At 27.1% G+C, this 115343-nt stretch carries 98 protein-coding genes, 13 tRNA genes and 3 riboswitches (2 of these 114 only partly in view); of the genes, 103 read left to right on the top strand and 8 right to left on the bottom strand.

Annotated elements, in window-relative coordinates:
* The 4 genes from MENTO_RS03355 to MENTO_RS03340 all read left to right on the top strand — a co-directional run.
* Positions 1–188, top strand: partial view of an acyl carrier protein gene (locus tag MENTO_RS03355; protein ID WP_099651439.1) — the 3' portion only. It extends 37 nt beyond the left edge of the window; the window shows 188 of its 225 coding nt (coding positions 38–225); its start codon lies off the left edge, out of view; it ends in the stop codon at positions 186–188.
* Between the two features lie 3 nt (positions 189–191).
* On the top strand, positions 192–653 hold the full coding sequence (locus MENTO_RS03350) for a Fur family transcriptional regulator (RefSeq protein ID WP_099651438.1): 462 nt from the start codon (positions 192–194) through the stop codon (positions 651–653).
* Between the two features lie 61 nt (positions 654–714).
* A tRNA-Trp gene (locus MENTO_RS03345) sits at positions 715–790 on the top strand.
* Positions 791–834: 44 nt separating this feature from the next.
* Positions 835–910, top strand: a tRNA-Trp gene (locus MENTO_RS03340).
* 54 nt (positions 911–964) lie between these two features.
* On the opposite strand, the gene MENTO_RS03335 is transcribed toward MENTO_RS03340, so the two are convergent.
* Both MENTO_RS03335 and MENTO_RS03330 read right to left on the bottom strand, forming a co-directional pair.
* On the bottom strand, positions 965–1816 hold the full coding sequence (locus MENTO_RS03335) for a DegV family protein (RefSeq protein ID WP_099651437.1): 852 nt from the start codon (positions 1814–1816) through the stop codon (positions 965–967).
* A gap of 8 nt (positions 1817–1824) precedes the next feature.
* Positions 1825–2655, bottom strand: coding sequence for a DegV family protein (locus MENTO_RS03330; protein WP_099651436.1), 831 nt, complete (start codon positions 2653–2655; stop codon positions 1825–1827).
* A gap of 77 nt (positions 2656–2732) precedes the next feature.
* Here MENTO_RS03330 and ytpR point away from each other — a divergent pair, with 77 nt between their 5' ends.
* From ytpR to tyrS, 3 genes are read left to right on the top strand one after another with little or no spacing between them, the layout of a single operon-like run.
* Positions 2733–3314 (top strand): YtpR family tRNA-binding protein, encoded by a 582-nt coding sequence (ytpR, locus tag MENTO_RS03325; protein WP_099651435.1) that lies wholly within the window; start codon positions 2733–2735, stop codon positions 3312–3314.
* Between the two features lie 3 nt (positions 3315–3317).
* Positions 3318–4373 carry a nicotinate phosphoribosyltransferase gene (locus MENTO_RS03320; protein WP_099651434.1) on the top strand — a complete coding sequence of 352 codons (1056 nt, stop codon included), beginning with the start codon at positions 3318–3320 and terminating at the stop codon, positions 4371–4373.
* Between the two features lie 11 nt (positions 4374–4384).
* Complete coding sequence (gene tyrS, locus MENTO_RS03315; RefSeq protein WP_099651433.1) at positions 4385–5626, top strand: tyrosine--tRNA ligase; 1242 nt, start codon at positions 4385–4387, stop codon at positions 5624–5626.
* Positions 5627–5877: 251 nt separating this feature from the next.
* Here the strand turns inward: tyrS and rpsD are convergent, their stop codons facing one another.
* The gene (rpsD, locus tag MENTO_RS03310) at positions 5878–6504 is read right to left on the bottom strand and encodes a 30S ribosomal protein S4 (RefSeq protein WP_099651432.1); all 627 of its coding nucleotides are present in this window, start codon (positions 6502–6504) and stop codon (positions 5878–5880) included.
* Between the two features lie 256 nt (positions 6505–6760).
* On the opposite strand from rpsD, the gene MENTO_RS03305 reads away from it, so the two are divergent.
* From MENTO_RS03305 to MENTO_RS03265, 9 genes are all read left to right on the top strand, one after another.
* On the top strand, positions 6761–8554 hold the full coding sequence (locus tag MENTO_RS03305) for a hypothetical protein (RefSeq protein ID WP_099651431.1): 1794 nt from the start codon (positions 6761–6763) through the stop codon (positions 8552–8554).
* An 18-nt stretch (positions 8555–8572) separates the two neighbouring features.
* A complete protein-coding gene (gene thiI, locus MENTO_RS03300) occupies positions 8573–9775 on the top strand; it encodes a tRNA uracil 4-sulfurtransferase ThiI (RefSeq protein WP_099651430.1) in 1203 nt (400 codons plus the stop codon).
* Entirely contained in the window at positions 9775–12753 is a 2979-nt protein-coding gene (gene dnaE, locus MENTO_RS03295; protein WP_099651429.1) for a DNA polymerase III subunit alpha, read from the top strand. Before thiI ends, dnaE begins: the two co-directional genes overlap by 1 nt.
* 15 nt (positions 12754–12768) lie before the next feature.
* Entirely contained in the window at positions 12769–15456 is a 2688-nt protein-coding gene (polA, locus tag MENTO_RS03290; protein ID WP_099651428.1) for a DNA polymerase I, read from the top strand.
* 14 nt (positions 15457–15470) lie between these two features.
* Entirely contained in the window at positions 15471–16298 is an 828-nt protein-coding gene (mutM, locus tag MENTO_RS03285; protein ID WP_099651427.1) for a DNA-formamidopyrimidine glycosylase, read from the top strand.
* Positions 16299–16458: 160 nt separating this feature from the next.
* Positions 16459–17655, top strand: coding sequence for a replication initiation and membrane attachment family protein (locus MENTO_RS03280; protein ID WP_099651426.1), 1197 nt, complete (start codon positions 16459–16461; stop codon positions 17653–17655).
* Between the two features lie 7 nt (positions 17656–17662).
* Positions 17663–18598, top strand: a complete 936-nt coding sequence (locus tag MENTO_RS03275; protein WP_099651425.1) for an ATP-binding protein — start codon at positions 17663–17665, stop codon at positions 18596–18598.
* 91 nt (positions 18599–18689) lie between these two features.
* On the top strand, positions 18690–19703 hold the full coding sequence (gap, locus tag MENTO_RS03270; RefSeq protein WP_099651424.1) for a type I glyceraldehyde-3-phosphate dehydrogenase: 1014 nt from the start codon (positions 18690–18692) through the stop codon (positions 19701–19703).
* Positions 19704–19817: 114 nt separating this feature from the next.
* Entirely contained in the window at positions 19818–21032 is a 1215-nt protein-coding gene (locus MENTO_RS03265) for a phosphoglycerate kinase (RefSeq protein WP_099651423.1), read from the top strand.
* Positions 21033–21076: 44 nt separating this feature from the next.
* On the opposite strand, the gene MENTO_RS03260 is transcribed toward MENTO_RS03265, so the two are convergent.
* Complete coding sequence (locus tag MENTO_RS03260; RefSeq protein ID WP_099651422.1) at positions 21077–21763, bottom strand: ECF transporter S component; 687 nt, start codon at positions 21761–21763, stop codon at positions 21077–21079.
* A gap of 87 nt (positions 21764–21850) precedes the next feature.
* Positions 21851–21967, bottom strand: a riboswitch (FMN riboswitch).
* Between the two features lie 97 nt (positions 21968–22064).
* Between MENTO_RS03260 and MENTO_RS03255 the strand changes: the two genes are divergently transcribed.
* Positions 22065–22565: a hypothetical protein gene (locus MENTO_RS03255; protein WP_099651421.1), complete on the top strand. Its 501-nt coding sequence runs from the start codon at positions 22065–22067 to the stop codon at positions 22563–22565.
* A complete protein-coding gene (locus tag MENTO_RS03250; protein ID WP_099651420.1) occupies positions 22565–22819 on the top strand; it encodes a hypothetical protein in 255 nt (84 codons plus the stop codon). The genes MENTO_RS03255 and MENTO_RS03250 overlap by 1 nt, the downstream gene beginning before the upstream one ends.
* Before the next feature lie 26 nt (positions 22820–22845).
* Here MENTO_RS03250 and MENTO_RS03245 read toward each other — a convergent pair whose 3' ends face one another.
* Entirely contained in the window at positions 22846–23796 is a 951-nt protein-coding gene (locus tag MENTO_RS03245) for a hypothetical protein (RefSeq protein ID WP_099651419.1), read from the bottom strand.
* 145 nt (positions 23797–23941) lie between these two features.
* A riboswitch (nucleoside riboswitch) is annotated at positions 23942–24004 on the top strand.
* 88 nt (positions 24005–24092) lie between these two features.
* On the opposite strand from MENTO_RS03245, the gene MENTO_RS03240 reads away from it, so the two are divergent.
* The 3 genes from MENTO_RS03240 (at position 24093) to MENTO_RS03230 (ending at position 28737) form a co-directional block, all read left to right on the top strand.
* Entirely contained in the window at positions 24093–25307 is a 1215-nt protein-coding gene (locus MENTO_RS03240) for a lipoprotein (protein ID WP_099651418.1), read from the top strand.
* 65 nt (positions 25308–25372) lie between these two features.
* The gene (gene phnC, locus MENTO_RS03235) at positions 25373–26122 is read left to right on the top strand and encodes a phosphonate ABC transporter ATP-binding protein (protein ID WP_099651417.1); all 750 of its coding nucleotides are present in this window, start codon (positions 25373–25375) and stop codon (positions 26120–26122) included.
* Positions 26122–28737, top strand: coding sequence for a PhnE/PtxC family ABC transporter permease (locus tag MENTO_RS03230; RefSeq protein ID WP_099651416.1), 2616 nt, complete (start codon positions 26122–26124; stop codon positions 28735–28737). Before phnC ends, MENTO_RS03230 begins: the two co-directional genes overlap by 1 nt.
* Before the next feature lie 21 nt (positions 28738–28758).
* Here the strand turns inward: MENTO_RS03230 and MENTO_RS03225 are convergent, their stop codons facing one another.
* Together MENTO_RS03225 and def are read right to left on the bottom strand one after the other, a co-directional pair.
* Positions 28759–30525 carry a ribonuclease J gene (locus MENTO_RS03225; RefSeq protein ID WP_099651415.1) on the bottom strand — a complete coding sequence of 589 codons (1767 nt, stop codon included), beginning with the start codon at positions 30523–30525 and terminating at the stop codon, positions 28759–28761.
* A 146-nt stretch (positions 30526–30671) separates the two neighbouring features.
* Positions 30672–31274 carry a peptide deformylase gene (gene def / locus MENTO_RS03220; RefSeq protein ID WP_099651414.1) on the bottom strand — a complete coding sequence of 201 codons (603 nt, stop codon included), beginning with the start codon at positions 31272–31274 and terminating at the stop codon, positions 30672–30674.
* A 171-nt stretch (positions 31275–31445) separates the two neighbouring features.
* Here def and MENTO_RS03215 point away from each other — a divergent pair, with 171 nt between their 5' ends.
* The 22 genes from MENTO_RS03215 to MENTO_RS03110 all read left to right on the top strand — a co-directional run bounded on the left by MENTO_RS03215 (position 31446) and on the right by MENTO_RS03110 (position 52729).
* Positions 31446–32405 carry a glycosyltransferase gene (locus MENTO_RS03215; protein WP_099651413.1) on the top strand — a complete coding sequence of 320 codons (960 nt, stop codon included), beginning with the start codon at positions 31446–31448 and terminating at the stop codon, positions 32403–32405.
* A gap of 5 nt (positions 32406–32410) precedes the next feature.
* A complete protein-coding gene (locus MENTO_RS03210; protein WP_099651412.1) occupies positions 32411–33247 on the top strand; it encodes an RDD family protein in 837 nt (278 codons plus the stop codon).
* Positions 33240–35411 (top strand): ATP-dependent helicase, encoded by a 2172-nt coding sequence (locus MENTO_RS03205; protein WP_099651411.1) that lies wholly within the window; start codon positions 33240–33242, stop codon positions 35409–35411. The genes MENTO_RS03210 and MENTO_RS03205 overlap by 8 nt, the downstream gene beginning before the upstream one ends.
* Before the next feature lie 75 nt (positions 35412–35486).
* Positions 35487–35756, top strand: coding sequence for an HPr family phosphocarrier protein (locus MENTO_RS03200; RefSeq protein ID WP_099651410.1), 270 nt, complete (start codon positions 35487–35489; stop codon positions 35754–35756).
* 77 nt (positions 35757–35833) lie between these two features.
* Positions 35834–36820, top strand: a complete 987-nt coding sequence (locus MENTO_RS03195; RefSeq protein ID WP_099651409.1) for a CPBP family intramembrane glutamic endopeptidase — start codon at positions 35834–35836, stop codon at positions 36818–36820.
* Positions 36820–37728, top strand: a complete 909-nt coding sequence (locus MENTO_RS03190) for an RluA family pseudouridine synthase (protein ID WP_167372691.1) — start codon at positions 36820–36822, stop codon at positions 37726–37728. Before MENTO_RS03195 ends, MENTO_RS03190 begins: the two co-directional genes overlap by 1 nt.
* 18 nt (positions 37729–37746) lie before the next feature.
* Positions 37747–39786 (top strand): hypothetical protein, encoded by a 2040-nt coding sequence (locus tag MENTO_RS03185; protein ID WP_099651407.1) that lies wholly within the window; start codon positions 37747–37749, stop codon positions 39784–39786.
* 196 nt (positions 39787–39982) lie between these two features.
* Positions 39983–40783, top strand: coding sequence for a 30S ribosomal protein S2 (gene rpsB, locus MENTO_RS03180; protein WP_099651406.1), 801 nt, complete (start codon positions 39983–39985; stop codon positions 40781–40783).
* A gap of 34 nt (positions 40784–40817) precedes the next feature.
* Entirely contained in the window at positions 40818–41711 is an 894-nt protein-coding gene (gene tsf / locus MENTO_RS03175) for a translation elongation factor Ts (protein ID WP_099651405.1), read from the top strand.
* 2 nt (positions 41712–41713) lie between these two features.
* Positions 41714–42274, top strand: a complete 561-nt coding sequence (locus tag MENTO_RS03170; RefSeq protein WP_099651404.1) for a hypothetical protein — start codon at positions 41714–41716, stop codon at positions 42272–42274.
* A 75-nt stretch (positions 42275–42349) separates the two neighbouring features.
* Complete coding sequence (gene pyrH / locus MENTO_RS03165; protein WP_099651403.1) at positions 42350–43066, top strand: UMP kinase; 717 nt, start codon at positions 42350–42352, stop codon at positions 43064–43066.
* An 11-nt stretch (positions 43067–43077) separates the two neighbouring features.
* Positions 43078–43623, top strand: coding sequence for a ribosome recycling factor (frr, locus tag MENTO_RS03160; RefSeq protein ID WP_099651402.1), 546 nt, complete (start codon positions 43078–43080; stop codon positions 43621–43623).
* A 50-nt stretch (positions 43624–43673) separates the two neighbouring features.
* Positions 43674–45335, top strand: coding sequence for an arginine--tRNA ligase (gene argS / locus MENTO_RS03155; protein WP_099651401.1), 1662 nt, complete (start codon positions 43674–43676; stop codon positions 45333–45335).
* A gap of 1 nt (position 45336) precedes the next feature.
* The gene (locus MENTO_RS03150) at positions 45337–46821 is read left to right on the top strand and encodes an MFS cation transporter (RefSeq protein WP_099651400.1); all 1485 of its coding nucleotides are present in this window, start codon (positions 45337–45339) and stop codon (positions 46819–46821) included.
* A 9-nt stretch (positions 46822–46830) separates the two neighbouring features.
* Complete coding sequence (locus MENTO_RS03145; protein ID WP_099651399.1) at positions 46831–47400, top strand: hypothetical protein; 570 nt, start codon at positions 46831–46833, stop codon at positions 47398–47400.
* A gap of 20 nt (positions 47401–47420) precedes the next feature.
* On the top strand, positions 47421–48260 hold the full coding sequence (locus MENTO_RS03140; RefSeq protein WP_099651398.1) for a hypothetical protein: 840 nt from the start codon (positions 47421–47423) through the stop codon (positions 48258–48260).
* 51 nt (positions 48261–48311) lie between these two features.
* On the top strand, positions 48312–49145 hold the full coding sequence (locus MENTO_RS03135; protein ID WP_099651397.1) for a segregation and condensation protein A: 834 nt from the start codon (positions 48312–48314) through the stop codon (positions 49143–49145).
* Positions 49138–49767, top strand: coding sequence for an SMC-Scp complex subunit ScpB (gene scpB / locus MENTO_RS03130; protein WP_099651396.1), 630 nt, complete (start codon positions 49138–49140; stop codon positions 49765–49767). The genes MENTO_RS03135 and scpB overlap by 8 nt, the downstream gene beginning before the upstream one ends.
* Entirely contained in the window at positions 49767–50522 is a 756-nt protein-coding gene (locus MENTO_RS03125; protein WP_099651395.1) for a pseudouridine synthase, read from the top strand. Before scpB ends, MENTO_RS03125 begins: the two co-directional genes overlap by 1 nt.
* Positions 50523–50535: 13 nt before the next feature.
* Complete coding sequence (locus tag MENTO_RS03120) at positions 50536–51156, top strand: deoxynucleoside kinase (protein ID WP_099651394.1); 621 nt, start codon at positions 50536–50538, stop codon at positions 51154–51156.
* A gap of 1 nt (position 51157) precedes the next feature.
* Positions 51158–51871, top strand: a complete 714-nt coding sequence (locus tag MENTO_RS03115; protein WP_099651393.1) for a YebC/PmpR family DNA-binding transcriptional regulator — start codon at positions 51158–51160, stop codon at positions 51869–51871.
* Positions 51872–51934: 63 nt separating this feature from the next.
* A complete protein-coding gene (locus MENTO_RS03110) occupies positions 51935–52729 on the top strand; it encodes a hypothetical protein (RefSeq protein WP_099651392.1) in 795 nt (264 codons plus the stop codon).
* A 56-nt stretch (positions 52730–52785) separates the two neighbouring features.
* On the opposite strand, the gene MENTO_RS03105 is transcribed toward MENTO_RS03110, so the two are convergent.
* Positions 52786–53349, bottom strand: coding sequence for an inorganic diphosphatase (locus MENTO_RS03105; protein ID WP_023026066.1), 564 nt, complete (start codon positions 53347–53349; stop codon positions 52786–52788).
* 109 nt (positions 53350–53458) lie between these two features.
* Here MENTO_RS03105 and MENTO_RS03100 point away from each other — a divergent pair, with 109 nt between their 5' ends.
* The 60 genes from MENTO_RS03100 to MENTO_RS02810 all read left to right on the top strand — a co-directional run.
* Positions 53459–54328: an ECF transporter S component gene (locus tag MENTO_RS03100; RefSeq protein WP_099651391.1), complete on the top strand. Its 870-nt coding sequence runs from the start codon at positions 53459–53461 to the stop codon at positions 54326–54328.
* Positions 54329–54414: 86 nt separating this feature from the next.
* Positions 54415–54684, top strand: a complete 270-nt coding sequence (rpsP, locus tag MENTO_RS03095; protein WP_011183440.1) for a 30S ribosomal protein S16 — start codon at positions 54415–54417, stop codon at positions 54682–54684.
* A 59-nt stretch (positions 54685–54743) separates the two neighbouring features.
* Positions 54744–55244 carry a ribosome maturation factor RimM gene (locus MENTO_RS03090; RefSeq protein WP_099651390.1) on the top strand — a complete coding sequence of 167 codons (501 nt, stop codon included), beginning with the start codon at positions 54744–54746 and terminating at the stop codon, positions 55242–55244.
* Positions 55244–55975, top strand: a complete 732-nt coding sequence (gene trmD / locus MENTO_RS03085) for a tRNA (guanosine(37)-N1)-methyltransferase TrmD (protein WP_099651389.1) — start codon at positions 55244–55246, stop codon at positions 55973–55975. The genes MENTO_RS03090 and trmD overlap by 1 nt, the downstream gene beginning before the upstream one ends.
* A 1-nt stretch (position 55976) precedes the next feature.
* Entirely contained in the window at positions 55977–56363 is a 387-nt protein-coding gene (gene rplS, locus MENTO_RS03080; RefSeq protein ID WP_011183437.1) for a 50S ribosomal protein L19, read from the top strand.
* A gap of 87 nt (positions 56364–56450) precedes the next feature.
* Positions 56451–57398, top strand: coding sequence for a ribosome biogenesis GTPase YlqF (ylqF, locus tag MENTO_RS03075; RefSeq protein ID WP_099651388.1), 948 nt, complete (start codon positions 56451–56453; stop codon positions 57396–57398).
* Entirely contained in the window at positions 57392–58018 is a 627-nt protein-coding gene (locus tag MENTO_RS03070) for a ribonuclease HII (RefSeq protein WP_099651387.1), read from the top strand. Before ylqF ends, MENTO_RS03070 begins: the two co-directional genes overlap by 7 nt.
* A 69-nt stretch (positions 58019–58087) precedes the next feature.
* On the top strand, positions 58088–58393 hold the full coding sequence (locus tag MENTO_RS03065; RefSeq protein ID WP_099651386.1) for a single-stranded DNA-binding protein: 306 nt from the start codon (positions 58088–58090) through the stop codon (positions 58391–58393).
* A 2-nt stretch (positions 58394–58395) separates the two neighbouring features.
* A complete protein-coding gene (locus MENTO_RS03060) occupies positions 58396–59175 on the top strand; it encodes a DNA-processing protein DprA (protein WP_099651385.1) in 780 nt (259 codons plus the stop codon).
* Positions 59176–59261: 86 nt separating this feature from the next.
* Positions 59262–61238, top strand: coding sequence for an ABC transporter ATP-binding protein (locus tag MENTO_RS03055; RefSeq protein WP_099651384.1), 1977 nt, complete (start codon positions 59262–59264; stop codon positions 61236–61238).
* Positions 61225–63126 carry an ABC transporter ATP-binding protein gene (locus tag MENTO_RS03050; RefSeq protein ID WP_099651383.1) on the top strand — a complete coding sequence of 634 codons (1902 nt, stop codon included), beginning with the start codon at positions 61225–61227 and terminating at the stop codon, positions 63124–63126. Before MENTO_RS03055 ends, MENTO_RS03050 begins: the two co-directional genes overlap by 14 nt.
* Complete coding sequence (trmFO, locus tag MENTO_RS03045) at positions 63126–64466, top strand: methylenetetrahydrofolate--tRNA-(uracil(54)-C(5))-methyltransferase (FADH(2)-oxidizing) TrmFO (RefSeq protein WP_099651382.1); 1341 nt, start codon at positions 63126–63128, stop codon at positions 64464–64466. The genes MENTO_RS03050 and trmFO overlap by 1 nt, the downstream gene beginning before the upstream one ends.
* Before the next feature lie 14 nt (positions 64467–64480).
* Positions 64481–66064 carry a hypothetical protein gene (locus MENTO_RS03040; protein ID WP_099651381.1) on the top strand — a complete coding sequence of 528 codons (1584 nt, stop codon included), beginning with the start codon at positions 64481–64483 and terminating at the stop codon, positions 66062–66064.
* A gap of 82 nt (positions 66065–66146) precedes the next feature.
* A riboswitch (nucleoside riboswitch) is annotated at positions 66147–66210 on the top strand.
* 106 nt (positions 66211–66316) lie between these two features.
* Entirely contained in the window at positions 66317–67339 is a 1023-nt protein-coding gene (gene nrdF, locus MENTO_RS03035) for a class 1b ribonucleoside-diphosphate reductase subunit beta (protein ID WP_099651380.1), read from the top strand.
* Positions 67340–67341: 2 nt separating this feature from the next.
* The gene (gene nrdI / locus MENTO_RS03030) at positions 67342–67797 is read left to right on the top strand and encodes a class Ib ribonucleoside-diphosphate reductase assembly flavoprotein NrdI (RefSeq protein ID WP_099651379.1); all 456 of its coding nucleotides are present in this window, start codon (positions 67342–67344) and stop codon (positions 67795–67797) included.
* 2 nt (positions 67798–67799) lie between these two features.
* Positions 67800–69965 carry a class 1b ribonucleoside-diphosphate reductase subunit alpha gene (gene nrdE, locus MENTO_RS03025; RefSeq protein ID WP_099651378.1) on the top strand — a complete coding sequence of 722 codons (2166 nt, stop codon included), beginning with the start codon at positions 67800–67802 and terminating at the stop codon, positions 69963–69965.
* A gap of 144 nt (positions 69966–70109) precedes the next feature.
* A complete protein-coding gene (locus tag MENTO_RS03020; RefSeq protein WP_099651377.1) occupies positions 70110–72035 on the top strand; it encodes a DEAD/DEAH box helicase in 1926 nt (641 codons plus the stop codon).
* A gap of 134 nt (positions 72036–72169) precedes the next feature.
* A tRNA-Arg gene (locus MENTO_RS03015) sits at positions 72170–72246 on the top strand.
* A 56-nt stretch (positions 72247–72302) separates the two neighbouring features.
* Entirely contained in the window at positions 72303–73040 is a 738-nt protein-coding gene (locus MENTO_RS03010) for a hypothetical protein (RefSeq protein WP_099651376.1), read from the top strand.
* Positions 73030–73338 (top strand): hypothetical protein, encoded by a 309-nt coding sequence (locus tag MENTO_RS03005; RefSeq protein ID WP_099651375.1) that lies wholly within the window; start codon positions 73030–73032, stop codon positions 73336–73338. Before MENTO_RS03010 ends, MENTO_RS03005 begins: the two co-directional genes overlap by 11 nt.
* A 26-nt stretch (positions 73339–73364) precedes the next feature.
* Positions 73365–74663 (top strand): GTPase ObgE, encoded by a 1299-nt coding sequence (obgE, locus tag MENTO_RS03000; RefSeq protein WP_099651374.1) that lies wholly within the window; start codon positions 73365–73367, stop codon positions 74661–74663.
* A 19-nt stretch (positions 74664–74682) separates the two neighbouring features.
* Entirely contained in the window at positions 74683–75417 is a 735-nt protein-coding gene (gene nadE / locus MENTO_RS02995; protein WP_099651373.1) for an NAD(+) synthase, read from the top strand.
* Between the two features lie 19 nt (positions 75418–75436).
* Entirely contained in the window at positions 75437–75577 is a 141-nt protein-coding gene (locus tag MENTO_RS02990; protein ID WP_100679871.1) for a hypothetical protein, read from the top strand.
* Between the two features lie 131 nt (positions 75578–75708).
* Positions 75709–77430 carry a phosphoenolpyruvate--protein phosphotransferase gene (gene ptsP, locus MENTO_RS02985; protein WP_099651371.1) on the top strand — a complete coding sequence of 574 codons (1722 nt, stop codon included), beginning with the start codon at positions 75709–75711 and terminating at the stop codon, positions 77428–77430.
* Positions 77431–77527: 97 nt separating this feature from the next.
* Positions 77528–78271 (top strand): hypothetical protein, encoded by a 744-nt coding sequence (locus MENTO_RS02980; RefSeq protein ID WP_099651370.1) that lies wholly within the window; start codon positions 77528–77530, stop codon positions 78269–78271.
* A 31-nt stretch (positions 78272–78302) separates the two neighbouring features.
* Positions 78303–78770: a hypothetical protein gene (locus MENTO_RS02975; RefSeq protein WP_099651369.1), complete on the top strand. Its 468-nt coding sequence runs from the start codon at positions 78303–78305 to the stop codon at positions 78768–78770.
* A 234-nt stretch (positions 78771–79004) separates the two neighbouring features.
* Positions 79005–79703, top strand: a complete 699-nt coding sequence (locus tag MENTO_RS02970) for a GntR family transcriptional regulator (protein ID WP_099651368.1) — start codon at positions 79005–79007, stop codon at positions 79701–79703.
* A 16-nt stretch (positions 79704–79719) separates the two neighbouring features.
* Positions 79720–81420 (top strand): PTS transporter subunit EIIC, encoded by a 1701-nt coding sequence (locus tag MENTO_RS02965; protein ID WP_099651367.1) that lies wholly within the window; start codon positions 79720–79722, stop codon positions 81418–81420.
* A gap of 4 nt (positions 81421–81424) precedes the next feature.
* Entirely contained in the window at positions 81425–82876 is a 1452-nt protein-coding gene (locus MENTO_RS02960) for a glycoside hydrolase family 32 protein (RefSeq protein ID WP_099651366.1), read from the top strand.
* 1 nt (position 82877) lies between these two features.
* Positions 82878–83798, top strand: a complete 921-nt coding sequence (locus MENTO_RS02955; RefSeq protein ID WP_099651365.1) for a carbohydrate kinase family protein — start codon at positions 82878–82880, stop codon at positions 83796–83798.
* 83 nt (positions 83799–83881) lie between these two features.
* Entirely contained in the window at positions 83882–84721 is an 840-nt protein-coding gene (locus MENTO_RS02950; protein WP_099651364.1) for a Cof-type HAD-IIB family hydrolase, read from the top strand.
* A gap of 121 nt (positions 84722–84842) precedes the next feature.
* Positions 84843–84974 (top strand): hypothetical protein, encoded by a 132-nt coding sequence (locus MENTO_RS03965; protein WP_277361061.1) that lies wholly within the window; start codon positions 84843–84845, stop codon positions 84972–84974.
* Positions 84975–85071: 97 nt separating this feature from the next.
* Positions 85072–86124, top strand: a complete 1053-nt coding sequence (potA, locus tag MENTO_RS02945; protein ID WP_099651363.1) for a spermidine/putrescine ABC transporter ATP-binding protein — start codon at positions 85072–85074, stop codon at positions 86122–86124.
* Between the two features lie 4 nt (positions 86125–86128).
* The gene (potB, locus tag MENTO_RS02940; protein WP_123809504.1) at positions 86129–87244 is read left to right on the top strand and encodes a spermidine/putrescine ABC transporter permease; all 1116 of its coding nucleotides are present in this window, start codon (positions 86129–86131) and stop codon (positions 87242–87244) included.
* The gene (gene potCD / locus MENTO_RS02935; RefSeq protein WP_099651362.1) at positions 87208–90345 is read left to right on the top strand and encodes a spermidine/putrescine ABC transporter permease/substrate-binding protein; all 3138 of its coding nucleotides are present in this window, start codon (positions 87208–87210) and stop codon (positions 90343–90345) included. Before potB ends, potCD begins: the two co-directional genes overlap by 37 nt.
* A gap of 67 nt (positions 90346–90412) precedes the next feature.
* Positions 90413–91348 (top strand): Pr6Pr family membrane protein, encoded by a 936-nt coding sequence (locus MENTO_RS02930; RefSeq protein ID WP_099651361.1) that lies wholly within the window; start codon positions 90413–90415, stop codon positions 91346–91348.
* On the top strand, positions 91338–92345 hold the full coding sequence (locus MENTO_RS02925; RefSeq protein ID WP_099651360.1) for a Pr6Pr family membrane protein: 1008 nt from the start codon (positions 91338–91340) through the stop codon (positions 92343–92345). The genes MENTO_RS02930 and MENTO_RS02925 overlap by 11 nt, the downstream gene beginning before the upstream one ends.
* Before the next feature lie 108 nt (positions 92346–92453).
* Positions 92454–92528 (top strand) — tRNA-Cys (locus MENTO_RS02920).
* 136 nt (positions 92529–92664) lie between these two features.
* A tRNA-Arg gene (locus MENTO_RS02915) sits at positions 92665–92741 on the top strand.
* Positions 92742–92787: 46 nt separating this feature from the next.
* Positions 92788–92864, top strand: a tRNA-Pro gene (locus tag MENTO_RS02910).
* A gap of 14 nt (positions 92865–92878) precedes the next feature.
* Positions 92879–92954 (top strand) — tRNA-Ala (locus tag MENTO_RS02905).
* Positions 92955–92963: 9 nt separating this feature from the next.
* Positions 92964–93040 (top strand) — tRNA-Met (locus tag MENTO_RS02900).
* 7 nt (positions 93041–93047) lie between these two features.
* Positions 93048–93124 (top strand) — tRNA-Ile (locus MENTO_RS02895).
* 37 nt (positions 93125–93161) lie between these two features.
* A tRNA-Ser gene (locus MENTO_RS02890) sits at positions 93162–93254 on the top strand.
* Positions 93255–93261: 7 nt separating this feature from the next.
* Positions 93262–93337: transfer RNA gene (locus MENTO_RS02885), tRNA-Met, on the top strand.
* 8 nt (positions 93338–93345) lie between these two features.
* A tRNA-Asp gene (locus tag MENTO_RS02880) sits at positions 93346–93422 on the top strand.
* 2 nt (positions 93423–93424) lie between these two features.
* Positions 93425–93500 (top strand) — tRNA-Phe (locus tag MENTO_RS02875).
* 86 nt (positions 93501–93586) lie between these two features.
* Positions 93587–94282 (top strand): hypothetical protein, encoded by a 696-nt coding sequence (locus MENTO_RS02870; protein WP_099651359.1) that lies wholly within the window; start codon positions 93587–93589, stop codon positions 94280–94282.
* Between the two features lie 100 nt (positions 94283–94382).
* Complete coding sequence (locus MENTO_RS02865; RefSeq protein WP_167372690.1) at positions 94383–96836, top strand: hypothetical protein; 2454 nt, start codon at positions 94383–94385, stop codon at positions 96834–96836.
* A gap of 101 nt (positions 96837–96937) precedes the next feature.
* Complete coding sequence (tpiA, locus tag MENTO_RS02860; protein ID WP_099651358.1) at positions 96938–97684, top strand: triose-phosphate isomerase; 747 nt, start codon at positions 96938–96940, stop codon at positions 97682–97684.
* A gap of 3 nt (positions 97685–97687) precedes the next feature.
* Positions 97688–98509 (top strand): Cof-type HAD-IIB family hydrolase, encoded by an 822-nt coding sequence (locus tag MENTO_RS02855; protein WP_099651357.1) that lies wholly within the window; start codon positions 97688–97690, stop codon positions 98507–98509.
* Between the two features lie 15 nt (positions 98510–98524).
* Positions 98525–100129 (top strand): 2,3-bisphosphoglycerate-independent phosphoglycerate mutase, encoded by a 1605-nt coding sequence (gene gpmI / locus MENTO_RS02850; RefSeq protein WP_099651356.1) that lies wholly within the window; start codon positions 98525–98527, stop codon positions 100127–100129.
* Positions 100130–100280: 151 nt separating this feature from the next.
* Positions 100281–102293 carry a hypothetical protein gene (locus tag MENTO_RS02845; RefSeq protein ID WP_099651355.1) on the top strand — a complete coding sequence of 671 codons (2013 nt, stop codon included), beginning with the start codon at positions 100281–100283 and terminating at the stop codon, positions 102291–102293.
* 13 nt (positions 102294–102306) lie between these two features.
* Positions 102307–103533 (top strand): HU family DNA-binding protein, encoded by a 1227-nt coding sequence (locus tag MENTO_RS02840; RefSeq protein ID WP_099651354.1) that lies wholly within the window; start codon positions 102307–102309, stop codon positions 103531–103533.
* 86 nt (positions 103534–103619) lie between these two features.
* Positions 103620–104585 carry a LacI family DNA-binding transcriptional regulator gene (locus tag MENTO_RS02835; RefSeq protein WP_099651353.1) on the top strand — a complete coding sequence of 322 codons (966 nt, stop codon included), beginning with the start codon at positions 103620–103622 and terminating at the stop codon, positions 104583–104585.
* Positions 104586–104675: 90 nt separating this feature from the next.
* Positions 104676–109247, top strand: coding sequence for a BspA family leucine-rich repeat surface protein (locus MENTO_RS02830; RefSeq protein ID WP_099651352.1), 4572 nt, complete (start codon positions 104676–104678; stop codon positions 109245–109247).
* Positions 109248–110468: 1221 nt separating this feature from the next.
* A complete protein-coding gene (locus tag MENTO_RS02825; protein WP_099651351.1) occupies positions 110469–110807 on the top strand; it encodes a LacI family DNA-binding transcriptional regulator in 339 nt (112 codons plus the stop codon).
* 250 nt (positions 110808–111057) lie between these two features.
* Complete coding sequence (locus MENTO_RS02820) at positions 111058–111417, top strand: hypothetical protein (RefSeq protein WP_099651350.1); 360 nt, start codon at positions 111058–111060, stop codon at positions 111415–111417.
* A 103-nt stretch (positions 111418–111520) separates the two neighbouring features.
* Positions 111521–114505, top strand: coding sequence for a BspA family leucine-rich repeat surface protein (locus MENTO_RS02815; RefSeq protein WP_099651349.1), 2985 nt, complete (start codon positions 111521–111523; stop codon positions 114503–114505).
* A gap of 81 nt (positions 114506–114586) precedes the next feature.
* On the top strand, positions 114587–115343 hold the 5' portion of the coding sequence (locus MENTO_RS02810; protein ID WP_099651348.1) for a LacI family DNA-binding transcriptional regulator. The gene runs 191 nt beyond the window's last position; only the first 757 of its 948 coding nucleotides appear in the window; the start codon lies at positions 114587–114589; its stop codon lies off the right edge, out of view.

The following is a 115343-nucleotide window of genomic DNA, read 5'->3' as shown; positions in this document are numbered from 1 at the left end:
ACAAAGGTGCAAAAGGAAATCTAACAGCTGAAACTCAGTTTTCAACAATCGGTCTAGATTCATTAGATTTAATGGATATGATTACAGTTTTAGAGGACCGTTTATCAATATTTGTTCCTGATGATAAACTTTTAGAAATTAAAACAATCAAAGATTTAGAAAATGTTATTACAGAGTTAACAAAATAATTTATGTTAAAGTTAAATAAAGCTCAGCAAGCAAAATATAATGAAATTATTGAGCAACTAAAAGTTAATTCAATTAAAATAACTGAAATAAGGTCTAACATAATTAAACTTATTATCATATCAGAACATATAAATATTCAGCAGCTGACATTAAAGCTTGAAAAAATTTTAGCTAATGTTAATTTAGCAAGTATTTATAATACAATTGATTTATTATTGAAGGAACACATTATAACCTCAAATACATTTGATGGAAAAAATATTTGATATGAACTTTCAACAAATAAATCAGCACACATTAAATGTGACAATTGTGGAAACATTGAGCATGTATCTGCAGACAAAATAACAAATATAAATTTTGATGAATTTAGAGACTTAATTTTGGATAAGAAGCAGATGCTTGAGCATGTAAAAATTGAATTACATGTTATTTGTGAAAGTTGTATTAAAAAAAGAAATTAGCGCTTTATATATTAAGATTGAAAAAAGGTATTTTTTTATTTATAATATTTAAGTGTTTAATAGGGGCATAGTTCAGTTGGCAGAACATCGGTCTTCAAAACCGAGTGTCGCGAGTTCGAGTCTTGCTGCCCCTGCCATTATAAAAATTCAAAGTACTCTCATAGGTAAGAGTACTTTTTTTAGAGGTATAGTTCAGTTGGTAGAACATCGGTCTCCAAAACCGAGTGTCACGAGTTCGAGTCTTGTTACCTCTGCCAATCTATAAGTAAAAAAATGTTTAACAAGGTCAATACCATGTTAAACATTTTTTCTTATATAGTTTTAGTAATAATAAATCCTATTGTATCAACACCAGCATGAGCTGTATAAATATTAGGGATTAGTTCTTCTGAAAAATTAACTTTGGCTTCAATTAACGCAGTTCTTGCAGCTTCATATATTTTTGAAGATGTTAATGGGGTTCTGACAAAAACCATTTCATAACCTTTAGTATATTTATCATGGTAAACTTTTGTAATTCTTTCCATAATTGAATGGATAGTTCTACCCATTGCTTCTTTTTTTGGTTCAGCTTCTCATTTAATTAAAACTTTAGTTTTTAAAAGGTTTAAAACGGTTGTAACTGCCTTTTTTCCTCTTCCACCACTTGTTAATCTTTTAAGATCACCAGGAAGGATTGCGATGTAAATAGATTTTTCGTAATCCTTAATAGCTTCAGTGATTTGTTCAGGAGTTTCGATAACCCCTTTTTCAATTAAATTAGTAATGTAAAGAGCTGTTTGCTCTATTGCTTGAGCAGCAATGTTTAAGTTTTCATAAACAGTTACTTTTCCTATATACTTATCATCTCTTGAAACCATCATAGCTGTTTGTAACATACTTGATAAATTACCAGTAATAGGTATATGGTAAATATGATCATAAGTTTTTAAAAGTTCATCATATTTGTTTTCAACTTCACCCGGGCTAGCTTGACTTGTTTTAATGTCAACGCCTTCTGAAATAAGTTTAATAATGTTTTTTTCCTTTACTTCTTTTGGTGTATCTAACATATCTGTTCCATTAGGAAAAGTAAAATGTAACGGTAAAACTTCAATATTTTTATTTTTTATTTTTTCTGATGAATTAGTTCCTGAACTGTCTAATAAAATAACTATTTTCATAAATCCCCCTATTTCTTTCAAGCTGCTATAGCTAATGTTTCTTTGCCCGTGTGCGCTGCGATAACACTTGTTATCTGACTTTTTAAATTTATAGTAAATCCTTTTTCTTCAATTATTTTAACAATTTCTGCTAATGTTTCTGGTTCCATTCTTGAATAAGAAATATCGACAGTTTTAACACCTTTTGCATTCTTCTTAATCAAATCTAAAGCTTCGTTAATAGCTTTTTTAAAAGTTCTTGCCGTAGCTTCTTTATCAATTTTCCCATCATATCTAAGTATTGGTACAATTTTTAGCATTTTTGCTAAACTAGCAGCTGCAGGGCTTATTCTTCCACCACGCTTCAACGTATCCAATGATTTTGGAATAATGTAACCTATAAAATCTTCATTTGATTTTGAAACTAGTTCCATTATTTCAAAACCTTTTTTATTTTGTGCAATTCAAAAGGCAACTTTTTTTACAAATTCTTGATTAACGATACTTACTCCGTTAGTATCACAAACAAAAACCTTTCCTTTATATTCTTTTTCGGTTTCACTTATCATTCTGTAAGTACTAAATTGTCCACTCAATCCTTTTGATAAAGGTAAGAATATTATTTGATCATATTCAGTTAAAAGTTTATCTCAGACTTTTAACATTTCCCCCGGTGTGGTTTGTGCGGTCTTTAGAATCTGTTTGTCTAATAAGTCATAAAAAAAGTTATCGTCTAACTTATCATCACTAAAATGCGTTGTACCGTCTTCTTCAACAATCAGTAGAGGAACCTGGTACAAATCTTTAAAACTTTTTAAATTCCCATCAAATGATGAGTCAGTTAAAATAGCTATTTTCATAATCTAACCTCCTGTAGTGCTTTTTTAATAACTTAATTATATAATATTAATAAAATTATTAAAATAGAGGTGAATGTATGAGTACAAAATTTGGAGTATTTTATAACAAAGAATTCAATTGTTTATTGCTAACTTTCAGTAATAAACCTATAACAACATCAGAAAAAATTAAAAATATTGTTATTTTGAAAAATCAAGATGAAATTGTTGGAATAAATATTTTTAATGTAAAAAAAGAAATAAATAAAAGTTTTATAATAAATGAACCTGTTATTTATGAATATATCAACTCTGAATTAAAAGATGTAATAAAATTACAAAATTTACCTCAGTTTGTAATAGGCAAAATCATTAAATGTGAAAAAATACCCGACACACATTTAAGTGCGTGTGAAGTAGACATTAAATCGGAAATATTAAAAATTGTATGTGGAGCAAGAAATGCAAGAGAAGGCATTTATGTTGTTGTAGCCACTGACGGAAGTTGAATGCCAAATGGTATGCAAATAGTTAAAGGGAAACTAAGAGGATTTGATTCTGAAGGTATGTTATGTAGTGCTAAAGAATTAGGCATAGAAGAAGCAAAATTTAATTCAGATGGAATTATCGAATTAGATGAAAAATACCATAACGCTTTAGGAGCAGAGTTTAAAGGATAATTTATGAAAAAAATACTTTTTGATAAAAGAATTAAAAATGGTTACTATATTGCTGACTATTTCAAGAAAACAAGAACTATTATAGAAAATCAACTTTCTAATTCCATTGTAACTATGCAATTTTTTCAAAGAAAAAATGATATTACATTGTCAGGCATAAATGAAGTTTTACAGTTATTAGAGTTTGCATGTGAAGACTATAAAAGTTTGAAAATATGGTCATTAAGTGATGGAAATATTATTAATGCAAATGAACCAGTTTTAAAAATTGAAGGTAAGTATTCAAATTTTGGTTGATTGGAAGGAATGATTGATGGAATATTAGCAAGAAATTCTTCTGTAGCAACAAATTCAAAAAAAATAGTTTCTGCTGCGAATGGTAAGCCCGTTTTAAATATGATGGATCGTGCTGATTCTTATTTGACTTTGGCAAATGATGGATATTCATCATGAGTTGGTGGAATAAAACTTTTTGTTACAGAAGCATCATTAGAATTGATTGATGATGAGTCAATCCCAAAGCCTTCTGGTACAATGCCACATGCTCTTATTCAGGCATTTGATGGAGATATTATAAAAGCTACAGAAGCATTTTATAGAACTTTTCCTGAAAGTAATTTATTATCATTAATTGATTACAATAATGATTGTGTTAGAGATGCCGTTAAAGTTGCTAATCATTTTAAAGAAAAGTTATGAGCTGTCAGAATTGATACTTCAGGAAATTTAATTGATAAATATTTAGAAGAAAATAAAATGAAATACCCCGCTAATGCTAATTTATATGGTGTAAATGAATATTTAATTAAAGAAGTCAGAAACGCGCTTGATAAAACTGGAAACACACATGTAAAAATAATTGTTTCTTCGGGCTTAACAGCAGAAAAAATTAAAGAATTTGAAGCAAACAACGTACCTGTTGATATATATGGAGTTGGCGGATATCTAGCAAAAATAGATAACAACTTTACAGGTGATGCTGTTCTAATAAACGGTAAAGAGCAGGCAAAATTTGGAAGAAAAAATATGCCTTCTGACCGTTTAAAACAAATAAAATAAAAGGAGAATTTATGAACATAATTAAAGAATTAGAATGACGAGGATTGGTCAAACAAATCACAAATGAAGAAAGACTATTAAAAGCTCAGAAAGATGGAGCTGCTGTTTATTGTGGTTTTGACCCAACTGCTGACTCATTACATGTTGGTCATTTAATGATGATAGTTACACTTAAAAGATTTGATCAAGCTGGATTTCAAGCAATCGGTTTAATTGGTGGTGGAACAGGTATGATTGGTGATCCATCATTTAAAGCAGACGAAAGAAAATTACAAACTGATGAACAAGTTAAATTTCATGCAAATGCTATTCAAAATCAACTTTTAAGAATTATTCCAGATGTTACATTTGCTAATAATGCTGATTGACTAGGAAAAATGTCATTAATTGATTTTTTAAGAGACGTTGGAAAAGATTTCAACATTAGTTATTTATTAAACAAAGATTCGATTGCAACTAGAATAAGCACTGGTTTATCTGTAACAGAGTTTTCATATACTATGTTACAAGCGTATGACTTTTATAATTTATATATAAAATATAATTGTAAAGTTCAAATTGGTGGAAGTGACCAATGAGGAAACATAACAAGTGGAACGGATTATATTTCTACTAGAGTGGGATCAGCTAATACTGAAGCTGCTGGATTTACAATTCCGTTATTAACAAAATCTGATGGAAAAAAATTTGGTAAAACCGAATCTGGTGCTGTTTGATTAGATGCAAATAAAACTAGTGTTTATGATTTTTATCAATTCTGAATCAATCAAGACGATAATGATTGTGTAAAAATGTTAAAATTTTTAACTTTCCTAACACAAGAAGAAATTTCAGAATTAGAGTTAAAACATAAAGAGGCACCGCATTTAAGAACTATGCAAAAAACTCTGGCTTCAGAAGTAACTAAATTTGTTCATGGTGAAGCTGAATTAAATAAAGCTATTAAGTTAACTGAGGCTTTTTTCGCAGGAAATATTTTAAATTTAGATGATGATCTTTTAGAATTAGCAATTAAATCAATCCCAACAGTTGATGTTGAAAAAACAACATTGGCAATTGAAGCAATTGTTAATGTCAATGCGGCAACATCAAAAAGAGAGGCAAGAGAGTTCATTAGTTCAAGAGCAATATCCTTTAATGATGAGGTTATTATTAATGAAAATATGCATTTAAGTGAAGTTAAAACTATTAAAGATAACAAAATTATTGTTAAAAAAGGTAAGAGAAAATACTATTTACTAAATTTAAAATAAAAAATTCCAAAATATTATTTAACATTTGGAAAAAAATATATATAATAAAAATAGGGGATAAGTATTTATCCCCCCGCATAAAAATTGCTAAAGCAGTTTTTAAATCTTTTCATTTATATATACTTTTATTATCAAATTTACATTTTATTTTTTCTCTCAAAACAAAATTAACTCATCTAAGGATGAGTTTTATATAATGTAAGATAAAAAAACACCAGTGATGATCACCGGTGTTTTAATTTGTTTAATTATTATTTAATTAAACGGTTGTATCATTCAACAATTAAAGCATCGTTGATTTCTACGTTTAATTCTTGACGTTCAGGTAGTCTTACAAATTGCCCTTTTAAGTTAGCTTTGTCTACTTTAACGAATTCAACTGTTGATTCATTATTTTGTAATGCTTCAGCAATTTTATCGTTTTTCTTCATAGCTTCTTTAACTTCAATTGAATCACCTGGTTTTACTTGGTATGAAGGAATGTCTATTTTTTTACCATTTACTAAAATGTGTCCGTGGTTTACTAATTGACGAGCAGCTTGTCTAGTCATTGCAAATCCAAGACGGAAAACAATGTTATCCAATCTTGATTCTAATAATACTAGGAAGTTTGTTCCTAAAATTCCACCGTGAACTTTTTTAGCTCTAGCAAATGTATTTCTGAATTGTCTTTCAGTCATTCCATACATGAATTTAACTTTTTGTTTTTCCTGTAATTGAGCACCGTATCCACTCATTTTTAAACGAGCTTTGTCTTTACCATGTTGACCTGGAGTAGTTACTCTTTTTTTACCTTTGCTAAATTCTTTACCATTCTCAAGAATTGAGAAACCATATCTTCTTGCTTTTTTAAATGTTGATCCTGTATATCTTGACATACGTTATCTCCTTTTTTAAAAATAGCGTTATTAAAAATAGTCTTTGATGAATTCCTTACTAACCAGTTTACTAATTCGCTCTTACTGCCAAGAGTTACTTTTAAATTATAATAAGTGTAAACAGTTTTTAGTAAATATTCATCCGCAGAATATAAACAATAACTTTAATATTATATATATAAACTAGATTACTTTCAACAACAAATGTATTAAATATATTTGTTATAATAATATATAGTAGAAAAGTGGTGATTTCATGAATTTAATGGCAACTTTATCAAGTAAACAAACAGCCTTATTTATGGTTGGTATTATATTAGTAGTGGTCTCATTATTTGGATTAATAGGAACACTAATAGCTTTAGTTATTTATAAAAAAACTGTTGAGTATACATATGAAAGTTCTAGAAAACTTGAACTTGTTAATTCATCACCTTTATTTGTAAAAATAAAAATTTTTCATAAAGTATCATTACATAATAAAGAAAATAAATTTCTAGAACCCACTTTTAAAATATTACTAAGAAACTATTACAATATATTTGCTGAAAGATTTGTAGAACTTGCTGATCAAACAACAAAAATGTTTAATGCAAACAACTATAAACCAAAACCAACAATAGGAAATTATTTAAAAGCAAAAAAAATATTTGACAATTCATACGCGTTGCAAACAGATACAGTAAATATAGTTAATAATATTGAACAAATTTTAGAAATGCAAAAAATTGCAAGAGACTGATACATAAGTGTTATTGAAGAAACAAATAATATTAAAACATTAATCAAAGCAAAAAATGGAATTTCGAATGATGTTTGAAGTCGAAATTCTTTAAATGCAAATTTTTTATATAACTTGAACTCTTGCATTGAATTGGCTGGTGCAGAAATTCAAAATTCAAAATTTAATGAAGCAATAGCAAACCTTAAAGAAGCTTATGAAATTATTTCTAAATTAATTTTAATTATAGATCACACTGAAAAAATGATTTATTTGGTTGATAATCAATTGAAAAATAAGTTAGATGAAATTGCTAAATCAATTTTTCAGATTTCAACAAATAACGAACTTCAAAAAAATAATAGGAGATCACAGTTTTCATCTATTTCAGATTTTTATAAAAACCTATCAATAACTATCAAAAGAGAAATATATTCTTTGAACATTGAAAGAGCTTATGAAAATTCAGAAACTTTATTAGCTCAAATTAGAGGATTTGAAATAAATATGAAATATGAAACAGCTATTAAACAATTTATTGAAAATAGTCAAAAAGTTATTAAGAATTCTTTTTCTTCAATTCAAAATGAAATCACTTCTCTTTATGATATTTGAAGCATAAATAAACAGTTCGGTAATAATGTTGCAAATATAAATAGTATTAGAACAAAAATATTATCTGTAGAACAAATAATTAAAGAACAGAATGAGAAATATGCAAACTTACTAGAAGAGTTTGCAATTAGTGAAACATCTTTTCAAAAACTTTTATATGCAAAACAAGGTTCAAATTTAATGGATATAATTTCAAAGATATTTTTGTCATTTGAAAACTTAAGAGTTATCAGAGCTCAATTGACATCTAAGAATGAAATAATTAATGAAATTCAATCTAGAAATATAAGTTTAAAAAAAGTTCTTGTTGTTATGGAAGTATTAATTGCAAAAAATCCAAACATATCAATTTTAAAAACTTTTCAAGAGCATATAAATACAGGTTTTAAAATATTAGAAAAATCTGAAAAAAATGTAAAAAATAATCCAGAATTATTTTATGATAGAGATAAATATGATGAAATGATACAATTTTTGGATGCTAAAATAATAAGTTTCGCAATTATGAAAAATGATATGGCGTCAACAATTTATTTAGCTAAGCTTTCCGAAGTATCACTTTCATATTTAAACCGTTTTGGTGGAATTGAATCAATTGACAAAAGTATTTCAAAATCTTTGGAAAAATTGCAAGATGAAAATTACATTGAGTGTTTAAAAGACAATGTTATTATATTGAGTAAACTAAACTCAAAAAATATAGCTATTAGCTAAAATAGAAATTAGGAACAAATGAAAAGTATATTAGTAAGATATGGTGAATTAACCTTAAAAGGAAATAATAAACACATGTTTATTAGCAAACTTTTAGATAATATTAAATTCAAATTAAAAAAATTTGATCAATCAAAAATTAAATTTATTAAAGATAACAACTCATTAGTTATTGATGTAGTAAATGATATTCTTGACGATGTTTTAGAGGAATTGAAAACTGTTTTTGGAATATATTCACTATCAGTAATTGAAAAATGCGAAAAAGACTTAGATAAAATTGCTGAAAAAGTAATTGAAATCGCAAGAAACTCAGAATATAAAAGATTTAAATTGGAAATCACAAGAAAAGATAAAAGTTTTCCTATGACAAGTGCTGATTTAAAATTAGCTTTAGCACCAATGGTATTGAAAGCTGTTGATAACCTTATAGTTGATGTTCACAACCCAGATTTAAAAATTGAAGTGTTAGTTAAAAAAGATGGAATTCAAATTTTTTCAAAAAGAATCGAAGGTTTAAAAGGATTACCTGTAGGAGTTAGCGGAAAAGGACTTTCATTATTAAGTGGTGGAATTGATTCACCAGTTGCTTCTTTTCTAACAATGAAAAGAGGAATGCATGTTGACTTTATTCATTTCATGACACCACCTCATACTTCTCCTGAAGCATTAGATAAAGTTTTTGAACTAGCTAAAATTGTATCAAAATACAATTCAAAAAAATTTAACCTTTATGTATGTGATTTTTCTATGTTATTACAAGAATTACAACACCTGCCAGAAGAAAGTTACAAGATAACAATCATGAGAAGAATGTTCATGCGTATAGCTAATTTATTAGCAAAAGTTAATGGACATGAAGCTTTAATTACTGGGGAAAGTTTAGGACAAGTTGCTTCTCAAACTATTCAAAGCATTGATGTAATTAACTCAACAAGTGATTTGCCTATCTTAAGACCAGTTCTTACATATGATAAAGAAGAAATAATAACAATTTCAAAATTTATTAAATCTTATGAAACATCAATTTTGCCATTTGATGATGCTTGTTCATTATTTGTTCCAAAGCAACCTGTAACAAAACCAAAAAGATGAATGGCAGAAAACCAAGAAAATGCTGTTTTATGAAATGAATTATTAGATTACACAATGGAAAATAAAATTCAAAAATTTGTTTTCCATAACGGAAGTTTTACTGAAGAAACTAACAAGGAGGATTAATGTCAAATTTTATACCCCTAATAAATGTACGCAGTGTATATAATTTTCAAGAATCATTAATTAAAGTTAATGAGTATATTTCTTTTGCTAAAAAAGAAGGGTTTGAATATTTATTTTACTGTGAAAATAAAACTATGTATGGGGTAGCAGAATTTTTCAAAAAGGCTTCAAAAGAAAATATTAAACCTATAATTGGTTTATCAATAGAGCTAGATGATAAAAAAATAATCACTCTTATTCCAAAAAATAAAATGGGATATGGACATATCTGTTTAATCTCTTCTCAACTTAACGATGAAACTAAATTAAATGATGACGAAATTTATAGTCTACTTAAAAGAAGCATAGATAAAAATATTATTTTAGTTACTAATGTTGACGATAAAAATGCTTTTTTTAACGATGCTGAAGTTATAAACGCAAATGAAAAAAACTTGTTTTTTAATACAATAAGATATATCTCTGATGATGACAAAGAGCATTATAGAGGTCTTTTTGCTTTAAAAAATGGAATAACAATTAGCGAAGCAAATGATTTATATAAAATAAATGAATCTTATCCTTATTCTGATGAAATACTTGAAGTATTCCCAGAAACAGAAAATGTAGGAAGATATATTTGTGATAGTGTTGAACTAGATATTTTTGATAGTAATGAAAAGCATATGGCCAAATTCATTGCTCCAGATAACATGCCAAGTTTTTCATACCTAAAACAAAAGTGTTTAGCTGGTTTAAATCATTATTTCAGAAATATTAAAAACTCTGATATTCCAAATGAGTATATTGAGAGATTAAATACAGAATTAAATGTTATTGAAAAAACTGGTTTTGCTGATTATTTTTTAATTGTGCATGATTATGTAGCTTATGCTAGAAGAAATGACATAATTGTAGGTCCAGGTAGAGGAAGTGCAGCAGGAAGTTTAGTTTCATTTCTATTGCGTATTACTACAGTTGATCCAATTGAGTATAATTTACTTTTTGAAAGATTTTTAAATCCAGAACGTATCACAATGCCTGATATAGATATTGACTTTCAAGATAATCGAAGAGATGAAGTTATTGAATATTTATTTGAAAAATATGGCAAATATAATGTAGCAACTATTGTTACATATCAAACAATTGCGTTCAAATCTGCTTTTAGGGATGCGTGTAGAGTTTATCAAATTGATATAGAATTGGTCAACCTTATAACTAAGTCATTAACAGATGATTATTTAACATTCGAAGAAATACTAAAAACACAAAAGTTAATCAAAGAATATAGTGAAAAAAAAGAATTCATACCGATATTTAAATTAGTTGAAAAATTAATTGGTTGTCCAAGACAAACAGGGACTCATGCAGCCGGAATAATTATTAGTGATGTTGATCTGAGAACTGTGTTGCCTATCAGACAAGGGTTAAACGGTATTTATCAAACACAATTTGATATGAACTATCTTGAAGAGATAGGTTTAATTAAAATGGACTTATTAGGTTTAAGAAACCTAACAACGATAAAAGAAATTTTAGATTTAATTAAAACTAATCATAAAAAAGATTTTAGTCTTTCAAAAATAGATTTAAATGATGCTAAAACTTTTAAAATTTTAAGAGAAGGAAATACCACAGGTATTTTCCAATTAGAATCTCAAGGGATGACTAATTTAATTATTGACATGAAAGTTAATAACATAAATGATATAGCTGCTGCGTCATCTTTATATAGACCAGGGCCTCAAGAAATGATACCTGAGTATATAAACAATAAAAATAATAGAAGAGTAAGTTTAGTAGATAAAAGTTTAGCTAAAATATTGTTACCAACTTATGGTGTTATTGTTTATCAAGAACAAGTAATGCAGATTCTTCAATTAGTAGGTAATTTTTCATTAGGTAAAGCTGACATAGTTAGAAGAGCTATGGGTAAAAAACAAATCGACTATATGATGACTGTTAAAGATGAGTTTATTTCTAATGCAATTAAAAATAATTATTCAGAGGAAAAGGCTTTAGCAATTTGGAATTGAATCGAGCAGTTTGCTAAATATGGATTTAATAAATCACATGCTGTAGCTTATTCTTACATAGGTTATTGATTAGCATGATTTAAAGCTCACTATCCTGCAGAATTTTACACAGCTTTATTAAATGGAGTTATGGGTAATTTAGGTAAAACAAGCAAATATATTAAAGAAGTAAAACAATTTGGAATTGAAGTTATAAAACCATCTGTTAAGCCACCTTATAATAAGTTTGAAAAAACTAAAATTAACTCAGTATATGTAAGCTCTGACAATAGAATCTATATGCCACTAACTTTAATAAAAGGCATTGGTAGAGATTTTATAGCAACTTTAAACAATGTTGTTGATGAACACGAGGATTTATTTAATGATTTAAATAGCTTTTTCTTTTATATGAAAAATAAGGGTCTTAATGAGTCAAATTATACGTTGTTGGCAAAAGCTGGAAGTTTTGATTGTTTTGGATATACTAAATCAACAATGGTAGCGAATAAGGATTTTATTTTTAGTGCAATGATGGCTTTCAATGAAAATCTGCCTTTAGAGAAACAAACAAAAATTGAAAATTTATTTGAAGAACAATTAAATGAAGAAATGGAATCAAATTATGAAAAGGAAGTTTTTGGTTTTTACATTTCAGCTAACCCAATAACAAAATTGAAAAATGAAAATGCATATTTTAAACCTACTGATATTAATAAATTAGTTGAAAATATGTTTGATGTAAACATAATAGGTCAAGTTTCAGGTATTAGAATTATTAAAGATAAGAATCAAAATAATATGGCTTTTATTACTGTCTTTGATGATACTGAGACGATTGATTTAACAGTCTTTGCTTCTAACTTTGAAAATCTACAATATGATTTAGTAGTAAATAAAAATTATGTACTAAAAATCAAAACACAAAAATATAAAAATAAAATTACAGGAATACTAGAAAATATAGTTAAGCCAGTTTAATTGAAAGAGGGAATTATGAAAAAAATATTATTAGTAGACGGAAACTCATTATTGTTTAGAGCATACTATGCAAGTGCTTATGCAGGACCAATTTTAAAAACAAGCAATGGGATACCAACAAATGCTATATATTCGTTTGCAAATATGCTGACAAGTTTAATTAGTGATAGAGATTATTTTGATGTTAAAGTTGCGTTTGATAAATCAAAGAAAACTTTTAGACATGATAAATTAGAAAATTACAAAGCAGGTAGATCAGCAACTCCCGAAGATTTAATTCCCCAATTTCAAATAGTTAGAGAATTTTTAGATTCAGCAAATATTTCATGATGAGAAAAAGAAAATTATGAGGCGGATGACTTAATAGGTACAATGTCTAAAATAATTGAAAGTCATTGTGAAGATTTTGAAGTAGAAATTTTGACAAGTGATAAAGATATGTTTCAATTAATTACTAATAAAACAAAAATATTATTGCCTAAAACAGGAACATCCAATTTAGAATTATTTGGTACAAATGAACTTTTAGAAAAATGAGAGGTTGCTCCGGCAAATGTTGTTGATTTAAAAGGACTTATGGGAGATCCTTCAGATAATTTAAAAGGTGTTGAAGGTGTTGGTGAAAAAACAGCAATTAAATTATTAAAGGAATATAAAACTGTTGAAGGCATATACGAAAATATTGAATCTATTACAGGCAAGTTAAAAGAAAAACTAATTAATGGAAAAGAATCAGCATTTTTATGTAAAGAAATAGCAACTATAAATTGTGAAGTAGAAATTGAAGATTTAAAATTTGAACCAATTAATGTAAATCTTAACGGTCTTATAAATTTTTTAGAAAAATATGAAATGATTTCTTTAGTTAAAAGACTTTCAAGTAGAGTTGGAATAATTAATAAATTCGAAGAAAATTTACCAAAAGAAAAAACTTTGTACAAACAATTAGAAAAGTGAAATAATTTATATTCGTCTGAAATCAACTTTGTTTATGTTGAATCAATAGAAGAAAACTATCATAAAGGTGAAATATTAGGAATAGCGATTTCTAATGAAAAAGGTTTTTTCTATTTAAATCAGTTCAAAAATGATAACGAACTTCAAGACTTTTTTTCAGAATCTAAATACAAAAAAGCAACATATGATATTAAAAAGACAGCAACGATTTTAAAAAATAATAATATAAAGTTCAATTATGATAGTTTCATATATGATGCAATGGTTGCTTCGTATGTTCTAAATCCAAATATAACATCTAGAATTCAAAATTTAGTAAATATTGTTGAAACTGAATTATTTATTGAAGAAGACGAAATGATTTATGGAAAAGGCGCAAAACAAAATAAAGAAATTGAAGTTTCAACAAAAGCTGATTTTATTATTAGTAAATTAGAAATGCTAAAAAATACTTATGAACCAATAATAAATAAATTGATGGAAGAAAATCAATTTGATTTATATAAAAAAATTGAATTACCATTAGTTAAAGTTCTTTTCGAAATGGAACAAAAGGGTATTCTAATTGATAAGCTAGAACTTGATAAACAAACAGCTAGAACTTTATCTCTTATTGAAGAATTAGAAGAAAGAATGAAAACTGTTTTGCAAGGTCAAATAAGCAATGATTTTAATTTTGGTTCTCCAAAACAAATTAAAGAATTACTATTTGATCAAATAGGTTTACCTTCAAATAAAAAACAAAGTACTGATAGAGAAGCATTAGAAAAAATAGTTCATCTGCATCCAGTTGTTCAACTATTGTTAGAACATAGAAAATTAAATAAACTTTATTCAACTTATTTAAGAGGATTTGAAAAATTTATTTTTGAGGATAACAAAGTTCATACAATATTTAATCAAACCCTAACAAATACAGGAAGGTTATCTTCTTCAGAACCAAATATTCAAAATATTTCTGTTAAAGATGAACTGCAAAAAGAAGCACGTAAAATATTTATTTCTAACAATGATACGACATTTTATAGTTTTGATTATTCACAAATAGAATTAAGAGTTTTAGCACAACTAGGTGAAGAAGACACTTTATTAGATATTTTTAAAAATGATAGAGATGTGCATGCTGAAGCAGCTAGAAAAATATTTAATTTAGAACAAGAAGACGTTATAACTAGTGATCAAAGAAGAATAGCCAAAGTATTTAACTTTGGAATAATTTATGGTTTAAGTGATTTTGGTTTAAGTAATGATTTAAAAATAAGTATTAAAGATGCTAAAAAGTTTATAGAAGATTACTATAATTCCTTCGCGAAACTTATGATGTATAAAGACAGTTTAGTAAATGAGGCAACTGTAAAAGGATATGCTGAAACTTATGCAAATAGAAGAAGAATAGTAAATGAGTTAACATCAACTAACTTTTTGGTTAAAAGTTTTGGAAATAGAATAGCTGTGAATATGCCAATTCAAGGTACAGCAGCAGATATACTAAAAGTAGCCATGGTTGATATATTTGAGCAATTTAAAAATAATAATTTAAATAGCTTTATGGTTGCTCAAATTCACGATGAAATTATTTTTGAAATATTTGAAAATGAAGAAAAGTTAGCAAATGAAATAATTGAAGAATGCATGAAAAATGCGTTTAAAAAACTAGCTGTAATGGTTGGCAAAAAAGCAGATGAAATTGTAATAAAACTTGAAGTTAATAAATCAAAAGGTAATAATTGATTTGAATTAAAATAAAAGGAGTGATTTAGATGCCTGAACTACCAGAAGTCAGAACGGTTGCAGTTTTTCTAAATAATAAAGTTGCAAATCTTTCAATCTTAAATACTGAATGTTTTTTTGAAAAAATGATTTGAAGAAATGAAGTTAATGAATTTAAAAAAGAAGTATCTAATCAAAAAATATTAAGGGTTTTAAACTATGGTAAATACCTTATGTTTGAGTTCAAAGATTGAATGATGATAAGTCACTTAAGAATGGAAGGAAAATGAAGTGTTTCACCTAAAGAAATTGATATTTATAATAAGAATCATCTAAGATTACAGTTTGAGTTATCTAATGGTGAATACTTAAAATATTATGATTCAAGGAAATTTGGAACAATTGAAATTTGGGAAAAAGATGATTACCTTGAATTAAGTGGCATGAACAAATTAGGCCCAGAACCTTTAAACAGTAAACCTTCTTTTAAATATTTAAAAGATAAAGCAACTAACTCAAATTCGTTGATAAAAGCTTTTGTTCTTGATCAAAGTGTTTTATGCGGAATTGGTAATATATATGCAAACGAAATTTTATTTGCAGCTAATATTCACCCAGAAAGAATTACTAAATCTTTGACAGACAAAGAAATTATTAAAATAATAAAAGCGTCAAATAAAATTTTAGAAAGAGCCATTGCCTTGAAAGGAACTTCTATTCATAGTTATAAGTCTGGGAACGGGGAAGTAGGGCAATTTCAGCATGAATTAAAGGTGCATTTAAGAAGAGATGAAGAATGTTTTGTATGTGGCTCTAAAATCGTAAAAAAACAAGTAGCTGGACGAGGTACGTACTTTTGTAAAATTTGTCAACACTAACTTTTTGTGGAAATGTGGAAAACTTAAAATAAATCTATGTTTAACATAGGTTTTTTTTATGGTTATAAACACAACAAAATTTATTTAAAATATCTATAAAAATATTAAATAAATTATTTTTTTTATATTTATATTTATATTTATATCAAGGGGGTTTAGTATGAACATTTTAAATCGTAAATATTTAATTCACTGATCTAAAGAATTATCAAAAATTGATCATGAAGTTTTATACAATCTATACCAACCTATCATTGGAGCTTCAGCAATAGGCCTTTACAATACTTTAATACTAGAAAGTAATTGAAGTAAAAAACTTAATTCATCACCATTCACTTTAGAAAGAATGGCATTAATAACTTCATCATCAGAAAAACAATTGAAAAAAAATTTAGGAAAATTGACAAAATTAAAACTAATTAAATGTTTTAAATCTAAAAAAAGTGGAAATATGGCAATTGTTTTAAATTTACCACTGTCTCCAAAACAATTTTTTGAAAATGATGCAACAAGATCATGATTGCTAAAAAAAGTAGGTGAAGAAAATTTTGAATTGGCGCACTTGCAATTTAGAAATAGGGAATTTAACATAGATGATTTAGATTATGAGATAGATGATTCGTTCGAAACAAGTGATGAAAATGAATTTGATTTCGCCGATATTGAACAAGCAGTTCAAACAGCTAAAAAGGATGTTTACATTTGTGATGAAATGTTAAATTTATCGGATCTGAAAGGTTTATTAGTAAGAAAAGGTGTACTAATAGATTTTAATGAAAGTGTCAAATCTAATTTGGATGCTTTATTAATAAAAAAAGAATTCACAATTGAATTTATATCTGAATTATTAATTAATCATTACAAAAAAGCCTCTAACGAAATAGACTGAATTTCTTTAAATAAAGAATTTAATGCCATATCGAGAGAACTTATTAAAAAAACATTTAGTTCAGATTTATCTGATAATGATATAAATATTATTAATAGCTTTAATTCTACTGAATGAATAAATTTTTACAATGAATGCATGGGAGTAGAAGCTAATCAAAATGTAGTTGACATAATTAGTTCACTTAAACTAAAATATAATTTAACAGATGGTATATTGAATTGTTTAATTAGTTATTCTTATTTAAAAAACGATAAAAAGTTTATTTATAACTATGTTGTAAAAATAGTTGAAAGTTTAAAAGCAAAGCAAATTTCAACAACAAAAGAACTTTATATGTACTTAAAAAATTTAAGTAAAAAACATGATCAAATTGTAGTCAGAAAAGATAAAGATGATTCTATTTATGCAAGAAAACAGCCTGTAAATGAATTTGTAATGGAAAAAAATATAGATATAGAATGGTAGGTCAGATATGGATATTCAAATTTTTAAAGATAATAAAGTTATTGCTAATTTAATTGAAAATAGTAAAAGTGATGTCTATGAAATAACTGATGAAGTTTTAAAGAAAAATTTTATTATTTTATTTGAATTTGTATCTGATTATGCCGAATGTATAAGCGGTCCATTAAAAGAGTGCAAACAAAGAATAAGAGGAAGACAATTAAATCTAACTTTTAAAAACTCTAACTTTTATTTAAGTTCATCACCATGCGCCCACTTTTTATATGAAAATAAAAACCAAGCAATTAAAAATAATTATATTTATAAAGATTTTAGTGTTGATCAATTTCCAAAAACAATTAAAAATTATTTGGAAGATTTAAGAACTGAAAACTTTTTCAATGATGAAGAAATTGAGGAAAGAAAACTTTTAATTGAAAATTCAGGAAAGTTGATAGTAAATTATATTGAAGACAAAAATAACCTTGAAAGAAAAAATATAAAAGGTGTTTATCTTTATGGAAATCCTGGTATAGGAAAAACAACTATTTTTAAAACATTAGCAAATGAAGCAGCTAAAAGAGATACAAAAGTTTTCTTTTGTACAGCACCTGATATTATTGAGAAATGCAAAGAGCAATTTAGTAAAAACTCAGTTTCTTCTATTCCGTACATTAATCAAATGAAAAAAGCAGACATTTTATTTATTGACGATTTTGCTGGTGAAATGGTATCAAGTTGAACTAGAGACAATTTATGATATATCATTTTAAATTACAGAATGAATAGAAAAAAACTTACTTTTATTTCTTCAAACTTTACTTTATATGAACTAGATAAAATTTATAATATTAATAAAAATAACAAAGAAATAGAACTTATGAAAGTTGCAAGACTTAAAGAAAGAATAACAACATTAACAACATTTGCAACACTAAATGGTAAACACTCAAAAAGAACATAATTTTTCAAAGATTTTTTTGAAAAAATTGTTCTTTTTTATTTAAGAGTGTAAAATTATTAATGTATAGATATTACAAGAGAGGATAAAATATATGTCAAAAAAAGTTGCAATTAACGGATTCGGAAGAATCGGACGTTTAACATTTAGACAATTATTCAACCAAGGAGTTGAAATCGTTGCTGTTAACGATTTAACAGACACAAAAACATTAGCTTACTTATTAGAATTTGACTCAGCGCAAGGAAAATTCCAAGAAGGAAAAATTTCATACACAGATAACTCAATTATTGTTGATGGAAAAGAAATCAAAATCTTTGCTGAAAGAAATGCTGCTGATTTACCATGAGGTGAATTAGGTATTGATTTAGTAATCGAATCAACAGGATTCTACACAGATAAAGAAAAAGCATCAGCACACTTAACAGCTGGAGCAAAAAAAGTTATTATTTCAGCACCTGCTACAGGGGAAATGAAAACAATCGTTTATGGTGTAAACCACAAAAACTTATCTGCAGAAGACGTAATTATTTCAGGAGCTTCATGTACAACAAACTGTTTATCACCAGTTGCTAAAATTATGGATGAAAAATTTGGAATTGTTAAAGGAAAAATGGTTACTGTTCATGCTGTAACAAATGACCAAAAATTATTAGACTTACCTCATGGTGATTTAAGAAGAGGGCGTGCAGCAGCATGAAACATCGTTCCTTCAACAACTGGAGCAGCTAAAGCAGTTTCATTAGTATTACCAAACCTAAAAGGTAAATTAGATGGATACGCATTACGTGTTCCAACAATTACAGGATCAATTACAGACGTTACTTTACAATTAAGCAAAAAAACAACTGTTGAAGAAATCAACGCAACTGTTGAAGCAGCTATTAAAGCTGATGCTGAATTATCAAAAGCAATTAAATTTAATACACAACAAATCGTTTCAGGAGATACAATCGGATCATCATTCGGTTCAATCTTTGATGCAACATTAACAAAAATTACTGAAGTTGATGGTGAACAATTAGTTACTGTTTGTGCATGATATGACAATGAATCATCATATGTTTCACAATTAGTAAGAACAACAATTTACTTCATGGGATTATAATTCTAAGAATTAACAAATTTAAATACCCTTTAGGGTATTTTTTTTCTTATTAATTTTAATAATTTAGATAAAAGAGTTAAAATATATATTGTAAAGAAAAAAGAGGAGAATGGAATGAATTACAATTTGAAAAAAACATTAAAAGATATTAATGTAAAAGGAAAAAAAGTTTTAGTTCGTGTTGATTTTAATGTTCCATTAAAAGATGGAATTATTACTGATGACAACCGTATTCAAGCTGCATTACCAACTATTAAGTACTTGGTTGAAAATGATGCAAAAGTTATTTTATTTTCACACTTATCAAGAATTAAAAGTGAAGATGATAAAAAAACTAAATCATTAGCTCCAGTAGCAAAAAGATTAGAAGAAGTTTTAGGTCAATCAGTAATCTTTGTTAACCAAACAAGAGGAGCTGAGTTAGAATCAGCTATAAATGCTTTAAATGAAAAACAAGTTTTATTATTTGAAAACACTCGTTTTGAAGATGTTAAAGATGGCGAAGTTGTAAAAGCTGAATCAAAAAACGCTTCAGAATTAGGAAAATATTGAGCAAGTCTTGGAGATGTATTTATTAATGATGCATTTGGTACAGCACACCGTGCTCATGCTTCAAATGTAGGTATTGCTTCAAACATATCTGAATCAGCATTAGGTTTCTTAGTACAAAATGAAATTGAAATGTTGGGAAAAGGAATAGATGCACCAGAAAGACCTTTCGTTGCAATTTTAGGAGGAGCTAAAGTTTCTGATAAAATTGGTGTTATTGACAACTTGTTAAATAAAGTTGACAAAATCTTAATTGGTGGGGGTATGACTTATACATTCCACAAAGCAATGGGATTGGAAATTGGAAACTCTTTATTAGAAGCTGATAAAGTTGAATTAGCAAAAGAATACTTAGAAAAAGCTAATGGAAAAATTATGTTACCAGTTGATAGTTTATGCGCTCCTGAATATGCTGATGTTGCTCCAACATTATGTGGAGAAAATGTTCCAGCAGGAATGATGGGGTTAGACATTGGACCAAAAACTATTGAAATGTACGAAAAAGAATTAGCAAACGCAAAAACTGTTGTTTGAAACGGACCAATGGGAGTTAGTGAATTTGAAAACTTTAAAGCTGGTACTGTTGCTGTTTGTGAAGCTGCTGCAAAACGTAAAGCTGATGGAGGATTCACTTTAATTGGTGGAGGAGACTCAGCTGCAGCTGCAATTAAATTAGGATTTAAAGATGAATTCTCATGAATTTCTACTGGTGGTGGAGCTTCATTAGAATACATGGAAGGTAAAGAATTACCTGGAATTGCTGCAATTCAAAACAAATAATTAACTTAATAAAGAAAAACAGACTTTTGAAAAGTCTGTTTTTTTTATGCTCTTGATTGTTTTATTAAAATGAAAAGAACCTTAATTGTAGAAATAAATAATATTATGTTAATCACATATTTAGCTAATGTAACTCCAAACCCAACTCATAAAAGCATATTTCAATATCCACTATCACTGTCAGACAAGTAATACATATTAAATATGAAAGTGTCATTACATAGCATAGAAATAAAACCAGATGCAAACATTGAAATTAAGCCACCTATGGATATCAAATAAGCAAACACTTTAATTTGATTTTTAAATTCAAATCTTAAAAGAATAAATTTTTTAAGAAAAAAGAAAACTATTGCAAATATCGTTAAGAAAACCATATCAGAAATCATCATTGAAAGTAAACCAATTGGTTCGCTACCAAGCAATAGCCTAAATCAGATGGCACTAATAGATAAAATAGATGCATACAAATAGTTTGAACATAAATAAATAATTAATATTACGAAAAAAGATATTTCAATTGTATAAACACCAACGATCATTGGTATAGCTATACCCATTATTATTTTAGAAATAATTGTCATTAAAATTTCAAAAGCAAATAACATTGAAAGAAGTGCAAGTTTTCTTATATTAAGTCTAAAAGTATCATGAAAAACTTCTTTTCAGTTTTTGAAATTTATTTCTGCAAAATCATATTTATAATTTCAGATTTTATACTTTTTATTCACTAGTTGTACCTCCTTGCAATAAAAAAACGCTTATTTAACAAGCGAGGCGTACAGCAAAAAAGTAAACAAAAAATGTTTATCATCTGCTGACATTTTCTACCATCCGGACTATACCGTCGGTTTCAGAATTTCACTGAATCAACCTGTAAAGGTTCATGGACTATTACCATCGGTAAGGAATTACACCTTGCCCCGAAAATGTTATATTCTTATTATATAAAATAATAACTTTTTTTGTTTTATATAATAATAAAAGAAAGTTAAAGTTATAAAATATAATAAGACACAGGAGAAATAAAAAATGAAAAATTGTAATTATTGTAAGCAGTCTATAAAACCATATCAATTGAGTAGAAGCGGTCAAGTTTCAAGTGGCGCAGTTTATACACCTAATAATTCAAACATAGGTTTTGTAACAACTGGTGGAAGAATATATACTAGTCATATGGGGTGTTTCAAAGCAATAAATAAGAAGTACTGACCATGAGCCATTTTAGCTTTACTTTGTTTTATAATTGCATGTTCTTTATTTATTCCCGGCATTATTAATATTTTTGATTACAAAAGTTATAATTCAGAAAATGGTGAACAAATTATAGATTTAGCTAAAAAATCTAAAGGAGTTACTGAACTTGTATTTGCTGGCATATTAACAGCAGGAGCAATCTTAATTATTACAATAGGATATTTTTATTCATTATCTTTTGTTAGAGACGGACAACATGCTAATGACTATATTGATGAAGAAGCTAAACTTATTTATGATGCTGCTTTTAAAAAAGCTAAAGAGGAGTTAAAATAGTGAAAAATAATGCAGATAAAGTAATTGAAATTTTAGACATGACTAAAATTAGCATGGAAGAAGTAAACGATAAATTAAATAAAGGTTATACAATTTTAATGGCTTTTGAAAAAGGCGAAAATGTAACAAAGTCAATTCAAGATGGAAGAAGTGAATATTTAAATGCTAAAGTTGAATTAAAAGAAGAAAGAGAAAATTGTGGTATTTGTGGTTGTGGTAAACCAGCAAATGTTTTGGTTTATGTAAGAAGATAAAAAAAGCGGATTTTAATCCACTTTTTTTATGCATTTTGTTTTTGAACTCTTGCTTCATCAACTTTCTCAAAGTTATTAATTTTAATAACTTGTTCTTTTGATCAAAGACCTGAAATAATTTTTGAATACATTGATACAACTCATGTAACATATCAAATTTCAATACCAATTCTTGAAAATGCAAGGAATATTGCGAAAACTTTGTAGAATCCATCATAACGACTCATATAACTGAATGATTGGAAAATCACACCAATTAATCTAAAGATTGCCATTATAATTAAGAACACTAATTCTAATGTTGCAATAATTGTGAAAATTACACCAACAATTTGCATTGTATAACCTTGTAAATTTTTTTCTTTCATTAAATCTGATGAATTATTTCTTGAAAATAATCCAAATCCTAAAACACCAATTAAAAATCCAACAATTGATAATGTAACTGCTAAGAAACCAATTAATCCAAATTCATTACTAGTATCGATTAATTCGCTAAAAGTAATTCCAGTTGATAAAGTAATTGAAATAAATGATACTAAGAATAATGTAAAACCAATTAGCATTGTTAAACCTAAGTGTTTTGCTAAGAAAGCTCTTGGATTCATTGATGATTGAGTTTCAATGTTAGGCATTGAAGTTAAGATAAAAGGTGTAACTATTCCTCCAACTCCAACACTTAATACTGCTAGTATATATCTATTGGCAATTATTTCTTCATCAGATGCTTTATTTAAATAACTAATAATTACATAAGCTGAATAAATTGATTTTCATAAGAAATATATTTCGATTCCAATTATTAAGGAACTTCAAGTTACTGTAGTTGGATCACCTGAAGCTAAGAACTCATCGTTTGAGAAAAAGTAAATTGTCATTATTAATATAAGGGCAGTAACAGCTGTTCCTAATATTTGTGCAAACTTTATAAACCCTCTAGGAATATAACTTCTACCATAATTTCTATTTGTAGCCATATTTGATAATCTCCTTTCATGGTTAGATTAATTATAATATTTTTATTTATAAATGTATAAGTTAATAAAAAAAACATTTTTTTCAAAAAGTGTTGTTTGTTTTTTAAAATATGTTTAAAATGAAAATAACAACTTAATAAGAAAAACTTATACAGGGTAGCATAATGGGCTACTGATCCGCCCCGAGACCAATCTCGGGACTATAAGTGTGTAGGAGTTTTTTGTAAAAAAAAACTCCTTTTTTCTATGTTGAAGTTTTTCTTTAAGTTGCTTTTTTTCAAAATAGAGGAGGAAATATGAAAAAATTATTAGCAATAGTCGGAGCCATTGGAATAACAGGAACAGCAGCAACAACAGTTGTATCATGTGGAACAACAGATACATTTGACATTATTTTTATTCCATCAAATAATTCAACTGAAGTTATTAATACAGTTAAACCATTGGAAGGAAAGCTTCAAGCAGAAATGAAATCAAGAGCTGAAGAGCGTGGAGAAAAATTTAATAAAAAAATTAAAATATCTACTTCTACAAATTATGAAGCTGCAGGTTCAACATTAGCTGCAGGTAAAGCTGATTTAGCTTTTTTACCAGTAGGAACTTACAATAAAAACAAAGGTAATCATAAAAGTGACGGGACATATGACAAAATAGGTATCCTTCTTGAGTCTTCAAGAGATTCATACAGAATAGAAAAAGGTATGAGCGACAAAATGGATGCAAAGGAATCAAAAGAGTATGCTTTAAAATACAATCAAGCATTAAAAATAGAAGATGGGACAAGCATCACAAAACAAGAAATAAGAGACAAATATTTAGATACACAAAACACTTCAACTTATTATAGATCATATATTTATGTTAATAATGAATTGTTTAATAAAGCTAACATAACAAGTGAAATGTCAGATACTGATTACAAAGACGTTATAAAGAAATTAATTTTACCAGAAGCCAAAGGAGATGAAGCAAAAGGTAAAGTAAATTTTTCTGTATCAAAAAGTAAAACTTCAAGTGCAGGAACAATCTATCCATTGATGTGATTAAAAAATGTTATTGGTTTTAATGACAATCAAATTAAATACATATATCAAAATTCAGTAAAACAAATTGATTATCCATCAGGAGCACAAAACGTTTCAGCTCAGAAAGATGGTGTTGCTGTTGGTTTCAGTGATATAAGATATGAAATAGCAAATCTATCAGATTCGATTTCAGCTTTCAAAAATTCAAGCGTAATCGGAATGTCTGACAAAATAATAAATGATGGAATTATGTATTCAAGAAAAAGAGTTCAAGATAAAAAAATTATAAAAGATTTGAGAGATTCATTTAAAGATCTTATTAGTAAAGATGAAAATAAAAATATCTTTAAAGTTTATAACCATACAGGTTATATTGGACCTGATGAAAATCAAGAATCAATTGAATGAGAAAAAACATTAGATACTCAAATTTCAACAAGTAGTGTTCAAGCTGATGAAATAGAAAAATTAATAAAAGATTTGTAAAAATATTTTAATAGAAAGAAAGTAAAAATACGCATTTGGCGTATTTTGCGTGTTGCGTGAATAGAATGATAGAATTTCAAAAAGTTGAAAAAGTTTGGCCTAACGGAAAACATGTTTTAAAAAATATAAATATAAAAATTAATGATGGGGAATTTGTAGCAGTAATTGGTTTATCCGGGGCCGGAAAAACAACATTGTTAAAAACAATTAATAAAATAAATAGCATTTCATCAGGTGAAATTATAATTGAAATTAATGATAAAGAAAAATATGAAATAAGCAAAACTAAAGGAAAAAAATTAAGAGACTTAAGAAAACACATAGGTCTTATGTCACAGGAATATAATAATATTGAAAAACAAACTGTTTTAAAAAACGTTTTGAATTCAAGAGTTGCACAAATGAATTTTTTTAGGGCTATTATTGGTTTTTTTGATAAAGATGAAAAAAGAAAAGCTTTAAGCGCTTTAGAAAAACTTAGTTTACTGGAATTTTCATATATAAGAGCAGATAATTTATCCGGTGGGCAACAACAAAGAGTTGCTTTAGCTAGAACAATAAATCAAGACCCTAAGATAATTATTGCTGATGAACCAGTTTCGGCGTTGGACCCAATTTTGGCTAATAAAGTAATGGAAGATTTTAAAAAAATTAATCTTGAACTAAATATAACAGTTATAATAAATATTCATCATATTGATTTAGCTTTAAAATATTGTGACAGAATAATTGGTTTAAAAGATGGAGAAATAGTTTTTGATGGAGATTCAAAAAAATTAAATAAAGAGAAATTAGAAGAGATTTATGGTAAATAATGACAAAGAGAATATCTAATGCATTTTTTAATCAAAAGTCTTTTAAAATAAAAAATAATTATTCAAAATCTCCAAAAAAATTATTTTATTGATCAATAACTTTATTTACATTATTTATAGTTATATTATCTTTTTTTACACTTGATTCAAAATGAATGGAATTTTTTAAAGATATGCCTAGCCTTTTTGAAAGAATAGGGGATATGTTTAAATGAGATTGAACAGATTTTAACTTAGTAAATGAAACAGGCCATTCATTTTTATATAATGCTTTTGTTTCAATTTGAGACACAGTTGTAATGGCTTTTGCAGGTACTATTATAGGAGTTATTATAGCAATACCTATTGCTGTATTAGCATCATCTAACGTTACAAGAAATAAATCTGTGAATTTTATTGCAAGACTTATATTGTCGGTATTTAGAACTATTCCTTCATTTGTTTATGCTTTAATTTTAGTTAACTATTTTGGAGCTTCAACATTTACAATAACTTTATCATTGACATTTTTTACATTTTCTATTTCAGGAAAAACTTTGTACGAAAGAATTGAACAGATCAATGTAAAAATATTTTCAACATCACAAGCTACAGGAGCTAACAAAACAGTTTCATTTAGAGCGGCTGTTTGACCACAAGTTTCTCATCATGTTCTTTCAATAATGTTTTACTCATTAGAAACAAACATTAGATATGTTTCTATTATAGCGGGTGTAACAAGAGTAGGGATTGGTCAAATGATTAATAACGCTGTAGATTATAACGAATGAAACAGGGTAGGTTTCTTGTTGTGCTTACTTATTGCCATAATATTGTTGCTAGAATTATGTATTTGACTTATTAGAAATTATATAATTGAAGATAAAGATTTTAGAATTGATGGAAAACATCAAAAACGTTTTGATGAGCAAATTAAAAAAATAAATTCGCAAAAAACAATTAGTTTTTATATAAATAATATTCTTTGTGTAAAAATAGATGAAAAAATTAAAAATTCAAAATCAGAAGTTGAAAAAAAAGAATTGCTAGTGCAAAGACAAAACATGGTATCAAAATTTAAAAAGAATTTGAACGAAAATATTAAGTTTGAAAAAGCAAATTATAAAAACCTTAAGAAAAGTAATCCTGGCAGTTTTGATCTATATTCAAAGGATTTAGAAACTGGACTTAAATTTCGAATTGATAAAATATCTCAAGCAAAACTTAAACTGGAAGTGGATAATGCTAAAAATTTAAAAATCGAAAATTTAAAAATTGAAAGAACAAAATCACACAAAGAATTTCTTGAAAATTTAACAATTGAAAAAGCTTTAAGAAGTGAGCCTAAGAGTTACATAAAAAGAATAATACTTTATTTAATTATATTTGGTTTCTTTATTTACACCTTAACATTGATTAACTGAAAACTTTCTTCAAAAGAAATGATTGAAATTACAAATAGAAATTTATTAGAAATTTTTAAAATAAATTGGTCATCATTGTTCATATCAAAAGCCAATGGAGGAAATAATAGAGCGCCTTATAGCGTTATGTATCTTTTATATGAAACTTTATCTATTGCAGTTGTTGGAACTTTTATAGGCGCAGTAATAGCATATGTATTAGGTATGTTATCATCAGAAAAAATAGTTAACAAATATGTGGCAAGATTTTTTATAGCATTAACATCAATGATAAGAGCCATTCCAACATACATTTATGCATTAATTTTTGTCATAGTTGTCGGAATGGGTCCTTTCACAGGTGTATTAGCACTTATTATGGGAACTATAGGTATGCTTACAAAATATAATAGGGAGTTATTTGATGATATAAATCAAAAAATAATTTTTCAACTTGAGGCAACAGGAGTTAACTGATTTGCCAAATTAAGATATGGAATAATGTCTCAAACATCAACAGCAGCCATGTCAAATATCATTTATAGATTTGATATAAACTTCAAAGAAGTCGCAATGCTAGGAGCTGTTGGAGCAGGTAATATGGGATATTTATTAAATTCATATTTTACAGATCAATATTTCAATGAATTTGGAGCTTTATTATTTGGTATCATTTTATTCACGTTATTAATTGAATTTATTTCAGCTTCAATAAGAAATAAACTTTCATTTGGTACTAATTTAAATTTAATTTCTTCGATAATAAATTTCGTAAATCAAAGATTTTTTTCAACTTTTAAATCAAATGAAAAACTATTAAATTTAGATGCTAAACTATCATATCAAGAATCAATGTCTTTATACGCTTATACAAATCAAACTATAATGAATAATGCAATAAGAATTAAAAAAGAAGAAAAACTTTCATTTAAAAACGCATGAAACAAAGCTTATATAGATTTCTATAACATTAGAAAAAAATATAATAATTTAATAGCTGACAGTAATATTGTTAAATTAGAAGAATTAAAATTCAAAAAATATAAAAAAGATTTTGCTTTTAAAAGAAAGGTTTGAGTTGCCGAAGTCAAACAAGAATCAAAAATGGAAATAATTAAATTTAAAAAATTACTAAAAGCATCAACGGATTTCAAAGTACGAAAAGACTTGAAAAATTCTATTAAATATTCAAAAAAGATTAGGAAATTAAAAATAACAAATATTAATTATTAAAAAATAAGAGCTTTAAAACTCTTATTTTTTGTTTAATATAACTGGAATAATTAATGGATTTCTGCGCTTTGTTTTAAAAATGTAAGGTGAAAGTGATTGTTTAATTGCTTTCTTAATTGCCCCAAAAGTTGGTTTAGAAGAATTTAATACTTCATTAATTGCTTCTGTAACAATTGTAATTGCCTCACTAATAATATTTCCTGAATCCTTTACATAAAAACTTCCACGTGAAATTATTCTTGGTGCACATAATAGTTTGTTAGTTTGCGAATCGATTGAAACAACAACTGATATTAATCCATCCTTACTTAAAATGTCACGTTCTCTAATTATATTTGAAGCATGAGCAGTCATATCTTTACCATCTACATAAATTGCATCAGCATCAACACGTTTTCCAATTTGAGCATTACCTTGTAATAATTCTAATTGATCACCATTCGCCATTACAAATCCATGCCCAGGTCTTAAGTTAACTGATTCAGCTGTTTCGATATGTTTTTTTAACATTCTGAATTCACCATGCATCGGCATAAAATAATTAGGTCTTAATAATGTAAATAATAATTTTTGTTCTTCTTGACTAGCATGACCAGAAGTATGAATTCTATTGGTTGGTGAAGATTCAATAACATTAGCACCTATTCTAGTTAACCTATTAATTAATATTTCAACATCAGCTCTATTTCCAGGAATTGGTGATGAAGAGAAAATAATAGTGTCGCCAGGAATTATTGAAATAGATTGGTGTCTATTTGTAGCAATTCTTGAAAGTGCAGCCATTGGTTCACCTTGGCTACCTGTTGAGATAATCATAATCTTATTAGCTGGATATTTATCAATATCATTAGCTTTAATAAACATTTTGTCATTAATTTTTAAGTGACCCATTTGACGAATTATTTTAATAATTCTTTCAATAGATCTACCAAGGATAACAACTTTTTTGTCATATTTATTAGCTAATTCAACAATTTGCTGAATACGGTGAACGTTAGAAGCAAAAGTTGTAATAAAAATTCTTCCTTTTGCTTTCAAGAAAAGTTTATCAATGTTTTCAATGATTCCCTTCTCACCAGGTGTATAACCTTCAACCTCAGCATTTGTTGAGTCTGACATTAAAAGTTCAATTCCTTTATCACCCATACTTGCTAATTTGCTTAATTCAGCAAAGTGTCCTAAAGGTGACCAGTCAAATTTATAATCTCCTGTTGAAAAAATATTTCCATTTGGAGTTTCCACTAGAATACCAAATGCATCTGGAATAGAGTGATTTAAAGCTGCATAACTAACACGTAAATTTTTGGTTGCTCAGATATCATCAGCAACATATTCTTTAACAATTGTTTTATCTGTTAATTTGTGTTCTTTTAATCTATCTCTAATTAAAGCAGCAGCTAATTCTGGTGCATAAATAACAGGTATATTAACTTGTTTAACTAAATAGTGTATTCCACCAATGTGGTCCTCATGTCCATGAGTAATAAATAATGCTTTAATTTTTGACTCATTTTCTTTTAAATATGAATAATCAGGAATAACGGCGTTAATTCCTAACATTGAATCATCAGGAAATTTAACTCCTGCGTCAATCATGATAATTTCATTTTCATGTTCTATGCAGTAAGTGTTCTTACCAATTTCTTCAAGGCCACCCAAAGCAAACACTTTAGTTGGTGATTCAGTTTTAATATATTTTCTTTGAACTTCTTTTTGTTTAAAAACAAAAGGTTCAAAATCTTCTTTTTCAATAATTTGATTTGTAGAAGCAATTTTTTCCTTTTCCATTTTTCCTCCATTTATATAAAATAAACATACATAAACATAACTTATGTTTTGACTATTAAATTTTTTTCCAATTGATTAATTAAAATATTATGATTTAACATTCAAATATGTATTTTGCTTTTTTGTTAAATTGATATTATCACAAATTAAAGGATAACTCAATCATCACCAATAAACTCAGGATCTTCATTATTTATGTGATCATAGTATAAATTACCAATATTATGATCCATTTCATGTTGGAAAACAATAGAACGGTAATCTTTAAGTTTTAACTCAACTCATTCTTTTCTTAATCAATCAAATCCTTTAACAGAAATTATTCATGCTCTTGGAACTATTCCGTGCTTATCTTCATCAACGCTTAAACAACCTTCGCCTTCTTCAAGAGCAGCTAATCTTGAAGACTTAGCGATGTATTCAGTATTGATCATTGCATATTCTTCAATTTTGTCATTAGGTAAATTAAATCTGATGTAAAACATGTCTTTATTGATTCCAATTTGTGGAGCAGCTAATCCGACAGCAGGTCTTAAATAGTCTTCTTTGCCTTCGTAGTTAAATTTTTCATCTTGACTAGCAACAACAAAATCAATTAATTTTTTCATTGTTAATTCTTCGTCTTCAGTTAAATTATTAACATCAGCAACTTTTGAAGAAACAGATCTAATAATTTCTTTGTTGTCATCTTTTGTAAGTCAGTTGTTTGAAGGTATTTCAGTTTGTAATAAATAATTTTTAATGCTCATTTTATTCCTTTCATAATTTAAAAATTTGTTATATTTTTGCTTTTTTAATATTATATATGAAATTTATTTCAAAAATTATTGCATGTACTGATAAGTAGTTAAAAGAATAAATAACAAAAAAATACCTTTTAGTGTAAAATATATATAGTTATATTCAAGAGAGGTGAAAGAATGTTAGTTTCATTTATTATATCTAGTCAAGCTAGAGAAGAAAAATTATTTAAAACAATTAATACACTAAAAAAACAAACTAATGATTCATATGAGCTAATTATAATAGTTGATGAACCAAACATAGAAAAAGAAGCTATGGATTTTGTTAGAGATCAGTTTATTGAAAATGATAAAATTATGTTAATTTTTAATTCTAAGGGTCAAGGAGAATCTCTAAATTGAAACAATGGAATTGAACTAGCTCGTGGAGAGTATGTTTCATTCTTAAAAGAAGGAGATTTAATTAATGAAAACTATGTTCAAAAAGTTCAAGACATTATTGAATCAAGTGAAAACAAAATAGATTTAATTGAAGTTCAATATGAACAATCAAATTTATTTGAAGGTGAAACACAACCTTTATTAGAAACAGATAGATTATATGACTTACAAGAAAATAAAGAAGTTTTTGCTTACATAACACAAGAAATATATGGTAAATTATTTAGAAGTAAATTTATTAAAGACTTTAGAATTACTTTCAAAAAAAATGTTAGATTTGACATGTTATTCTTATTCATGTCACTTGCTCATTCAAGAAACTTTTACTTATCAGGAGATGTTTTATTTAAGCACAAAGTTTCTGTACCAAAATACTCAATCTTTGATATTGTTAACCAATGACCTCATGTTCTAAATTACTACAGAAGAATAGGAACATACAAAGAGTTTAAAGATCAATTAAACTATGCAGCTAACTACTGTATGGCTTATAACTTCTTGGACTTATCAAAAAGAATTAAAAATCCTGTCATTAACAAAAAAGCTATTTTATTTGTTAATACAAAACTTGATAGAAAAGTTAAAGAATTCACTACGCAGAATGCAATTTTCTTAGAAAACGCAAATCCAGACTTCACAATCAGAATGGAAAATTTCAATGGCTTTATTAATGAACAACTTAAAAAAATAGGATAGTTGCTATGTTAGAAGTAACAAAAACTGTTGATATAAATTATGAATTATCTAAGGTAGAAAAAAATGCATTAAAGGAAAATGAATTTTATTTACCAAGTTTATGAAAAGTATTTTTCGCAAGACTTACAGATTTAATTATTAGTTCCTTATTATTTTTGATTTTAGGATATATTTTTAAAGATCAAGCTAAGGAAGGCAATTGAATATTTTTATTTATAATTTTTTCAACAGCTTTAATATGAAATTTTTCCTACTTTGTTTTATTTCCCTATTTATTAAAGGGTAAAACAGTAGGAAAAATTATTTTTAAAATAAAGCTAGTGAAATTTAAGGTAGATGAAAAAATAAAATTTAAAGATGTATTTCAACGCGAATTATGATTTATTATAATGCCTTGGTGCTTATTATATTTAGGTAATATTTTATTTTTATTCTTAATGATGAAATATGATAAAACAAAAAATGGTGTTTATCTTAATTTAGGATATATTATTTATCAATTAAATTATTGAATTTTTATGATTTGAAATGTAGCGGTAGGATTATCAATTAAACTTCAAAAAAATCATCAATCATCAGTGGACATGAAAAACAAAGTAATTGTTGTTTTAGAAAAATCAAAACAAATAAAAAGATATCCAAAAATTTCAACCAAATCTGTTATGCAGGAAACACCTGGTAAATTTAATGAAGAAATATTGAATCAAATTGGTAATTCTGAAGAAAAAGAATTTTACAGTTCAATACAAGTTGATAAGCCAAGTCTGACTGAGAATTTAAAACTTGAAAAGAAAAGTAAAAAACAAATTGAGCAAAAAGAAAAAGGAGAAAGCCATGAATAATTTATTAATTCAATTAAATGAACAACAATTGGCGGCTGTAACAATTACAGATAAACCATTGCGAATAGTTGCAGGAGCAGGTTCAGGAAAAACTAAAGTTATTACAACTAAAATTGCATATTTAATTGAAGAATTAAAAATGGCTCCATATAAAATACTTGCCGTTACATTTACAAATAAAGCAGCTAGAGAAATGCGAGATAGAGTTGCAAAAATCGTGCCTGATTTAACAAGTAATCCTCATATTTCAACATTTCATGCTTGATGCTCAAGAGTTTTAAGAGAAGATTTTGAACTAATTGGACTAAATAAAAACTTTTTAATCATTGATCAAGGAGATCAAATTGCAATAATTAGAAGCTTAATAAATGAGCACTTTAGTAATTTAACAGAATTAAAAAAATATACAGAGAAGAAAATAATTTACAGAATAGGAAATTGAAAAAATGATCTAATTTCACCAATTGAAGCAATGGAAGAATGCTACAGTGGGCTTGAAAGAGCAATTGCAACAATATATCAAAAGTATGAAGAATACTTGAAAACAATAAATTCAATTGATTTTAATGACTTACAAGTATTGGTATTTAAACTTTTCAATGAGTATCCTGAAGCTCTTGAAAAATGAAGAAATAGATACGATTATGTTATGGTAGATGAGTTTCAAGATACAAATGATTTACAATTTGATTTAATTAAGTTTTTAACAAGAGAAAAAAACAATTTAACTGTTGTTGGAGACCCAGATCAAACTATTTATTCATGAAGAGGAGCTAAAGTAGATATTATTTTAAACTTTACAAAAGCTTTTTCAAATGGGGTAAGTATTACGCTAAATCAAAATTATAGATCAACTCAAAAAATATTAGATTTAGCAAATGATTTTATTAATAACAACAAAAATCGTGAGGCAAAAGATATTTTTACAAATAATGTTTCAGGTGATTTACCTACAGTTAAAGAATGCGAAACAAGAAATGACGAAGCAAGATATGTGACATTAAAGATTAAAGAATTAATTAGTGAAGGATATGAATATAAAGACATTTTTGTTTTATACAGGCTTAATGCATGATCACAAGAATTTGAAAAAGAATTTCAAAATAATAAGATACCTTTTCAATTAATTGGTGGAATTCGTTTCAAGGACAGAAAAGTTATTAAAGAGGCAAATGCGTTCTTAAGAACATTAGCTACCCAAGACCAACAGGCTGTTGAAAGAGTTTTAAAAAGTATTCCAAAAGTTGGAGATGTAACAATTAAGAAGCTTAAAGAAAAAGCAGATGATATGAATGTGTCTCTTTATGATTTAATTGTTAACGAAGATGAATTGCATATTAATCAAGTCTCAAAGCATTTAACAACAATAAGAAATGTGCTTTCAAAATCTGTTGATGTTTACAAAGAAAGCAAAAATATTAGAATGACATTACAATATATGCTTGTTGAATCTGGTTATATGCAAAAATTAATTGATACAGAAAAAAAAGAAGATATAAGCTACATTGAATCATTATATGATCAATTAGAAAATTTTGATAAATCTTATCAACCAGCTGATCCTGAAGAAGGCTCAACTGAAAAAATAGTTTCTTACTTGCAAGAGGAAGCTTTATTAAATTCTGACGCAGATGACATTGAAGCTCAAAAAGTAACTTTATTAACAGTGCATGCAGCAAAAGGTTTAGAAAATAAAGTTGTTTTTGTCGTTGGATTAAATCAAGATGTTTTTCCTGGAAGATTATCAGCTAACTCTGCTAAGGAAATAGAAGAAGAACGTAGAACATTATATGTAGCTATTACTCGTGCTGAAGAAAAAGTGTTTATTACATACATAAAAGGAGAGTTTTCATTTATTTCTCAATCAGAATTAGCACCATCAAAATTCATTAAAGAGTTTAATCAGGATTTATATCACTTTGAAGGTAAGTATCAAAAAAGTTCAAATCCATTTGCAAACATGAGCCACCTTGGAAAAACAAATTCAAGTGTACAAAATAAAGCAACTATAGGTTATGAAAAAAATGATATCATCGAACATATGATTTTTGGAGATGGTGTAATTGTTGAAATAAATGGACAAACTATGAAAGTAGCTTTTAGTTCAAGTTATGGAATTATGCCTATATCAGTCAATGATGCAACTATATCAAAGAAAAATTAATTTAGTAAGAATTGTTAAAAAAGAAAACTTATTGTTATAATTATAATGTATTAAAAAATACAGGAGGAAATTTAAATGGCACAATTTACAGCAGTTATTACTGACAAAATTGGATTACACGCAAGACCAGCAACTGCAATTATTTCTGCAGCTTCTAAATTTGAATCTGATGTTAAAATTGTTTCAGGATCAAAAACTGGAAATTTAAGATCAATTATGAATATCTTATCAATGCAAATTAAAAGTGGTGACGAAGTTACTATTATTGCTGAAGGTTCAGATGCTGATGCAGCTGTTGCAGGAATTAAAGAAGCAATGATTTCAGCAGCATTAATTGAAGGTTAATAAAAAATTAATTAAAATTGCTTTAAGCAATTTTTTTATATGTTTTAATTAATTAGACAAAGATAAAAAGGAGAAACATGAAAGTAAAAATAAATAAATTTAAAAAATTTATGAAATCAACATTTAATAAAGTTAGATTTGATGATGAATTACCACAAGAAGTTAAATTTAAGTTTAATGTTTTTAATCCTTTAATTGATGGAATAATATTTGCTAGTTCAGTTTTATTTGTGCCATTAATAATTCTAATAATTTTAAAATTCACAGTAAATGCAAACACAATTGATGATACTCAAAACATTATAAATCTTGTATTTGTTTCAGTTCAGATCATTTGTTCAGCAATTGGTTGTTTTATCTTGTATAAAAGAGATAATGAACTTTTCACAAGAACAAATGCATTTGGTATATATGCTTTTATTGTCTTACCATTTTTATTTGTGATTATATTAGGTTCTTTAATTTTAGGTCTATCTGGCTTAAGTGGTAATAAGGTTGCCGCACAATTTGTATCAGTGACACTGCAAATAATTGCTGAGATAATTGTTGGAATAATATTGTTCATAAAAGTGCCTTTTTTAAAAGATAGAATTTTTTTAACTTTAAAAAAAGAATGGAAAAGAGTTTTAATAATAGTTTTAATAATGACTACAATTTTATTTGGAACTTCTTATGCTTTAAGTTTTATTGAAACACAAACAGCTAACCAATCTGCGCTTGAAGATATTTACAAAAATTCTTCAATGACAGTCAAAGTTTTTTACTCAATTTTACTATTCATTTTTAGTGTTATAGTAGCACCAATGGTTGAAGAACTAGCATTTAGAGATTCAATTTTTACAGGGGTTGGTAATAAATGATTTGCAATGATAGTTTCATCACTAGCATTTGCTATGGTTCACGTAGGCATGGGTGATGTAGAAAACATTTATATTTATTTGATACCAGGAATTATCTTATCAGCAACTTTTATTTACACAGAAGGTAATGTAACCTATACATGATTAGTTCACTTAGGATCAAACCTTATTACTTTTATTTTAATGATCGCAGGGAGAAACTAATGAACAAATTTATTGCAAATCAAAATGATGATAACCAAACATTATTTAAGTTCTTAAAAAAGAACTATAAAACAACACCACTTTCAGTTATTTACAAATGACTAAGAAAAGGTGATATTAAAATTAACAATAAAAGAATTAAGGATAAAGATTACTTAATTAAAACTAACGATGTAATTGTAGTTTATGATAACAATAAACCAGTATTAAGAGATGATTTCAAAAAATTATCAAATTATGATATTGATGTTATTTATGAAGATACAAATTTATTAATAGTTAAAAAACCATATAATGTTGAAGTCCATTCACCAGTTAAAACAAGTATGGATGATATTGTTAAAAATTATTTATTTGATACAAAACAATATAATCCAAGTGAAGAAAATTCATATGTAATTAGTCATATTCATAGATTAGATAAATTAACATCAGGTTTGATAATGTATGCCAAAAACAAGCAAACTCATGATATTATGGTTGAAGCAATTCAAGACAAAGATAAAATTGAAAAATATTACCGTTGTAGAATTGATGTTCCAGTTACTGAAAGTTTAGTTGCTAAAGGATGAATCAAATATGATCCTATTATTCAAAAATCAGTTTTTAGCGAAGAATTTAGATCAGATTATAAAGAAGCAACAACAATATTTAATGTTGTTAGTTTAGATGTAACAAATGAACAAACAGAATTAGAAGTTCAAATTCTAACAGGTAGAAAACACCAAATTAGAGCTACTTTAGAATACTATGGAGCATCTATCATTAATGACTCAAGATACTCAGGAACAATTATTAACAATAATAAAATGATTTTCTTATTTGCTAATAAATTAGTGTTCAATGGATTTGAAGGAAATTTAGAAAATCTAAATGGTAAAATTATAGAAATAGAACCAACCTGATAAGAATAAGGAGGTGGAAAAATGCAACTTGAAGCTACAGCTACAGATAATGTTGTTTTAAAGACATCAGCAAGAACAAGTGTGTGAAGTGCGCTAGTTGGAGTTGCTATTTCCTTAACTAATACTATTATTCAAATTCTTATGATTTATTGAATCTTGAGTGCTTATGGTACTGAGTTTAACGGGTTCGTAAGAATTTCTATGTCAGTTGCTATTATCGGTGGTACTTGTGAAGGTGCACTTGGAGTAACTACGGTTATTTTAATGGCTAAACCAATTATGGAAAAGGATTGAATTACAGCAAATGAGTCTTTTTCTACAGCAAAAAGAAAGTATCGTAATAAACTTTGAAGTGGATTACTATTTGTAACATTAATTTCAATTTTATATCCACTTGAAATTGCTCTTGCTCCTCATTTTTTACAGGGTGATGATATTATAAGCGGTCTAACTGCTCCAACTCAAAATGCTACTATTCATTTATGAGAACTAGGTTTTGTTTGTTTCTTTTTTGGTTTTAAACAAGTAGTTAGTTCTTCCATTTTTGGTATTTATGAAAATGTTCTTGAAGCTGATAAGCAAAATTATTTAAGAAGGGCTATTATACTTTTTACAGATGTGATTGTTTACATGTTAATCATTTCGCTATTAAGTTGAATTAACTTTAAAGGTGTTTACATAAGTCCTGTATTAGTATTTTTGCCAATTGTTATTTACCCGTTTATTCGTGGTTTCATGATAATGTTTTATGTAAAAAGAAAATACCCATGAATTAAGTTTTACTCTGATTTTAATGATCATAACTTAGTTAGAAAATCATCAAAGTTATTCTTCTCTTCATTAGGAATTAATATTTTAATGAACGCTGATATTATTATTCTTTTGGTTGTTTTAGGAACATCAGGACTTAAAACAACATCTATGTTATCAATATATATGATTGTTGGTATCAACATTAGAATCATTATGTTGAATTTTATTGTTTCTTTTAGAGAATATTTTGTTTCTCAAATTTTAAAAGAAGGAAGAATTGAATGAAAAACATATACGAATTATGAACTTTATACATACATTGTAGCTGCTTTTAGTTTTGTTATGATTTCTATATTAACTCCATTTGTAGCAACAGGTTTATTTGGAAATGTAATTGCAAAAGATTTTAATGAAACTGATGTTAGTGCAATTTATCAAGCACAAGCTTTGAAATATATCTTCTCAGGACAGGAATTTTCAATTCTATTTGGCTTATCAACAAGTGCAATTATTATAGTTCAAGGACAATATGTTTTAGTTCAAGCAAAAGGTGTTGAAAAAAGAACGACAAAGTGATTAAACTTAATTGCTATTTGATATTTAATTACAGCTAGTTTAACTTTGGTTTTGTTATATTTCTTTGCATTTAAATCAGGAACTGTAGATAATTGAATTTCACGAATGATTAGATATTTTTATATTATTAAACTTATATTTATAATGTTCACGTATTTCTTTTTGTGGTCATTTACTTGAACACACATTACTTATAATTCATCATTAAAAAATGTAATACCAAATTTTATATTTTTATTAGTGCCTATTATTTCAACTTCGATATTTATTAATTATGGATTAAGTAAATTCGCTTTAATTAATATAACTAGTGAAGTTGTAGGTGAAAAAATTAAAGTTGATGTTGGAGCAATATCTATTCCAACAATTATTAGTGTATTAGCTATAACAGCAATAACAAGTTTACCGATTTGTATTATTTTGCCACTAATATTTAGACCAAAAATTGGATTAAACATTATAGTTAACTTGCCTATTGTTAAACAAATTGTTCAAAAAAATAGTAGCAAACTTAAAATTGCTAGATTCATTGATGCTGGTATAAATGCTGAAGAAGAAGCAGACCAAAACAATCAGATAATTAAATCTTTATATGATCAAATCGAAGAAAACAATGAAGTTATTGACAATGAAAGTTATTTTGAAAAAAGATATAAGTACAAAAATACACCTAAGGTTTATACTTTAAAAGCTAACGAGAAACCAACAAATAATGCTAAAAGTAAAAAATAACTCTATATCTTAAAATAAGCCCTTTAAAAATTGGGCTTTTTTTGCTATAATTTTAAAAGTTGATTATTTAACAAAGTTAATAGATATTCAATCACAAGTGAGAATTCATTTACCCAGTGCCCAAATTAGTAAAAAGGGTGGTAGTGTTCGAATCACTTGGAAGCCTAACAAATACAAAAAAAGAAGGAGTACAAACATGGCATACAAAGAAGTAACAAGAGATGAATTATCTGCTGCTGGTGTTCAATATGGTCACCAAACAAAAAGATGAAATCCAAAAATGGCACCATTTATTTATGGGTCAAAATCAAAAAACCACGTAATTGACTTAGAAAAGACTTTAATTCAATTAAGACAAGCTGAAAAATTAGTTCAATCAATCGGAGCTAAAGGTGAAAAAGTTTTATTCGTAGGAACAAGACGTTCAGCTAAATTAGCTGTTAAGGAAGCTGCATTAAGATCAGGTAACTACTACGTTAACCAAAGATGATTAGGTGGAACTTTAACAAACTTCAAAACAATTGTAAAAAGAATCAAAGCGTTATGAGAAATTGAAGAATCAGAAAAAAATGGACAATTAGCTTTAAGAACTAAAAAAGAACAAATATTAATTTTAAAAGAAAAAGCTAACTTAGAAAAATCATTAGGTGGAATCAAACAAATGCGTAAATTACCTGCTGCATTAATTGTTGTAGATCCTAAATCAGATGAAATTGCTGTTAAAGAAGCAATCAAGTTAAACATTCCAGTAATTGGACTATGTGACACAAACGTTGATCCAGATATCGTAACTTTACCAATTCCTGCAAACGATGATTTACAAGAATCAGTAAACATTATGATCAACGCTTTAGTTGACGCATTCGCTGATGGAGCTAACTTAAAATTAGCACCTTCAGTTTTAAAAACAGTTGTTGTTAAACGTGAAAGAACAGAAGGCGAAAACAACTACTCAAACAACAGAAGTTGAAATAGACCTGAAAAAACAAATAACTAATAAAATAAACTAAAACCAAAAGGAGAAAACATATATGGCTGTAAACGCACAATTAATTAAAGAATTAAGAGAAATTACACAAGCTGGTATGATGGACTGTAAAAAAGCTTTAGAAGCAACAGATGGAAACATCGATGACGCTATCGTTTGATTAAGAGAAAACGGATTAGCAAAAGCTGCTAAAAAATCAGACCGTGTAGCTGCTGAAGGTGTAGCTTTAGCTAAAGAAGACAATAAAAAAGTTGTTATTCTTGAAGTTAACTCAGAAACTGACTTCGTTGCTCAAAACGAAAAATTCATCAGCTTAATTGATGAAATTGCTAATGTATTATTGGCATCAGATGCAAAAACTTTAGAAGAAGGATTAGCATTAACAACAAATTCAGGTGAAACAATTGAACAAGTATTAGTAAATGCTACAGCAACAATTGGAGAAAAAATTCAATTAAGAAGATTTACTTTAATTGCTAAAGAAGCTGGAAATACAACTACTTTATACAACCATGCAAACAAAAGAGTTTCAGTTGCATTGAACTTTAAAGGAACACTTGATGCATCAGACGCATATAACTTAGCTATGCACGTTGCAGCAATGAGCCCACAATACAAAAGCATGGAAGAAATCCCTGCTGAATTTAAAGAATCAGAATTTAGCATCATTAAAGCTGAAGCTAAAGAAGATCCAAAATTACAAGGTAAACCTGAAAATGTTTTAGAAAACATTTTAAAAGGAAAATTATCAAAACGTTTATCAGAAATTAGTTTAGTAGACCAACAATATGTTGTTGATGAAAGTTTCAAAGTAGGGCAATTTTTAGAATCTAAAAAAGTAACTTTAATTGACATGATAAGATATGAAGTTGGAGAAGGAATTGAAAAAGTAGTTACTGACTTTGCAAGTGAAGTAGCTGCTCAATTAGGTAACTAATTATGAGTTCAAAATTTTTAATTATGAGCATTGTGTTAATTGGTATTTCATTACTATTATTATTAACACTTGCATTCTATTACTATCAGTTTAGAAAATTAGATACTAAGTCAAAAAAATATGGTTTAGTTTTACCAATCATTACAGTTTCTTTAATTTCAATTAGTGAAATTATGGGAATTATTACAGCTGTAATTTATAAGCCAGATCTTTTAAACTCAAATACAGGCGCAATAATTACAACAGTTATTGGAATGATTTGTATAGCTGGTTCAGTTATTTCATTATTCTTTTTCATTCCATATTATGGGGTTGCATTAACAAAAGATTCAATTAACTTAATTGGAGAAAAAATTGATAATAAAAACATTGTTAAAATTATTAGTGATACTAGAACACCATATATTTTCGTTTTTTATAAACAGGGTAAAAGAGTAATAAAAAAAGTTAAATTTAGTACAAAAATGGTTGATGCATCATTCTTTGATGAAAAAATCATAGGTATTAAAGTTGATAGCGAAGATGCATTAGCATATCATAATAAATCAATTAGAAATAAATAGTTTAAAGCATTCTTAGGAGTGCTTTTTTTATTAGTGTTTTTGGGTATAATAAATAAGATGAATGAGGTATTTTAAATGAAATATAAATATAGTACAGTTTTATTAAAACTTAGTGGTGAAGCTTTAAAAAGCGAAAATGAAATTTACAACAAGGAAAAATTAGAAGACATTGCTAAACAAATTGTTGAATTAGCAAAAAATGGATTAAAATTAGGAATTGTTATTGGTGGAGGAAATATCTGAAGAGGTAAACTTGGAACTGATATTGACATGCCACAAATTAATGCTGATTACATGGGAATGTTAGCAACAGTTATGAATGGTCTAGCTTTAGAATCAACTATCAAACGTTTAGGTTATGACAAGGTTAATGTTTATTCATCTTTACCAATTGAAACAGTGACAGATGATTATAACTTTAAAAGAGCTAGATTAAAAATGAATGAAGGTTACATTTCAATTTTTGTTGGAGGTACAGGATTTGCTTATTTTACAACAGATACTAATTCAGTAATTCGTGCAATCGAAATTGATGCTGATGCAGTATTAATGGCAAAAAATGGAGTTAAAGGAGTTTATGATTCAGACCCAAATTTAAATCCTAATGCCAAATTTTATGAAAAATTAACTCATCGTGAAATAGCTGATAAACAATTACGTGTAATGGATTTAACAGCAGCAACATTAGCAAAAGACGCAAAACTTCCAATCGAAGTATTTGACATGCAAGGACCAAATAACATTATTAAAGTTATGGAAGGTTCTTTAGAATCAACAATCATAGAAGAATAGGAGAAATAAATATGGATGAAATTTTATTATTAGCAGAGCAACAAATGGAAGACACAGTTGCTGCGTGACAAGATCACATTAAAACAATTAGAACAGGTAGAGCAAGTGCTACAATGTTAGATAAAGTTATGGTTAACTACTATGGAACTCCAACACCAGTTAATCAAACTGCTCAAATCTCAACACCAGAACCTCAACTATTAGTAATTAAACCTTGAGATAAAAGTTTAATTCAAGAAGTTGTTGCAGCAATTAACAAATCAGACTTAAACTTAAATCCAATTTCTGATGCTGAAGTTGTAAGAATTAATATTCCTGCATTAACAGAAGAAATTAGAAAAGATTTAGTTAAAAAAATGAATAAAGAATTAGAAAACTTTAAAGTTCGTATTAGAAATATTCGTAGAGATTCAATTGATACAGCTAAAAAAGACAAATCAATTAGTGAAGATGTTGTTAAAGGCATTGAAGCTGACGTGCAAAAATTAACAGATTCAAATATCAAAAAATTAGATGAGATATCAAAAATTAAAGAAAAAGAATTAATGTCAATATAGAGATAAAACATTTGTTCGACAAATGTTTTTTCCTTAGAAAGGGAAACAAAATGGATAACATAATTAATATAGTTAAAGATGACTTAAAAACAATAGCAAAAAAAATAAATATAACAAAGGAACCAATTGTTGAAATAAACAAAAATAATATTGATAGTCATTTTTCTACAACTCTTGCTTTAATGAGTGCAAAAGAACTAAAACAAAATCCTGTTCAATTAGCAGAAACTATTAAACAAGAATTAATGCAAAAAGATTATTATGATCAAATTGAAATAGCAGGACCTGGTTTTATTAACATTAAACTAAAAACAAAATTACTTTCAAGAGCTATTAAAAACATAACAACTTTAAAAGAAGCATATGGTAAAAATAAAAGTAAAAATGAAATTATAAACATTGAATATGTTTCAGCAAACCCTACAGGATATTTACACGTTGGGCATGCGAGAAATGCTGTAACTGGTTCTGTATTAGAAGAAGTTTTAAAATTTGATGGTTATGAAGTGCAAACTGAATATTATACAAATGATGCAGGAAATCAAATTAATATTTTAGCTGTTACTGTTTTTGTTCATTATCAATGAGCACTAGGAATTGAAGCGGAGAAACCAGTTAATACTTATGGTGGAACTTTCTATGATGATTTAGCTAATACTTTGATTGAAAAATATGGAGATAAATTTAAAAATTTAACTTTTACAGAAACTGCAATTTCTGATGATGAAGTTCATCAAATTTTTAGAAAAGAAGCTACAGAATATTTCTTAGCTGAAATTAAAAAACAATTAAAAGATTTTGGAGTTGTAATTGATCACTATTCAAGTGAACAAGAAATGTACGATACAAATCAAATTGAAAAACTTTTAGAAGAATATAAGGAAAAAAATGCAACCTATGAAGCTGATGGAGCTTTATGATTAAAAACAACTGAATTTGGTGATGACAAAGATCGTGTGTTAATTAAAAAAGATGGTTCCTTAACATACATTGTTCCAGATTTAGCAACACATAATATCAGAATTGATAGAACCAAAGCTGATGTACTAATTAATATTTGAGGTGGGGACCACCATGGTTACATTCAAAGAATGAGAGCTGGTTTACAATTATTAGGTCATAATCCAGACATTTTGGAAATTGAAATGGTACAAATGGTAAGATTGATCAAGGACGGTCAAGAATACAAAATGAGTAAAAGAAAAGGAACTGCTGTTTGATTAGTTGATATTATGGAAATGGTTGGAAAAGATGCTTTAAGATATATGTTAGCATCTAAATCAAGTAGTTCACATATGGACTTAGACTTAGACCTAGTTCAACAAAAAAATGCAACCAACCCAGTTTACTATGCACAATATGCAACAGCAAGATGCCATTCAATTTTAAATCAAGCTGAACAAAAAAATATTAAAGCTAATTTAGAAGAAACAAATTTATTATCAAATAAAAAAGAAATAGAATTATTATTAACTTTAGATAATTTTAACCAGGTAATTCAAATGGCTGCTAAAAATAGAGCGCCACAATTAATTTGTGAATACATTCAAACTGTATGTAAACAATTCCATTCATACTATGCAGATACAAAAATTCTTGATGAAAAAGATTTACCAATAAGTGAAGCAAGACTAGGATTAGTTTTAGCAGTTTTACAAGTATTAACTAATGCTTTCACTATTATTGGTGTTAGTGCTTTAGAAACAATGTAATATGAATAATTGAGATTTAATTATTGTAGTTCCTTTAATTATTATTTTAGGATTAGCATTTTTATATTTTCTTTATAAAAAACAAAATTTTGAAAAGAAAATATTTTGGTTTTATACTCAAACATTAATTGTTTGAGTTACTAATGCAATCTTAATTCAAGAAAACTCAAATGTATTAACTGATGCTTTTGATAAGATGCCATCAGCAACAGTTGTGGTTTTACTATTATTTGGTAGTTCAATGTTGTTTGCAATTCTACTTAAACCTTTTGCAACGTGAATAACCGGAAAAATAAGAAGCAGAAACATTTGAATAAGAGCTTCAATTTTAGCTTCAATTCTTGCTTCTCTGTTATTATTTATTCCTTCAAATGATGCGGCTTGATTTAAAGTAATAATTATCTTGCAAGCAATTATATTAGGTATTAGTATTTCATCACAGAGTTTATATTTCCTATATTTAAATGAACAAAAATATAATAGACTATTTGCATTAAAAGTTTCTTTTGCTATTGGATTTGTAATTACATTTGCAACTTTTATAGGTAACTGAATTTTAAATATTAATAATTTTGTTACAGATAAAATAATTGTTTTGAATATTGTAACCGTTATTCTTTTGTTATTGTCATTATTAATTAGTTTTAAAAATGGTTCAGAGAATAAAAATAAAATTGGAGAGTTCAGACTAGTTTTAAAAGAAGAATTAATAAAATACTCAAAATCAACATTAGTAAAATTAATTATACTTACTTTAATATTAGGTATTATTTATGGTTTTATACAATCCCCAATATTTAGAATGTACTTTGTGGCTAATTCAAAAATTGGCAATGATAATCAAAAATGACTTGAAGCATTAGATAGAAAATACCAAGCATTATTTATTTTTGGTCAGTTTGTAATAGGATATACATTATATAAAATTATGCTACCTAAAATAGGTGTGAAAAATTTAATTTTTGCATTGATCGTTATTTCAGGTTTAACATTGTTAATTTCAACATTTGTTATTAATTCAGTATGAATAATTATTTCAAACTTAATTTTTGGTTCTGCATATTTTGTTTTATTCTACATGTGATTTGCTTTTGCAATTATGTGAAACTATCGTGCATCAAAAGGTATACCAGTTACAGGCTTTATAGCTTCAGCATTGCTGCTTGGACAATTTTTAGTTATTTTCATTTTTAATTCTTTTATTTATACAAAAACAGGTTTATTTACATATCAATCAATCCAATCAATTATTGCTGAAACAAATATTGAAAATATTATTGCATTTGAAAATAACTTAAAAAAAGTTATTAGAATAACAGCTGCATCATTATTTTTTATTAATAGTATTTATTTATTCTTAACAGTATTGTGAATAGATCAAGTGATTGCAGAGTTCATTGACTATGCAAATATTAAACATATTTTTTCAGAATATGAAAAACAATCTGTAGAGAAAAAAATTAATTCAAGAATTATTATTGAATAAGGAGAAATCATGAAAAACAATTTAGAGAAATTAGATAAAATTAAAATTAATGAAAAACTAAATAATAAAGTTTTTCGTGATTTTATTAAGTATTTTGAAAATAAAAATAAGCAAAAAATAAGCAAAAAACTTTTAACTGAATTTGAAACAATAGTAAATAAAATAGCAACATATAATGATCATAAATTTGTTAAACAATCTGATTTATTTGGAATGTTGTTTATACAACAAAATGAAATAGAAGATTTTTCAGAAAAATTCAAAGAAGCAATTAGAGAAACAATGTTTAAAGAAGTTATTAATTATCAAACATTAAATTCAAACTTAAAAGATGAATTTGAAATAAAGTATAATGAAAAGTCTTTAACAAAAGAAGAAAAAGAACATGCCTCTAAATTAGTTAAATGGATAAGAAAACAAGTTGAAATATTTTCAAATGAAAAACTAATCAATGAAAATCCTCAATTAGAAAATCAAATAACTGGCGAATTAACAAAAGAGTTTTTTAAAGAGCAAAATGAAATCTTTATTAAAATTTATAAATGACATGCAAATGTATTTGAAGTAATGGCTAAATAAAACAAGAAGGGAGAAATTATATGAATGAATTAAAACTTAATGAGCATTGTGAAAAAATAAAGCAATTAATTAAAATTGTTAAAAACAAAAGAATTAAACAATCCGAGGCCGACGATATATTATTTTTTATAGGTAATATGATTGACGAAGTAATTTTAAAAGATTCAACAATTTCTCATAGATTAAATATTAATTTAGTTAAAAATAATCGAATTCTTGAAATTGACATAAAGCCAAATAAAATTATTCCTTCAACAAAAGATACGCATGAGTTTTTATATCTTTTAAAAACGTTGCTTTCACTAATGACAATTAAAAATTATTTTTTTAATTTTTACATTTATTCAGAAATTAAAATGATTGTTAATTATTACATAAACAAATCAACAAAAAGTAAATGTTATGATAGTGTTAATGAGCGTTTTGCAATTAATGAATTAGAATTTCATGATCAGTTAGTGATGTATAAATATTTATATTCAATTTTTGACAAATTGATGTTTATTAACGTTTTTCTTGTTAATAAGTATAACCTTAAAACCATTGACATAAAGAGCAATTATATTTTTACAAAAGATTTTGATTCTGTATCAATGCCTTTATTTAAAACAACAGTTAGAAAATTAGCTTTTGCTGAATATTTAAAAACATTAAACAAATCTGTATCTTTCCATTATATTAGAAAGTTAAGGAATAATCTTGAGCATTCTTTCACAGATCCCAAATCAAAATATAATATAGCATTAGAAACTGAATTACTTTTTATTTTAGTATCAAGAACATTAATCCAAATGCATAGAGATTTAAAAAATGATGGCGAATTAATAAAATTAATAAAGTTAAATCAAGTTAATAAATAGGAAAAAAGGGTCAATTTATTATAAAATAATAAATAACTAAGGAGAAATAACATGCAACATTGAGACGAATTAAACATTTCCAATTTCTCAGGTCCCTTGGACTTGCTATGAAATATGGTTAAGGATAAAAAAATTGATATTTTTGAAATTAACTTAAGTGAAATAATTGATCAGTATTTAAAATACATTGAAAGCCAACAAAAATTAGATATTGAATTAGCAAGTGAATACTTAGTTATGGCTGCTCAAATGATCGAAATGAAATCAAGAATTTTGCTTCCAAAAGACGAAGAAGAATTGCAAGATGAGTTTATGTTTGAAGATTTGCTTGAACAAATTAATCAATATGGACAAATTAAAGAAGTTAGTGAGTATTTTTACAATAAGCAAGAAGAATATTTAAACACTTACTCAAAACCAAAAACTAAAAAATCATTCGTTCAATCAATTGCTGATAGAAATGACGAATTAATGCTTGATCCTTTAAATATAGGTATTGATGAGTTTGCTGATATCTTTCAATCTATATTACAAAGAGCACAAAACTTTAATGATGATTTTGAATATGATGAAAGCATGCTTTTAGAAGACGCATACGCACCAATTCAAAATGAAATTATTTCACCACAAGTAATTGCTAGATCAATTGTTGATGTTATGAAAACAAATAAACACAAAGAATGAAAGCTTGAAGAAGTTATTAGTGGATATGAATTAAATTTAATTAACTTAATTTCCACTTTTTTGGCTGTATTAGATATGGTTAGACATCAAGTTGCAGTTATTAACCAAAAAAATGACACGTTGGAATTTAGATTTACTTCAGAAGCTTTAGCTGACGAATCAATTTTGAAAAGAATAGAAGAGGTAGAAGATTATGAATAATAATATTAAAGCTGTAGTTGAAGGTTTATTGTTTGTTTATGGTGATGAAGGTATTAGTTTACTAGACTTACAAAATGTATTAGAAGATGTTAGACCAGTAACAATTCAAGAAACTATTTTGGAGTTAGAAAAAAAATATTCTTCAGATGTTGATTCTGCATTTTCAATTCAAAAGTTTGGAAAAAATAAATATAGATTACAGACTAAACCAGAATTACATGAATATTTTGCAAAATTAGAATTAGAAGTTAACAACTCTAGATTATCAAATTCAAGCATCGAAGTTTTATCAATAATTGTTTATAAAGGACCAATCTCAAAGCATGATATTGAGTTAATAAGACAGGCTGAATGTTCATACCAAATTTACAGATTAAGACAAAAAAAATTAATCAAAGCTGTTGGTAAAACTTCAACAGGAGCAAACCTATATACAATTACAGATAACTTCTTCAAGTTATTCAATATTACAGGTGGTTTTGAAGCGCTACCACAAATTGATTTTGCTTCATATAAAAATGAAAATGATGAAAATGATTTTGATGAAGACACAAAAATAACCGAGGAAATGGTTTCAGAAGATGATGTTTTTAATGAAGATGGCTCAGAGGAAATTTTTTAATGGAAAGATTACAAAAAATTATTTCAGCTAGGGGAGTAACTTCAAGAAGAAATGCAGAAAAATTAATTGTTGAAGGTAAAGTTAAAGTTAATGGTGTGGTAATTACTGAGCTTGGTTTCAAAACAAGTCCTGATGCTGATATTGAAGTTAATGGGAAACAAACAACTAAAAACAATGAAAAGTTTTATTATTTATTTAATAAACCAAGACTTGTTTTAACAACAATGTATGATCCTAAACAACGTAAAACAGTTGCAGATTATTTTAAAGACGTACCAACGCGAGTTTATCCTGTTGGAAGACTTGATTATGATGTTAGTGGCTTAATTATAATGACTAATGATGGTGAATTTGCAAATTTTGTTATGCACCCAAGATATGAATTCTTTAAAACTTATCAAGGTTTATGTAAAGGTAAAGTTTCAAAACAACAAGTAAACCAATTACTTAAAGGTGTAAAAATTGAAGATGATTACTTTACAAAAGCAATTCAAGCAGAATTATTAAATTATGATCAAGAAAAAGATCAATCAATTATTGAAATGACAATTGCAGAAGGTAAAAAACACCACGTTAAGCAAATGTTTTCAGCTATTGAAGCTAACTTAATGAAATTAAAAAGAACTAAAATTGAATTTTTAGAAGTTGATGATTTAGAAGTTGGAAGATATAGAGAATTAAAACCTCATGAGGTTAAAAAATTCTATGGAATTTATCAATCAACAAAAAGAAAAGAAGACTTAAAAATTAAATAAAGAGGTATAAATTATGAAAATAGCAATTTTTGGAACAGTAGGAGCAGGTAAATCATCAATATCACAAGAATTATCAGAAAGATTAAATTATGAAATATTTCCTGAGCCAATAGATGAAAACCCCTACTTTGAAGATTATTACAAAGATATTAAGGCTTATGCTTTTAGAATGCAAATATTCATGTTAACAGCAAGATCAAAACAATTATTTGCAGCCAAAGATTTAAAAAACAAAATTTTTGATAGAACAATTATTGAAGATCCAATATTCATGAATGTTGGTCATAAAATGGGGAATGTTGATGATATGGATTACAAAACATATTGTGATTTCTTTCAATATGTAGTTTCTGAAAATTTAAAATATCCAAACGACAGATTAAAATTTGATTTAGTTGTATACTTAAAAGTTTCTGATGAAACTTCAATTAGAAGAATTAATGAACGTGGAAGATCAGCAGAATTAAGTATTGATAATGAGTACTGAAAAATTTTAAATGAATCATATGAAGAATATTACCAAGAACATAAAAATGATTTTCCATTTTTAGTTATTGATGCTAACAACAATAACTTAGATGAGAAAGTTGAAGAAGTTATACGAAATATAGAAAAAATTAAGAAGGAGATTTAATATGGGAAGAGCACACGAAGTCCGTGCCGCTTCAATGGCGAAAACAGCTGCTAAAAAGTCAGCAGCTAATGGTAGAGCAAGTAAAGAAATTTATATGGCAGCTAAAGCCGGTGGTTCAGATCCAACATCAAACTTAGCATTAAGAACTTTAATTGATAAAGCTAAATCAAATCAAATTCCAAAAGATGTTATTGATAGAGCTATCAAAAGAGCGACTGGTGGAGATGCTGAAAACTATGTATCAAATAGATACGAAGGAATGGGTCCAGGAAACACAGCTATTATTGTTGATGCATTAACAAGTAATGTTAATCGAGCAGCAGCAAACATTAGAGAAGTTTTTAATAAAAACAATGGTAATCCAGAAGGTAAGGTTGCATTTATGTTTGAGGAAGTTTCAATGTTTGCTTTTAAAGGCAAAACAGAAGAAGATGTGCTTGAACAATTAATGATGAGCGAAGTTGATGTTAATGATGTCGAAGTCGAAGAAGATATGATTATTGTTACAGCTCCTTACAAATCTTTTAATGCAGTTAAACATTCATTAGATGAATTAGGAATTGAAGAATACTTAATGGCAGAAATTAAATTAATCCCAACTGATGATTATATTGAAGTAACTGATGCTGAATTAAAACAACAATTACAAACATTATTAGATAAACTTGATGAATTAGAAGATGTACAAAACGTATATCATAATGCAGCTATTTAATTAATAAAAATCTTTTTATAACACTTAGGTGTTATTTTTTTTATAATCATTATAGGTGATACAATGGATAGTTTATTTATTATAAATTTAATGCTACTAATAGTTAACTTTATTGTAATGATATCGTTGCTATTTTCAGTGTTGTATTTTAATAGGGCATACATCAATTATCAGGTACCAAGAATCAATTCATATAATGATGTGATTAGTTCAAAAGAAATTGAAAGAATAATCGAGCAGTTTAAAAGAATTTATCTTTTAGCAGATTATGAGATCATTTATGCGGATACAGAAAATTACATTAATCTTTTTAGAAATTTAAATAAAAGCAAAAAACAAATAGTAATATCAAAAAAAATATTTGAATCAGTAGGTTATGAAATCGATTATATTATTTCAAGATTATGAATTGCGTCAAAAATAAATGAAAAAAATGGCTTAGTTAGAGGATATAAATGATTATTAATAACTATTCCGTTCTTATCATTATCACTAATGTGTATATGTTTATTAATGAACTGCATTCTATTTGGATATATGAGCGGAAAAACAAATGAAAATATAGATAAGATCATTCTTTGAGTTTGAAAAATACCAATGTTTTCAGTTTTATTCTTTATTGGTTTGATTTCAATGATAATATCTTATTTATTTTCATTTAAGGTAAAAGAAGCAATTGAGTATAACTATAGTAATGAAATTAGTTCATTGGTCAAATTAGCATTGGAAGATTACACACAAGATTTTGTAAGTGCTAGAACTTATGCGCAAAACATTAAAATAAGTTATTTACCTTTAATCAAAAATGCTGATTTTTGAGAAAATTCTAAATGAGTTGGTCCATTCGTATATATGTAAGAGAAAGGTTAAACCTTTCTTTTTAACATAAAAAAAACAACTTAAAGTTGTTCAAATTATCCTTGTCCAATTCCTTTTGCTTTTCACTCAGCTAAGATTAAGTCTCTTTCACCAGCTTCAAGTCTGTCTTTGTATTCAGCAAATCTTTCTTTACATTCATGTAATTCTTCGATTGCTTCTTCTAAAGTTCCTCAACCGTTAATTTTTACTGATTTTTTTTGTAAAGCCTTGTATTGTAAGAAGAAGTTTTCAATTTCATCACGTAAATGTTGAGGTACATCTTCTAATTTTTCATAAGAACTAAATCTTGGGTCATCGTTAAATACTCCAAATAGTTTAGTATCAATTTCTCCAGCATCAATCATTTTTATTGAACCTAAGATTCTAACACTTACTTGAACACCTGGCATTGTTGGGTAAGTACATAAACTAATAACATCTAATGGATCTCCATCTCAATCAAGTGTGTTTTCAACCATTCCATATTCACCTGGATAAAAGTTAGCTCCATATAAAACTCTATCCAAAATAATTCTTCCAGTTTTTGCATCTACTTCATATTTATTAGATGAACCTTTAGGAATTTCAACGATCATATCTAATACATTGTTTTTTGACATATTAATTTCCTCTTTTCTTTTTTTATTTTATCTTATATTAATTTATTTTTTAATATTTACTTGAAAAAGTTAAAATTCTTATTTATAATTTTTATAAATTAGGAGAATCATGAAAAAGAATAAAAAAGAATATGAGGCTTACTTAAAAGATATAAGTCTACTTGAAGAAGAAGAAATTAATAATTTGGAGCATAAAAAAGAAGATCATTATCATGGTATACATCATTTTGATGATAGAGGTCAACATGATCATATTGAAAAAAACGAATTTAAATTATCTATTGAGTTTAAAATGTCTAGAAGAAGACTTATTTATAAAATGGTACTTACTTCTGTATTTTTAGCTTTAACAGCAACGGTTAGTGCTATAGATATTTTCTTTGAAAAAATTGCATTGCCAGTTGGTTCAGGTCAATTATGGATTGATTTTAGATTTTTGGATATTGCATTTATTTGTATTTCAATTGCTACACTTGGCCCAATTTTTTCATCAATCATAGGATTTTTAAATCCTTTTATCCATTTTGCAATTCACGGTGGAGAGCACGGTATTTGATCAACTACAATTGAAGCACCTCAAAATATCTTGATAGTTTGAATGGTATGAGCTGTGTTTAATGTATTTTTTAATAATTCACCAATACATAGAGATACAGATAAAACAAAGGCAAGATTCAAAAGGTTTGTACCAATACCAGTAATGATTATATTAGCATCTGTGATTTCAACAGGTATGTTCATATTAGGGATGTATTTAGACGGTTTAACAAGTAGTCATGACCACATTCATGAGCATTCAATACAGTTATTCCATGAAGAACACCATCATTCAGATGGCAAATTGGAAAATGTTACGGATATCAACTTCTTTATACTTTTATCAATATTTGCATGAAATATGCTTAGATATACAGTTGCTTTCTCAATATTCAGTATTGTTGAATGAAGAATGAGACCAATAAACCATAGATATAAATAAAAATTAGGGAAGTTAAGTAGTTTTACTTGACACCCTTTTTATTTTTAGTAAAATTAAATAAGGTTTTAAAAATTATAGGAGGAAACATGGTAAAAATTAGATTAAAAAGAATTGGTAAAAAACAAGCACCTTTCTACAGAATCGTTGCTGCTGATTCAAGAGTTAACCGTAATGGTCAATACATAGAATTAATTGGAACATTTGATCCATTAAAATCAGAAGTTAAAATTAACAATGAATTAGCTTTAAAATGATTACAAAATGGAGCTCAACCAACTGAAACTGTTAGAGAATTATTATCACAACAAGGTGTAATGAAAGCATTACACGAAGCAAAACTTGCTAACAAAAAATAATTCAAGCAGAATTAAGAATTTGTTTTAAAACCACTTTAAAATTTTAGCAAGGAAGTATAATGGAAAATAAAAACTTATTATCTATTGGAAAAATTGTCAACACATTTGGTATAAAAGGGGCTGTGAAAATAGCTTTAGAAAAAAACATTGAAGTTAACGATATAAATGGAATCAAACTTTTATTTATTGAAAATACAAATAATGTAATTACTCCAAAACAGGTTGAATCAATAAGCATGCAAAAAAGTCATTTAGTTGTTTACTTTAAAGAGCATAATCACATTAATGAGGTTGAAATATTTAAAGGTAAAAAAATTAAATATTTAAATGATAATAATGCATTTTCAATATTCTATGATTTAACTTACTATTCTGTTGTGTATAACAGTCAAAAAGGTAAAGTTATTGAAACAATGTTTAATGGTAATCATGATTTAGTCAAAGTACTATTAGAAAATGAAGAAAAAGCATTTTGAGTGCCTTTGGTTGACGTTTACACTGATAACATTGATGATGAATCTAGAATTATAACTTTAAAAAACATTGAAGGATTAAAATAATGAAATATTCAATTCTAACGTTATTTCCAAATATCATTAAGTCTTATATTTCTGAATCAATTATTAAAAAAGCTTTAGAGCGTGAAAAAATTGAATTAGAAATTATTGATATAAGAGATTTTACAACATTACCTCATAATCAAGTTGATGAATATCAATTTGGTGGAGGAAGAGGAATGGTTTTAATGTGTGATCCAGTTGTCAGTGCAATTGAATCTGTTAAAACAAAAAACTCAATTGTTGTATTAACTTCTCCACAAGGAAAAACTTGAAATCAAAATATTGCAAAATCATTTGCAGCTGAATATGATCACATTATTATTGTTTGTGGACATTATGAAGGTTTTGATGAAAGAATATTGAAATATATTGATATTGAAATTTCAATTGGTGATTATGTATTAACTGGTGGAGAATTGCCTTCATTAATAATGTTAGATTCAATTACTAGAATCCTACCAGGAGTTATAAATACAGAATCACATGAACAAGAAAGTTTTGAAAATAACTTATTGGATTATCCAGTATACACCAAACCCCATGATTATAGGGGAGACAAAGTTCCTGAAGTCCTTTTAAGTGGACACCATGCTAATATTCAAAAGTGAAGAGATGAACAACAATTAATATCTACTTTTAATAAAAGACCAGATTTAATTGATGAATCAAAATTAAACAAAGTACAAATACAATTATTAGAAAATCTAAAAAAATCGAAAGGAGATAAATAATATGGCATCAAAAGCAACAAAAACAACACAATCAAAATACGCTATTATTAACAACCAATTACGTAACGACTTACCAGATTTTACATCAGGGGATACTATTAAAGTTGACGTTAAAATTAAAGAGGGAGAAAAATTCCGTATTCAAACATTTGAAGGATTAGTAATCAAAACTCAAGGTTCAGGTATTACTTATTCTGTTGTTGTTAGAAAATTATCAAACGGTGTATTCGTAGAAAGAACATTCCCACTACACTCACCAATCATTGATAAAGTTACTATCGTTAAACGTGGACGTGTACGTAGAGCTAGAATTTACTACATCAGAAAATTATCAGGTAAAGCTGCAAGAATTAAAGAAATCTTACCAACAAAAGCTGATAAAAAATAGTTGTCAATTATTAAACAATATAACTCTCATGTCAAATGAGGGTTTTTTTATTTGTTATAATATAAAAAGATTAAAAGGAGAAATAACATGAGTGCAGAATTTAACTGATTTCCAGGTCATATGAATAAGACTTTAAAAAATATTGAAGAAAAAATTCCTGTGGTTGATTTAGTAATTGAAATTTTGGATGCTCGTGCTCCATATTCATCTCGTAATTTAACTTTTTCAAAAATACTAAAAAATAAACCAGTTTTATATGTTTTATCAAAAGCAGATATTGCAGATCCAAAAATAACTCAGGAATGAGTTGAATACTATGAGAAAAAAAATAACACTGTAATGGTATTAGATGATAAACAAAAAAATATTGTTAAACCATTAATTGATTTAATTAATAAAGCAACAAAAGAAAAACAAGAAAAAGATAAAGCAAAGGGAATGGTTAATTCATTAATTAATGTTTTAGTTATTGGAATTCCAAATGTTGGAAAATCAACTTTTATCAATAGATTAATTAAAAACAAAAGTGTTAAAGCTGGAAATAAACCGGGATTAACAAGAGGAATTCAATTAATTCATTTATCACAATTTATTTCATTATTAGACACACCTGGAGTCTTACCAGCTAAATTAGAAAATGAAACAGTTGCTACAAATATTTGTGCAATAAATTCTATTAAAGAAGATGTTTACCCAAAAGAAAGAGTTGCTGGGAAATTAATGCAATATTTATTCAACCACTATGAAGGATTAATTGAAAACCATTATAAGATTTCTCCAAGATTACAAAGACCTATTCAAATTGCTGATACATTTATTATTTTTGAAATGATAGCAAAAGTTAGAAAATGATACATGAATGATGACTTACTTGATTATGATCGTGTTATTGATACATTTATGCGAGATATTATTGGGAATGAATTTACTAAAGTTTCATTTGAAAGGATATTAGAAGTTGTTCCTGAAGAAATGGAAAAAGCTTCAAAAGTTAAAAATGAAAAAGCAATTGAGGATATTTCAGATTTATGATAGATAAGTCAAGAATCTTATTTGATAGTCAAATTAGGTTTGAAAATAAAACAAAATTTATTAGTGGTAGTGATGAAGCTGGCAGAGGAGCAATGGCAGGACCAATTGTAGTTGCAAGTGTTATCTTGCCAAGCGATTATCAGAATCCATTAATTAGAGATTCAAAAAAATTATCTAAGAAACAAAGAGAATTGCTTTTTGAAGAAATTAAAGCAATTGCGATAAGCTATGCTATTGAAATTATTGAAGCTAGTGATGTTGATATATTAAATCCAAAACAGGCAAGTAGAGTTGGAATGGTTAATTCAATTATGAATTTAAAACCAAAGCCAGTGGTAAGCTTAATTGATGCTGAAAAAATTGTTATTGAGAATTACAATTGTTTACCATTTATTAAAGGAGATGATTTAAGTCAATCAATTGCAGCTGCTTCAATTCTAGCCAAAACAACAAGAGACAACATAATGATTGAATATGCAAAAGTTTATCCTGAATATAATTTTGATTTGCATAAAGGTTATTGTGTTAAAGAGCATGTAGAAAAAACTAAAAAATTTGGTGTGTTGCCAATTCATAGAAAAAGCTATAAACCGATTAAAGATATTTTAGAAAATAACTTTTAATGTTATTTTTTTTATTTTTTCCTTAATTATATTGTGTCAGGTGTCTGACGAATAAAAAAAGGAGTTCATATGAATCTAGTAAATATAATTGGACAAATTGAAGGAGATGCACAAGTTGCTTATACTTCAAAAGATGGAAACGCAAAGTTATACAAATTTGTAGTTAGAGTCCCCAACTCTTATAAATCAAAAACGGGAAAAAATGAAGACGATTTAATTAACGTTAAAGCTTGGTCTTCTGCTATTAATGATGAGTTTGCATTACATGATCAAGCTGTTGTTGGTATCGAAGCAAGAGTGCATTCATCTATTAATAAAGAGAATGCTAATGTCTTTAATGAAATTATTGCAAATAGAATAATGTATTTAAACTAATAATGGATAATGTTTTATTATATTTCTCATTAAAGTATCATGGAGATTGAGAACAAATTTATGATGCATTAGATAGAAAAGAAAAAATAGAAACTCAGGAATTAATTCAGGTTCCTAATTCAATACCAAATAATTTCATTTCAATAATTAATCCATTGTATCCCAATAATCTTAAGCAAATAATGAAACCTTCATTCATTATTTATTATTTAGGTAATATTTCATTATTACAAAACTACTTTCAAACTATTTATATTAGCAGTTCTGACAATATTGACGAATATAATGATAACGCAATAAAGGCAATCGTTAATGATTTAATAAAAGAAAAAAGAACAATTTTAATTTCAGCAGAAAGTGATTCAGATCATAGAATAATTGATTTTATAATTGCAAAAAAAGGAAAACTAATAATATTAACTAAAGAGCCTCTTCAAAAGTTTATTGAAAGTGAATATTGAAGCAAATACAAAAACATTGATTACTATGATTTCTTGGTGATTAGTGAATACGAAGAATCAAACAATTTTAAATATAAATCAATTAATAATAAAAATGAAATGAATATTAGAATTATTAATGGGTTATCAAAAGCAGTGATATTCTTAGAACATTCAAACTTTAGTGAAATTGAGCCACTAGTAAATGCAGTAATCAATGAAAACAAACCTTATTTTGCAATACCTCAAAATTTAAAAAATTTTAAATCATCAAGTAATAATTTACTTAAAAATGGTGCAAAATTATTGGAAAATGCAACAGATATTTTAAATCAAATTTAAAAACACTTTTGGTGTTTTTTATTTTGTATTTTGGTGGTAAAATATTTAAAATACACAATGGTATTTTTTAGAAATGAGGGGATTTTATGGACAGAGAAGAACAGCAAATGCTTGACAATGAAAAGCTAAATGAATCTTCAACACCACAAGTTAGAGTTTCAAGATGATTGAAGAAATCTGACTTGAATACAGAATTAGATACAACTAAATCTAAGAAGAAAACTACATATATTGGTTTATTAATTAGATATATGAAAAAAAATAAATTATGAACAACGCTTATGTTAGTTTCAGTAATTATTTTATCAATATCAACAGCGATGACACCTAAAATTATTGAACAAATGAGTGCAGCTGTAACTATTGAAAAATATGGTAATATAGCAAATTTACCAAACCAACTTCAGGAAATGATTGATTCAGCAATGAAAAAATGATGAGGCGTAAAATTCTATCCTTTATTGGGAATTGAAATAGGTATTATATTGTTTATGGCTTTAGCTACTTTTGTTTCTCAATGAACAGCAGGTATGCTAGGTAAAAAAATTGAAGTTGATTTAAGAAATGATTTAAACAAAAAATTAGTTTCAATGGATATGTCTTATTATTCAGATAAAAAAATTGGTGAAATTTTGACCAAAGTTGTATCTGATACTCAAATCATTGGAGAACAAACTGGAATTATTCCAATTACTTTCTTAAATGGGGTTTTAACAACCGTTGCCTCAATAATTGTTATGTCAACAATTTCAGGGTCTTTAACAATTGTATTATTTTCTGTATTTGTGGTAATGTTTATAATTTTTGCAGTTTTATTTATTCCAATGAAACCAATTGCATATAAAACAAGAAAAATTGTTACAGAAGTTAATGGTGATGTTACTGATAGAATTAGTAATGTTAAACTAATTAAAGCTTCAGGAACTGAAGAATATGAAGAAAATAGATTTATTGAAAAACATGTTCCTTATTTTAAACAATCAACACATATGAACTACTATCAAGCAATGATATTGTCATTAATATTCTTAATCATTAATGCAATTGAAACAGTTATGATTATTGCTACTGTATTAATTTATGATGCTTCACATGTAGCCGCAGTTTTACCAGGTATGATTTCAGCTTCAGCTTTAATGATTGGTCCACTTATGTCTTTCTTAAGAGTTTTAGTTGGATTAACTCAATCAAATGTAGCTTCAAAAAGAGTTGGTGAAATCTTAGAACAAGAGCCAAGATTCAATAATCACTTTGAGGACAAAGAAGGTGTGGTAATTGATAAAATTCAAGGAAATATTTATTTTAGAGATGTAGCATTTGCTTATCCTGAAAAACCAACAGAACTTATTTTACCAAAATTTGATTTTACTTTTGAACAAGGCAAATCATATGCATTCGTAGGAACTACAGGTGCTGGTAAATCAACAATTTCAAAATTGTTATTAAGATTTTATGATCCAACTATTGGACAAGTTTTAATTAATGAAAATGTTGATTTAAAAGATGTTGTATTATCAAGTTACTTAGACAAAGTAGGATATGTTGAGCAAGAACCTGCTATTTTCTTAGGTAATGTTTATGACAACGTAAGATACGGAAGATTTGACGCAACCGATAAACAAGTTATAGCTGCTTGTAAAAAAGCTGAATTACATGAATTAATTATGAGTTGACCAGACGGATATGAAACAATTCTTGGAGAAAGAGGATTTATGCTATCTGGTGGACAAAAACAACGTTTAGTAATTGCTAGAATGTTTTTAAAGAACCCTCAACTATTAATTTTAGACGAAGCAACTTCTGCTTTAGATAATATTGTAGAAAAAGAAATTCAAGCAAAATTAAATGAATTAATGAAAGGTAGAACAAGTGTAACAATTGCACACCGTCTATCTACAATTAAAAATGTTGATGAAATCTTAGTTCTAGCTCCTAAGCAAGGAATAGTTCAAAGAGGAACATTCAATGAACTTAAAAAAGTGCCAGGTCATTTTAAAGATTTATATGATGCAGGTAATTCAAAAAATGATGGAAAGGGTGTAATAAGTAATGAGCAACAATAATCAAAAACAATTAAACAAACATGGTTTTGATGTAAATATGGAATTTTCATTTAAAAAACTTGGTGTTTTTATGAGGCAAATATTTGAATCAGCAAGCCAAAATAAAACTCTTTTCTTTGCTGTTTGTTTTTTTACAATGTTAGATGCATTAATTTCAACATTCTTACCCGTATTTGCAACAATGATGATTTCAGGTATCATGAATGATTTAGCAGGACCAGAAAAAAAAGAAACTTTAAGTTTTTTAGCATGACAAGTATCTATTATAGATTGAGAAATTTGATTATATATAACATTAGCAACTCTTGTACTTTTATTCATGTCTGAGTATGTTGTTAACTGAAGTGTCGCTCAATTTTCTTTACATGTTGAAATTAATCAAAGACAAAAAATGTTGATTAGATTAGCACAACAAGATGTTGATTTCTTCTTTGATCATGTATCAGGAAATATTTTAACAAGACTTGTTGGTGATACACAATCATTAGCATTTGGTATTCAACAATTCTTTACAAATATAATTTATTTCTTAACTGGAATAATCATGGCTGTAATAATCATGATATTATCAGGAATTTGATATGTCGCAGTTATTATGGCTGTCTATATGGTTTTCTCAATTGGGATTGCTGTATTAATTTTTATTCAAAATAGAAGAAAACTAATTGCAGCTTTTGACAGAAAACGTGAAGTTGATCAAGATATGACAGATAGAATTTCAAATATATCTTTAATTAAATCTTCTGGTCTGGAAGAATATGAAGTTAAAAGAGTTGAAGACTTAAATGAAATTTATAATAGAGCTGGTGATAAAGCTGTTCAATGATCAGCTTTACTAACTCAATGAATTCAAATAACAGCTTCAGCAATGATGCCTTTATTTGTTATCATATTTTGTGTTGCTTTCTTAAAAAATGGTAATACCGAACTATTATTAGTTAAAATGCCTTTAGCCCAAGTTTTAGTATCATTTGTTGTTGGTGCTATTGCTATGTTAATTCCAACATTAAGATCAGCTACGAGAGCACAAAATGCGGCTCAGAGAATTTCAGAGTTAACTGACCCAGAACCAACAATCAAACCAAATCCTCAAGGTCCAGAAATTGAAAAAATTAATTCAATTACATTTGAAAATGTTTCATTTGCTTATCCTAAAAAACCAGAAAAAACTATTTTGCCAAAAATGAATATCACATTTGAAAAAGGTAAATCTTATGCTTTTGTTGGTGAAACAGGTAGTGGTAAATCAACAATTGCTAAATTATTATTGAGATTTTACATGCCAGTAGATGGGCAAATAATGGTTGAAGGTAAATATAAAAATGAAGATTCTTTAGTAAAAGATTCACATGATTTAAATACAATTAACTTACCAGCATACTTAAGTAGAGTTGGATATGTAGAGCAAGAACCACAAATTTTATTTGGTGATTTCTTTGAAAACATTAGATATGCTAAATTTGATGCAACTGATGAAGAAATTATGAAAGCATGTAAAAAAGCTAATTTACACGACTTTATTATTTCATTAAAAGATGGATATAATACAATCTTAGGTCAAAGAGGTTTCTTATTATCAGGTGGACAAAAACAACGTTTAGTTATTGCAAGAGTATTCTTGAAAAACCCTGACTTCTTAATACTAGATGAAGCTACATCAGCTTTAGATAATATTGTAGAAAAAGAAATTCAAGCTGAATTAGATAAATTGATGAAAGGTAGAACAAGTGTTACTATTGCTCACCGTTTATCAACAATTAAAAATGTAGATCAAATCATTGTTCTTGGAGCAAATGGAAAAGGTATTGTTCAACAAGGAACTTATGATGAATTAATATCAACTCCTGGTAGATTTAAGAAATTATATGAAGCAGGATTGATGAATTAATGAAAAATAAAACGGTAAATATTATTGGAGCTGGTTTAGCAGGTACAGAAGCTGCTTATCAATTAGCAAAAAGAAATATAAAAGTTAAACTTTATGAAGTTAAAAGAATAACTAAAAATCCCGTCCAAGTTTTGGACGGGTTTGCTGAATTAGTTTGTTCTAATTCTTTAAGAAGTAACGAAATCACTAATGCAGTTGGTACTCTAAAAGAAGAAATGAGGCTTTTAGATTCTTTAATAATTAGAGCAGCAGAATACGCACAAGTTCCAGCTGGAGGAAGTCTAGCAGTTGATAGAGTTTTGTTTTCAGAATACATTACAAATGAAATTAGTTCAAATAAAAATATTGAAGTGATTGATCAGGAGGTCGAAAATATTGACCCAAGCGAAATAACTCTAATTGCTTCTGGACCATTAACCACTGATAAACTACAATCAGAAATTACTAAAATTATTGGCAGTGATGATTTTTACTTTTATGATGCTGTTGCACCAATAATTGAAAAAGATTCAATTGACATGAGCATAGCTTATCAAAAAAACAGATATGACAAAGGTGAAACTAGTGATTATATAAATTGCCCAATGTCAAAAGATGAATATTTAAATTTTTATAACGAATTAATTAAAGCAGAAATTGCTATTGGTCATTTGCCAGGTGAAGCAGAATTAAAATATTTTGAAGGATGCATGCCAGTTGAAGCTATGGCTAAAAGAGGTATTGAAACATTATTATTTGGTCCTATGAAACCTAGAGGTTTAGACAAGCCTGATGGCACAAGAAATCATGCTGTTGTGCAATTGCGACAAGATGATGCAAATGACAGACTGTATAATATTGTTGGATTTCAAACAAATTTAAAATGACCAGAACAAAAAAGAATTTTTTCTATGATACCAGGATTGGAAAATGCTAAGTTTGTTAGGTATGGTGTCATGCATAAAAATAATTTCATTAATTCACCAAAAGTTCTTAACAAATATTTACAACTAAAATCAAATAAAAATATATTTTTTGCTGGTCAAATAACAGGTGTTGAAGGATATGTTGAATCTTGTGTTTCAGGATTAATAACTGCAATCAACATAGCTAACTTTATAGAAGATAAGGAAATGAGTATTCCATCTTCTAAAACTGTATCAGGAGCTTTACTAAATTATATTAATAAGGCATCAATAACAAACTTTCAACCCATGAAAGCAAATTGAGGTATTGTAGATGAAATTGATTTTAAAAGACCTAGCAGAAAAGTAACAAAACAAGAAATTAAAAAACTAAAAAATGAGAGTTTTTCAGAATTAGCAATTAATTCGATTAAAGACTACATTAAAAATATATAGAAAAAGGATAAAACATGATAAATCGTTTAGACACTATTTTTTGAGCATATTTTGACGAATATATTAAAAAAGATTCATCTCAAATTTTTAAAAAAATTAATAATGATTTAAAAGAAAAAGTTAACGAAATTTATGATGTTACATATTATTCTCTTTTTCAATTTCAATTATGAAAAAATGAGTCATTAATTAATATAGAGCCTGAAAAGTATACTGAAATATCTAATTACGTAATAGAGAATTATAAAGAACTTTTCACTTTTACTTTTCAAGATAAAAATGTACAATCAAAATTTAAAGAAATTGATGAAATTCAAAAATTATTTATTAAAGAAGTGATTGAAGAATTTGTATTAAATCATATTATTAAAACATCATTTATTAGTTCAGAAGATATCAGTCAAAATTATTATTGAAATTTTGCAAGTTTATGTGCTCTAACAAGTAAATTTGAATATGATATAAACTTTAAAAATGATAAAGAAAGCAAATACTATTATTCAATTGTTTACCCGTTTTTAATAACAATGGTTATGATAGATGTTCTTAAGCCTGCTGATATGGTAGATAAGATCAAAAAGGTTTTTACAAGAAAAAACATATCAGAAGCATATAAAAAGGGTAGAGAACTTAGTTTTGAAGAAAAAGAATGGCTTGCACCAACAATTCAATTTCTAAAAAATGAAGATGAATTAAATGCTTTTATTTTAAATTTTAAAAAAGATAATTGAGAAAGTATTGATATTAAACAAAAATTTAAAATAATTCATGAACTTTCAAAAATAACAACTATATTTTTGAGAGATAACTTAAAAAATATTTCAGTTATATCTGAAGGAGACGAAGTTTATGAAGCTTTATACGCTTATTTACCAATCTTTTTAAACTCATCTAAAGAACATTGTAAAATAAATATTAAAACCTTTGATGGAGCTCTTAAAACAGTTCACTGCATGTCTCCTATAAATCAAAAGGACTTTAATCCTGCCTGAACAATAAAACACTCTAAAAAGTTTAAAGAATTCAAAAAAATAAAGTTTAGAGCTGAAAAATTAGTGGATTTTGTAGCTAGAGTAAGATATTCAACTTATTATATGGAAATGATTAATAAAACAAAGCGAAATAATGGTGTTTTAGGAGAATGTCTAATATCATTTAAAAAAGTTGGAATAGTGAAAACTATGAATTTTTATAGTGAGATTGATGGAAAATTTGAGTTTAATTATAAAAATGTAAAATTTAAGTCAATAAATTTAGATGCAAAATACTTTCAAAAATTGTTAAATAAGGCAAATCGTTTTGAGGAAATAGCTGATTATAATTCTCAAATGTCAATTATGTTAAAGATACTTTCATTGACGATAACCATCGACCCAAAGGCACCAAAAACTTTTGAATATTCATGAGAAACATTAGTTAAATACTATATTATAGCTTTTGGGCCTTACAAAAAAAATATGATGTCTTATACATATAAAGATCTTGAATTAATAGAATTTAAGATTAATAAACTGTTAGCACAATATAAAAAATTACAACAGAAAGAAAAAGTTATTGATTCTATTGGAGTGTTATATAAATTACATCATTTTAAATAGAAAAAAAATAAAATCAATAGTTAATTTTAAGATTTTTAAAAAATAAAAAATTATTATTATCTTACAACTGAATATAAAAGAAACTTATACAGGGTAGCATAAAGGGCTACTGACCCCGCCTTCAAACCGATTTGAAGACTATAAGTGATAAACCACTCTTTAATTATTAAAGTTTCTTTTTGTCTTTAAGACCAAAAAGAAACTTTTTTATTTAGTTGACTTTTATAATAGAGAAAAAACGAAAGGATATATATGGCTAAAATAAAAAACCAATATTATAACGAATCTGTTTCGCCTATTGAATATGCGCAACAAGGATTCAAAGGTAAAATGCGTTCAGTTAATTGAAACGTAGTAAACGATGAAAAAGATTTAGAAGTATGAAATAGAATTACACAAAACTTCTGATTACCAGAAAAAATACCAGTTTCAAATGATTTAACATCATGAAGAACATTAACACCAGAATGACAAGAATTAATTACAAGAACTTTTACTGGATTGACTTTGTTAGATACAATTCAAGCAACAGTTGGAGACGTTGCTCAAGTTCCTAACTCATTAACAGATCATGAACAAGTTATCTATACAAACTTTGCATTTATGGTTGCTGTTCATGCTAGATCATATGGATCAATTTTCTCAACATTATGTTCAAGTGAACAAATTGAAGAAGCTCATGAATGAGTTATTAATACAGAAACATTACAAGAAAGAGCAAAAGCATTAATTCCTTATTATGTTAATGATGATCCTTTAAAATCTAAAGTTGCAGCAGCATTAATGCCAGGTTTCTTACTATATGGAGGTTTCTACTTACCATTCTATCTATCAGCTAGAGGTAAATTGCCTAACACTTCAGATATTATTAGACTAATTTTAAGAGACAAAGTTATTCACAACTACTACAGTGGATACAAGTACCAAAAAAAAGTTGCTAAACTTTCTCCAGAAAAACAAGCCGAAATGAAAGACTTCGTATTTAAATTACTATACGAACTAATTGATTTAGAAACAGCTTACTTAAAAGAATTGTACGATGGATTCGGGCTTGCTGAAGATGCAATTAGATTCAGTGTCTATAACGCGGGTAAATTTTTACAAAATTTAGGTTATGATTCACCATTCACTGAAGAAGAAACAAAAATAGAACCAGAAATCTTTACACAATTGTCAGCTAGAGCTGACGAAAACCATGATTTCTTCTCTGGAAATGGTTCATCATACATTATGGGTGTTTCAGAGGAAACAGAAGACGAAGACTGGGAGTTTTAATTATGCATGATGATATTAAATTAGTTTCAGGCGAAGAAATTGTTAGACCTACGGGAAAAATTCATGTTGTTTACTTTTCATCAATTTCAAACAATACACATAGATTTATTCAAAAACTGGGTGTTGAAAATTCAAGAATACCATACGAATTAGAAGAAGAAATTGATGTTAATTCTGATTATGTACTAATAACTCCAACATACAGTGGTGGTGGAGAATTTACTTCAGGTGCAGTTCCAAAACAAGTTATTAAATTTTTAAATAATGAAAACAACAGAAATTTTTGTAGAGGTGTAATTGCTTCAGGTAATACTAACTTTGGTAATACTTTTGCAATTGCTGGGCCAATTTTATCGAAAAAGCTTAATGTCCCTTTGTTATATCAATTTGAATTATTAGGAACTCAAGGTGACGTAGACAAAATTAATAAAATATTGAAAGATTTTTGAGGAAAATAAAAATGGAAGATAAAAAGATAAATACATTATCTGGTACAGAAGAAAGCGATGAATACGTTACGTTAAATGCCAGAGCTAAAATATTAGCTGCTGGATCAGATAATTTTAAACTAGATGTAGAAGCTGCTAAAGCTTACTTAAAACATCATGTTGAACCAAGATTAGTAAAGTTCGATTCAGTTAAAGAAAGAATTGAATATTTAGTTTCTAATGGATACTACGAAGAAGAAATAATTAACAAATATACTATTGAACAAATTGAAGAGATTACTGATATTGCTTATGGATTCAATCGTGAATTTCCAAGCTTTATGGGTGCTATGAAATTTTATAATTCATATGGTTTAAAAACATTTGATGGTCAAAAATATTTAGAAAATTTTGAAGATAGAGCAGTTATGAATGCCTTGTTCTTGGGGAATGGAAATTTTGAATCAGCAAAAAAAACATTAACACAATTAATGTTAGGAAGATTTCAACCAGCTACGCCAACATTTTTAAATGCTGGTAAAAAACAACGTGGTGAATACGTTTCTTGTTACTTATTAAGAGTAGAAGACAACATGGAATCAATTTGTCGTGCTGTTACAACATCATTACAACTATCAAAACGAGGTGGTGGAGTTGCTTTATGCTTAACTAATTTACGTGAGTTAGGAGCACCAATTAAACACATTGCCAACCAGGCAACTGGTGTCATCCCAGTTATGAAAATTTTAGAAGATTCATTCTCATATGCTAACCAATTAGGGCAAAGACAAGGTGCTGGTGCAGTTTATTTAAATGCTCATCACCCTGATGTTATGTCATTCTTAGATACAAAAAGAGAAAATGCCGATGAAAAAATTCGTATTAAATCATTATCATTAGGATTAGTTATTCCAGACATAACTTTTGAATTAGCTCAAAAAAATGAGGAAATGGCTTTATTCAGTCCTTATGATGTTGAAAGAGAATATGGAAAAGCAATGTCAGATATTTCAATTACTAAAGAATACTATAATTTAATTGAAAACCCAAACATCAAAAAAACTTATATTAATGCAAGAAAATTCTTTTTAACTATTGCAGAATTACATTTTGAAAGTGGATACCCATACATCTTGTTTGATGATACTGTAAATAACAACAATGCTCACGCAGCAACTGGAAGAATTGTTATGAGTAACTTATGTAGTGAAATTGCTCAAGTTTCAACACCAAGTACTTTTAACGATGATTTAAGTTTCAAAACTATGGGAGACGATATTTGTTGTAACCTAGGGAGTTTAAATATTGCTAAAGTTATGGAAAGTGGCGCTGAATTTGGAGAAGTTATTGAACACTCAATTAATGCTTTAGATTTAGTTTCAAGAACAAGTGATTTAAGCAGTGCACCTTCAATTCAACAAGGAAACAAAAAAAATCATGCAGTTGGTTTAGGAGCTATGAATTTACATGGTTTCTTAGCAACAAACTTCATTTGATACAACTCAATTGAAGCTGTTGATTTTACAAATATGTTCTTCTATGCAATGGCATATAATGCATTTAAAGCATCACATAAATTGGCTTTACAATATGGCACATTTGCAGGATTTGAAACATCACAATTTGCTGATGGAAGTTGATTTAATAAATATACTAAATGTGCAGAAGATAAATGAACTCCTGAAACACAAAGAGTTAAAGAATTATTTGCCCAATACAATGTAACTATTCCAACTCAACAAGATTGAATTGAATTAGTTGAATTAATTAAAAAAGATGGAATCGCAAATTCACACTTAATGGCTGTTGCTCCAACAGGATCAATTAGCTACTTATCTTCATGTACTCCAAGCTTACAACCAGTTGTAGCACCAATTGAAGTGCGTAAAGAAGGAAAATTAGGTAGAATTTATGTTCCAGCTTACAACATTAATTTCGATAACATGGCTTACTATGCTTTAGGAGCATATGAAGTTGGACCAATGCCAATTATTGATATTGTTGCAGCCGCTCAACAACATGTTGATCAAGCTATTTCATTAACTTTATTTATGACAGACCAAGTTACAACTCGTGACTTAAATAAAGCATACATTCATGCATTCAAGAAAAAATGTGCATCAATCTATTACGTACGTGTAAGACAAGAAGTATTAGAAGATAGTGAAAACTATGAATGTGATGCATGTGTAATTTAATACACTAACTAAGTAGCTAATTGCTACTTTTTTTCATAATATAATTTATTTTTTTCAATTATAGTCAACTATGCTATAATATATAAATGACTTGTGATTTAAAATGCTGATTTTTTTATCCTGAGTATAGAAATAGGATAGAAAATGACATTTAAAGAATTACAACTAAGCGATAAAGTATTAGTCGCACTGGAAAAAGCTAACTTTAACGAAGCTACAGAAATTCAAGCAAGAGCAATACCGCTTTTCTTAGAAGGAAAAAACATATTTGGTAAATCAAGCACAGGAACAGGGAAAACTGCCTCATTCGTATTACCAATATTAGAAAAAATAGAACCAAACAAAAGAAGAGTTCAAGCCGTAATTATGGCGCCAACAAGAGAATTAGCAATGCAAATTGTTAACCAAATTAGAATATTTGGATCAAGAATAGAAAACTTAGTAATTGCTCCATTAATTGGTGGTGCTGATATGCGCGATCAAATCAAAAGATTGAAAGATTCTCAAATTGTAGTGGGAACTCCAGGGAGAGTTAATGACCACTTAAACAGAAAAACATTAAAATTAGATAGTGTTAAAACAATTATTTTAGATGAAGCTGATGAGATGTTAAAAATGGGATTTAAAAGTGAAATTGATGCACTATTTGAAAGAGTTTCACCAGATGTTCAAATCGGTTTATTCTCAGCAACAACATCACCAAAAGTGATGCAAATTGCTAATGATTACATGAATGAATATGAAGTAATTGAAATTGAAAATCAAGTTGAAGTAAACGCAAATATAACAAACACATTTATTTTTACAAAAGGTTTTAGTAAAGAAGATTTAATTGTTAAAGTTTTTGAAAAACACCAACCAAAAAGAGCAATAGTTTTTTCAAACACAAAAAATCATACAGATAAAATTGCAGATAATTTAGAAGCAGCAGGAATTAGAGCTATAGTTATAAACGGTGATAAAAGACAATCACAAAGATCAAGAGCTATTGCAAAATTTAGAAATAATGAAATCGCAGTTTTAGTTGCAACTGATGTTGTTGCTCGTGGGATTGATATTACAGGTGTTGATTATGTAATAAATTATGATGTATCAATGGAAGATGAGCATTTTGTACATAGAATCGGAAGAACCGGAAGAAATAATACAAAAGGGGATTCAATTACTTTTGTTCAAAATCAAAATGTTTTAAGACAAATTAAAGGCATTGAAAAAAACTTTAATTTAATTATTGATGAAATGCAAATTTCTGAATACGGTGACGTTGAAAAACAAGAAGGTAGAACAAATTCCGCAAGAAATGGTCGTGGAGATAGAAGAGATTCAGGACGTGGAGACAGAAGAGATTCAGGCCGTGGAGATAAAAGAGATTCAGGCCGTGGAGACAGAAGAGATTCAAATCGTGGGCGTGATGACAGAAGAAATGCTGGTCACAATGATAGAAGAGATTTTGCTCGTGGTGAAAGAAGAAGAACAAGTGAACGAATCAGTAATGGAGGAAGTACTTGAACTTCACAATCGTGAGAAGAAAGAATGTTATCTTTATCACCTGAAGAAAAAGAATTTGCTAAAAAAGCTTTATCTTTAGTTGATGATTATTCAAGTAATGGAAACTCATCTAATAACTCTGAAAATTCAGGCAGAAGAGGTTCAAATCGTGGACGTGAAGATAGAAGAAATTCAGGACGCGATGATAGAAGAAGTTCAGGACGTGGAGATAGAAGAGATTCAGGCCGTGGAGATAAAAGAGATTCAAATCGTGGAGACAGAAAAAATAATAATTTTGAAGGAACTAGACATTCTTCATGAGATGTTAAAACAGATTACTCAAAACAAGATTCAGGTCGTTGAGAAAGAGTAACAGGAAAAGACAAAAGACCTGCATCATTTAATGATAAAAAAGGTGGATCTGATTCAAACCGTAGTGGAGACGAAAGAAGAGATAGAAGAAGTTCAGGTAGAGGTGAATGAGTTCACTCAGGTCCGAGAGAAAATAAAGGTTCAGGAACACGTAACAGAAGAAATTCTTCATCAAATAGTTCATCTAAAAAATCAAGAAATAAATGATAATAATTCAACTAAAACAAACTACTATTTAAAAGTTGTTTGTTTTATTTATTTTTTGTTCAAATATTAAACTTTTTGCAAAATTGCTTTTAATTTTATTAATATTTATGTTATATTTATATATGTAATTATTAATTGCCCATGTAGCTCAGTTGGATAGAGCACGCGCCTTCTAAGCGTGAGGTCGGAAGTTCGAGCCTTCTCGTGGGCACCACTCGAAAACATCAATCATGCTATAAAAGGCATGATTTTTTATTAGAAAGAGGTTTTATGAATTTTTATGATGAGCTGATTATTGAACTAAAAGAACTGGTTCTGAAAAATGATTTTGAGACTGCTTTGCTAAAAATTAATCAGGAATTAGCAATGCCATATGTTCCTTCAGATATTGAAGAACAACTTATGAAATTTAAAGTTGAAGTATTTGAAAAAATTTCAAATAATGCCAATGCCAATAATAATCTAAATGCTGAATACATTTTGCAATTATTGAAGTCTAATGACAGAGAACAACAAGCATTTGGTATAAATTTTTTAAATAAAATTAATTTAAGAGATAAACTAGATGAAGTTTCTGAAATTCTTCTTTTAGAAAGAATTGATAATTCAATAAAAACTTTGATTCTTTTTACATTAAAAGAACAAGAAATAAATAAAATTTTTGATGTTTTATACAGTGGTGTCCAAAAAAAATGAAATCCTTCAGAAATTGATTTTGAAAATAATTTCAAATTTATAACTAAAATTGATGAAGTTATTTCAAAAAGTATTGAAAACGAAAACCCAGGAATAGCACATGATGCAAAAATGTTAAATATTAATTTCTATTTAAATAATTTAGATAATTTTAATACCTTATTCTTAAATGAAAAAGCTGCAGCTTTTATTATCTTTGCTATAGAAATGCTAGAAGAAAGAAAAGAAATGTCTTTTATAAAACAGTGATTTGATTTTGACGAAGAAAAAGCATTGGAATTATTAAAGGAGATCAAGAGTCATGAACAATAAAATAAATTTTAACAAAGATAACTATCTTGAATTTGATGATTTTAATGATGTTATGATTCAAGCTTTCGGAATAGGTTGCTCACTTTGTTATGAACCACAAATAAGTCTTGTATTAAAAGGGCATCCAAAACCAATTGGTAGTTTAATAAAAGAACAAGGAAAGAATTTGTCTGATATTGAAGTTGAAAAATTAATTGAAAAGCCAATCCAAGAATGACAAAAATTTGAGGATATTAATTTTGAAAATCATGAGCCAACATTCTTATGTGATGAATGTTGAAATCAGATGATCTGATAATATAAAAAAGAAAGGAGCTGGAATATATGAAATTTATTGATACAGCTAAATTTACTATCAAAGCCGGTAACGGAGGAAATGGTGCAGTTAGTTTCCATACTGCCCTTTTCGTTCCTAATGGTGGTCCAAACGGTGGAGATGGAGGAAATGGTGGAAGTGTTATATTTGAAGCAGATGGCGGAAAACATTCACTTCTAGATTTAAAACTTCAAAAACAAATTAGTGCACAAGATGGATTTAAAGGTGACATTAAAAATATGCATGGAGCTCAAGGTAAAGATCTTATTGTTCGAGTTCCTGTTGGTACATTAATAATAGATAATAAAACTGGAACAATTTTGGCTGACATGGATGAAGACAAGAAGCAAGTTTTAGTAGCTAAAGGTGGAAAAGGTGGAAAAGGGAACGCAAGATTTGCGAACTCAAGAAATAAAGCGCCAACCATATTTGAAGCTGGTGAAATTGGTCAATTCTATGAAGTTAAGGCTGAGTTAAAAGTTTTAGCTGATGTAGGATTTGTTGGATTACCAAATGCTGGTAAATCAACATTGCTTAGGGCTATTTCAAACTCAAAACCAGAAGTTGCTGATTATGCTTTTACAACATTAAATCCACAATTAGGAGTTTCCAGAGCTAAAGATGGTTCAACATTTGTTGTTGCAGACTTGCCTGGATTAATTGAAGGGGCAAGTCTAGGAAAAGGATTGGGGCATCAATTTTTAAAACACATTGAAAGATGTAGAGTAATTTGTCATGTATTAGACATGAGTGGAAATTATGGGCAAGAAGATGTAATTAAAAATTATGAATTAATTAGAAGTGAATTAGTTAAATATAATTATAAACTGGATGAAAGACCCGAAATTATTGTAGCTAACAAAATGGACACAGATGAAGCACAATTAAATATGATGGAAGAGCATATTAAAGATTATTTTAAAAATAAGAAAGTTGTCTTTGTATCAGGATTATTAAAAGATAACGTTGATGAGTTATTATTAAAAATTGCTAAAGAGCTTGAAACAGCGAAATATGTTCCACTATGAGAAATGGAACAAGATATTTATGAAGGAGTCAAAGTTTATCGCCTTGAAGAGGATGAGGAAGATATTCAAATTCTTAATAAAGGTAATGGTAGGTGAGAAGTTGCAGGAGATACAATTTATAAAATTTATCAAAAGTTCCCAATCACTACTGATGATAACTTATTACTATTTAATGAAAAACTTAAAAAATCAGGAGTATATGACATGTTAAGAGAACGTGGAGTAGGGGCTGAAGATATTGTTAAGGTATTTGAATATGAACTTGAATGAATGGATTAATTTATAAAGGAGCAATATTATGGAATTAAAAGAATATTTAGAATATTTAGTTGAATTTATTAGAGAAACAGTTAAAAATGCAAATGCTAAAGGTGTTGTTATTGGAATAAGTGGAGGAATTGATTCTGCTGTTGTTGCTTGTCTAGCAAAAAAAGCTTTCCCAAATAATTACACAGCTGTTTGAATGCCAATTGAATCTAGTGAAGAAGATTACAAATGTAAACAAGAATTAATTGATCAATGTGGAATTGAAGCTATTGATGTTGAATTGAAAGAAACCTTCTTATCATTTAAAAAGGCAATTAAAGAATCAACAACTCCTGATCATAAATTAGCAATTGCTAATGCAAAAGCTCGTTTGAGAATGACAACTCTTTATACTGTTGCTCAGACAAATTCATACTTAGTTTTAGGAACTGACAATCTTGATGAGTGACATATTGGGTATTTTACTAAATTTGGTGATGGTGGAGTTGATATGGTTCCATTAGTTCATTTATTAAAAAGAGAAGTAAGAGAAGCTGCAAGAATATTGGGTGTTCCTGCTTCAATTATTAATCGTGCACCAACTGCAAGTTTATGAGAAAATCAAACTGATGAAAGTGAGTTAGGGATTACTTATGATCAAATTGATGCGTACTTAGCTGGTGAAATATATGATGAAGTTGTTAAAACAAAAGTTGATCATTTACATAAAATAAGTGAGCACAAAAGAAACGGTGCAGTAGCGCCAAATGAATTCAAAAGAAAATAAAATTATAGGAGGAATAATCATGAAAAAAGTAATTATGAGAGGTGCAGAAATTTTATTTACTGCCGAAGCAGATAACCAACAAGCTTTAGATCAAATGCTATATGATTTTTGCGTAGGTAATAATATTCCTGTTGATTCAGTAGTTTTTAAAGAAGTTTAATGATGGTTTTCCATCATTTTTTATTTTTAATCTAATAATTTTTTCCAATTTTTAATATTTTTAATATAAAAGATAGCAATTAAATATTATAATTATATATGTTATGAAATAACTTAAACAGGAGAGAAAATATGAGTAAACAATTTAAAGGTATCGGAGCTAGCGAAGGTATTGCAGTAGCAAAAGCTTTAGTTCTAGCTGAAGAACACGTAGAAATCAAAAACACAAAAGTTTCTGACATTGATGCTGAAGTATTAAAATTAGAAAATGCAGTGAATAAATCAATTGAAGATTTAGAAAATTTAAAAATAACTACATTAGAAAAATTAGGTCCTGAAAAAGCGGCTATCTTTGATGCTCATAAAGAAATTGCATCAGATCCAGCTATTAAAGACGAAATTATAAATGTTATTAAATCTGAATCTGTTTGTGCTGAATTTGCAGCTCAACAAGTAACTAATAACTTTTATGAAATGTTTGCCTCAATGGATGACCCATATTTTAAAGAAAGAAGTGCTGATATTAAAGATGTTGCTTCAAGAATTATTAAGCATATCTTAGGCATTGCAATTGTTGATTTATCAACAATTAGTGAAGAGGTTATTATTGTTGCTGAAGATTTAACACCTTCACAAACTGCTCAATTAAATAAACAATTTGTAAAAGGTTTTGCTACAAATATTGGAGGAAGAACTTCACACGCTGCTATTATGGCAAGAAGTTTAGAAATTCCTGCAGTTTTAGGTTTAAGAACAATTACATCAGATGTTAAAAACGGTGAAGTTTTTGCATTAAATGGAACAACAGGAATTGTCGAATTAGACTTAACTGATACAATAAAAGCAGAATATGAAAAATTAGCAAAAGAATTTGCTGAGTTAAAAGCTGAATTACAAAAATTTAAAGACTTGCCATCAAAAACTGCTGATGGTCAAGAAAAATTAATTGAAGCTAATATAGGGTCTCCATCTGATGTTGAATCAGTTATTGAAAATGGTGGAGAAGGAGTTGGATTATTCCGTTCAGAATTCCTATATATGGACAATGATCACTTCCCAACAGAAGAAGAACAATATGTTGCTTACAAACAAGTAATGGATGCAATGAAAGGTAAATTAGTTGTTATTCGTACACTAGATATTGGTGGAGATAAAAAATTATCATACTTTGAATTCCCACATGAAATGAACCCATTCTTAGGATATAGAGCAGTTCGTTTTACATTAGATAGAAAAGATATTTTTAAAGATCAGTTAAGAGCTTTACTAAGAGCTAGTGCACATGGTGAACTAGGAATTATGTTCCCAATGATTGCAACTGTTGATGAATTTAAACGTGCTAAAGCAATCGTAGAAGAATGCAAAGACGAATTAAGAAAAGAAAACATTGCATTTGATGAAAATGTTCAAGTTGGAATGATGGTTGAAATTCCTGCTGCTGCAGTTAATGCAGATAAATTCAGTAAATATGCTGATTTCTTCTCAATTGGAACAAATGATTTAATTCAATATTCAATGGCTGCTGACCGTATGAGCGAAAATGTTTCATACTTATACCAACCATTAAACCCAGCTATCTTAAAATTAATTGATTTAACAATTAAAGGTGCACATAAAAACAACAAATGAGTTGGTATGTGTGGAGAAATGGCTGGTGATATTCAAGCATTACCATTGCTTTTAGGAATGGGATTAGATGCATTCTCAATGAGTGCAACTTCAATGTTAAGAGCAAGAGCTTTAATGAGCAAAATTACTATGGCAGAAGCAGAAGCATTAGCAAATAAAGCATTAGCATCTGATGATACTCCTGAAGTTGTTGAGTTAGTTGAATCATTCTTAGCAAATAAATAATTTCTAAAATAACGAAAATCATAATTCGTTATTTTTTATTTGTAAAATTAACTCCATTTTTTGATATTATATTAAAGTGTAAAAAAAGGAGAATAAAATGAATCGAAAAATAAAATTAGGTTTTTTATTATTTTTTGCATTAACTCCATTTTTTTGTATAATGCTTGATATTATAATGACAATAATCCAACCATCAGAAATAAACATAGCAGTGAATCAAAATTTATTTGATATAACTATAGCTAGTGAAACTATTTATTTTTCAATATGAACATCTATTTTAACTATCGTTTGAGCAACTTGCTCAATTATAAATTATTACAGAAAGCCATCTAATAAAATTAAATGATCTGAATCCGAACATGTATTAACCATGATTGTAGCTTATCAACTTCTTGTTATGCTAGTTTATACAGGAACAATAATATTTGCAAATGATAAAATTGAAGGTATGGATACTTGATATAACATTTTAAAATCAATTTTAGAACATTGATTAGTACCTATTGTAATTATTGGTTTTTACTTTTATATACCAAGAAAAGAAAAACTGGATGCAAAAAATTACGTAAAAAATATAGGTTGAAAAAATTGTATTTTACCTATTATTTATATAATTTATATTACGCTTAGAGCAGGACTAATAAAATATTATATAATACATAATAATGTTCCTGAGGAAACAATTTATCAAATATTCCCTTATAAAGGCGGTAATCCTTTTGTAGATAAAGTTTATATATGATTACCAGGTTATTTAGTCACTGCTACAAGCGGATTAATATTAGGTACCTTATTTAATTTTTTAAGTATCAAAACAACAAATAAAATCTGAAAGTAATATATCATTAAGTTAAAGGAAGAGGAAAAAAATGAAAAATTTTAAAAAAGTTATCTTGAATATGTCAGTTTGTGTAAACGTAATGATTTTTGGTATTTTAGCTTTAGTTGCTTTTTATAGTATTGGGTTTAATGATGTAACAAATCTATCTAACGTATCAAAAATAACACACAATAAACAATATTTTGCATTAGCATTAACTGGGATTATTTTAGTCTGAGCATCAATGATTTTACCAATATTAAAATTATTCTTCAGAAAGCCATTTCAAACGATGATTATAAGCATTACTACTTTAGTGGTATTAACTATGGCAACTGCAATGATGATGGCTGCTGATATTACATTTGTTATTAATAATGATTCAGATACATGAAAAGTTTTTGGTGTTATGCTGTTATTACTTGTTGGTTTCAGTATTACAATTCAACCACAAATCAAAATTTTATTTTTTAAAAATGAAGATAAAAAATCATTAGAAATCATCGAGGAAGCTTAGAAGCTTCTTTTTTTTGAATAAAAGTTATGATTATAGGTATTCTATTAAACTAATTGTTTTAATAAAATTAAAATAGCAAAAATATTGTTGTTCAACATTATTTTGCAAAAAATAGATTAGTTGAAAATAAGTTTAAGCTACATTTTTTATTTTATTTAATGTTTTTCATTTAAAATAGTATAATTTAAAATTTTAAAAAAAGTATAATTAATTTTATTAAATGAGGAAAAATAAATGAACAAAAAATGAGAAATAGTATTTGATTATTTAATGCACCTAATTAGGGAAAACAAAGTTCAACCTGGCGAAATATTACCTAGTCAAAATATGCTTAAAACAAAATTTAAGTACAGCGAGCAACCTATTAGAATTGCATTCAATAAATTAATTGAATTACAAATTGTTAAACCAGTAAATGGTAAAGGCTATGTTGTTCAAGAAAAAATACAAAATAACTTATTATTCAGTTTTAGAGAGTTATTCCCAAATTCAATAAATAGATACTACGAACTAAAGGAAACTATAGTTGATAGTAAATTATCAAAATTGACTAATTTTTACGAGGGAACTGAAGTTTATTTCTTTAAATGTGTAAGAAAAGATAAAGATACTCATGAAGTTATCTTGTATCAAGAAAGTTATGTGCCAAAATCAATTTATAAAAATTTGACTTTAAATTATTTAAATGAAAATGGTTTAATGAAATTTATTGAGCATGAAACACCTTCCAAAGTAAGCCACTCTTCAAAAAAAATTTATTTTGAAGAAGCGAACAATAAAGAATTATTACACATTTTTAGTGATGAAACACTTTCTGGTTTTATAGTTGATGAAGGGAATGTCTATGGAATTTTTGGTGAACTACTTGAATATAGAATAAGTAGATATAAGCCAAAATACTTTAAATGAGATTTTATAGAGTGAAGAAAATAAAATAAAAGAGGAAAAGATGAAAAAGAAAGACTATGCGCTAGAAGCGAAACGTTTTATTGATGCAGCTGGTGGTAAGGACAATATTGAATCTTACCTGCACTGTGTTACAAGATTAAGATTAAATCTTGTTGATAAGACAAAAGTTAATGAAGCTGAAATTAAAGCATCTTCATTAACTAAAGGAATAAACTACGCACAAAACCAACTACAAATTATTTTAGGTAGTGGAATTGTTGAAGCAGTTCATGAAGAAGTTCAAAAAATCATGGAAGTAAGTAATGCTCCATTAGATGAAAAATTAAATAGTGATAAATTGGAAGATTTTAAACTACAAGCAAAAGCAAATAAAGAAGCTTTAAGAAATAAAACAGGATTCTTTGGTCAAATCCAAAAGGGTATGAGAGTTTTAGGAGATATATTTGTTCCTATTATTCCCGCAATTGTTGCTGCCGGGTTAGCAATGGGGGTTTCTGCATTACTAAAGCAAATTATTAAACCTTCTGGAGCTCAATTAGATTCATTGCTTTGAATAATTGTAGATATCGTTACAAAAACAGCATTTGATTCACTAGCAGTTCTTGTTTGTTGATCAACTGTTAAAAGATTCGGTGGAAATCCTGTATTAGGTATTATTATTGGATTAATGTTAGTTAGTCCATTATTACCAAATAAAGGATCAATTGCATCATATAATGCGCAATATGATTTTTACAAAGAACAATTAACATTGGGAAAAGCACCACTTGATATTTATAATGCATGAATTAAGGCAGGATTAAAGTGAATGGGTAATGTGCCAAATGCGACAAGTGTATGAGATCCAACAACCGCTGCTGTTGCACCAATTAAACTTTGAATTATTCCAATTACAGGATACCAAGGTTCAGTGTTACCAGCATTAATAATTGGTATTGTTGTAGCATACTTAGAAAAATGAATTAAATCTTGAATGCCAAAATCAGTTAACATGATTTTTACACCATTTTTAACTATTACATTTGCATTATTGATTGCATTATTCTTCTTTGGTCCAATCCTATTAATGGTTGAACAAGGAATTCTAATTGCAACAAAAGCAATATTATCAATTAAATATGGATTCGGAACAGCTATTATAGCAGGTCTTTTACAAGGTATTGTTATTACAGGTTGTCACCAAGTATTACAAGGTCTTGAAATGCAACTTGTTATTGACGGAAGTTTACCAGGTGCAAATGGAGCAGCACCAGCAGGTTCAATCTTCAATGCTATTTGAACTGCTTCAATTATTTCACAAGGTGGAGCAGCAATGGCTGTTGCAATTAAAGCAAAAGATAAATCAGACAAAGAATTAGGTTTCTCAGCTGCTCTTTCTACATTTTTCGGAATTACAGAACCAGCAATCTTTGGAACAAACTTACCAAAAGTTAAACCATTTATTTATGCATCAATTGGTGGATTTTTTGGTGGATTATTTGCAGGAATATTAAATGTTACATGTCCAGGAATGGGAGTTACTGTAATACCAGGATTATTATTATACACAGGAGACTGAGTTAAATTATTAGGAATCATTGGAGTTAATATAATTGCCTTTAGTTCGGCATTCTTACTAACTTTCTTCTTATTCAAAGAGGGTGTTGAAGCTAAAAAAACTAAATTAGGTTTAAAATTTGATGAACTAAAAAGCAAAGTAAAATTTGACAAAATTAAATTTAGAAGAAGCAAAGCGGAGTAATAAAATGCAAAAAGAAAAATATTACTTAATAGGCAATGAAGATCTTAGCGATATTCAAAAATGACATGATAAAAAACAAAGCGATTGATATAATAATCAATTTCATTTAGCTGGATATTCAGGATCAACAAACGATCCAAATGGATTGACTTATCATGATGGTAAGTATTATATTTTTATGCAAAGTTGTCCATTTAGTATTCAACATTTTAATAAGTCGTGAGCTTTATATACAACAACTGACTTTATTAATTACAACTATGAGGGTTTAACTTTAATCCCTTCAACTAAATATGACATAAATGGAGTATTTTCAGGAAGCGCTAGAATAAATGAAAGTGGCGAAATTGAAATATACTACACAGGAAATATTAAGTTTAATGACGTTGATAGAACTGCGTATACTTTAAAAGCATTTATTGATTTAAAAGAAAAATTAGTAACTAAGGAATTATTATTTGAAGCTGATTTAACAAAATATTCAGGTCATTATAGAGATCCTATTGTGTTTGAAAAGAATAATGAATTATTTATGTTGAATGGTGCTCAAACAACTGATTTAAAAGCTATGCTAAATGTTTACAAATTTAATGGTAAAACTTGAGAAAATTTTAAAGATATTAAATTTGATGAAAATGATGAACAAGAAGCTTATATGTTAGAATGTCCAAACTATTTTAAATTAGATGGTAGAGAATATGTTTTTGCTTGTTTAGAACAAGATGCGCCGCTAAAAGATGGCAGCCATTTTGTAAAATACAGAGAAGTTGAAATTGATAATGAAATTAACTTTAAATATAAAACTGATTTAATAAAAATTGATTTAGGTTTTGATTTTTACGCGCCTCAAGTATTTAGTAATACAGGTGAAAGAGTTATTATGTTAGGATGATTAGGAAATTCTAAGTCTAATCCTTTCCCACCAGAATTAACAACATGAAGTAATCAACTTACATTACCAAGAGATTTATATGTTAAAAATGATCGCTTGTATCAATTACCAATAAAGGAATTGGATGCTTTAAGAAAAGATGAAATTTCTTTACTAAATGGTTCTTATAATTATGAAAACGGTCTAAGTGAAATAATCGCTGATCAAATTAATGGTGATTTTAAAATTAGACTTAAAAATGACAAGAATGAAAATATTTCAATTTCAAACAAGAATAATGAATTAATTATTGATAGAAGTAATACCACTTTCAAAGACGAAGAAAATTTACCTTCAATAATTAACTTGGGTAATTTAAATGTTAAAAATTTAAGAATTTTAATTGATAGAAGTGTAATGGAAATTTTTATAAATGATGGTCAGTATGCTATATCAGTTAGATTTTTTATTGATAAACACAATCAAATTCAAACAGACATTAAAAATATTAAAGTTAATCAATTAATAGGGTATTCATACAACTGAAATAATATAATATTTAAAAATGAGTTAAAGGGAAAATAATATGAAAAATATAGTTTCAATTGGAGAAGTGTTAATGGATATTTATTCAGAAAATAACACAATTAAAAGTGAAGTTGGTGGGGCATCATTTAATGTTGCCTGCTCAATTGGAGCAATTAACAAAAATAATAGTTACTTTATGGGTTCTTTAGGAAATGATGAATTTTCAGCTCTTATTAAAAAATTTATTAAAAAATTTAATATTAAAGAAGAATTTATTCAAGTTACTGATAAGCCAACAACAGTTGCTAAAGTTACACTAGATGAAAATAAAGAAAGATTTTTCCAATTTATTAGAAATAGTGATGCTGAATACCAACTTGATAAAGAAGAAAGTCAAAAGCTTTCAAAAATAGATTTTATACACTTTGGAAGTGCTACAGGTTTCTTAGAAGGAAATTTAAAAAAATCATATAATCAATTATTTGAATTAGCAGTTAAAAATGGAATTAAGTTTTCATTTGACCCTAACTTTAGAGACAAACTTTGAGTTACTAATGAAGAAATTGAAGCATTTAAAATTCATTGTCAAAAGTACATGGAAAAAGCCAGTTTAATTAAGTTTTCAGAAGATGAATTATTCTTATTAACAGGAATTGAAAATCAGGAAGAAGCAATTAAAACAATAATGCAAAAAAATCCAACTGCACTAGTTTGTATAACTCGTGGATGTAATGATACTATTTTTGGATGAAAAAATAAATTGAACTATGTTCCAACAATATTAGCTGAAAATTTAGTTGATACTACTGGTGCTGGTGATGCTTTTATTTCTAATTTAATTAATGAATATGTAACATTAAATATTAATGAAAATTCATCAACAGAGGAAATAGCGAATATTATTAAAAAATCTAATATGTTTGCTAATCAAACAGTTCAATATTTAGGTGCATTAAGTTTCTTAGAGCATTTAAACTAAAAAAACTAAGATTTATTCTTAGTTTTATTTTATTTAAATATCGATAAAGTATAATTTATTTAAATACAAAAGAGGTAACTTAAATGATAAAAATGATAGCAATTGATATTGATGGAACTGTATTTGATCATAAAACTGGAATTCATCAGAAAACTAAAGATGCGATTTTAAAAGCAAAAGAATTAAATATTCCTGTTGTAATTGCAACAGGAAGGAATTTAACAACAATTCATCATATAGCAAAGGAGTTACAAATAGATAACTCTTCATATCCATTTGTTTCACAAAATGGAGGTCAATCTTTTAGTTTTAATCATGATAATAAAGGTGAATTAAAAATTTACTATACTGTTTCTTTTGACATAAGATTAACAAAAGAATTGTTTGACTGTGCAAATAAAAATAAAATTAAAATTTTTGCTTATTCTGAAGATGAAAAGTATGCGTATGCTAATAAAAAAATAAGTGCGTTTAGAACATTTATGAAGTTTAAAACAAAAAGACAAAAATTAATAAGTTACAATAGTAAAACTGATTTTAGTAAATTAAAAGTAAGTAAGTTTATTTGTTTTGGTAAAGCTAAACATATGCAAAAATTTAGAGAATTGGCAGAAAAAAATGATGTTTCTATTTTTGAATTTAGTTATGTGTCTGATGCGCATGCAAATATAGAGTTAAACCCAGTTGGAGTCGATAAAGCATATGGATTAAAATATGTAACAGAGCAATTAAACATTGATCCAAAAGATGTTATTTACTTTGGAGATGGTGAAAATGATATTGCAGCAATTAAGTGAGCAGGCAAAGGTATAGCAATGAAAAATGCTAAAGATGCAGTCAAGCAAGTTGCTGATGATGTTACTTATTTAACAGCTGGAGAAGGCGGAGTAGGAGACTATTTATTTAAAAATGTTTTTAAATAAAATAAATTTTGAAATTGAAGTTTATATAGCTTCATTTTTTAATGTTCAAAAACTAAATTTTTCTACATTTTTTTGAATAATTAATATACAATTTATTTAGTTGTTTTAAAAGGAGACAAGCATGAATTTATTACTATTTAAAGAAATTTCAAATTCACAACAATATCTAATTCTTGAATGATTAGATGTTGCATTTAGTCATGCCCAAATTTTTGAAACTATTTTAGAAACTGAGAGCCTCTCCCTTAAGTAGGAAGTCATATAAATAACGACTTCTATTTTGTCATATGATGACATTTTTTTGAGTTTATAAACTTAACAATCATATATGAATAAAAGAGGAAACCAAAATGGAAAATAACATCTTAGAGTTACGTAATGTGACTAAAGACTATGATGGTAAAGTTGTTTTAAAAGGTATAGATTTAAATATTAAAGAAGGAGAATTTATTACTCTTTTAGGACCTTCAGGTTGTGGAAAAACAACAACTTTAAGAATCATAGCTGGTTTTGAAAAACCAAACAGTGGGCAAATTATGTTTGAAGGTAAAGATTTATTGCCTATCCCAATTAACAAAAGACAGTTTAATACAATCTTTCAATCTTATGCACTTTTTCCACATTTAAATGTGTTTGATAACATTGCATTCGGTTTAAGAACCAAGAAAACTAAAAAAGATATTCTACAACGTGAAGTGCTAAAACAAATTAGACAAGTTGGATTAGAAGGATTTGAAGACAGAAATATTAATGATCTTTCAGGTGGTCAAAAACAACGTGTAGCTATTGCTAGAGCTTTAGTTATGAAACCGAAAGTTTTATTATTGGATGAACCATTAGCTGCATTAGATGTTCAATTAAGACAACACATGCGTGAAGAGTTAAAAAGACTACAAAAAGAAATAGGTATTACATTCTTGATGGTCTCACATGACCAAGAAGAAGCATTAAGTATTAGTGACCGTATAGTTGTCATGAATCAAGGAGCAATTCAACAAATTGGAACACCAGAAGATATTTACAATGAACCTGAAAACTTATGAGTAGCAAAATTTGTAGGGCAATCAAACATTATTGAAGATGGAATTTTTGTTGAAGACAATAAAGTAAAAATTGATGGTAAAAATTTTGTCTGTGATGACACAAACTTTGGTGAAGATGAAAAATCAATTGATATTGTTATTAGACCAGAAGATATTGAAATTAAGAAAACAAACACAGGATACTTTAATGGGACTGTAATAAACACAGTCTTTAAAGGCGTTCATTGAGAAGTTTTAGTTGAAACAACTAAAAAAAGAATTTGAAAAATACACACAACACATACTTTCGAAATTGATGATAAAGTTTCAATTAAATGAAACGACCAAGCTATTCACGTAATGTGGAAAGAAGTAGAATAAATTAATGAAAAAAGTTTCAAAAGCTGTAGAGGCTGAAAACATAATTAATGTTAATTTAGATGAAAGTTCTTTGAAAAATAAAGAAAGTATTTCATCATCAGAGAGTAAATCATTTTTTAAGAAAGTAATTAAACCAAAATCAAAACAAAAAGAAGGTTTTGATCAAGAACAACTTGAAACAGCAATCGATAATGAAATTGCTCGTGAAAACAAACAAAAAATTCGCCAAAAAATAAAAGAAATAAACAAAACATTAAACAAAACAAAATTATTTAATTTTGGAAAAGGTAAAGCTTGACCAATATTATTACCATTTTTTGTAGTTATGATTTGTTTAGTTATAGTACCAATAATTTCTATTATTGTTTATTCAGTAGTTCAACCAAGTGGGGATATGAAAATGTTCGAATTTTCATTGAAAAATTTTATTAGAATATTTTCAACAGGCGGAATTATGAGAACTATAGGTTTGACAATAGCCTACGCATTTTTAGCTGCATTAATGTGTATCATTTTCGGATACCCTATTGCGCTAATTATGTCAGAAATGAGATCAAAAATATTAGCAAAAAATATGTGACTATTAGTTACTATGCCAATGTGAATTTCAATGCTATTAAAAGTGTTAGGGTTAAGAAGTTTATTTTTAATAATGGCACCAAGTGCATTGGGAACACAATTAGCAATTATTATTGGAATGACATATATGTTTCTTCCATTTGCTATAACTCCAATTTATGATTCACTAGAATCAAGAAGAGTTGACATTGAAGAAGCTGCTATGGATTTAGGGTGTTCTAAATTTAGAACTTTCTGAACAGTAACTTTTAGATCTTCAATGCCTGGAGTTATAACAGCATTAACATTAGTTTTATTACAAGCAGCTACATCATTAGTTGTTGTTCAATACATGGGTGATGGAAAAATCACATTAATTACATCAATTATTGAATCTTATTTCTTTAAAGGTAGTGACTTTGGATTTGGTGCAGCAATAAGTGTTGTATTAGCTGTATTTGTATTCTTACTAATGGTAGTTTCAAAATTCATAAGTAATAAATTTGAAAAGAAAGGAGCTAGATCATGAAAAGATTCTTCCGATCAACTTACTTTGCTATAATTCTTTTAATAATCTATATCCCAATTGCCGTAATGATTTTCTTTTCATTTAACAGTAGTAGTTCAGTTTCTAACTGATCAGGATTTAGTACAAAATGATATGAAGAATTTTTCAAAAATTCTCCCTTTATTAAATCTATTATCACATCTTTATTCGTTGCAGTTGTATCAACAGTAATTAGTGTTGTTATTGGAACAATGGCTGCAATTGGATTAAGTCGTGTATCAAAAAGAAAACAAAGTAAATGAAATTCAATTGCAAACATCCCTTTAATTAATGCTGATATTATTACAGCTGTTGCTTTAATGATTATCTTTTTATTAAGCGGAGTTAAGTTTGGTATATTCACATTAATAATGGCTCACGTTTCATTTAACGTTCCTTACGTATTAATTACAGTTATGCCAAGACTAAGAAAAGTAGATAAATCAATAGTGGAAGCAAGTTATGATTTAGGTGCTAAAACAGGAACTGTAATTTTCAAAATAATTTTACCTATCTTAAAGCCAGCTATAATAATTGCTACAGTTATCGCATTTGCGATGAGTTTTGATGATTTCATTATTTCTTATTTCACTGGTGGTGATCAAACTAATGTTGCTTCATTTATTTATTCAACAAAAAGAATAAAACCATACATATTTGCATTTGGAACAATGATGGTTGCTATAATTGCTGCTGGTGTAATAATTTGAAATGCTGTTCTTTTCACAAAAGAAAGAAAAGAACAAGTTAAGTTACAAATTAAAAATGGAACTTACAAATCTAAAACTATTTATAGACTTGAAAAAGAAATTAATGATTTATTAATCTCTTTAGAAACAATCACAAAAACTAAAAAATCAAAAAGAATAAACGTTTGATTTAAATATTACATTTTAAAATTAAAGCTAAAATTTGCAAGTTCAAAAAACTATGATAAAAAAATAGCTAAATTAGAATGAAAAAGATATAAATTGCAAAACACAATTAATAGAGAAAAAAGATATGGTGTTAGATTAGAAAAAGCTAAAGCAAAGCAAAAACAATTGCAAAAGCAAATTAATAAGGCAACTGACATAAAAAGAGCTGCTAAGCTTTCTATTCAATTAGAAAAAGTTGAAGAAAAAATAACTTTCCTATCTGAGGAAATAGCTTGAATTACTCAACAAGAAAAAGAAGCAATTAAAAAAGCTGCTTCTATTAACAAAAAAATTAAGCAATTGAAAAAAGAATTTAAGGCAGAAGAGAATCCTTCTAAAAAAACAATCAACTGGTATAACAAAAAAATCAAATACTATGAAGAGTGAAAAATTGAAGTTGAAGAAGGTAAAAATAACTTTAAATTGAGAATGATCGTTGAAAAATTAAAAGAAGTTAAACGAGTAAATGAAAATAAAATTAGTGATTTAGCTGCAAAATTAGATTTAATTAGCACACAAGCTTTTAGAAAAGTTAGTGTAACAAGTAAAATTAATAAACAAATAATGCAAAATCCTAATGATGCTAATTTAAAAGAAATTAAACAGGATAAAATAGCTAAATTTGAAATAACATTAAACAAATTAATTGAATCTAAAAATGAAAAAATTTCTAAATTAAAAATTAAAATATCAAAAGAAAAAGAAAAATATTTTCCAAGCGATATTGATGAAACTAATTTCACAAAGGGTTTCTTTGCAAGAACATGAAAAATTGCAATGGTAACAATTTTAGCTTTAGTTTCATTTACAGGATTAACAGTAGCTTATGTAATGAATAATATTTATGATTTAGTTATTGGTAATTGAGGAGAATACATTGATGCTTCTCTAATTAAAGAGTTTGAAGAAGAGTATGGTGTTAGAGTTAATTATCAAGTATATGATTCAAACGAAACACTTTATAACAAACTTTACACTTTTAGTTATGACTTAATGGTTCCAAGTGATTACATGGTTCAAAAATTAGCTAATGAAGGTAAGTTAGAGGCATTGGACTATTCAAAGTTAAATGTAGTTTCTGATGATTTCAAAGTTGGTGAACAATTACATGCTGGAATCAATAAAACTGCTAAATTTGAAAATGAAGCTGAAGAAAATAACCCAAAAACAATTAGCAACGATTTACTTGACGTAATGACAAAAAGCAAAGTTGAATATGTTGAAGATAGCGAAAAAACATTGGGCACAGGAACAATTGTTGATTATTCAATACCATACCTATGAGGGGATTTAATAATTGTTGTTAATCCTAATTCAAAAGGCAATGACAAGGGTGGGGAAAATATTAAGTGATTACTTAAAACACACCCAGAAGTTTTAAGCAAAACATCAGTTAATGGAGTTCTTTCAGATGTAGTTGCAGGTGAGTCATATGATGAACATGCTACATATACAATGAAAAATTCAGCTTTATCATGAGGAATTTTATGAGATGCAGCAGCAGCAGGAAAAGAAGTTCTTCTTAATGAAGATCCAAAAAATGTTTTTGCTATTGCAGGACAAAAATTATTTGGAGAAGGTAACTTTACTTCTAAAGAGTCAATTAATGCAGCATCAAATGAACTAAAAGGTTTATTAAAAAATAATAACGTTGCATTGCAAGGTGATTTATTGATTGAAAATGCCAGTGATGGAAAATTTGATTTTGCTGTTATGTATAATGGTGATGCCGCACTAGCCAATCGTATTTACAATGGTGAAGAAGAAGGCGGAAGTGGCGAAACTGAAGAAGACTCACTAACAAGAAATGAAAGAGAAGATAAAATCAATTTCTTATATGGTCGACCAAATGCAAAAATTGAAGGAACTGAAGATAAGTATGAAACAACAAATATTTATTCTGATAACCTAGTAATGGCTAGAAATTCTAAACATAAGGATGTAGCTTATGACTTTATCAATTTTTACATAAAACATGCACAAGATATTTCAGAATTTACAGGAACTCCAACAGGTTTTAAAGAAACTTTAGAAGCAGCTGTAGGTGATGGCGGAATGTATGAAAATTATAAAGCTTTATTTGAACCAATCATTTTACATAAAGAAAAATACGAAGGTAATTTACAACCGTTCTTTAATAATAATACATACGATCCAATCTTGGTTGATGCATTCAATATGCTTCGCACAAGTAAATAAATTTTTAAAAATAGTATATAATCTTTCAAAAGGTTATATACTTTTTATTTTGAAAGGAAATACACTGATGACTTTTAAATTAAACAAAGAATACTTTTTAAATTGACATAAAAATTATTCTATAACTGACTGAAGATTATGATACAAAATTATATTTATAGTTTTAATGACATTTATAGTTTTGTTTAGCTATATCCAACTATTTGTAAATATGTCTTTAGTTGTAAAACAAATTAATGACTTAAATCTAAGTTCTGATATTAGTAGTGAAGAATTAAGCAAGGTTTTGACTAGTTTAAATATATCAAAAGCAACAGAAGCTAGGCTAGTTTTTACAGTAACTAAAGAAGGCTTTTTAAATGCAGGTTATCAACCTTTTGAACAATTTGTTCAGATGTCTTCATTTTTTACATTAATTAGTAATTTATTAGTTTTAATTTGAATGTATGTTGCATTATTCAAGCCTTTAGATGAAGGAAAAAAAGGAATATTAAATAATAGAACTTCAATTATTTTTGCAGCATATATTACAGTAACATTCTTACTTTACAATTTTATATTAAGAATTACAGTTTCAGATATAGCAAATAATTTCATGAGTCATTTTGTTAACGAAATGTTTCATACTGTAGCACCGATATTTTTTGTTGTTTACATATTATTTGCAGTTAAATGAGAAGAAAAAGATAAGCTTTCATTTATAGAATTAAAGAAAACTTGAATATATGGAATATTGGGATTAACTACATATGGAGCATATGCAATTATCAGAGGATTATTAATGGTTGCTGGTGGAACTCCTGGGTCTAGTCAACAAGCATTCCCATATCCATTTTTACAAGTAACTGAAGCAAAAGTTAAAATGGGTGCTATTGAGTTACCGGGAATAGTTTTATTTTTAATATTTATGGTAGTTATTGCAAGTATATGTATTGGTTTTACATTTTTATATAGCTTTATTATTACTAAAAAAATAAAAAGAGGTATGCATAATGAAAAATAATTATTTCGCATTAAAAAAACAAAATATTAGTTCATGATATTTTAAAAATTACACATTGAAAGATTGAAAATTTTGATTTAAGTTAACTTTCGTAATTATACTATCTGCAGTATTACTTATGAGTTATTTAAAACCAATAATTAATTCAAGCATTTATGTTTCTCAAATTAATGAACTTATTAAAGAAAAAGGTTTTACAAACATTAATGATCTTATAAACTACGCAGCTGATAAAAATTATGACTGATTAATTATTACAAAAAATGGAAGTGAAAATCATTTTAACATAATAGCATCAATAAACTTTACATTAGTTGGTGAAACTAAAACATTACATGCAAATTATCAACCTTTTGAAGAAATTTGATTCAGAAGTTCATTCTTTACTTTATTAAGTAATCTCCTAGTATTAGTATGAATCACAACATCATTAATTAAACCTAAAAATGAAGGGCAAAAAGGATTGTTAAGTACTAACAGTGCAATATTAACAGCAACATTTATAACTATTACATTTTTAATATATCAGCTAAGTTTAAGACCAACTGTTATTGCAACAAGCTTAGGAAATGGCAAATCTTTAATTCAAGCAATATTTCCTAGTGCTACATCTGTAATTGAAAATGAAGTTTTCCATACATTTGGGCCTATTGCATTTGTATTATATATTATTTTTGGAATGCATCATGATTCAAAAGAAAATATATCAGCTAAGTTTTTACATAAAAACTGAATGCAAGGAATAATAATTTTAATTAGTTATGGTGTATATGCAATTATTAGAGGATTAATAAAAGAAGCAGGAGGAACTGCTCCAACTTCAATGTATGCTTATCCATATTTTTTCTTGCAAGTTACTACACCCGCTAAAGATGGTTTATTAGGAATACCAGGTATTGTATGATTCTTTATTTTTGTTGTTGTAATAGCGGCAATTTATATTGGTTTTTCATCATTATATAAGTATTTAATAATTAAAAGAATTGATAAAAAATAATACATAAATTGGTCAGACATCAAAGTCTGACTTTTTATTATTATTTTAAAAGTGCAACTATCAATTTACATAATAAGATTTTTTTTATATACTTATATAGTATTTAATGGCGGCATAGCCAAGTGGCTAAGGCATGGGTCTGCAACACCCTGATCATCGGTTCGAATCCGATTGCCGCCTCCAAATAAATTCAATCGTTCAGCTATCTGAACGATTTTTTTTGCAAAATTTAATTTTATAAAAAATCTATTGTTTTTTTTGTAAAACTTATTTATAATAAAAAAGTCCCTTAAATTGAGGTGTACCAATAATAACAAATGCGCCCGTAGATCAATTGGATAGATCGTTTGACTACGGATCAAAAGGTTGGGGGTTCGAGTCCCTCCGGGCGCACCAATTAAATTTTAATGTTATTATTGAAAAAGTAATAACATTGTCGTATCGGGAAGTGGCTCAGCTTGGTAGAGCATTCGGTTTGGGACCGAAGGGTCGCAGGTTCGAATCCTGTCTTCCCGACCATTATATTTTTTTGTGGGCCCTTAGCTCAGCTGGGAGAGCACCTGCCTTGCACGCAGGGGGTCGTCGGTTCGATCCCGATAGGGTCCACCATTTTTTTACGGCGGGGTAGCTCAGTTGGTTAGAGCGTTCGGTTCATACCCGAAAGGTCGCGAGTTCAAATCTCGCCCCCGCTACCATAATTAAGGACCTTTAGCTCAGTTGGTTAGAGCATCCGGCTCATAACCGGACGGTCATTGGTTCAAGTCCAATAAGGTCCACCATTAGCTAATAAATATGGTTGCAACTTGAATATTACATGGAAGATTACCCAAGTCCGGCTGAAGGGATCGGTCTTGAAAACCGAGAGTCGGGGAAACCCGAGCGGGGGTTCGAATCCCTCATCTTCCGCCATTTTTATCGCGGGGTAGAGCAGTTGGTAGCTCGTCGGGCTCATAACCCGAAGGTCGTAGGTTCAAGTCCTGCCCCCGCAACCATTTTTAATGGCCCCATAGCGAAGTTGGTTATCGCGCCTCCCTGTCACGGAGGAGATCACGGGTTCGAGTCCCGTTGGGGTCGCCATCGGTTGTGTAGCTCAGTTGGTAGAGCAGCAGATTGAAGCTCTGCGTGTCGGCGGTTCAATTCCGTCCACAACCACCACTAAAAAAATTTAAGCACTTATGTGCTTTTTTTATTTTTTTAAAAGAGTAAAATTATTTATAAATAAAAAATAGGAGGTTAACAAGATGCATGCACCAAAATTCAAAAAAATGATTTATTTTTCAACTTATGTAATAGTTTCTGCATATGTTTTGTTTGCCTTTTTATTATCTTTTGAGGTTATGAAAACAAATAACTATCAAGCAATTAACATGATTATTGAAAAAGTTAATAATCTTTTTTCAATTATTTTAATAATATTGTTAACATCTGAAACTATAAGATTCATTTCAAGAGATAATGAAGATTTAATTAAAAATAAAAATATTAAAGTTTTAACTAAGAAAGAGAATATAAAGTCAATATTTAAACTTTTAAGCCTAATAATCCCATTTTTAGCAATTAAACTTGTAAGATTTATGTTTATTGACAGGTTTAAAGAGAATTTGCCTTTATCAATTCAAATAGTTACCATTGTTTTTTTAGTAATGAGTATTATCATAATAAGTCTTATTTTGTATATAGTAATAAGTTATATTTTTAAAAAGAACTGACTAATTGAAAATAAAGGCGAAGTTGATCTTGCTTTGTGAATTCAAAAATATGAACCAACAAATAACGAAAATGATGAATGTGATCAAAATAATGAAATTGTTTTTATTAATTTAATAAAACATTTTTTAGCGTATACAGTTAAGGAAAGTGAACTAACTTTTAAATCTTTAAAAACTAAAATTAATAAAACTGAAAAAATGAGAATCATGCCACCATTAACTAACTAATTTTATTTATAAAATAAAACGAAAGAGGTTAGGGAAATGAAAAAAAACAATTACTTTACTAGCTGCGGTTAGTATTGTTGGAGGAGCAAGCGCAACAATTGTGTCTTGTTCTTTTAAGGGTGATAAAAATAAAGGCGGAACAAAAGATACAAAAACGGCTGATAAGGAAACCAGCCAAGTACTATTAAAAGCAGAAATTCAAAAATATTTGGATGAAAACGGAGCATTCAATAGCAAAGAAGAAGCAATAAAAAATATTCAAAATAAAACTGATTGAAAAACCGAGGGAATAGAATTATTAACAGGTAGTGTATATGGAAGTGATTCTACTTCATCTATTCATATTATGGCAAAATTAAAAAAAGGCTATGTATGACAAAAAGCGTCAGTTGGAGAGTTTGATGTAGCAATTAAAATTAACAACGAAAAAAACGTAAGTGAAGTTGCTAAAGAATTGAGCATGTCTTATTATGATAATGAAGATGAGGCAAAAGAAAGTATTAGAGTTAAATTTAAATCGATTACTGGTGTTGAACAAGTTAGCGTTGTTAGAATAGCAACAACAAGAAATGAATTAAAATTTGAAGTCAGTTTAAGTTATAGGGATAATGTTGAAGGACCAGAAAAACAAGAAGTTTCTATAAATTTAAAAAATAATTTAAGCACTGATATTTATGCGGCTAATCAATTAGTCACCAATGGTAATAAAAAATATGAGTCAAAAACTGCTGCTGCGAAATTTATCAAATCAACTTTTGAAAATATTGAAGGTATAAAAAATACAAGTTTAGTTTGGGATCAATGAGCACCTTATAACTACACTATTTCAATTAAATATGATGAGAAAAGCAAAGGTCCTGAAAAAATTGAAGGAGTTATACAACTTAAAACCAACTTAACAGAAGCTGTTAAAACAGCTAAGAATATTTTTGAGTCAAAAGAATATAAAAGTGTAGTTTCAGCAAAAAGTGAAGTTGAATCTAACTTAAAAATTGATGGAATATTAAATGCTGAGTTTTCTTGAGAAGACGAGGCAGCATTAAAATACAATGTTAAATTAACATACTCAAATGATTTCTTTGGGCCAACTTCAATAAGTGGAAAACTATTAAAATATGAATCTGCAATTTTTGAGAAGATTGAAAATCAAACGATTGATATGAGAAAAAACAATAAAATATCAATTGATTTAAAGGGCAAAAATTTAACTAATAAGAAAATATCTGTTAGTTCAGATGATTCTTCAATAGAAGCATCTTATACTGATGGTAAAATTTCATTAGTTGCTAATGACAATAAAAATATTCAAACAGTGATTAAAGTTTGAGATGAAGAAGAAAAAGAATATGGAATAGAATTCTCAACATCAATATTAGCAAAACCTGAAATAGTTTCTAATTTAGAACCAGAATATGGATGATATTTAAATCATGAAACAACTTTAGATATTATGATGAAAGATTTTGATAAAGCTAAGGGAGATAATCTTGAAATTACTTCACAACTTCAAGGAATTGAAAATTCTTTTCCAGTTTCAACATATGTAGAAATTAAACTAGTTCATGATTCTAAAGATGAACAGAAATTTACATTTTATTATAAATTTATAAAGACACTACCTGAAAAGGCTAAAGTGCAAATAGGTTTAAAATTAAACGGAGAAATAGTTTCAATTTTTACATTAATTTCAAAAGCCGAAGTTAATATTTCAGATAGTATAAATGAAACGTTAAGTAATATTCAAAATAATTATAATTGAAAACAAGGGCAAGAAACCAATTTACAAAAACAAGTAGAATCTGATTTGAAATCAATGAGTGGCATTTCTGATGTTTACTTTGAGTGAATTGAAAAAGAACAGTTATCATATAAAGTAACAATTAAATATAAATTAGGTAGCACGGGAGAAAAGGTTTTTTCAAATAAAGGTACATGATATGTGCCTGCAGAGTTTGAAAAAAATGAATCCTTGACTTTTGATATGAGAAACCCATCTTTAAATACATATGAAGTTTATGGTAAAAATTTGTCAGGTAAAAAATTTGGAATAAAAACTGATAATTCAGAAGTTATTGCCGAAACTAATGGAGAAGTCAAAGTTAAAAACAATAAGCAATTTTTAACTATTAAAGTTTCATCAACTGCAAAAGATGACATCACAAGTATTATAACTTTATATCAAGAAGATGATCCTAATCAAAAAAATGAAATCCAAGCAAAAATTTGGGCATTGCCATATTTAGTTGAAACAAGTAATAATTGACCAAAAGAGCAATTGAAAATAAAAAAGGATGAAACAGTAGAATTAAGATTTATAATAAAAAATTATAAAAACAGTAGTATAGATAAAATTCAACTATTTAAAGATGACACAGATTATGAGTATTTTAAAATGTCATTAGAAACAGTTGATGAATCAAAAGGCGAATTTATTTGAAAAATAACAGGTAATGTAAAACATTGATTTTGAGGTTCAACGAATATTAGTTTAAAAATTAAAAGTGAAAACTCTGATTGACAAACTTTAAAATTAATTAATCAAAAAACAGTATAATTTTTTTGATAACAACTTAAAATGTTGTTATCTTTTTTATTTCATTGATTTTTTAATTGTTATATAATTAAAATTGTACAAAAAACAAGAGGAGAAATATCATGAGACAAAAAGTAATTTTCGGAAATTGAAAAATGAACGGAACTAATGCTGAACTTGTTACTTTTTTAAAAAAAGTTGACAAAGCTGCTAAAAAATCAGATGTAGTTGCAGGATTAGGTTTACCATTTACATTATTAACAACAGGAATTGAAAAAGCAAAAAATGTTAAAATTGCTGCACAAAATGTTCACTTTGCTGAAAAGGGAGCATTCACTGGAGAAGTTTCAATTTCAATGTTACAAGAAGTGGGAGTACAATACGTTATTATTGGTCACTCAGAAAGAAGAGAAATGTTTGGGGAAACTGATGAAACAGTTAACAAAAAAGCTACTGCAATATTAGCTGCAGGAATGACACCAATTATTTGTTGTGGTGAAACTTTAGAAACTAAAGAAGCTAAAAAAACTGTTACATTTGTAAATGCACAAATTAAAAAAGCTTATAAAGGAATTAGCGCAGAAGACGCACTAAAAACAATTATTGCTTATGAACCAATCTGAGCTATTGGAACAGGTAAAACTGCAACAAGTGAAGATGCTGAAAAAGTTTGTGAAGCTATTCGTAAAAATTTAACAAAAATTTATGATGAAAAAATTGCACAACAAATTACAATTCAATATGGTGGAAGTGTTAACCCATCAAACATTGCTGAATTAATGTCACAACCAAACATTGATGGAGCACTTGTTGGTGGAGCTTCATTAAAAGCTGATGATTTTATTGCATTAATCAAATACAAAAAATAATTAATGAATGAAATTAAGCTTTTAGTTTTAGATATGGATGGTACTTCTTATCACAAGATGGGAAATATTATCGAATCTAATATTAAACCATTACAAGATGCTATTAAAACTGGTACTAAAGTAGCTTTTGTTACTGGAAGACCAGTTTTAGCAAAACCAAATAATTTAAAAGCTCATAATTTGGTTGAAGAGAATGCAATTTTAATTGGATGTAACTCTGGATGTATTTATGATTTAAATACTGAAAAAGTTTTAAAAAGTAGTCCAATTAAATCTGACCAAGCTAAAAAATTATTTGAAGAAGTTAAAAACACAGATACAATCCTATGAGGATATGTTGATGATTTAAATACAGTTGTTCTTTCAAGAAAAGTTAATGATGTTTATAATGAAGAATGTCACTGAGAAGGAAGGTTTTTTGACGGAGAATATTTAATCTATGATGATGTTAAAGATAATTTTAATTTTAACTTTTTTAAGATTTTAGGATTCAATGGTAATTATAATCTTTACAACAAATTTGAAAAAGATTTCAATTTAAATATTGCAACAAATAATGGAAAAATTGCTGAAATCAATGCACCAGGAATCAACAAAAAATTTGCAATTGATTGATTATCAGAATACTTTAATATTCCACTAGAAAACATTGCTGCAATGGGTGATGGCATGAATGATTTACCAATGATAGAGCATGCTGGAATCGGAGTAGCTTTAAAAAATTCAGAACCAAGAATTAAAGAAGTTGCTCAAGTATATATAGATAAAGAAAACACAGAAGGTGCTGTTGCAGAATTTGTTAACAAGTACATTTTGAATAAATAACAAGGAGAAATAAAAATGAATGTTAAAAAACCTGTTATCTTAGCCATTTTAGATGGTTGAGGAATTGAAGAAGCTGGTGCTGGTAATGCAGTTGCTAATGCTGATCAAAAATTTGTAAAAGAAATGATGGGTATGTACCCTTGAGTTAAAGCACATGCTTCAGGTGAATGAGTAGGTTTACCAGAAGGGCAAATGGGTAACTCAGAAGTAGGGCATATTCACTTAGGTGCTGGAAGAATCAACATGGAATCTCTAGCAAAATTAAACCATGAAGTTAAAGTTGATGGATTTTTAACAAATGAAGTGTTAGTAGATACTTTTAAATATGTTCAAGAAAACAATAGTGCATTACATTTAATGGGATTATTCTCTGACGGTGGAGTTCACTCACACATGAACCACATGATTTCAATGTATAAAGCAGCTGTTAAATTTGGTTTAACAAATATTAAATTTGATTTAATTACTGATGGTAGAGATACAGCACCAAAAGTTGCAGAACAATATATCAATCAATTATTACAAGTTATTAAAGATAACAACAATATCGGTGAAATAGCTTCAATTAGTGGAAGATACTTTGCAATGGATCGTGATAAAAGATTTGAAAGAAGTGCAGCAGCATATATAACAATGACTGAAAGAAAAGTTGATCAACCTAAATTTACAGACCCAATTGAATATGTTAAAGCAGCATATGAAAATGGATTAGATGATGAAATGATTGTGCCAGCATACAATGCAAGTGTTGTTGATTCAGAATTAAAAGCAAATGATGCAATGATTTTCACAAACTTCCGCCCAGATCGTGCTATTCAAATGGCATCAATCATGACAAACAATAATTATCCAGCGTGAAATGATGAAGCATTCAAAGGTATTGAATTCATTGGAGACAAAATTAGATTTGTTTCAACAATGAAATATGCAGATAGTGTAACTTCGCCATTTATAGCATACCCACCAACTCCATTAACTAATACTTTAGGAGAATACATTTCAAGTTTAGGATTAAAACAATTAAGAATTGCTGAAACTGAAAAAATTGCTCACGTTACTTTCTTCTTTGATGGAGGAAACGATTACTTTAAAAATGGTTTAGCAAAACCTGAAGAAATTACTTTACCACATGCAAATATTGATTTAATTTCATCACCAAAAGTTGCGACTTATGACTTAAAGCCAGAAATGTCAGCTATTGAAATTACAGATAAATTATTAGAAGAAATTAAAAAAGATGAATTTGATTTAATTATCTTAAACTTTGCTAACTGTGACATGGTTGGACATACAGGAAATAATGATGCAACTGTTCAAGGAGTTAAAGTTTTAGACGAACAATTAAAACGTATTCATGATGAATTTGTTTTAAAACACAATGGTGTAATGGTTATTACAGCCGATCATGGTAATGCAGAAATCATGATTGATGAAACTGGAGGGCCTAACAAAAAACACACAACTAGTTTAGTTCCAATAATCGTTACTGATAAAACAATTGAGCTAAGTGATTTTGATTCAGCTATCGCTAAAGTTGCACCAACAATTTTAGAAATCATGGGATTAGAAATTCCTAAAGAAATGACTCAGCCTTCAATGATTATCAAAAAAATAAAATAGTTATTTGCTTTTAAATAACACTTATGAAGTTTTTTTCATAGGTGTTATTTTTATTTTTAAAAAAGTTGTAAAGTCAATTTATTAGTGTTATTATAAATTGGAAACGTTTCAAAATAGAACATTTCATTTTTACTTCAACAAGGAGAGTTTTATGAAAAAAATATTAACTTTATTGTCAGCATCTTCATTTACAGTTACTGGAATATCAGCTATTTTCTCTTATAACAGCGTTTCGACTGCTACTAAAATTGATTTATCAGAAATTTTTGACAATTACTACGTATCAAATATTAATTTGTCAAAAACTGATATTGAAAATGAACTTATTAATTATATGAAGAATTCAAATTCTAATCTATTGGAAGTTAGTAAATCAGATTTTAGTATTAAAATTATTAAGCCAGATGTTTCATTTGTAGGTAAAGTTTTAATAACAGCGAATCCGAATTCTTTCATTTTAAAAGGAACACATGAAATATACCCTAAGAAGGCAAATATAAATCAAATTTTAACATTAAATGCTAATGAAATAAATTATTTAACAACTCAAGAAGAAATATTAGACATTATAAATAATGAACTAAATCAAGTTTATAAAGTTAATTCAAAAGACCTAAGCATATCAAAAAAACAAGAATTAATTGGGTCTGATGGCTTTTATAGTGTTGTAGCAAGTGCAAGATCAAATGCAATTGAAGGTTATTGAAATAATTCTTTTGATGCTTTACCAAAAAAAGATTTAAATGATGTTTTAAAAGATTATATTTTGAATCCTGAAGATATTAATGTTAAACCTGAAGAACAAATAGCAAAAGAAGTTGTTAATTATGTTAATGCAAATAATAAAGATTTAAAAAATGCAAGTTTTTCTGTAGATGATATAATGGTTTCAAAAATAAAATCTACTCCTGGGATTGATGGAAGAGTAGAAATAGCACCAAATGAAGAATCTAATTTAGTATTTGGGAATTCAAAAATTATTAAAATACCGGCTTTAGAAAAAATCCCTTTATCTAGAGCACTTATAAGTTTTGTACCATTAGAACAAACAACTGAAGAAGATGTAATAAATGAAATAAGAAAAACTAAAGGTCTTGAAGACTTAAAAGCAGAAGAAGTAAATATAACAATAACTTCTCCAAGTGCTGGAACAAAAGGTTCAATTAAAACTGTTGCTACGGATAAATCGAGAAGAGTAATAGGGGCTCATACAAATGAAATAGCTCAATTAAAATGAAATATAAATGAATTATTTAAAGATTATCCTCAAGAAAAAATAACAGAACAAACTGAATTGAAAGATTTTATTAATTTCGCTTATCAAGAACATAATGTTAAAATTGATTCAAAAACTCAAAATGAATTAGAATTTACAAAAACATTAAAGCCAAATTCACTTTCAAAAAATTCAAGCGAATATTTAACAACTATAAATATTACACCAAAAAAAGGAAGTAATAATTTTGTAGGTAAATATGATTGTTTTGTAGAAACAGAAGTTAGCCATTTAACAAAAATCTATAGTGATTCAATTGCACAACTTAGTTCACCAAAAATAGTTGAGGATATTTATGAATATAATTTCTTATCAGAATTCAACAAAACTTTAAATTTACAAGACGATGCTTTAGATTCTAATTTTACAGCAACTTATGTTGAAAGAAAAGATTGAAATGATAATGGTTACACAATTTTTACAGTTAAAATAGAAGCAAAAAATTCTTCAAAAAAATATAAAGGTTTTGGTGTAATAACATTAAAAGTTAAAAATTATGAAACTACATATGAAGCACTTAAAGGTGATATTAAAAGTTTGTTTGACAAATATCCACAATCAGCTTCGTTTAATCAAGCAGATAATGTAAACAAAATAGTAAATTTATTGAATAGCGATAAGGCGAGTGATCTTAGAAAGAGGCATTCAATTTTAAGAGTTGAAACTGTTGGGTTAGAAAGAACAAGAACACTTGCTGGTTGATATCATTTTAATTACATAAGAGTAGAAATGAAACAATTTAATCACTACATAAAATCTGAATACACAGGGCAAATAAACATTAACGGAAAAAATACAAAAATTTCAAATAAGTCAGATATGTTTTGAAATGAGTACCGTGAATCAAGAGACACAAATGGTTTCTTAATTAATATGAGACATTATTAAAAAGGAGTAAAATATGCAAACAAAAAATAACAAAAAAATATTTAAAATATTTGCAATTTACTTTGTGTTTATTAGTCTAGTCATAATTCTAAAAATAATCAATCAAAAATTTTTAGGAAATAATGACTGAAAACAAGTTTTTATTTTAAGTGTAGAAAATGATAAAATAAATGAAAATTGATTTTCAAACGGAAAAATAACAGTTGACTTATTTTTAGGTCCGATTGGTTTAAAATCAGTAGTTCATTTTAAATTATTGTACGAAAACTATAGATTCTTATTGCCAGTGCTATGAGACCTAGTAATTAATTGAATTTTCATTGTTGTAACTTTGTGATTCATAACTTCATTATTTATAAAACTTTTAACAATCATAAAAAGTAAAAAAAATCTGCATAATCTAGTTGAAACAAATGAAACAGTTACTCAAATAAAAGAAAACCAAGTTAACTTAAAACATAAGCAAAATATTGATAATATTTCTGAGAATAAGAGTTTTGAAAAAGTTGAATTAGTAGATTCTAAAGTTGTAATAGATCCAAAAGAGAATAACAGATTTAAAAAAACAAAAAAAAAATACCCTCAAGTTAAAAGAAAAGATATTGAACATAAAATAAAATTGATTTATCCGGATTTAACTAAATCCAATATTAAATTAATAGTTCAAAGTACATTTGATATAATTTCAAACCAAATTAATAAAAATCAAACAATTAATATAAACAATTTTGGGGTTTTCTTTAAATATATGAAAGCAGCAAAAGTTTTAAATAATCCATTAACAGGTGAGCAAATATTTGTTCCTGAAACAAATGTTATTAAATTTAAACCTTCAAGAGTAATTAAATATGCTATGAATGTTAAAGCCGTTAAAAAAGCTATTTCAGAAAAAAATAAAAGTTTAATAAATACTAATCAAGTGAAAATAGTAAATAAAAGCAATTTAAAAGTTGATGATATTCAAAAAGTTCTAAACAATATTGAAAAACAAAATAAAAAGGAATTACAAAATAGAAAAGAAAACTTAGAAAAACTAACTGTAAGTCAAAAATCAACTGTAGATGGTTCAAAGCAAATAAAAATTTCTAGAAGTGAACTAGAGACTAACGCTATTAAATTAAAAGATCTAAATGATAAAAAATATGATCAAAAGGCTTTTAAAGAAAAGTTAAAAAATATGACTAAAAAAGAAATATTATTACTAATTGAAGTTTTAGAAAAGAAAATTAAAGCTATTTAAATAGCTTTTTTGCTATATTTGCAATTAAAAATGAAACAACTCATTTTATTTCTTTATAATATATATTAAAAAGGTTGGGAAAGAAAATGAGCAAAGAAAAAAATATAACATATCATGACATTTCTAGAATGGCTAATGTAGCTATTGGTACTGTTTCAAGATATTTTAATGGTGAAAAAATATCTGATAAAACAAAAGTTAAAATTGATAACGTTTTAAAAGAAATAGATTATGTTCCAAATTTTGCAGCATCAACATTAAGAAAGAGAAGTTCTGATGTTTATGTTGTAACTCCTACATCAGAAAATGAAACAATAAATATGCCTTTAATTAATGGTATTAAATTTGAATTGAATTTAAGAAATATTAATTTTTTTCAATTTATGTCATCTCCAAATCCTGAAACTTATGAAAAGGATATTAAATATATAAATCAAAGAAATCCACTAGGAATAATTTGTTTTATGCCTAAAAAAATAAATAATTCTTTAATTAAAACTTTGAAAGAAGTTAAGGTATCAGAAATAATAACGTACAACTATGAAATCGAAGGGATGAAGCACCATTGTATAAAATTTCCAGAAATTTTTAAAATTTTAGCAAAAAAAATTGATGAAAAATTTCCAAACAATAATGTTGCATTTTTAGGAATTAAAAATGCAGATACTTTAAATCAAAAAATGTTTCAAGAAGTTCATGATAATTTTATAAACGGAATTAAAAAAAGTCCTGTAACATTTCATTACTTAGAAAAAAATGATTTTTCATCAATAAATGAGTGAATGGAAAAAACAGCAGAGTACTGCCCAGCAAATATAGTTGTTTGTGAAACTCATGTTTTAAGTGTATCTTTATATGAATTTTTATATAGAAACAATATAAGAAATAAGTTTATAATATCAGACATTGGAAAAAATGATTTTTCTCAAAAAATGATTGATGCAGATATTAAAGTAACAATTGATTATTTTAAAGTTGGAAGACAATTAGTTAAATCTTTTTTCGGTGAAACAACATCAAACGATCAAGTATACGATATTATTTTTAAATAAACTATTAAAAATTGAAATATTTTCATTTTTAATAGTTCTTTTTTTATTTTTGTTATCATATATTTTAGGTAAGACAATGAGGGTGTTTTTATGAAGAAAATAATGAGTTTTTTAGCAGCAGTTACATTAACTGCAAATGTGGTAATAGCAGGAGTCTCTTGCAGTAATCAAAATAATCAGAACAACAAAATTAACATTCAAATATTAAAAAATGATATTCAAGAAATTTTAAATCAAAAAAATGATAAAATTTGGGATTTAAATGAACTTCAGAAAAAAATAGATGAAAAGTATGGTGATGGTGAAATAACTGTTTCATTAAAAAACGCAAAAAGTATTTCTTCTTTAAAAGAGGCAACTTTTTCATTTTTAGCATGCGAAAAAAAATATACTGGTCAAATTGAATTAATACAAAAATATGAAACTAATGAAAAAGAAACAATAGAAGTTTCATCAACTAAAGATTATATAGAGAAAAATATTTTAATAATGAAACCTCATTCAAGATGAGAACTTGATGAATTACAAAATAAAATTGATGATCAATATGGAAAAGGTGAAATAACAGTTTCAAATTCAGAAGTAAATAAAGATGAAAATTACATTGCTGGAGATAAATTTAATCAAACATTTAATTTAAAGGGAAATGCAAATTCAGATAATGAATTTAAATATGTGGGAACAACTCAAATTAAACATACTTTCGTTGAACAAGAAATTATTGAAAGAGAAATTGTTAACAAAAAACTTGAAGAAATTAGTAGCGATTATTATGAAACAGAATTAGCTGCGAAAAATGCGATTATAAATTCTGTTAAAACTGTTTCATCAGGTATTGAAGATGTTGAATTTAAAGAAAAAAATCAAACAAGAGCATTTGCAACAACAGAATTCAGTTTTTCTTTAATTTTAAAAAATCAAAATTATATTCTTGATGGTGAAAATAATTTTAAAATTAAATTAAATTGAGATTCAAGAATTGAAATAAGTCAATTAGATCAAGAGTTAACAACAATTTTAAATGAAAGAAAAGATTCAAAATGAGAACTTGTTCAATTACAAAATAAAATTGATACTCAATATGGTAATGGTGAAATAACTGTTTCACCATCACAGAATTTAAAATCAAATAATTTAGGTCCCCAAACTGAAGAATTTGAATTTAAAGGTAACGGAAAATTTGACAACAATTTTAAATATAAAAATAGTACTAAATTAGAACATAAATTTAAAATAACTGAATCAATTAAAAATATTAGTTCAGAATTAGGAACTATATTGAATGATAAATCATATGATGACAAACCATGAACAATTTCAGATTTACAAAATAAAATTGATATTCAATATGGTAATGGTGAAATAACAGTTGAAGAAATCAAAAATCAAGATACTAATTTTAAGGCGTCAACCATTCAAAATAAACAAAGAATTAATTTTAAAGGTAACGCTGATGCGTCTAACGATTATTCATACACAGAAAATATCGAAATAGATCATATATGAAATAGCTACAAAGTTTTAGCTAGTGATATTCAAACTGCTACAGATACTGTAAAAGGTGATTATGAAACATTGGAAGCAGCGCATAAAGCTATTGAAAATGCAGTTTTAGGTGTGACTGGTGTTGAATCAGTTAATTTTGAAAATAGTAATTATGCTTGAACAGGTGGTCAAGTTAAATTTACAATTGAATTAAAAGAAAATTATTCTCTTGAAGGAAATAATTCATTTACAGTTGATATAAGAACTGGTGAGAATGATATTTTTGATTTAGTTGAAACAATTAAAGCAATTCAAGCTCTTGATGGTAAAGATTTTTCTGATCAAAATGCATTGCAATCTGAAATAGATGCTATTGTTAAAGCAAAACATAAGGATTTAGTTGCAACATTAGACGTTCAGGATTCTTCAACTTTTGCTTATGATAATAAAGTTGTTAAAGTTGCTATTTCAACAGAAAATAAAGATTTAACTTTAACAGGTAATAAAGAAGTTACATTGAATGTTAGATTTGGTGAAAAAGATACAATTGATGTTGATAAATTGCAAGCTGAATTAAATAAAGCTGTTTTAAAAGATATGACTCAACAACAAGCAATTACTAATTTAGAAACAGTTAAATTTGCGGGAGTTACAAAAGTTAGTGCGAAAGTTAAAGATTCAGGTAATGCAAGATCATTTGATCCAATGACTTTTGAAGCAACAGTTACAATTGATGAAGCTAACTTTACAATTTCAAAATATGTTTTTGAAGTAACTGCGAATAGAGTTGGAACTAAGGATGAAATTAATTACAATGATTTAAAGCAAACTTTTGAAAATTCAATAAGCTCTGGTATGACAGATAAAGAAGTTATTGGTGCTTTACAATCAATTCAAAAACCACACGGTGTTGAAACAATATTAGCAAAAAGAAAACTAACAAAGGGAATTGTTGAAAGTGTAGTTTTTGAAATTGATATAACTATTGATGAAGCTAACTATATTATTACTTCAACTCATTTTGAAATTAAAGTTCAAGTTGATAATAGAGAAATAATTGATACTAAAGAATTAAGCGTATTATTAAATAAATTGTCTAATTTATCGTTTAATACTTCTAGTGAAACTGATCTTGAAAAAACTATTGAATATATTATAAGAATGAATACATCATCAGAATTGTATAATTTAATTGAATTTTCAGTAGCTGAAGGTAAAATAAAAGTTTCTCCTAGAAATAATATTAACTATAAACTATCTGATGAAATTGATGTTAAATTTAATGGTTGAAGAAATAATTCAAAGAACCAAAGTACTATTTATTATGATGACAGAAGCGAATCATTTGTAGCGATAAATTTTGATGCTGAAAATGAGCCATCAGTTAGAGATGTTAACACTGACACTATTTATCAAATTGGTTATAATTCAAAAGGTCAAGTACCTATCATGCCATTAAAAATTAAACAGATTAATAATTATTTACCAAGTGGTGCAACAGATTTAACAAATATGTTTAATCAATGTTCAGAATTTAATCAAGATTTAAATTCATGAGATACTTCAAATGTTACTTCTTTATATGGAACATTCTGTGCGGCAAGTAAATTTAACGGAAATATATCTGGTTGAAATACTCAAGCAGTACTATCTATGTCATACACATTTGCAAATGCATTGCAATTTGATCAAAACATTAGTAATTGAAACACAAAGCAAGTTACAATAATGGATCATATGTTTGAAAACGCTAATCTATTTAATCAAGATTTAAGCAGCTGAAATGTTTACAAAGTAACCAATATTGATAATTTTGATTTAAATACTGATAATTGAAAATTACCAAAACCAAAATTCGATAATAGTAAAAATATTGAAACAATTATTTCTGATTTATCATCGTTAGTAAATAATGCTGAACATAAAAATAAATCTTGAACTCAAAATGATTTACAAAAAGCTGTTAACGATAAATATGGTGTAGACAAAATAATCGTTTCTTCAAGCAAAAATCAGTATTCATCAATAGAATCTCATGAAGATATTTGAACGTTTACTGGTCAATGATCTTTAACAAATAAAGAGTTGGAATACTCAGGTTCAACATCTATAAAACACAATTGAATTATGAATGTTGTTTCTGTTGACGAAATACAAGAACTTTTAAACAATTTCTTGACTGAAAAAACTTATGAAAAAGATGCAATTGAGAAATATAAAAAATTTACTGCTTCTGGTGTTAAAGTTGTAAGTTCTCAAAAAGTAAATAAAGATGACAAATTCATTAAAGTTAAGTTAGAACTTGTAGATTCGTCTTATAAATGAAATGATTCAGGATTTAATGGTGAATTTGAAGTAAGAAGCGATAAAATAATTTTCATGCAATATATTAATACAACAAGACTATATGAACTATATGATCAAGTTGTAGCAAAAGCTTTCACAGTTAATTCAAACTATAAATTTTTAGATTTAACTAAATCAATCGCATATTTAAATTTAACTGAAGAAGAATTTAATGTAATTGATTTCAAGTTATTTACAATTAATAATGTTGTCGGTATTGTTGATATAAAAATTAAAGATGAGTACAAAAATTACTATACTCTTTCAGGTGGGGAAAAAAGAGTAAGTTATTACAATGCAGAAATAGGCGAGAATGGACTAAAACAGGACATAATTGCTGAAGACTCAAAGGGAAACATTCGTGTTTATGAACCTACTATTTTTATTGAAAATAATAATAATAATAAAGATGGTCTAAAAGTTTATCAAATAGGAATAGATCATTATAATGGAGCATTTACAATAGGTAGACTGCCTGAAAATTTAGAAAAAATTTCTCCGTACTTGCCATCTGAAATAACTTCTTTATATTCAGCATTTTTCAATCTTAAAAACTTTAATGATCCTAATATAAAACAATGAGATGTATCAAGAGTAACAAATATGAATGCTACCTTTGGTGGAGCTACAAATTTTAACCAGGACATAAGTGTTTGAAATACATCTAATGTAAATAGTATGAATAATATGTTCAGAGACGCAATTAATTTTAATCAGAATCTAGGGTATTGAAAAGTGTCTAAAGTAAAATCTTACGAAAATTTTGATTATAACACTCCAAAATGAGTATTGCCAAAGCCTATCTTAGGTATTCATGGTAGAAATCATTAAATTTTCAATTATGAGTTAAATTTGGAACTCATTGCTTTTGAGAAGATATTCTTACAGAATAAACCTCTGGAAAAAATTAAATCTATAGTTTAAATAATTAATTAACGCTAGCAAGGCTTGCGTTAATTAATTTAAAGATTTATGTATTTTATGGTTTTTGTAAAAACTTATATATTTGTATCTGTTCATAATTTTTTAACCTTATTTTTAAGTATTTATTCTATTAAAATACTAAGTTTTTAAACAACTAAAAAATACTCAACTTTTTTATTATTTAATGAGCTTTCAATTCTACTAATAAATATTTGTAAATTCATTTCTTTTACTTTTTTAGTAACTTAGTATGAAAAAAATGAAAAACATTATAATAATGTAAAATAAATTCATGTTTCAGTTTATCTAAAGTATTATGAACTAATTTGACTCATTTTTTCATATTTTTTATAACTAATTGCAACTGATAAATAAACGTGATTATGTGTTCCTGTTCCAGGTATTATGAAAAAACTTTAGCTACAATACTATCTAAGTTCAAGAATTTAATTCCCATCAATCGAACAATTGTATTTAACTTTAGCATATTTAATTTCTACTTTGTGCTACTTTTTACAAGTAAGTGTTATCAAGTCTCATATTATCTTGTAATTTCCAAGAGTTTTATAATTTATGTGTAATCCATTTAGAAATAAAAAAATAACTTTTTTCCTGCTGTCATAAATACCCCCCTTACTGTTATTAAACATACTCAATCACCTTATTTTTTGAATAGTTAAACATATATTATTTTGCTTTCTTTTTGTATTAATATAAAACAATTATCTACATACAAACAAAAAGAAATAAAGCTACTGTTATTTTATAAAGAAAAAGATGCCCAATTTAATAGAAAAGTTAACAATACTTTATATCATCAAAAATAAATCAACAAATATAAAGATTTCTCTTACTTTAAAATTGACTTCGTGGTAAACGTTGTAACATTTGAAAAAAAGTAGAATTGTTGAATGAGTTCTCAAAAAGGTTTTGTAGTTATATTGGAAAATAAAACTATAAACATAAAATGAAAAGCTAAAAAATTAATTAATAAAGAAAATTTAAAAAAGTTATAGGTGATGCTAGAAAAACTTCACTTTTTATTTTATATTATAATTAAATATTTAAATGTTTTTATTTTGTCTTTTTAGATTATAAAATAAAGTTAAAATATAAGAGAGGTAGTAAATGAGCAAACATAATATAACCTATCATGACATCTCTAAAATGGCAAATGTAGCTATTGGTACTGTTTCAAGATATTTTAATGGTGAAAAAATTTCTGATAAAACAAGAATTAAAATTGATAATGTTTTAAAGGAAATAAATTATGTTCCTAATTTTGCTGCATCAACCTTAAGAAAGAAAAACTCTGATATTTATGTTGTAACTCCTTCATCAGAAAATGAAGCAATAAATATGCCTCTAATTAATGGTATTAAATTTGAATTAAATTTAAGAAATATTTTTTTCAGTTTATGTCATCACCAAATCCCGAAATTTATGAAAAAGATATTAAATACATAACTCAAAGAAATCCGTTGGGAATAATTTCTTTTTATGTCTAAAAAAGTAAATACTTCTTTAATTAAAGTTCTTAAAGAAATAAAGAGTTCAGAGATAAATAACCTACAATTATAAAATCTAAGGAGTAAAACATTTTTCCATAAATTTTCCATAAATTTTTAAAAATTTAGCAGAAAAAATTGATCAGAAATTACCAAATAATAATATTGCATTTTTAGGCATTAAAAATGCTGATACATTAAATCAAAAAATGTTTCAAGAGGTTCACAATAATTTCATAAATGGAATTAAAAAAAGTTCTGTCACTTTTCACTATTTAGAGAAAAATGACTTCTCATTAATAACTCAGTGAATGGAAAAAACAGCAGAATATTGCCCAGCGAATATAGTTGCGTGTGAAACTCATGTTCTAAGTGTTTCTTTATATGAATTTTTATACAGAAGCAATTTAAGAGACAAGTTTATAATATCTGATATAGGAAAAGATGATTTCTCTCAAAAAATGGTAGATGCAGATATAAAAATAACTATTGATTATTTTAAAGTTGGAAGGCAAATAGTTAAATCTTTTTTGGTGATGAAACAACTGAAGAACAATTTGATAAAATAAAGTTTAAATAAAACATAAAAAAATGAAACGTTTCATTTTTTATGTTTTATTTTGTTTTTTTGGTAACATATATTTAATACAAAGAAACGCAGGGGGTGTTTTTATGAATAAATTAATAAGTTTTTTAGCAGCAACCACTTTGACAATAAATGGTGTTATTTTAGCTGTATCATGTAATTCAAATTTGGTAAAAGGTAAGTTAGAAAAAGTTCATGTCAAAACACTTCAAAAAAATTTACAAAATTTATTGAAATCAAAAGTAGAAGAAAAATGAGCAGTAAAAGATTTGCAAGATGAAATTAATCAAAAATATGGTGAAGAACAAATAACTGTTGAAGAAACAGAAACTGAAGTGAAAAAAATAACTGATGGTGTTTATAACCAGAACTGAAAATTTATTGGAAATGGAATGTCGAATGATAAAAGTTCTTATATAGGTGAAATAACTTTAATTCATAATTGAAAAATGTATAAAGTTTTAGCTGCAAGTGAAATTCAAGCTGCAGCTAATAAGGTTAAAGGCGATTATGTAACTTTGGAAGCGGCTCAAACTGCAATTGAAAATGAGATAATAAATATAGCAGGTATTAAATCAGTTGAATTTCAAACAAATGATTATCATTGATCAAATGAACAAGTTAAGTTCAGTGTTGAATTGGACGAAGATTATAAACTTGATGGAAACAACACATTTACTGTTGATATAAGAATTGGTGAGAAGGAAACTATTAATTACAATATCCTAAAACAAACTTTTGAAGACTCGGTAAAAGATGGCATGAGTGATTCAGAAGTTGTTAGTGCTTTAAAAAATATTCATAAACCAAATGGAGTTAAAACAATATCAGTAAATAAAAAGCAGCCGAGTGAAAATGATGGAAATGCAGTTTTTGAAATCAATATAACTATTGATGAAGATAACTATATTATTAGTTCAACATATTTTGAAATTAAAGTTCAAGTTGATAACAGAAAAATAATTGATACAAAAGAATTAAGCACGTTATTAAGTAAGTTATCTGATTTATCATTTAACACTTCAACTCAGAAAGATCTTGAAAAAACTATTGAATATATTATAAAAATGAATACATCATCAGAAATATTTGATTTAATCCAATTTTCAATAAATAAAGGAAAAATAATTGTTTATCCCAAAAACAATGTTAAGTATAAACTATCTAACAAAATTGATGTAAAGTTGAATGGTTGAACAAACAATTCAAAAAATCAAAGTACTATTTATTATGACAATAAGACAGAAACTTTTGTAGCTGTAAATTTTGCTAATGAAAATGAGCCTTCAGTCAGAGAAATTGATACTGAAACTATTTACCAAATCGGTTATAATTTTGAAGGTCAAGTACCTATGATGCCATCAAAAATTAGACAAATTAATAGTTACTTACCAACTGGTGCAACAAACTTAACAAATATGTTTAATCAGTGTTTTGAATTTAATCAAGATTTAAGTTTATGAGATACTTCAAATGTTACTTCTTTGTATGGAACTTTCCATGAAGCAAGCAAATTTGATGGAAATATATCTAATTGAAATACTCAATCAGTAACATTAATGTCATATACATTTGCAAAAGCTTCGCAATTTAACAAAGATATTAGTAAATGAAATACAGAGAAAGTTACAAAGATGGATCATATGTTTGAAAATGCTCATACTTTTAATCAAAATCTAAGCAGTTGAGATGTTTACAATGTAATTAATGTTGATGATTTTGATATAAAAACTGAAAGCTGAAATTTAGCAAAACCAAAATTTGACAATAGTAAGAATATTGAAATTATTAGTTCAGAATTATACTCATTAGTTAATGATAATGAACATAAGAATAAAGCTTGAAATAAAGAAGAATTGCAACAAGCAGTAGACAAAAAATATGGTCCAGGCAAAATAATTGTTATTATTTTTTCCTTAAGCAAAAATCAGCATTTAGATGTAGAATTTCACGAAGATACCTGAATGTTTAGTGGTCAATGATCTTTATCAAATAAAAAATTAGAATATTCTAATTCAACTTCTATAAAGCATAACTGAAATGTTAATGTTGTTTCTGTTAGTGATATACAAAATCTTTTGAATAATTTTTTAACAGAAGAAACACCAGAAAATCTGGCGATTGAAGAATATAAAAAATTTAGTGCTTCAGGTGTTAAAGTTGTAAGTTCTCGAAAAGTGAATAAAGATGACAAATTTATAAAAGTTAAGTTAGAACTTATTGATTCAACTTATAAATGAAATGACTTAAATTTTAATGGCGAGTTTATAGTAACAAGTGATAAAATAGTTTTTATGAAATATATTGATACAACAAGAATATATCAATTGTATGATCAAGCTGTAAAAAAAGTTTTTACAGTTAACTCAAACTATAAGTTTTTAGACTTAACTAAATCAATAGCATATTTGAATTTAACTGAAGAAGAATTTAATGCAATTGAATTTAGGTTGTTTACTTTTAATAATGTCAGTGGTATTGTTGATATAAAAATTAAAGATCAATATAAAAATTACTATACTCTTTCAGGCGGAGAAAAAAGAGTAAGCTATTACATGGCAGAAATGGGTAGAGATGGCTTAAAACAAGAAACAATAGCTGAGGACTCGAAAGGAAATATTCAAGTTTATCCGCCCACTGTTTCACTTGAAAATAAAAATGATGGTATTAAAGTTTATCAAATAGGTATAGATTATTACCAAGAAGCATTTGTAATAGGTAGATTGCCCGAAAATTTAGAAAAAATTTCACCATACTTGCCAATTGAAATAACTTCTTTATATTCAGCATTTTTTAATTTAAAAAAATTTAATGATGCTAATATAAAACGATGAAATGTGTCAAGAATAACAAATATGAATGCAACTTTTGGCGGAGCTACGAATTTTAATCAGGATATAAGTGGGTGAAATACAGCAAATTTAAATAGTATGAATAATATGTTCAAGAACGCAATTAATTTTAATCAAAATTTAGGATTATGAAATGTGAATAAAGTAAAATCATATGAAAACTTTGATTCCAATACAACTTCATGAGTGCTGCAAAAACCTTTATTAGGTAAGTATTAAATAAAACATTGAATATTCAATGTTTTTTATTTTGCCTTTTTAGTATTATAAAATAAAGTTAAAATATAAAAGAGGTACTAAATGAGCAAAAATAATATAACTTATCATGATATAGCAAAGGCTGCAAACGTGGGAATAGGAACTGTTTCAAGATATTTTAATAACTATAATATATCTGATAATGCAAAGAATAAAATAGACAAAGTCATAAAAGAATTAAACTACATCCCCAATTTTGCTGCTTCAAATATTAAAAAACAAAGTAAAGATGTTTATCTAATATTGCCTTATAATAAAGATGAAACTGCAAATATGGAAATTGTAAATGGTGTTAAAAGTTTTATGAATGAAAAAAACATAAATTTTTTTGTATTTTTTTCATCTTCTGAAAGCGACAAATATACTAATGATTTGAAATATCTTATAAATAGAAATCCACTTGGGATTGTACTTCTTTTACCAAAAAATACTTCGGAAAAATTAATTAATGAAATTACAAATATTTCGACAACAAAAATTATTGTTTATAATAGAAATATTAAAGACATTGAATCTATAAAAATTGATGATAAGAAAATGTTTGAAGAATTAGCATCAATAATAAATTTAAAATACCCAACTAAAAACATTGCATTTATTGGTCTAAATAAAAAAGATATAACAACAGGTAAGAACAGAATAGAAGCTTTTGAAAAGAAAATAAAAAATAAAGACTTTAAATACTACTTATTAGATCAAAACAGTTTTAAAGTTGCAGAAGAAATTATTGAAAAAATAATTGGCGAAAACAACCCAGACATAATAGTATCTGCAACACATACAATATCAATGTCGGTTT

This window comes from Mesoplasma entomophilum (genome assembly GCF_002804125.1).
Classification (GTDB): domain Bacteria; phylum Bacillota_I; class Bacilli_A; order Mycoplasmatales; family Mycoplasmataceae; genus Mesoplasma; species Mesoplasma entomophilum.
This window is presented reverse-complemented; position numbering and strand designations above follow the sequence as displayed.